The organism is Epibacterium sp. HA2-3 (assembly GCF_055693725.2).
On the sequence record NZ_CM172490.1, the window covers coordinates 2,857,100 to 2,970,516 of the forward strand.

General features: G+C 58.1%; 107 protein-coding genes and 3 tRNA genes (2 of these 110 running past the window's edge). 66 read left to right on the top strand and 44 right to left on the bottom strand.

Annotated features, from left to right (window positions below; genetic code table 11):
- Positions 1–21, bottom strand: a tRNA-Leu gene (locus ACZ1HH_RS13370) (it extends 66 nt beyond the left edge of the window).
- 156 nt (positions 22–177) lie between these two features.
- A tRNA-Leu gene (locus tag ACZ1HH_RS13375) sits at positions 178–264 on the bottom strand.
- A 201-nt stretch (positions 265–465) separates the two neighbouring features.
- On the opposite strand from ACZ1HH_RS13375, the gene ACZ1HH_RS13380 reads away from it, so the two are divergent.
- On the top strand, positions 466–1,455 hold the full coding sequence (locus ACZ1HH_RS13380; protein WP_472636871.1) for a complex I NDUFA9 subunit family protein: 990 nt from the start codon (positions 466–468) through the stop codon (positions 1,453–1,455).
- A gap of 58 nt (positions 1,456–1,513) precedes the next feature.
- On the opposite strand, the gene ACZ1HH_RS13385 is transcribed toward ACZ1HH_RS13380, so the two are convergent.
- Positions 1,514–2,317, bottom strand: a complete 804-nt coding sequence (locus ACZ1HH_RS13385) for an undecaprenyl-diphosphate phosphatase (protein ID WP_416369293.1) — start codon at positions 2,315–2,317, stop codon at positions 1,514–1,516.
- A 231-nt stretch (positions 2,318–2,548) separates the two neighbouring features.
- Between ACZ1HH_RS13385 and ACZ1HH_RS13390 the strand changes: the two genes are divergently transcribed.
- The 5 genes from ACZ1HH_RS13390 to ACZ1HH_RS13410 all read left to right on the top strand — a co-directional run bounded on the left by ACZ1HH_RS13390 (position 2,549) and on the right by ACZ1HH_RS13410 (position 10,365).
- A complete protein-coding gene (locus ACZ1HH_RS13390; RefSeq protein WP_472636872.1) occupies positions 2,549–3,991 on the top strand; it encodes an NAD(P)-dependent oxidoreductase in 1,443 nt (480 codons plus the stop codon).
- Between the two features lie 74 nt (positions 3,992–4,065).
- Positions 4,066–8,598 carry a glutamate synthase large subunit gene (gene gltB, locus ACZ1HH_RS13395; RefSeq protein WP_011540137.1) on the top strand — a complete coding sequence of 1,511 codons (4,533 nt, stop codon included), beginning with the start codon at positions 4,066–4,068 and terminating at the stop codon, positions 8,596–8,598.
- A gap of 145 nt (positions 8,599–8,743) precedes the next feature.
- The gene (mtgA, locus tag ACZ1HH_RS13400; protein WP_472636873.1) at positions 8,744–9,487 is read left to right on the top strand and encodes a monofunctional biosynthetic peptidoglycan transglycosylase; all 744 of its coding nucleotides are present in this window, start codon (positions 8,744–8,746) and stop codon (positions 9,485–9,487) included.
- 69 nt (positions 9,488–9,556) lie between these two features.
- Positions 9,557–10,222, top strand: a complete 666-nt coding sequence (gene fzlA / locus ACZ1HH_RS13405; protein ID WP_011540139.1) for an FtsZ-binding protein FzlA — start codon at positions 9,557–9,559, stop codon at positions 10,220–10,222.
- A gap of 67 nt (positions 10,223–10,289) precedes the next feature.
- Positions 10,290–10,365, top strand: a tRNA-Thr gene (locus ACZ1HH_RS13410).
- Positions 10,366–10,521: 156 nt separating this feature from the next.
- Here ACZ1HH_RS13410 and ACZ1HH_RS13415 read toward each other — a convergent pair.
- The 3 genes from ACZ1HH_RS13415 to ACZ1HH_RS13425 are packed head-to-tail and all read right to left on the bottom strand — an operon-like array spanning position 10,522 to position 14,108.
- Positions 10,522–12,006, bottom strand: coding sequence for a heme biosynthesis protein HemY (locus ACZ1HH_RS13415; protein ID WP_472636874.1), 1,485 nt, complete (start codon positions 12,004–12,006; stop codon positions 10,522–10,524).
- 10 nt (positions 12,007–12,016) lie between these two features.
- The gene (locus ACZ1HH_RS13420) at positions 12,017–13,348 is read right to left on the bottom strand and encodes a COG4223 family protein (protein ID WP_472636875.1); all 1,332 of its coding nucleotides are present in this window, start codon (positions 13,346–13,348) and stop codon (positions 12,017–12,019) included.
- Positions 13,349–13,397: 49 nt separating this feature from the next.
- Complete coding sequence (locus ACZ1HH_RS13425) at positions 13,398–14,108, bottom strand: uroporphyrinogen-III synthase (protein ID WP_472636876.1); 711 nt, start codon at positions 14,106–14,108, stop codon at positions 13,398–13,400.
- 101 nt (positions 14,109–14,209) lie between these two features.
- Between ACZ1HH_RS13425 and tsaD the strand changes: the two genes are divergently transcribed.
- Genes tsaD through ACZ1HH_RS13450 form a run of 5 tightly spaced genes read left to right on the top strand, consistent with a single transcriptional unit; the run spans position 14,210 to position 17,411 of the window.
- Positions 14,210–15,307, top strand: a complete 1,098-nt coding sequence (gene tsaD / locus ACZ1HH_RS13430; protein ID WP_472636877.1) for a tRNA (adenosine(37)-N6)-threonylcarbamoyltransferase complex transferase subunit TsaD — start codon at positions 14,210–14,212, stop codon at positions 15,305–15,307.
- Positions 15,304–16,266, top strand: coding sequence for an NAD(P)H-dependent glycerol-3-phosphate dehydrogenase (locus ACZ1HH_RS13435; RefSeq protein WP_472636878.1), 963 nt, complete (start codon positions 15,304–15,306; stop codon positions 16,264–16,266). The genes tsaD and ACZ1HH_RS13435 overlap by 4 nt, the downstream gene beginning before the upstream one ends.
- 1 nt (position 16,267) lies before the next feature.
- Complete coding sequence (locus ACZ1HH_RS13440) at positions 16,268–16,540, top strand: YciI family protein (protein ID WP_011540145.1); 273 nt, start codon at positions 16,268–16,270, stop codon at positions 16,538–16,540.
- On the top strand, positions 16,540–16,962 hold the full coding sequence (locus tag ACZ1HH_RS13445) for an EVE domain-containing protein (protein ID WP_472636879.1): 423 nt from the start codon (positions 16,540–16,542) through the stop codon (positions 16,960–16,962). Before ACZ1HH_RS13440 ends, ACZ1HH_RS13445 begins: the two co-directional genes overlap by 1 nt.
- A gap of 53 nt (positions 16,963–17,015) precedes the next feature.
- Positions 17,016–17,411, top strand: a complete 396-nt coding sequence (locus ACZ1HH_RS13450; RefSeq protein ID WP_011540147.1) for a DUF1761 domain-containing protein — start codon at positions 17,016–17,018, stop codon at positions 17,409–17,411.
- A gap of 206 nt (positions 17,412–17,617) precedes the next feature.
- Here ACZ1HH_RS13450 and ACZ1HH_RS13455 read toward each other — a convergent pair whose 3' ends face one another.
- On the bottom strand, positions 17,618–17,959 hold the full coding sequence (locus ACZ1HH_RS13455; RefSeq protein WP_472636880.1) for a DUF2853 family protein: 342 nt from the start codon (positions 17,957–17,959) through the stop codon (positions 17,618–17,620).
- Positions 17,960–18,184: 225 nt separating this feature from the next.
- Positions 18,185–19,570, bottom strand: coding sequence for an adenosylhomocysteinase (ahcY, locus tag ACZ1HH_RS13460; protein WP_011540149.1), 1,386 nt, complete (start codon positions 19,568–19,570; stop codon positions 18,185–18,187).
- A 266-nt stretch (positions 19,571–19,836) separates the two neighbouring features.
- Between ahcY and ACZ1HH_RS13465 the strand changes: the two genes are divergently transcribed.
- Complete coding sequence (locus tag ACZ1HH_RS13465; protein ID WP_472636881.1) at positions 19,837–20,445, top strand: HD domain-containing protein; 609 nt, start codon at positions 19,837–19,839, stop codon at positions 20,443–20,445.
- A 2-nt stretch (positions 20,446–20,447) separates the two neighbouring features.
- Here ACZ1HH_RS13465 and ACZ1HH_RS13470 read toward each other — a convergent pair whose 3' ends face one another.
- The 3 genes from ACZ1HH_RS13470 to ACZ1HH_RS13480 form a co-directional block, all read right to left on the bottom strand.
- The gene (locus ACZ1HH_RS13470) at positions 20,448–21,665 is read right to left on the bottom strand and encodes a glycosyltransferase family 61 protein (protein ID WP_011540151.1); all 1,218 of its coding nucleotides are present in this window, start codon (positions 21,663–21,665) and stop codon (positions 20,448–20,450) included.
- A gap of 8 nt (positions 21,666–21,673) precedes the next feature.
- On the bottom strand, positions 21,674–22,228 hold the full coding sequence (locus ACZ1HH_RS13475) for an ActR/PrrA/RegA family redox response regulator transcription factor (RefSeq protein WP_472636882.1): 555 nt from the start codon (positions 22,226–22,228) through the stop codon (positions 21,674–21,676).
- 80 nt (positions 22,229–22,308) lie between these two features.
- The gene (locus ACZ1HH_RS13480; RefSeq protein WP_472636883.1) at positions 22,309–22,932 is read right to left on the bottom strand and encodes an SCO family protein; all 624 of its coding nucleotides are present in this window, start codon (positions 22,930–22,932) and stop codon (positions 22,309–22,311) included.
- Positions 22,933–23,050: 118 nt separating this feature from the next.
- Between ACZ1HH_RS13480 and regB the strand changes: the two genes are divergently transcribed.
- The 8 genes from regB (at position 23,051) to trxA (ending at position 34,953) form a co-directional block, all read left to right on the top strand.
- Positions 23,051–24,448 carry a sensor histidine kinase RegB gene (gene regB / locus ACZ1HH_RS13485; RefSeq protein ID WP_472636884.1) on the top strand — a complete coding sequence of 466 codons (1,398 nt, stop codon included), beginning with the start codon at positions 23,051–23,053 and terminating at the stop codon, positions 24,446–24,448.
- 85 nt (positions 24,449–24,533) lie between these two features.
- The gene (locus ACZ1HH_RS13490) at positions 24,534–26,084 is read left to right on the top strand and encodes a PAS-domain containing protein (RefSeq protein ID WP_472636885.1); all 1,551 of its coding nucleotides are present in this window, start codon (positions 24,534–24,536) and stop codon (positions 26,082–26,084) included.
- Positions 26,085–26,125: 41 nt separating this feature from the next.
- Complete coding sequence (gene tsaE, locus ACZ1HH_RS13495; RefSeq protein ID WP_416369307.1) at positions 26,126–26,602, top strand: tRNA (adenosine(37)-N6)-threonylcarbamoyltransferase complex ATPase subunit type 1 TsaE; 477 nt, start codon at positions 26,126–26,128, stop codon at positions 26,600–26,602.
- Positions 26,599–27,597, top strand: a complete 999-nt coding sequence (locus tag ACZ1HH_RS13500) for an aminoglycoside phosphotransferase family protein (protein WP_472636886.1) — start codon at positions 26,599–26,601, stop codon at positions 27,595–27,597. The genes tsaE and ACZ1HH_RS13500 overlap by 4 nt, the downstream gene beginning before the upstream one ends.
- Positions 27,594–28,274: a nucleotidyltransferase family protein gene (locus tag ACZ1HH_RS13505; RefSeq protein ID WP_472636887.1), complete on the top strand. Its 681-nt coding sequence runs from the start codon at positions 27,594–27,596 to the stop codon at positions 28,272–28,274. Before ACZ1HH_RS13500 ends, ACZ1HH_RS13505 begins: the two co-directional genes overlap by 4 nt.
- 1 nt (position 28,275) lies before the next feature.
- Positions 28,276–31,209 carry a double-strand break repair protein AddB gene (gene addB / locus ACZ1HH_RS13510; protein ID WP_487320308.1) on the top strand — a complete coding sequence of 978 codons (2,934 nt, stop codon included), beginning with the start codon at positions 28,276–28,278 and terminating at the stop codon, positions 31,207–31,209.
- The gene (gene addA / locus ACZ1HH_RS13515; RefSeq protein ID WP_472636888.1) at positions 31,206–34,571 is read left to right on the top strand and encodes a double-strand break repair helicase AddA; all 3,366 of its coding nucleotides are present in this window, start codon (positions 31,206–31,208) and stop codon (positions 34,569–34,571) included. Before addB ends, addA begins: the two co-directional genes overlap by 4 nt.
- Before the next feature lie 61 nt (positions 34,572–34,632).
- Positions 34,633–34,953, top strand: a complete 321-nt coding sequence (gene trxA / locus ACZ1HH_RS13520) for a thioredoxin (protein ID WP_005616100.1) — start codon at positions 34,633–34,635, stop codon at positions 34,951–34,953.
- 140 nt (positions 34,954–35,093) lie between these two features.
- On the opposite strand, the gene ACZ1HH_RS13525 is transcribed toward trxA, so the two are convergent.
- Entirely contained in the window at positions 35,094–35,288 is a 195-nt protein-coding gene (locus ACZ1HH_RS13525; RefSeq protein WP_011540161.1) for a DUF1127 domain-containing protein, read from the bottom strand.
- A 235-nt stretch (positions 35,289–35,523) separates the two neighbouring features.
- On the opposite strand from ACZ1HH_RS13525, the gene hslV reads away from it, so the two are divergent.
- The 4 genes from hslV to ACZ1HH_RS13545 all read left to right on the top strand — a co-directional run bounded on the left by hslV (position 35,524) and on the right by ACZ1HH_RS13545 (position 39,660).
- Positions 35,524–36,081 carry an ATP-dependent protease subunit HslV gene (gene hslV, locus ACZ1HH_RS13530; RefSeq protein WP_011540162.1) on the top strand — a complete coding sequence of 186 codons (558 nt, stop codon included), beginning with the start codon at positions 35,524–35,526 and terminating at the stop codon, positions 36,079–36,081.
- On the top strand, positions 36,078–37,133 hold the full coding sequence (locus ACZ1HH_RS13535; RefSeq protein WP_472636889.1) for a hypothetical protein: 1,056 nt from the start codon (positions 36,078–36,080) through the stop codon (positions 37,131–37,133). The genes hslV and ACZ1HH_RS13535 overlap by 4 nt, the downstream gene beginning before the upstream one ends.
- 15 nt (positions 37,134–37,148) lie before the next feature.
- Positions 37,149–38,459 carry an ATP-dependent protease ATPase subunit HslU gene (gene hslU / locus ACZ1HH_RS13540; protein ID WP_472636890.1) on the top strand — a complete coding sequence of 437 codons (1,311 nt, stop codon included), beginning with the start codon at positions 37,149–37,151 and terminating at the stop codon, positions 38,457–38,459.
- 79 nt (positions 38,460–38,538) lie between these two features.
- On the top strand, positions 38,539–39,660 hold the full coding sequence (locus ACZ1HH_RS13545) for an alpha/beta hydrolase (RefSeq protein ID WP_472636891.1): 1,122 nt from the start codon (positions 38,539–38,541) through the stop codon (positions 39,658–39,660).
- Positions 39,661–39,667: 7 nt separating this feature from the next.
- Here ACZ1HH_RS13545 and ACZ1HH_RS13550 read toward each other — a convergent pair whose 3' ends face one another.
- From ACZ1HH_RS13550 to ACZ1HH_RS13560, 3 genes are read right to left on the bottom strand one after another with little or no spacing between them, the layout of a single operon-like run.
- Positions 39,668–40,270, bottom strand: coding sequence for a Smr/MutS family protein (locus ACZ1HH_RS13550; RefSeq protein ID WP_472636892.1), 603 nt, complete (start codon positions 40,268–40,270; stop codon positions 39,668–39,670).
- Positions 40,270–41,328, bottom strand: a complete 1,059-nt coding sequence (mltA, locus tag ACZ1HH_RS13555; RefSeq protein ID WP_416367564.1) for a murein transglycosylase A — start codon at positions 41,326–41,328, stop codon at positions 40,270–40,272. Before mltA ends, ACZ1HH_RS13550 begins: the two co-directional genes overlap by 1 nt.
- Positions 41,325–41,981 carry a Tim44/TimA family putative adaptor protein gene (locus tag ACZ1HH_RS13560; protein WP_416367565.1) on the bottom strand — a complete coding sequence of 219 codons (657 nt, stop codon included), beginning with the start codon at positions 41,979–41,981 and terminating at the stop codon, positions 41,325–41,327. The genes mltA and ACZ1HH_RS13560 overlap by 4 nt, the downstream gene beginning before the upstream one ends.
- A 114-nt stretch (positions 41,982–42,095) precedes the next feature.
- Between ACZ1HH_RS13560 and ACZ1HH_RS13565 the strand changes: the two genes are divergently transcribed.
- Complete coding sequence (locus ACZ1HH_RS13565) at positions 42,096–42,593, top strand: FxsA family protein (protein WP_011540169.1); 498 nt, start codon at positions 42,096–42,098, stop codon at positions 42,591–42,593.
- 64 nt (positions 42,594–42,657) lie between these two features.
- Entirely contained in the window at positions 42,658–43,152 is a 495-nt protein-coding gene (gene secB, locus ACZ1HH_RS13570; protein ID WP_011540170.1) for a protein-export chaperone SecB, read from the top strand.
- Positions 43,153–43,211: 59 nt separating this feature from the next.
- Here secB and dnaQ read toward each other — a convergent pair whose 3' ends face one another.
- Genes dnaQ through ACZ1HH_RS13590 form a run of 4 tightly spaced genes read right to left on the bottom strand, consistent with a single transcriptional unit; the run spans position 43,212 to position 45,955 of the window.
- Positions 43,212–43,943: a DNA polymerase III subunit epsilon gene (gene dnaQ, locus ACZ1HH_RS13575; RefSeq protein ID WP_472636893.1), complete on the bottom strand. Its 732-nt coding sequence runs from the start codon at positions 43,941–43,943 to the stop codon at positions 43,212–43,214.
- Positions 43,936–44,529: a dephospho-CoA kinase gene (gene coaE, locus ACZ1HH_RS13580; protein ID WP_472636894.1), complete on the bottom strand. Its 594-nt coding sequence runs from the start codon at positions 44,527–44,529 to the stop codon at positions 43,936–43,938. The genes dnaQ and coaE overlap by 8 nt, the downstream gene beginning before the upstream one ends.
- Positions 44,529–45,359: a shikimate dehydrogenase gene (locus ACZ1HH_RS13585; protein ID WP_472636895.1), complete on the bottom strand. Its 831-nt coding sequence runs from the start codon at positions 45,357–45,359 to the stop codon at positions 44,529–44,531. The genes coaE and ACZ1HH_RS13585 overlap by 1 nt, the downstream gene beginning before the upstream one ends.
- A complete protein-coding gene (locus ACZ1HH_RS13590; protein WP_472636896.1) occupies positions 45,356–45,955 on the bottom strand; it encodes a Maf family protein in 600 nt (199 codons plus the stop codon). Before ACZ1HH_RS13590 ends, ACZ1HH_RS13585 begins: the two co-directional genes overlap by 4 nt.
- Positions 45,956–46,373: 418 nt before the next feature.
- Between ACZ1HH_RS13590 and ACZ1HH_RS13595 the strand changes: the two genes are divergently transcribed.
- The 7 genes from ACZ1HH_RS13595 (at position 46,374) to ACZ1HH_RS13625 (ending at position 53,772) form a co-directional block, all read left to right on the top strand.
- A complete protein-coding gene (locus ACZ1HH_RS13595) occupies positions 46,374–46,829 on the top strand; it encodes a CopD family protein (protein ID WP_472636897.1) in 456 nt (151 codons plus the stop codon).
- A gap of 130 nt (positions 46,830–46,959) precedes the next feature.
- Positions 46,960–48,231, top strand: a complete 1,272-nt coding sequence (rho, locus tag ACZ1HH_RS13600) for a transcription termination factor Rho (RefSeq protein WP_011540176.1) — start codon at positions 46,960–46,962, stop codon at positions 48,229–48,231.
- A gap of 30 nt (positions 48,232–48,261) precedes the next feature.
- Positions 48,262–49,548: a tRNA uridine-5-carboxymethylaminomethyl(34) synthesis GTPase MnmE gene (gene mnmE / locus ACZ1HH_RS13605; RefSeq protein WP_472636898.1), complete on the top strand. Its 1,287-nt coding sequence runs from the start codon at positions 48,262–48,264 to the stop codon at positions 49,546–49,548.
- Positions 49,549–49,560: 12 nt separating this feature from the next.
- Positions 49,561–51,435: a tRNA uridine-5-carboxymethylaminomethyl(34) synthesis enzyme MnmG gene (gene mnmG / locus ACZ1HH_RS13610; RefSeq protein ID WP_472636899.1), complete on the top strand. Its 1,875-nt coding sequence runs from the start codon at positions 49,561–49,563 to the stop codon at positions 51,433–51,435.
- Positions 51,432–52,049, top strand: coding sequence for a 16S rRNA (guanine(527)-N(7))-methyltransferase RsmG (gene rsmG / locus ACZ1HH_RS13615; RefSeq protein WP_487320309.1), 618 nt, complete (start codon positions 51,432–51,434; stop codon positions 52,047–52,049). Before mnmG ends, rsmG begins: the two co-directional genes overlap by 4 nt.
- Positions 52,042–52,854, top strand: a complete 813-nt coding sequence (locus ACZ1HH_RS13620; protein WP_487320310.1) for a ParA family protein — start codon at positions 52,042–52,044, stop codon at positions 52,852–52,854. Before rsmG ends, ACZ1HH_RS13620 begins: the two co-directional genes overlap by 8 nt.
- A gap of 18 nt (positions 52,855–52,872) precedes the next feature.
- A complete protein-coding gene (locus ACZ1HH_RS13625; RefSeq protein WP_011540181.1) occupies positions 52,873–53,772 on the top strand; it encodes a ParB/RepB/Spo0J family partition protein in 900 nt (299 codons plus the stop codon).
- Here ACZ1HH_RS13625 and ACZ1HH_RS13630 read toward each other — a convergent pair.
- The 4 genes from ACZ1HH_RS13630 to rph are packed head-to-tail and all read right to left on the bottom strand — an operon-like array spanning position 53,762 to position 56,590.
- Complete coding sequence (locus ACZ1HH_RS13630) at positions 53,762–54,115, bottom strand: YbaN family protein (RefSeq protein WP_472636901.1); 354 nt, start codon at positions 54,113–54,115, stop codon at positions 53,762–53,764. The two genes, ACZ1HH_RS13625 and ACZ1HH_RS13630, sit on opposite strands and share 11 nt — an antisense overlap.
- Positions 54,116–54,118: 3 nt before the next feature.
- Positions 54,119–55,273 carry a radical SAM family heme chaperone HemW gene (hemW, locus tag ACZ1HH_RS13635; protein WP_472636902.1) on the bottom strand — a complete coding sequence of 385 codons (1,155 nt, stop codon included), beginning with the start codon at positions 55,271–55,273 and terminating at the stop codon, positions 54,119–54,121.
- On the bottom strand, positions 55,266–55,880 hold the full coding sequence (rdgB, locus tag ACZ1HH_RS13640) for an RdgB/HAM1 family non-canonical purine NTP pyrophosphatase (protein WP_168610354.1): 615 nt from the start codon (positions 55,878–55,880) through the stop codon (positions 55,266–55,268). The genes hemW and rdgB overlap by 8 nt, the downstream gene beginning before the upstream one ends.
- Complete coding sequence (gene rph, locus ACZ1HH_RS13645) at positions 55,877–56,590, bottom strand: ribonuclease PH (protein WP_011540185.1); 714 nt, start codon at positions 56,588–56,590, stop codon at positions 55,877–55,879. The genes rdgB and rph overlap by 4 nt, the downstream gene beginning before the upstream one ends.
- Positions 56,591–56,728: 138 nt before the next feature.
- Between rph and hrcA the strand changes: the two genes are divergently transcribed.
- Together hrcA and ACZ1HH_RS13655 are read left to right on the top strand one after the other, a co-directional pair.
- Positions 56,729–57,793: a heat-inducible transcriptional repressor HrcA gene (gene hrcA, locus ACZ1HH_RS13650; RefSeq protein ID WP_472636903.1), complete on the top strand. Its 1,065-nt coding sequence runs from the start codon at positions 56,729–56,731 to the stop codon at positions 57,791–57,793.
- A 9-nt stretch (positions 57,794–57,802) separates the two neighbouring features.
- Positions 57,803–58,366, top strand: a complete 564-nt coding sequence (locus tag ACZ1HH_RS13655) for a nucleotide exchange factor GrpE (RefSeq protein WP_011540187.1) — start codon at positions 57,803–57,805, stop codon at positions 58,364–58,366.
- An 86-nt stretch (positions 58,367–58,452) separates the two neighbouring features.
- Here the strand turns inward: ACZ1HH_RS13655 and mutS are convergent, their stop codons facing one another.
- On the bottom strand, positions 58,453–61,092 hold the full coding sequence (mutS, locus tag ACZ1HH_RS13660; RefSeq protein WP_487320311.1) for a DNA mismatch repair protein MutS: 2,640 nt from the start codon (positions 61,090–61,092) through the stop codon (positions 58,453–58,455).
- Positions 61,093–61,212: 120 nt separating this feature from the next.
- Complete coding sequence (locus ACZ1HH_RS13665; protein ID WP_472636904.1) at positions 61,213–62,061, bottom strand: flagellin; 849 nt, start codon at positions 62,059–62,061, stop codon at positions 61,213–61,215.
- Positions 62,062–62,386: 325 nt separating this feature from the next.
- Here ACZ1HH_RS13665 and ACZ1HH_RS13670 point away from each other — a divergent pair, with 325 nt between their 5' ends.
- Positions 62,387–64,642: an NADP-dependent malic enzyme gene (locus ACZ1HH_RS13670; RefSeq protein WP_011540190.1), complete on the top strand. Its 2,256-nt coding sequence runs from the start codon at positions 62,387–62,389 to the stop codon at positions 64,640–64,642.
- Between the two features lie 19 nt (positions 64,643–64,661).
- On the top strand, positions 64,662–65,534 hold the full coding sequence (locus ACZ1HH_RS13675) for a ribokinase (RefSeq protein WP_472636905.1): 873 nt from the start codon (positions 64,662–64,664) through the stop codon (positions 65,532–65,534).
- A 60-nt stretch (positions 65,535–65,594) separates the two neighbouring features.
- Here ACZ1HH_RS13675 and msrA read toward each other — a convergent pair whose 3' ends face one another.
- From msrA to ACZ1HH_RS13700, 5 genes are all read right to left on the bottom strand, one after another.
- Positions 65,595–66,266, bottom strand: a complete 672-nt coding sequence (gene msrA, locus ACZ1HH_RS13680) for a peptide-methionine (S)-S-oxide reductase MsrA (RefSeq protein ID WP_472636906.1) — start codon at positions 66,264–66,266, stop codon at positions 65,595–65,597.
- A 138-nt stretch (positions 66,267–66,404) separates the two neighbouring features.
- Positions 66,405–66,686, bottom strand: coding sequence for an SCP2 sterol-binding domain-containing protein (locus tag ACZ1HH_RS13685; protein ID WP_472636907.1), 282 nt, complete (start codon positions 66,684–66,686; stop codon positions 66,405–66,407).
- Positions 66,687–66,776: 90 nt separating this feature from the next.
- Positions 66,777–67,163: a DUF1036 domain-containing protein gene (locus ACZ1HH_RS13690; RefSeq protein WP_011540194.1), complete on the bottom strand. Its 387-nt coding sequence runs from the start codon at positions 67,161–67,163 to the stop codon at positions 66,777–66,779.
- 101 nt (positions 67,164–67,264) lie between these two features.
- Entirely contained in the window at positions 67,265–67,726 is a 462-nt protein-coding gene (locus tag ACZ1HH_RS13695) for a DUF1810 domain-containing protein (protein ID WP_472636908.1), read from the bottom strand.
- Positions 67,726–68,949 (bottom strand): argininosuccinate synthase, encoded by a 1,224-nt coding sequence (locus ACZ1HH_RS13700; protein ID WP_416367582.1) that lies wholly within the window; start codon positions 68,947–68,949, stop codon positions 67,726–67,728. Before ACZ1HH_RS13700 ends, ACZ1HH_RS13695 begins: the two co-directional genes overlap by 1 nt.
- Positions 68,950–69,079: 130 nt before the next feature.
- Between ACZ1HH_RS13700 and ACZ1HH_RS13705 the strand changes: the two genes are divergently transcribed.
- Together ACZ1HH_RS13705 and ilvA are read left to right on the top strand one after the other, a co-directional pair.
- Positions 69,080–69,835, top strand: a complete 756-nt coding sequence (locus tag ACZ1HH_RS13705) for a hypothetical protein (RefSeq protein ID WP_472636909.1) — start codon at positions 69,080–69,082, stop codon at positions 69,833–69,835.
- Between the two features lie 72 nt (positions 69,836–69,907).
- Positions 69,908–71,134: a threonine ammonia-lyase IlvA gene (gene ilvA, locus ACZ1HH_RS13710; protein ID WP_472637329.1), complete on the top strand. Its 1,227-nt coding sequence runs from the start codon at positions 69,908–69,910 to the stop codon at positions 71,132–71,134.
- Positions 71,135–71,165: 31 nt separating this feature from the next.
- Here ilvA and ACZ1HH_RS13715 read toward each other — a convergent pair whose 3' ends face one another.
- Positions 71,166–71,489 carry an Hpt domain-containing protein gene (locus tag ACZ1HH_RS13715; RefSeq protein ID WP_044026952.1) on the bottom strand — a complete coding sequence of 108 codons (324 nt, stop codon included), beginning with the start codon at positions 71,487–71,489 and terminating at the stop codon, positions 71,166–71,168.
- Positions 71,490–71,662: 173 nt separating this feature from the next.
- On the opposite strand from ACZ1HH_RS13715, the gene ACZ1HH_RS13720 reads away from it, so the two are divergent.
- A complete protein-coding gene (locus tag ACZ1HH_RS13720) occupies positions 71,663–72,934 on the top strand; it encodes a PP2C family protein-serine/threonine phosphatase (protein ID WP_487320312.1) in 1,272 nt (423 codons plus the stop codon).
- A gap of 10 nt (positions 72,935–72,944) precedes the next feature.
- On the opposite strand, the gene ACZ1HH_RS13725 is transcribed toward ACZ1HH_RS13720, so the two are convergent.
- A complete protein-coding gene (locus ACZ1HH_RS13725; RefSeq protein WP_472636910.1) occupies positions 72,945–73,388 on the bottom strand; it encodes an NUDIX hydrolase in 444 nt (147 codons plus the stop codon).
- A gap of 76 nt (positions 73,389–73,464) precedes the next feature.
- Between ACZ1HH_RS13725 and hslO the strand changes: the two genes are divergently transcribed.
- From hslO to ACZ1HH_RS13765, 8 genes are all read left to right on the top strand, one after another.
- Positions 73,465–74,442 carry an Hsp33 family molecular chaperone HslO gene (gene hslO, locus ACZ1HH_RS13730; protein WP_472636911.1) on the top strand — a complete coding sequence of 326 codons (978 nt, stop codon included), beginning with the start codon at positions 73,465–73,467 and terminating at the stop codon, positions 74,440–74,442.
- A gap of 5 nt (positions 74,443–74,447) precedes the next feature.
- Positions 74,448–75,047: a CoA pyrophosphatase gene (locus ACZ1HH_RS13735; protein ID WP_487320313.1), complete on the top strand. Its 600-nt coding sequence runs from the start codon at positions 74,448–74,450 to the stop codon at positions 75,045–75,047.
- Positions 75,044–76,204 carry a CCA tRNA nucleotidyltransferase gene (locus ACZ1HH_RS13740; protein WP_472636912.1) on the top strand — a complete coding sequence of 387 codons (1,161 nt, stop codon included), beginning with the start codon at positions 75,044–75,046 and terminating at the stop codon, positions 76,202–76,204. Before ACZ1HH_RS13735 ends, ACZ1HH_RS13740 begins: the two co-directional genes overlap by 4 nt.
- A 227-nt stretch (positions 76,205–76,431) precedes the next feature.
- Positions 76,432–78,270 (top strand): ABC transporter ATP-binding protein, encoded by a 1,839-nt coding sequence (locus ACZ1HH_RS13745; RefSeq protein ID WP_472636913.1) that lies wholly within the window; start codon positions 76,432–76,434, stop codon positions 78,268–78,270.
- A complete protein-coding gene (locus ACZ1HH_RS13750) occupies positions 78,267–80,111 on the top strand; it encodes an ABC transporter ATP-binding protein (protein ID WP_472636914.1) in 1,845 nt (614 codons plus the stop codon). The genes ACZ1HH_RS13745 and ACZ1HH_RS13750 overlap by 4 nt, the downstream gene beginning before the upstream one ends.
- Positions 80,112–80,169: 58 nt before the next feature.
- Complete coding sequence (locus ACZ1HH_RS13755; RefSeq protein ID WP_472636915.1) at positions 80,170–81,414, top strand: class I SAM-dependent RNA methyltransferase; 1,245 nt, start codon at positions 80,170–80,172, stop codon at positions 81,412–81,414.
- Positions 81,415–81,441: 27 nt separating this feature from the next.
- The gene (locus ACZ1HH_RS13760; protein ID WP_011540208.1) at positions 81,442–82,227 is read left to right on the top strand and encodes an ion transporter; all 786 of its coding nucleotides are present in this window, start codon (positions 81,442–81,444) and stop codon (positions 82,225–82,227) included.
- Positions 82,228–82,301: 74 nt separating this feature from the next.
- Positions 82,302–82,817 (top strand): L,D-transpeptidase family protein, encoded by a 516-nt coding sequence (locus ACZ1HH_RS13765; protein ID WP_044026953.1) that lies wholly within the window; start codon positions 82,302–82,304, stop codon positions 82,815–82,817.
- Between the two features lie 106 nt (positions 82,818–82,923).
- Here ACZ1HH_RS13765 and dalA read toward each other — a convergent pair whose 3' ends face one another.
- The gene (gene dalA / locus ACZ1HH_RS13770; RefSeq protein WP_044026955.1) at positions 82,924–83,418 is read right to left on the bottom strand and encodes a divisome-associated lipoprotein DalA; all 495 of its coding nucleotides are present in this window, start codon (positions 83,416–83,418) and stop codon (positions 82,924–82,926) included.
- Between the two features lie 168 nt (positions 83,419–83,586).
- Here dalA and ACZ1HH_RS13775 point away from each other — a divergent pair, with 168 nt between their 5' ends.
- Together ACZ1HH_RS13775 and ACZ1HH_RS13780 are read left to right on the top strand one after the other, a co-directional pair.
- The gene (locus ACZ1HH_RS13775; RefSeq protein ID WP_011540211.1) at positions 83,587–84,204 is read left to right on the top strand and encodes a L,D-transpeptidase; all 618 of its coding nucleotides are present in this window, start codon (positions 83,587–83,589) and stop codon (positions 84,202–84,204) included.
- Positions 84,205–84,346: 142 nt separating this feature from the next.
- Positions 84,347–84,529, top strand: coding sequence for a hypothetical protein (locus ACZ1HH_RS13780; protein WP_011540212.1), 183 nt, complete (start codon positions 84,347–84,349; stop codon positions 84,527–84,529).
- 87 nt (positions 84,530–84,616) lie between these two features.
- On the opposite strand, the gene hemH is transcribed toward ACZ1HH_RS13780, so the two are convergent.
- Both hemH and ACZ1HH_RS13790 read right to left on the bottom strand, forming a co-directional pair.
- Positions 84,617–85,681 (bottom strand): ferrochelatase, encoded by a 1,065-nt coding sequence (gene hemH / locus ACZ1HH_RS13785; protein ID WP_472636916.1) that lies wholly within the window; start codon positions 85,679–85,681, stop codon positions 84,617–84,619.
- 101 nt (positions 85,682–85,782) lie between these two features.
- Positions 85,783–86,622, bottom strand: a complete 840-nt coding sequence (locus ACZ1HH_RS13790; RefSeq protein ID WP_472636917.1) for a class I SAM-dependent methyltransferase — start codon at positions 86,620–86,622, stop codon at positions 85,783–85,785.
- Between the two features lie 11 nt (positions 86,623–86,633).
- Between ACZ1HH_RS13790 and ACZ1HH_RS13795 the strand changes: the two genes are divergently transcribed.
- The 4 genes from ACZ1HH_RS13795 (at position 86,634) to ACZ1HH_RS13810 (ending at position 88,972) form a co-directional block, all read left to right on the top strand.
- Complete coding sequence (locus ACZ1HH_RS13795) at positions 86,634–87,365, top strand: double zinc ribbon domain-containing protein (protein WP_472636918.1); 732 nt, start codon at positions 86,634–86,636, stop codon at positions 87,363–87,365.
- Between the two features lie 71 nt (positions 87,366–87,436).
- Positions 87,437–87,694, top strand: a complete 258-nt coding sequence (gene grxC / locus ACZ1HH_RS13800; RefSeq protein WP_011540216.1) for a glutaredoxin 3 — start codon at positions 87,437–87,439, stop codon at positions 87,692–87,694.
- A gap of 4 nt (positions 87,695–87,698) precedes the next feature.
- Positions 87,699–88,532: a carbon-nitrogen hydrolase family protein gene (locus tag ACZ1HH_RS13805; protein WP_472636919.1), complete on the top strand. Its 834-nt coding sequence runs from the start codon at positions 87,699–87,701 to the stop codon at positions 88,530–88,532.
- A complete protein-coding gene (locus ACZ1HH_RS13810; protein WP_416367595.1) occupies positions 88,532–88,972 on the top strand; it encodes a MarR family winged helix-turn-helix transcriptional regulator in 441 nt (146 codons plus the stop codon). The genes ACZ1HH_RS13805 and ACZ1HH_RS13810 overlap by 1 nt, the downstream gene beginning before the upstream one ends.
- A 333-nt stretch (positions 88,973–89,305) precedes the next feature.
- Here the strand turns inward: ACZ1HH_RS13810 and ubiG are convergent, their stop codons facing one another.
- Positions 89,306–90,049 (bottom strand): bifunctional 2-polyprenyl-6-hydroxyphenol methylase/3-demethylubiquinol 3-O-methyltransferase UbiG, encoded by a 744-nt coding sequence (ubiG, locus tag ACZ1HH_RS13815; RefSeq protein ID WP_011540219.1) that lies wholly within the window; start codon positions 90,047–90,049, stop codon positions 89,306–89,308.
- A 51-nt stretch (positions 90,050–90,100) separates the two neighbouring features.
- Between ubiG and pip the strand changes: the two genes are divergently transcribed.
- From pip to tnpC, 9 genes are all read left to right on the top strand, one after another.
- Positions 90,101–91,081, top strand: a complete 981-nt coding sequence (pip, locus tag ACZ1HH_RS13820; RefSeq protein ID WP_472636920.1) for a prolyl aminopeptidase — start codon at positions 90,101–90,103, stop codon at positions 91,079–91,081.
- On the top strand, positions 91,078–91,929 hold the full coding sequence (locus ACZ1HH_RS13825) for an ABC transporter substrate-binding protein (protein WP_472636921.1): 852 nt from the start codon (positions 91,078–91,080) through the stop codon (positions 91,927–91,929). The genes pip and ACZ1HH_RS13825 overlap by 4 nt, the downstream gene beginning before the upstream one ends.
- 236 nt (positions 91,930–92,165) lie before the next feature.
- Positions 92,166–92,777 carry a ribosome maturation factor RimP gene (rimP, locus tag ACZ1HH_RS13830; protein ID WP_472636922.1) on the top strand — a complete coding sequence of 204 codons (612 nt, stop codon included), beginning with the start codon at positions 92,166–92,168 and terminating at the stop codon, positions 92,775–92,777.
- Complete coding sequence (gene nusA / locus ACZ1HH_RS13835; RefSeq protein WP_168610757.1) at positions 92,777–94,393, top strand: transcription termination factor NusA; 1,617 nt, start codon at positions 92,777–92,779, stop codon at positions 94,391–94,393. The genes rimP and nusA overlap by 1 nt, the downstream gene beginning before the upstream one ends.
- Positions 94,394–94,422: 29 nt before the next feature.
- Entirely contained in the window at positions 94,423–95,040 is a 618-nt protein-coding gene (locus ACZ1HH_RS13840; RefSeq protein ID WP_416367598.1) for an RNA-binding protein, read from the top strand.
- Positions 95,041–95,048: 8 nt separating this feature from the next.
- Positions 95,049–97,556: a translation initiation factor IF-2 gene (gene infB / locus ACZ1HH_RS13845; protein WP_011540225.1), complete on the top strand. Its 2,508-nt coding sequence runs from the start codon at positions 95,049–95,051 to the stop codon at positions 97,554–97,556.
- A 317-nt stretch (positions 97,557–97,873) separates the two neighbouring features.
- Complete coding sequence (gene tnpA, locus ACZ1HH_RS13850; RefSeq protein WP_472635111.1) at positions 97,874–98,284, top strand: IS66-like element accessory protein TnpA; 411 nt, start codon at positions 97,874–97,876, stop codon at positions 98,282–98,284.
- Complete coding sequence (tnpB, locus tag ACZ1HH_RS13855; RefSeq protein WP_168595277.1) at positions 98,278–98,631, top strand: IS66 family insertion sequence element accessory protein TnpB; 354 nt, start codon at positions 98,278–98,280, stop codon at positions 98,629–98,631. The genes tnpA and tnpB overlap by 7 nt, the downstream gene beginning before the upstream one ends.
- Before the next feature lie 54 nt (positions 98,632–98,685).
- Positions 98,686–100,230, top strand: a complete 1,545-nt coding sequence (tnpC, locus tag ACZ1HH_RS13860; protein WP_168610441.1) for an IS66 family transposase — start codon at positions 98,686–98,688, stop codon at positions 100,228–100,230.
- A 339-nt stretch (positions 100,231–100,569) separates the two neighbouring features.
- Here the strand turns inward: tnpC and mutT are convergent, their stop codons facing one another.
- From mutT to ACZ1HH_RS13875, 3 genes are read right to left on the bottom strand one after another with little or no spacing between them, the layout of a single operon-like run.
- Complete coding sequence (gene mutT, locus ACZ1HH_RS13865; protein ID WP_472636923.1) at positions 100,570–100,980, bottom strand: 8-oxo-dGTP diphosphatase MutT; 411 nt, start codon at positions 100,978–100,980, stop codon at positions 100,570–100,572.
- Positions 100,977–102,203: a bifunctional glutamate N-acetyltransferase/amino-acid acetyltransferase ArgJ gene (gene argJ, locus ACZ1HH_RS13870; protein WP_472636924.1), complete on the bottom strand. Its 1,227-nt coding sequence runs from the start codon at positions 102,201–102,203 to the stop codon at positions 100,977–100,979. The genes mutT and argJ overlap by 4 nt, the downstream gene beginning before the upstream one ends.
- Before the next feature lie 32 nt (positions 102,204–102,235).
- Positions 102,236–103,087, bottom strand: coding sequence for a peptidylprolyl isomerase (locus ACZ1HH_RS13875; protein ID WP_011540229.1), 852 nt, complete (start codon positions 103,085–103,087; stop codon positions 102,236–102,238).
- A gap of 177 nt (positions 103,088–103,264) precedes the next feature.
- Here ACZ1HH_RS13875 and secA point away from each other — a divergent pair, with 177 nt between their 5' ends.
- The 3 genes from secA to ACZ1HH_RS13890 all read left to right on the top strand — a co-directional run bounded on the left by secA (position 103,265) and on the right by ACZ1HH_RS13890 (position 108,561).
- The gene (gene secA / locus ACZ1HH_RS13880) at positions 103,265–105,952 is read left to right on the top strand and encodes a preprotein translocase subunit SecA (RefSeq protein WP_472636925.1); all 2,688 of its coding nucleotides are present in this window, start codon (positions 103,265–103,267) and stop codon (positions 105,950–105,952) included.
- A gap of 135 nt (positions 105,953–106,087) precedes the next feature.
- Positions 106,088–106,984: a hypothetical protein gene (locus ACZ1HH_RS13885; protein WP_472636926.1), complete on the top strand. Its 897-nt coding sequence runs from the start codon at positions 106,088–106,090 to the stop codon at positions 106,982–106,984.
- A gap of 23 nt (positions 106,985–107,007) precedes the next feature.
- Entirely contained in the window at positions 107,008–108,561 is a 1,554-nt protein-coding gene (locus ACZ1HH_RS13890; RefSeq protein WP_416367603.1) for a phosphate ABC transporter substrate-binding/OmpA family protein, read from the top strand.
- A 158-nt stretch (positions 108,562–108,719) separates the two neighbouring features.
- Here the strand turns inward: ACZ1HH_RS13890 and dxs are convergent, their stop codons facing one another.
- The 5 genes from dxs to ACZ1HH_RS13915 form a co-directional block, all read right to left on the bottom strand.
- Positions 108,720–110,657 (bottom strand): 1-deoxy-D-xylulose-5-phosphate synthase, encoded by a 1,938-nt coding sequence (gene dxs / locus ACZ1HH_RS13895; protein WP_472636927.1) that lies wholly within the window; start codon positions 110,655–110,657, stop codon positions 108,720–108,722.
- 30 nt (positions 110,658–110,687) lie between these two features.
- A complete protein-coding gene (locus tag ACZ1HH_RS13900) occupies positions 110,688–111,551 on the bottom strand; it encodes a polyprenyl synthetase family protein (protein WP_472636928.1) in 864 nt (287 codons plus the stop codon).
- Positions 111,552–111,557: 6 nt separating this feature from the next.
- Positions 111,558–111,803, bottom strand: coding sequence for an exodeoxyribonuclease VII small subunit (locus ACZ1HH_RS13905; RefSeq protein ID WP_011540235.1), 246 nt, complete (start codon positions 111,801–111,803; stop codon positions 111,558–111,560).
- The gene (locus tag ACZ1HH_RS13910; RefSeq protein WP_472636929.1) at positions 111,800–112,726 is read right to left on the bottom strand and encodes a histone deacetylase family protein; all 927 of its coding nucleotides are present in this window, start codon (positions 112,724–112,726) and stop codon (positions 111,800–111,802) included. The genes ACZ1HH_RS13905 and ACZ1HH_RS13910 overlap by 4 nt, the downstream gene beginning before the upstream one ends.
- A gap of 119 nt (positions 112,727–112,845) precedes the next feature.
- Positions 112,846–113,417, bottom strand: the 3' portion of a protein-coding gene (locus tag ACZ1HH_RS13915) for a response regulator (RefSeq protein WP_011540237.1). The gene runs 133 nt beyond the window's last position; 572 of the gene's 705 nt are visible here — the last part of the coding sequence; its start codon lies off the right edge, out of view; its stop codon occupies positions 112,846–112,848.

Genomic DNA, 113,417 nt, shown 5'->3' on the forward strand with positions numbered 1-113,417 from the left:
TACCAATTCCGCCATCTGGGCACAGATGTCGTGGGAGTGGCGTATAAGCCGGAAACGCTGGAGCGGCAAGCGGAAAATGCACCTCCGAACGTGCAAAAACACGAAGCAAGATCGAACTCGCAGGATGCTTGCAAAGCGTCTGCAATCAATTGCTTAAGCTATATTGAGAGGGAATTTTGGTGCCCAGAAGAGGACTCGAACCTCCACGTCCATACGGACACTAGCACCTGAAGCTAGCGCGTCTACCAATTCCGCCATCTGGGCACAGATGTCGTGAGAGCGGCGTATAAGCCGAGTCTTGGGGAGCGTCAAACGGAATTTTGACATTTTTGCAAAATCATAGGGCAACCAAGCCCAGCGCCCTGCGGTTCCGAAAAACAGCGTCGTTTTGACCTTTGTTTGACCTTGTTTGACGGGGGCCGGAGCGGTAAATCGGGACAACAGCTACGCGAGAGGAGCCAAGTCATGTCCAAACTGGTCACCATTTATGGCGGTTCAGGGTTTGTCGGTCGCTATATCGCGCGCCGCATGGCAAAAGAAGGCTGGCGCGTGCGCGTGGCCGTTCGTCGCCCGAATGAGGCAATGCACGTCAAACCCTATGGTGTGCCGGGGCAGGTTGAGCCGGTTTTCTGCAACATCCGCGATGACGCTTCTGTCGCTGCTGTTATGGCAGGCGCAGATGCGGTGGTAAATTGCGTGGGTGTTCTGAACGAAGTCGGCAAAAACACGTTCTCTGCGGTGCAGTCCGAAGGGGCTGGTCGCATCGCGCGGATCGCGGCTGATACAGGTGTTGAACGTCTTGTTCATGTTTCTGCGATTGGTGCAGATGCTGATGGCGACAGCGCGTATGCCCGCACCAAGGCCGAAGGGGAAGCTGCGGTGCTTGAAGCTTTTCCCTCTGCAATGATCCTGCGTCCCTCGATCATCTTTGGCCCCGAAGACCAGTTCTTTAATCGCTTTGCGAGCATGACGCGCTTTGGCCCCGTTCTGCCCATCGCAGGAGGGACGACACGGTTTCAGCCGGTCTATGTCGATGACGTCGCGAAAGCTGCTGTTGCGGGTCTGACTGGGCAGGCTGCTGCAGGAACCTATGAGCTTGGTGGCCCCGAGGTCAAAAGCTTTGCAGAGTTGATGTCGCAAATGCTTGATGTGATCCATCGCCGCCGTCTCGTTGTGTCGCTACCGAATTTTGTCGCCCGCCTCATGGCTTTTGGGTTCGATATGGCGCAGGCGGTGACCTTTGGCCTGTTTACAAACGGCCTGCTGACGCGCGACCAACTAAAGAACCTGCAAAACGACAATGTGGTCAGTGAAGGCGCCAAAGGTCTGGCAGACCTCGGGATCGAGCCGGTTACCATGGGGTCCGTTCTACCCGACTATCTGTGGAAGTTCCGCCCATCCGGTCAGTACGACGAATTGATGAAATCGGCCGGTAACCTGCGCGGAGACATCTGACGCGGATCACTGGTCCTGGTGATTTGAAAGGTGCGACCCAGGTCGCGCCTTTTTTGTTTTAGCCATAGGCGATGAACAACAGCACCATACCGAGCGCCACGCGATAGATCACATAGGGTGTGAAGCTCACGGACCTGAGAAGGCGCATCATCAACGCAAGCGCAGCAAGGGCGGAGGCCATCGCCAGCAGCGCAGCAATCCCCATGTCCCGCATCAAATCAACATCGGCGTCCAGTGCAACCTCGGTGCCGAGCAGCACGCCTGAGGCGATAATCGTCGGGATCGACATCAACATTGCAATCCGAGCGCCGTCCTCTCGATTGTACCCGAGGCTGCGCGCGCCTGTGATGGTGATGCCTGACCGGGACGTGCCTGGGATCAAGGCCAGCATCTGCCACAAACCCATAATCACTGCGTCGCGCACCCCCCAATCCGAAGCGGACTTATCGATAGGGCCGCGTTGGTCGGCTATATAAAGCACGACGCCAAAAACCAGCATCGTCCAGCCAATGACCGCGACAGAGCGCAGGGACTCGCTGAGACCCGTGAAATGCAGGAAAGTGCCAAAAATCACTGTGGGAATGGTCGCCACGATCAAGCCGAGCGCAAGTCGCGCACCTTTGGTGTCGAGCCGACCAATCAACGCGCGCGGCAGGCCGATGAGCCCAGCGCGTACATCGCGCCAGAAAAACAGGACCACCGCAGCAAGCGTGCCAACATGCACGGCAACATCAATCGCTTGCCCCTGATCCTCCAGCCCCGTGAGACGTGGCAGAAGAATCAGATGTCCCGACGAGGAAACCGGGAGGAATTCGGTCACACCCTGAATCAGGGCAACGAGGATCAACTGCAGCAACGGCATTGGAATTCCATCTCGGGTCGCGGGTCAAAATGAAAACAGTCTAGCGCCTGTATAAACCCTTTGTTTTTATGAGGAAGTCCGATTTTAGGTCCGATTCGGACCAAAAAACATCTATACAAGCCGTGAGAAATGGATATTCACAGGTAACACGCGAAATAATAGGTCATCATTAGTTACCTATATGAGCGCTACACAAGACCTATCGCCGCCAGCCAAAAGGAGAGTATCGCCGTGGCCAAGCAACCGATGCTAAAGTTCGTGAAGATCGATCGCGACATGCCCGAAAAACGGGACGCCGAGACGCGCAGAGAAGACTTCGACGAGATCTATGCTGAATTTGCGGCGGTAAAGGCAGAAGAGCAGGCCAGCCGGTGCAGCCAGTGCGGCGTGCCATATTGCCAGTCGCATTGTCCGCTCCACAACAATATTCCGGATTGGCTGCGTCTGACGGCGACCGGGCGCCTGGAAGAGGCCTATGCCACATCGCAGGCGACGAATACCTTCCCTGAAATCTGTGGCCGCATCTGCCCGCAGGACCGGCTCTGTGAAGGCAACTGCGTGATTGAACAGTCCGGCCACGGCACCGTAACCATTGGTGCAGTCGAGAAATACATCACCGATACCGCGTGGGACAAAGGCTGGGTCAAGCCCAACGCCCCGATCGAAGAACGTGCGGAATCCGTCGGCATCATCGGTGCTGGCCCCGGCGGCCTTGCAGCAGCTGATATGCTGCGCAAGGCAGGCGTGCAGGTCACGGTATATGACCGCTATGACCGCGCTGGCGGGCTGCTGACCTACGGCATCCCGGGCTTCAAGCTCGAAAAAGAAGTTGTCATGCGCCGCAATCAACTGCTGGCCGACGGTGGCGTCACTTTTGTGATGAACTGCAATATCGGCGAGGACATCTCTTTTGACGAAATCCGCGCCGAGCATGACGCAGTGATCATTGCAACCGGCGTGTACAAATCCCGCGATCTGAACATGCCGGGCTCTGGTGCCAAAGGGATCGTGAAGGCCATCGACTTCCTCACAGCCTCCAACCGGGTGGCGAACTTTGGTGACACCGTACCAGAGTATGAGGACGGTACCTTCAACGCCAAGGGCAAGAAGGTTGTCGTGATCGGCGGTGGCGACACCGCGATGGACTGCGTGCGCACCTCGGTGCGTCAGGGCGCCGAGTCGGTAAAATGCCTCTATCGTCGCGACCGTGCAAACATGCCCGGCTCGCAACGCGAAACCCAGAATGCCGAAGAAGAAGGCGTCGTCTTTGAATGGCTCTCCGCCCCAAAAGGCTTCACCGATGCAGACGGCAAGGTCTCGGGCGTCATGGTGCAGAAAATGCGTCTCGGCCAACCCGATGCCTCTGGCCGTCAGGCCCCCGAGGTCATCGAGGGTGCGGACTATGTCGAAGAAGCAGACCTCGTCATCAAAGCGCTGGGATTCGAACCCGAAGACCTGCCGACGCTCTGGGGCCAGCCGAACCTGCCGGTCACCCGCTGGGGCACCATCAAGGCAGAGTTCAAAACCGGCGCGACCAATCTCGATGGGGTTTACGCCGTTGGGGACATTGTGCGCGGCGCGTCGCTGGTGGTCTGGGCGATCAAGGATGGTCGCGACTGTGCAGAAGCGATCATTGAGCGTTTCAACAACAAGGCCGCCGTCGCCGCCGAGTAATCAACAGGTTTCCCAAGCGGTCCGGCGCCCCTGACACAAGGCGCGGCGCCACCGCCAGGCAGAGGAGAATGAACATGACAAAATATGATGAGAACTGGGTGCGCGCCGAAGAAGCAAAGCGCAAGTGGATGGCTGAAAACGGTCTCTACGCCGAGGAGGAAGAGCACTCTTCCTGCGGTGTGGGTCTCGTGGTCTCCGTGGATGGTTCCAAGAGCCGCAAAGTGGTTGATGCAGGCATCGACGCGCTCAAGGCAATCTGGCACCGTGGTGCTGTGGATGCAGACGGCAAAACCGGCGATGGCGCAGGGATCCACGTTCAGATCCCGGTTCCCTTCTTCTGGGATCAAGTCAAACGCACTGGCCACAATCCTCGCGAGGATGAACTCCTGGCGGTGGGTCAGGTATTCCTACCCCGTACCGACTTTGGCGCGCAGGAGACCTGCCGGACTATCGTCGAAACCGAAGTCCTTCGCATGGGCTACTACATCTACGGCTGGCGTCATGTGCCGGTGGATGTGACCTGTCTCGGAGAAAAAGCAAATGCGACCCGCCCAGAGATCGAGCAGATCTTGATCTCCAACTCCAAGGGCGTGGATGAGGAAACCTTCGAGCGCGAGCTCTATGTGATCCGTCGCCGGATCGAGAAAGCCGCCGCCGCCGCACAAGTGGGTGGACTCTATATTGCGTCGCTCTCCTGCCGGTCGATTATCTACAAAGGCATGATGCTCGCCGAACAGGTCGCGGTTTTCTATCCCGACCTGATGGATGAGCGCTTTGAGAGCGCCTTTGCGATCTATCACCAGCGGTACTCGACCAACACCTTCCCGCAGTGGTGGCTGGCGCAACCGTTCCGCATGCTGGCGCACAACGGCGAAATCAACACCCTCAAGGGCAACGTCAACTGGATGAAGAGCCATGAAATCCGCATGGCCTCTTCGACCTTTGGCGACCACGCCGAAGACATCAAACCCATCGTGGCGTCGGGGTCCTCCGACTCTGCCGCGCTGGATTCGGTGTTCGAGGTTCTGGTGCGCGCAGGTCGCTCCGCACCGATGGCGAAAACCATGCTGGTGCCGGAGAGCTGGTCCAAACAGGCCGAGGAACTGCCGCAGGCCTGGCGCGACATGTACTCCTATTGCAACGCCGTGATGGAGCCCTGGGATGGTCCGGCCGCACTTGCGATGACCGACGGTCGCTGGGTGTGTGCAGGTCTTGATCGCAACGGCCTGCGCCCGATGCGCTATGTGGTGACTGGCGATGGTCTGGTGATCGCGGGTTCAGAGGCCGGTATGGTTCCGATCGACGAAGCCTCCGTTGTGGAAAAAGGCGCGCTAGGTCCGGGTCAGATGCTGGCCGTGGATATGGCCAAAGGCCAGCTATATCACGACGTCGAAATCAAGGACAAACTCGCCCGCGCCCTGCCCTTTGGCGAGTGGGTTGAGAAGGTCACCGATCTCGATGAGGTTCTGGGTGGCGTGCAGGAAACGCCGCTGTTTTCCGGTGAAGAACTGCGCCGCCGTCAGGTCGCCGCTGGCTACACCATTGAAGAACTGGAGCAGATCCTTGCGCCCATGGCCGAGGACGGCAAAGAAAGCCTTGCTTCCATGGGCGATGACACGCCCTCTGCGGTTCTGTCCAAACAGTATCGCCCGCTGAGCCATTTCTTCCGCCAGAACTTCAGCCAGGTGACCAACCCGCCGATCGACAGCTTGCGCGAATTCCGCGTCATGAGCCTCAAAACCCGGTTCGGGAACCTCAAGAACGTGCTGGATGAGGATAGCTCCCAGACCGAAATCGTTGTCCTCGAGAGCCCCTTCGTCGGCAATTCCCAATGGGATAAGCTGGTCGAGAACCTTGGGTCCAAACTGGCCGAAATCGACTGCAGCTTTGCCCCCGGTCGGGGCGCCCTGAACGCAGCTCTGGCCCGCATTCGTGCCGAAGCCGAAGAAGCCGTGCGCTCTGGCGCAGGTCACATCGTTTTGACCGACCAGCACTCCGGCGCGGACAAAGTTGCGATGCCGATGATCCTCGCGACATCTGCGGTGCACTCGCATCTGACCCGCCAGGGCCTTCGGACCTTCTGCTCGCTGAACGTGCGTTCTGCCGAATGTATCGACCCCCATTACTTTGCAGTGCTGATCGGCTGTGGCGCAACGGTGGTGAACGCCTACCTGGCCGAAGATTCGCTCGCAGACCGTATCGAGCGCGGCCTTCTCGACGGCAGCCTCACCGAAAACGTCGCGCGTTACCGCGAGGCGATTGACCAAGGTCTGCTGAAAATCATGGCGAAGATGGGGATCTCGGTGATTTCCTCCTATCGCGGGGGTCTGAACTTTGAGGCTGTTGGCCTCTCACGCGCGATGGTCGCCGAGTACTTCCCCGGCATGACCTCGCGGATCTCCGGCATCGGTGTGCACGGCATTCAGGTGAAGGCCGAAGAAATCCACGCAAAAGGCTGGAACACTCAGGAAAACGTGCTGCCCATCGGTGGCTTCTACAAGGCGCGCAAGTCCGGCGAGACCCACGCCTGGGAAGCAACCTCGATGCATATGATGCAGATGGCCTGCAACAAGGCCTCGTTCGAGCTGTGGAAGCAGTATTCGGCCAAGATGCAATCGAACCCGCCGATCCATTTGCGCGACCTTCTGGACATCAAGCCGCTCGGCAAACCTGTCCCGCTCGAGGAGGTGGAAAGCATCACCGCAATCCGCAAGCGCTTTGTGACACCGGGCATGTCTCTGGGTGCGCTCTCTCCGGAGGCACATAAGACGCTGAACGTGGCGATGAACCGGATCGGTGCCAAATCCGACTCTGGCGAAGGCGGTGAAGATCCGGCGCATTTCGTGCCAGAGCCCAACGGCGACAACCCCTCTGCGAAGATCAAGCAGGTGGCGTCGGGCCGGTTTGGTGTGACCGCCGAATACCTGAACCAATGCGAAGAGCTGGAGATCAAGGTCGCGCAGGGTGCAAAGCCCGGCGAGGGTGGCCAGTTGCCGGGCATGAAAGTCACCGACCTGATTGCGCGCCTGCGCCATTCGACCAAGGGCGTGACCCTGATTTCCCCGCCGCCGCACCACGATATCTACTCGATCGAGGATCTGGCGCAGCTCATCTACGACCTGAAGCAGATCAACCCGCGCTGCAAAGTGACGGTGAAGCTGGTGGCCTCTTCTGGTGTTGGCACCATTGCCGCGGGCGTTGCCAAGGCCAAAGCCGACATCATCCTGATCTCGGGCCACAACGGCGGCACCGGGGCCTCTCCCGCGACCTCGATCAAATACTGCGGTCTGCCATGGGAGATGGGTCTGACCGAGGCGCATCAGGTTCTGGCGATGAACAATCTGCGCGACCGCGTCACCCTGCGGACCGACGGCGGCCTGCGGACCGGACGTGACATCGTCATGGCCGCGATGATGGGGGCCGAGGAATACGGCATTGGCACCGCCGCACTGATCGCCATGGGCTGTATCATGGTGCGCCAATGCCAGTCGAACACCTGCCCGGTGGGCGTCTGCACTCAGGACGAGGCCCTGCGTGGCAAGTTCACCGGCAACGCCGACAAAGTCGTGAACCTCATCACCTTCTACGCACAGGAAGTGCGCGAGATCCTTGCTTCCATCGGGGCACGCAGCCTCGATGAGGTGATCGGTCGCGCGGATCTTCTGGCGCAGGTATCGCGTGGCTCCGCCCACCTTGATGACCTCGACCTGAACCCGCTCCTGATCACCGTCGATGGCTCCGCCAGCATCGTTTACAATCGCGACAAAGATCGCAACGCGGTGCCGGACACGCTGGATGCCGAGATTGTGCGTGACGCTGCCCGGTTCCTGAAGGACGGTGAGAAAATGCAGCTCTCTTACGCGGTGCAGAACACACATCGCACCGTGGGCACGCGCACCTCGAGCCATATCGTGCAGAACTTTGGCATGCGCAACACGCTGCAGCCGGACCACCTGACCGTGAAACTTCAGGGTTCGGCAGGTCAGTCGCTCGGCGCCTTTGCGGCACCTGGCTTGAAACTCGAAGTTTCAGGCGATGCCAACGACTATGTCGGTAAAGGCCTCTCGGGCGGCACGATCGTGGTACGTCCGCCGATGGCATCGCCGCTCAACGCCGCTGAAAACACCATCGTCGGAAATACCGTGCTTTATGGTGCGACCGATGGTTACCTCTTTGCAGCGGGCCGCGCTGGTGAACGCTTTGCGGTGCGCAACTCCGGCGCCAAGGTCGTCATCGAGGGCTGCGGCACCAACGGCTGTGAATATATGACCGGCGGTGTCGCGGTGATCCTCGGCAGCATCGGAGCAAACTTCGGTGCCGGGATGACTGGCGGGATGGCCTATCTCTATGATCCTGATGGCAATGCCGAGACCCTGATGAACATGGAAAGCATCGTCACCTGCCCGGTGACAGTGGACCATTGGGAAGCGCAGCTCAAAGATCTGATCGAACGCCATGTCGCAGAAACCGGAAGCCGCAAGGCTGCCGAAATCCTGCAGCACTGGGACAGCGAAAAAACCCATTTCCTTCAGGTCTGCCCAAAGGAAATGCTGAACAAGCTGCCGCACCCCATTTCGGTCGAGACCTCGGCGATCCCGGCTGAATAATTCATAATCCCCGCGAATAAGATGAACGTCTTATTCCCTGAGCCCCGCAGATCATTTCTGTGGGGCTTTTTTTTGCTGAGCACGAAGGCGCTGCATCATGCTTTTCCCTGTTGGAGAGCCGGGGTGCTCCGGCCTATAGAGGGGCATGGCAAAGGCTGCACGCAAAAAGAAATCAGCACCGAAATCTCCATCCGGGCTCGCGCGCTTTTCGCCGCGTGCGCTGTATCGGCGACTGCGCCGTTCGGTGTTGCGGGTCGTCTTTGGCGGCCTTGCGGCCTTCTTGGCGCTGATCCTGCTCTACTCTGTCGTGAATCCCCCGATCACGCATACGATTTGGGTTGAGAAACGCCGCTTGGGCGATGTGGATCGTGAATGGGTGCCGATCGAGCATATCTCGCCCCACTTGGCCCGTTCAGTGGTCGCCGCAGAGGATGCAAGATTCTGCGAACACTGGGGTTTTGACGTTCATGCGATTCGCAGCGCGCTGGAATCGGGCGCCAATCGCGGTGCCTCCACCCTGACGCAACAGGTGGTGAAGAACGTCTTTCTCTGGCAGGGGCGCAGCTGGTTTCGCAAGGCGCTCGAGACCTTCATCACGCCGGTCGTCGAAGCCACCTGGAGCAAGGAACGCATCGTCGAGGTCTACCTGAACGTCGCCGAGATGGGCGAGGGCATCTTTGGCGCCGATGCAGCCGCGCGGCATTATTTTGGCGTGGGCCCAGATCAGCTCAGCGCACCGCAAGCCGCCCTGATCGCAGCCCTTTTGCCCAACCCAAAGGAGCGCTCCGCCGCCGATCCCGGCAATTTCATGCGCAAAAGAGCGCGGCAGATCATGGATGGAGCCGCCACAATTGAACGCGACGGACGCTCTGCCTGTTTCGAGCATTGAAGTTTCTGCTCCGGCAAGGCATTGCTGGTGCACCACGATATCACAACACCCGGAGAACCGAGGACGCCCATGGCTCGTCTCTATCATGTCCCCCTGTCGCCCTTCTGTCGCAAAGTGCGCCTGTCTCTGGCGGAGAAGAAGATTGAGGTGGAGCTTGTAGAGGAGCGCTACTGGGAGCAGGATGCGGACTTTTTGCGCCGCAACCCAGCCGCAAAGGTCCCTGTCTTGCGCCTCGATGGCATTCTCATGGCAGAAAGCGCGGCGATCTGTGAATATATCGAAGAAACTCGCCCAGACCCATCCCTGATGCCGAAGAAGCCAGCCGAACGGCTGGAAGTGCGCCGTCTGGTGAGCTGGTTTGACGACAAGTTTCACCATGAAGTCACCTCAAAGCTGCTCTACGAGCGCGTCAACAAAAAGATGACTGGCGAGGGATATCCTGACAGCGGCAACGTGAAATCAGGGGCGAAGGCGATCAAATACCACATCGATTACCTGTCCTGGCTGCTGGACCACCGCCGCTGGCTTGCAGGGGATTCGATGACGCTTGCAGATTTTGCCGCCGCAGCACATCTGTCTTCTCTGGACTATATCTCAGATGTGGATTGGAACCGCTCTGCAGTGGTGAAGGATTGGTACGCGAAAATTAAATCGAGGCCCGCGTTCCGCTCCATTCTGGCCGATCAGGTTCCGGGGTTCCGCCCCCCTTCGCACTACGCCGATCTGGACTTCTGAAACCACGCCGCGCGCGCAATTCATCCTTGATTGATCCACGGGATGAGGGTATCCCCGGCAGCGCTTCGCCTCAATAGCTCAGCTGGTAGAGCAGGTCCTTCGTAAGGACAAGGTCGGGGGTTCGAGTCCCTCTTGAGGCACCATTTCTTTTTCCCCAGTTCAGACGCTTAGACAGGGATCGCAAGATTTCTCAGGGTGCCAGACATGCATCCCCGCAATCTGAACCTCAAACCGGCCCGAAGCGTCAACAGGTCTCTCCACAAGCGACCGGACCACGGCCGCTTGTGGCTCCCCAGAGATCAGCGTTTGTCGTCAGGGTTATCCGTGCGCTGAGTTTGGTCTCCATCCTCACGAACATCGCTGGGCTCGGGATCAATGATGGTGAGGGCACCTGTGCCGCTGTCCTCTTGGCGTCCCGCCAACAAGGGGAGCATCGCAGCGCCTGTTGCCGAATGATACTCCGGTGTTTCGGGGCGTTTCCAGGTCAACGTGTCAAAGCTGGCGCAGTTTTCACAGGTCGGCGCCCACTCTGCGTGAATGTGGTTGCAGCTTTCACAGACCCACTGCGGTCCACGCGGAGCGGTAAGGGCCTTGGTAAGCCAACCTTGAACCATCGCATCCGGACCGCCCTCGCCTTTCTCAATGGCCGCCATCAAGGTCAGCGCACGCGCATCTGGTGCGCGATCCACGAGGTCGCCCAGCGCGCGGCGGGCTTCGGGGAAATCCTCGGCCACGATCAGCAACTCAGCCCGCACCAATCGGGTTTCATCGTGATCTGGCTTCAGCCGCAACAGCGGTTCGAACCGCTTCACGCGCGCTTCAGCCGTCTCGTTGGGCTCGATTTCGGCAAAGGCGTGGGCGAGATCCGGATGCGGCTGTGCTTCCCATGCTTTCTTGAGGATACGCACCGCATTGCGAGGCTTGCCCTTGGCGATATAGCTGCGGGCCGCAAGCGCAGCCGCCGGAACCAGGTCGGGCGACAGGCGGTTCGCCTCGATCGCCTGCTCCTGCTGCTCGGGAGTGGCTTCTTCGGCCAAGAGCGCCTTGGAGGACGACAGGGCCAGCACCGCATCCCGGCGCTTGAACACCTCACGCGGCAGGGTTCCAGTCTTGAGTTTTGTCGCCAAAGTCTGACGCGCCCCTGCCCAATCCTCGGCCTGAGCTTGGAGCTTCAGGAGCGTATCTTGTACTTCTTCGTGCTTGGGACGCAGGGCGAGCGCCTTTTCAGCCAGCTGCCGAGCCGTCTCGGTGTCACCCTCGGACAGTTTCTGTTTCATGATCCCGCGCACACCGACAAAGCGGGTCGACTGGTCTGAAAGCAGGCGCTTATAAGCCTCTGCAGCCTTGTGGGTGTCACCTGCCATCTCGGCAGCTTGCGCCACCACGAGATCGGTCAGCGCCGGGTCCTGCAGATAGCGCTCCGCCTTTGCGGCCTTGGTCAGCGCCGTGCGACCTTCGCCCACTGCCAGTGCCATGAGACTATCCGAAAGCGCCTGATACCCGCGCCGCTCGCGCCCCTTGTCAAAGTACCGCGACAAAGCGGTTTCATCGCCATTCAGGAACCGCAGCGTCGCAAGAAGCAGCGATAGAAGCTTAAAGAACAACCACGTCAGGAGCATGAGCGCCAGAAGCGCCATCACCGACTGAAGCGCACCAAGTGTATATTCGGTGCCAGCAACGGTGATCTGCACGCCACCGGCGGTTTCCATCAGGACACCCGCACCGAAGGCCAGAAGCGCAACGATCGCGACAAATACGAGAATCTTCAACAATGACCAGAGCATGGCGACGTCCTTAATTGGCGTTCAGGCTTTGCGACAGCGCGTCGGTGGCGGCTTCGGCTTCTAGACGGGTGCGGGCCGCGATCTGCCAGGCCTCAAGTTCTGCCTTTGCACTATCGGGCAGAGCGGCGAGTTCCTCGAGAGCGGCGGCAATATCTCCGCCATCCACAGCGGCACCGGCACGTGACAGGATCGCGTCGGGATCATCCCCGTCACGCGGCTGAACAGAACGCGCTCCGAGGTGGCGGTTTACGTAGGCCATGAGGCCACCGCTGCCCTTGGTTTCTTCACGCGCGGCAGCCAATGCAGCCCGAGCCGCCGGGGCAAACCCATCGCGCAACCCCGTCAGCGTCGCAACGCCGGTATCGGCAGCGCGTGTGATCGCCTCGGGCGCCTCAACGCCAAGGCTGCGCAACTCCGAAAGCAGATCAGCATAGGGCGCGCCTGCATCCAGGGCTGAGCGCAGTCGTGACACCACGGATTGTGCGGCGGCAATCCTGGCAGCCTCTGAACTCGCGCGCTCCATCTCCTGGGCTTTGGACACCATCCGCTCCACTTCGGCCTGCTGGGTGCTGAGGCTCTCTCGCACGCGCTGCAGTTCTGCTTCGAAGGCCTCCACGGCATCAGCGGGGGCGCCTTCGGTGATGGGACGCGCCTCCAGCGCTGCAACGCGATCCGTGAGGCGTTGCAGTGCTTGGGCCAGCTCCTCGCTTGTGTCAGAGCTGGGCTGATTGAACTGAGATTGCGCCTCTTCAAGATCCTTCAGGCGGGTCGTGAGAGGCCCAAGATCAGGTATTTCGATCTCAGCGACACTCCCTCGCAGATCCGTCACCTGCGATTGCAGTTCAGCCTGAGCCGTACGCAAAGGCGCGATGTCAACACTACTATCGCGCCACGATGGCGGCAGGAAATTATCAAGAACACCACCTTTACCAGCGACAAAGCCGATCAATGCCGCAACCACGCCGCCCAGAACCGCGGATCCAAAACCACCACGCTTCTCAATGATGCGTTCTTCGATCACCGGTGCAGGCGGTGTTTGGCTCTCCTGCTCTCCGGTCTCGGTCTCGGTCTCGGTCTCGGTCTCGGTCTCGGTCTCGGTCTCGGTCTCGGTCTCGGTCTCGGTCTCGGTCTCGGTCTCGGTCTCGGTCTCGGTCTCGGTCTCGGTCTCGGAAACAGCCTGTTCGGGCCCCTCAGATGGGTCAAGCTCCGCTGTCTCGCCGTGATTTGCCTCTAGATCCGAGGCAACGGCGTCCGGCTCCTGTGGCTGATCGACCACCTCGGTTTCTTTGACGTCCTCTGGGTCCGGTTTCGCCGCGTTCTCAGTTTTCTTGTCGACTGCCACTTTGGCCTCCCCCGATTCCCAAACGTACTCAACACCCTAAGGACAGACCCTAGTCCTCGGGCGGCTTGGTCTCAACCCGAAGCAAGGCTGCTGCGACATCACAGACCAGTTCCGCCATCGCCTCGGCCGTTGGGAACTTACTTACGTGTCGCACGCGACTTTGCAAGCGCGGCATCGCCTCTGCCACAGCGTCACTCATTGCAATCAATGACAAATGCGCCTTTTCTGGACACAGGCTGTCAAAATGGGCAGCGGTGCGCGGTGAAAAAAGCGGCACGATCAAGGGGATCTGCGCCGTCAGCGCAGCCTCTGCCTCAGCACTCAGAGGGCATAAAGCCTGACGGTATATCGCTTGCCCACTGCAGGACACACCGCCTTCGCTGAGACGCTCGGCAACCGCGCCACGGGTGTACTCGCCGTGCAGATGCAGCAATTTGCCAGATGGCCGGGACGCCAACAGGGCCTCCACCAAAGTGTCGGCCGTATCGCCCACATATTGCGCCGACCAGCCTGCCTCGCACGCGGCGCTGGCAGTGCGTTCCCCAACGCAATAGGCCCTGAGACGCAGAGGTTGCGCCGCTGACGCGACCCGCACGCCCTCACCCGAGGTGAAGATCACCGCATCAATGCCGCCAAGGTCGATGAGGCCTTGCAGCGGCGCGATCTCCATCAACGGCGAATAGATAATCGGCAGCTCACGACACATCTCAGATGGTAGCAGATCGACAAACCGCTGCGCCGCGGAAAGCGGGCGGGTCATCAACAGAGATAGGCCCTTCCTGTTCACCTCGGCGCTCCCGGGATTGTTTGCCTCACCTCATGGTGGTAGCTGCGCAGTACAAAGGATGCAACGGTAGGGCCATGACTCAGACGCTCACACTTCTTGGACTGGAAAGCAGTTGCGACGACACAGCAGCCGCCGTTGTACGACAGACGACAGGCGCCAAGGCGGAAATCCTGTCGTCGATCGTGTTCGGCCAGACCGAGCTTCACAGCGCGTATGGCGGCGTGGTGCCCGAGATCGCCGCGCGCGCCCATGCTGAAAAACTCGACAGTTGCGTGCGCGACGCTCTCGCCGAGGCCGGCCTCACCCTAGGCGACCTGGATGCCATCGCCGTCACCGCAGGCCCAGGGCTGATCGGGGGCGTGATGTCTGGCGTGATGTGCGCAAAAGGGATCTCTGCTGCCACCGGACTGCCACTGATCGGAGTGAATCACCTTGCCGGGCATGCTCTGACGCCGCGCCTGACTGACGATATCACCTATCCCTACTTGATGCTGCTGGTGTCAGGTGGCCATTGCCAATATCTGATCGCACGCGGGCCAGAGACGTTCTCGCGCCTTGGCGGCACAATAGACGATGCACCCGGCGAAGCCTTTGACAAGACCGCGCGACTTCTTGGGTTGCCACAACCCGGAGGACCGTCTGTACAGGCGGAGGCAGAGCATGGCGATCCGGAGCGGTTCCGCTTTCCACGCCCTCTGCTTGATCGCCCTGATTGCAACCTGTCTTTTTCGGGGTTGAAAACCGCCTTGATGCGAATGCGGGACCAGATCATCGCAGAAAAGGGAGGCCTGACACGTCAGGATCGCGCCGATCTCTGTGCTGGTTTTCAGGCGGCAATCGTTGACACACTTGTGGAAAAAACCCGTCGCGCCCTCCGGCTCTATCTCGAGGATAAGCCCCAGTACCCCACGTTGGCCGTGGCCGGAGGTGTCGCTGCCAATACTGAAATCCGGAACGGATTGATGGCTCTATGCGGTGAGTTAGAGACTGATTTTCTCGCACCCCCTTTGGCGCTTTGCACCGATAACGCAGCGATGATCGCCTATGCAGGACTGGAGCGCTACAAAACCGGAGCGCGTGATGGCATGTCGCTTTCGGCACGTCCGCGCTGGCCGCTGGATAAAACCAGCCCAGCGCTGATCGGCAGCGGCAAGAAAGGGGCCAAGGCATGAGCGTCGCGGTCCTCGGCGCGGGCGCTTTTGGCACGGCATTGGCCATTTCCCTCGCGCGCAAGGCGCCGACAACGCTCTGGTGCCGCAGCAAAGACCATGCAGACGAGATACGCAGCACGCGTGAAAACACCCGTCGCCTGCCGGGCGCGCCCTTGCCCGATGCTCTGGCCGTCACGTCGGATATTGCCTGTCTTGGCGCCCATGACGTGATCCTGCTTGCTGTTCCGATGCAAAAAATGCGCGGTTTCCTGACCGCGCATCAAGCAGCGCTTTCCGGCAAGACTCTGGTAGCCTGCTGCAAAGGCATCGAGCTCGACAGTGGTCTTGGCCCGGTGGCGGTTCTGCGCGACACGGTGCCTGAAGCAACTGCAGCCCTGCTGACGGGCCCAAGTTTCGCGGCAGACATTGCCCTCGGCCTGCCAACCGCATTGACGCTGGCCTGCGATCCGGATGAGACCGGGAAAGCCCTGCAAGCCACCTTGTCCACCGATAACCTGCGCCTCTATCGCACCACCGACCTGACCGGAGCGGAGATCGGCGGCGCACTGAAGAACGTCATCGCCATCGCCTGCGGAGCAGTGATCGGCGCAAGGCTCGGTGACAGTGCCCGCGCGGCGCTCATGACACGTGGCTATGCAGAGATGCAGCGCTTGGCACTGGCCCGCGGTGCCCGGCCGGAAACGCTGGCAGGGCTTTCGGGGTTTGGTGACCTCACCCTCACATGCGGTTCGGAACTGTCGCGCAATTTTCGCCTCGGTCTGAGCCTCGGCCGTGGAGAGGCCTTTGATCCCTCTATTACGGTGGAGGGCGCAGCAACGGCACGTGCCACCGCCAAAACGGCCCAAGAGATGGGATTGGAGATGCCGATCACGCAAACGGTAACCAATTTGTTGGATCAAAGGTTGACGATCTCCGACGCGGCGGATCAATTGCTTAAAAGGCCATTAAAAGAGGAATAAAATGCTCATTGCATTGATTGCCCGCGACAAACCCGACCATCTGCAGACGCGCCTCGACAATCGTGCGGCGCATCTCGCCTATATCGAAGAGACCGGCGTTGTTGCGCAGGCGGGCCCGCTTTTGGACCAAAACGGCGAGATGGTTGGCTCTCTGGTGATCCTCGACGTGGAGGACATGGCCGCCGGTGAAGCCTGGGCCGCAAACGACCCCTACAACAAGGCCGGACTCTTTGAGGCCGTTGAACTTATCACCTGGAAGAAGGTGATCGGCTGATGGCGTATTGGCTGTTCAAATCCGAACCAAACACCTGGGGCTGGGACGATCAAGTCGCCAAAGGGGAAGCTGGTGAGGAATGGGACGGCGTGCGCAACTACCAGGCCCGCAACTTCATGCGGGAGATGAAACTGGGCGACCGCGGATTCTTCTATCACTCTTTGAAAGAAAAATCCGTGGTTGGCATTGTCGAGGTCTGCGCCGAATCCCATCCGGACAGCACAACAGATGATCCGCGTTGGGACTGCGTGGACATCAAAGCCATTCGCCCGTTTGTAAAACCGGTCTCCCTTGATCAGATCAAGTCGAACCCGATGCTTGAGAACATGGTTCTTGTCAAAAACTCTAGGCTCTCGGTGCAACCGGTGACAGATGCGGAGTGGCAAGAGATCTGCAAGATGGGGGATACACCTGCAGATTGACCCGGTGAGCAAAACCGGCATGCTGACTCTGACAGATGTCTGGGAGGAATGGCATGGAAATTCTCAGCGTAATAGCTGCAACCATCGCGGCCTTTGTTGCGGGCGCGGCCTATTATGGTGCGCTGGCTGAGCCTTGGATGGCAGCGTCAGGCGTCGAACGAGATGAAAACGGCAAACCCAAAGGCGGCCAGAATCCAAGTGTTTTTGCCTTTGCCTTCCTTTGCCAACTGGTTGTTGCGGGCATGATGCGCCATGTCTTCAGCCTCTCTGGGATTGAAACACTCGGTGCGGGGCTTCTCGCTGGAATGGGCGTGGGGCTGTTCTTCATCACCCCCTGGATCGCGCTTAACAATCTCTACGGCATGAGGCCACGTCAGCTGACCATTATCGACGGTGGATATGCAAGCCTCGCCTGCAGCATCATGGGAGCGGTTCTGGCGCTGATATGACTCTGAGTGTTGTACCAAAGCAAAAGGCCGCTGCTGATGCCGCGGCCTTTTCCCACTCAACGCCCACTCCCAAAGTGATCGCCAGTGATAGTGATACTCGCAATAGTTGCGCTTACCTTTGTGTATCCAATCGACGGCCACACTGGCAACGCTCATGATTTTAAAATCTTTTTAAAACGCAAGCGAAGTACGTAGCTGCGCTTTGTTCACCTGTAGACCGATTCTTTTCCAAAATGCTTGGTCAGCATGTAGTACACCACGGCGCGATACTTATTGCGTTCAGATTTTCCGTAGGTCTCCACAACCAGGTTGATCGCCTCCATCAGCTCTGGCCCATCGCTTAGACCCAGCTTCTTGATCAAGAAGTTGTTCTTCACGGTTTCCAGCTCTTCGGGTTGACTGGCGGCAACGGTGGAGGCGTCCGCATTGTAGATCGCCGGACCACAACCGATTGTCACCTTGGTCAAAAGATCCATGTCTGGCGTCACGCCACATTTGTTCTTCAGATCAGCCGCATATTGCGCAATCAGCTCATCTCGTTTGCCCATCGCTTCACTCTCCCATTCTGGACGCGTTCTTACATTCAACATTACTGAATTTTTACGGTAGGCAGGTTTTGACATGCGACAAAGGGTATTTCTGCGCCCAAAACATCAAAAATGAGCTCCGGCTCACGTCACGAGAGCGCATCTCGACAAATTATCCTCAAGCCGTTGCCAAGAAAAAACCCGGCACACAGGCCGGGATTTTCCAAATCATCAAATGAGACACGATCAGTAACGATAGTGCTCCGGCTTGAACGGACCTTCGGGCTTCACACCGATGTAAGCCGCTTGTTCGGGTGTCAGCTTGGTCAGCTTTGCACCGACGCGCTCCAGATGGAGGGCTGCCACTTTCTCGTCGAGGTGCTTGGGCAGAATATAGACCTTGTTGTCGTATTGATCGCCACGGGTCCAAAGCTCGATCTGCGCCAGCACCTGATTGGTGAAGGATGCAGACATCACAAACGACGGATGCCCGGTTGCATTCCCGAGGTTCAGCAGACGCCCCTCAGAGAGGAGAATGATCCGATTGCCCGAGGGCATCTCTACCATATCCACCTGATCTTTAATGTTGGTCCACTTGTGGTTCTTCAGGTTTGCGACCTGAATTTCATTGTCGAAGTGACCGATGTTGCCGACGATGGCCATATCCTTCATCTCGCGCATATGCTCGATGCGCAGGATGTCTTTGTTGCCGGTTGTGGTGATGAAGATGTCGGCGTCCAGCGCCTCCTCCAAGAGTACCACCTCGTAACCGTCCATGGCCGCCTGAAGGGCACAGATCGGATCTGCTTCGGTTACTTTCACGCGTGCACCAGCACCGCTGAGCGACGCCGCAGAGCCTTTGCCCACGTCGCCGTAACCACAGACAACGGCAACCTTGCCCGCCATCATGGTATCGGTGGCGCGACGGATACCGTCCACGAGGCTCTCTTTACAGCCGTATTTGTTGTCAAATTTCGACTTGGTAACGGAGTCGTTTACGTTGATCGCCGGGAAGGGAAGTTGGCCCTGTTTGACAAGCTCGTAAAGACGGTGAACGCCGGTGGTTGTCTCCTCGGAAACGCCTTTGATCTGGTCGCGCATCTTGGTGAACCAGCCCGGAGACTGCTCCATCCGCTTTTTGATCTGCGCCTTGATGACTTCTTCTTCTTCGGAAGTGGGAACCGAAATGATGTCTTCTCCGGCCTCTGCCCGTGCGCCCAGCAGGATATAGAGCGTCGCGTCGCCGCCATCATCGAGGATCAGGTTCGGGCCTTCGGGGAATTGGAAAGACCTGTCGAGGTAGTCCCAATGCTCTTCAAGGCTCTGGCCTTTGATTGCAAAGACCGGAATACCTGCCTCGGCGATCACCGCGGCTGCGTGGTCTTGGGTCGAGAAGATATTGCAGGATGCCCAGCGCACATCTGCGCCCAGCGCCACCAGCGTCTCAATCAGGACGGCCGTCTGAATCGTCATGTGCAGCGAGCCAACGATACGGGAGCCTTTCAGCGGCTTTTCTTCACCATATTCCTTGCGCAGCGCCATCAGGCCCGGCATTTCAGTTTCTGCAATGTCCAGCTCTTTGCGGCCAAAGCCCGCCAGCGAGATGTCCTTGACGATATAGTCTCCGGCCATTTTTTGCTCCGTTTGAGATTTCCACAGGATTCTTGGGTGTGGAGGTAACACCGCAAAGGTTGATAAGCAACGAAGATGGGGCTGGGGGACCTACACCCCGGTGGATCATCGCGCAGCTTTCGCCGTTGGTTTTTTGGCTTGCCTGACCTTGAAAGCTCAAACTCTGCATCCGGGGCTAGCGAGCTGCATCAGGACCTACCTCTACCTTGGACTGCAGGTTTGCAACCACACGGCAGGAAGAGTAGCTAGAGCCCAGCAAGACAACCATGGACCAGATCATGCCTGCAAAATCCCACCGCGCCTGGCAACGTATGCTTTCCGGGCGACGTCTTGATTTGCTGGATCCCACGCCAGTTGACATTGAAATTGAGGACATTGCGCATGGGCTGGCCTTTGTGGCGCGCTGGAACGGGCAGACGCGAGGCGATTTTGCCTATTCAGTGGCAGAGCACTCGCTGCTTGTTGAGGAACTGCACGGTCGCTTGTTTCCCAAAGCCCTGACCAAGTGGAAGCTCGCAGCCCTCCTGCATGACGCGCCAGAGTATGTGATCGGCGATATGATCTCTCCTGTAAAAGCCGCTGTTGGCCCGGGCTACGGGGAGCTTGATGACCGCCTGACTTCCGCGATCCACATCCGCTTTGGCCTGCCCGCTTCGCTTCCCAAGACTGTGAAAGCGCAAATCAAACGCGCGGACAAAGTCTCAGCATGGATGGAAGCAGTTCAGATCGCGGGGTTTTCCGAAGCCGAGGCGACAAAGTTCTTTGGCAGACCCAATCCAGACTTGATCGAAGGGCTTGATATCCATTTGCGCCCGCCTGTGGAGGTGCGCCGGGATTTTGTCAGTCGCCACGAAGCCTTGCTGAAGCTGTTGTAAACTCAGCCGTCGTTTTGCGCAGCGGCGCGAGCCTGCCTGCGGGCGTGTCTTGCTGCGCGACGGGCGCGACGCTCCGCCCGTTCCTTTTCCTCGCGCGCCTTGCGAAACGCGGGGGACTCGACAAAGCGATCGCTTTTGATGCCTTTGTCTTTGAGCACCTGATTGCGCGCGGCGTCATCTAGCACCGGCCAGTTTTTCCCACCCGAAATAAAGCCTGCCTCGTGGAGCGCCCGGCCGATAACAGAATGATCCAGTTCTCCAAAGCTCAGACGGCTGGAGCGTTGATTGTTCTTGGGCACCCATTCCGTGCGTAGTGCACCAATCACCAAGGGGTCGCACTTGCAGAAGTAACGTACGTTGTCGGTCAACAGCGTATGCGCGGTGGATTTGCGCCGCAGAACCATCGCAACCTTCTGATCGGGCCGCCCCACCATTGCATAAAGATGCAGCGCGGAACCATCAGCCGCGATCACCTTGCGCGCCGCCTTGTAGCGCGCCAGCTGCTCCGACAGGGTATGTTCCTGTGGGTGGAAAATCTCGTAGCCCTCCGCCGCGAGGAAGGCTTCCATCTGCTCTTCGCCCAACAGCCCGCCCTTGCCGAGCCCCAGCTTGGAGCGTGAGATGTAGATCTTCTCCGGCCCCTCGGGTTTGATGTCGCGCGCAAAACGGGCATGGATCGCGTTGCGGTACTTGGGCGTTGCCTCGGTAATCCTCCCAAGGCCAAACCCCTGCCCGGGGATCACAAGTTCCTCAACCAGAGACGGATCCGCTGCAACGCGGATTGGCAGGTCCCTCTGCATGAGATCGACGAATTCGGCCTGAAACCCGCGTACTTGGTCTCTGACGGCGGGGCGTTTTGGAATGAACAACACCCCATCCACCGGCGCATCCAGTTCTGACAGCGCCCAGAGACGGGCGGTGCTTTCGACCAGAAAGTGCCCGAAATGCGCCCATAGCACGCCACCCCACAGCCAACGTCCAGAGATTTTTTCCGCAAACTCCGAGGGTTTTGGAGGTTCTGTCGTGATGGGTCGATGCCTGCGCCACAAGGCACCCTCAGCACAATAGCTGCCGTCCTCGCGCAAAAGACCTGCGGCCTGCACGAGGTTGCTCTCGACCGGAGGCACCACCGTCACATTGCGCAGCACCGAGATGCTTTCCGACCAGCCGCCCTCCGGCGAGGGAGGCGTGGTCGGTGCCGGGTGTTCAGTTGCGCACATCCGGTGGCTTACCTTGGGCTGCGCTTGGCTAGGATGCGTTGCAAGGTCCGACGGTGCATATTCAAACGCCGCGCTGTTTCCGACACGTTACGATCGCAGAGCTCATACACGCGCTGGATATGTTCCCAGCGGACACGATCAGCGCTCATCGGGTTTTCAGGGGGCGGGGGCAATGCGTCATCACCAGCCAGAAGAGCATTGGTAATGTCCGTCGCATCCGCGGGCTTCGACAGATAATCGGTCGCACCAATCTTGACTGCAGCAACCGCCGTTGCGATGGCGCCATACCCGGTCAGGACGACGATGCGGCTGTCAGGGCGTTTTTCCCGCAGGACCTCGACGACATCGAGCCCATTGCCATCCTCAAGCCGCAGATCCACAACCGCATATGCTGGCGGACGTGCCGAGACAATTGCCTGACCCGCAGCAACGCAATCGGCTGTCTCCACTTCGAAGCCGCGTTTCTCCATTGCTTTTGCGAGGCGGCGCAGAAACGGTTCATCGTCATCCACCAAGAGGAGCGAGGGATCAGGTCCGATCTCGGACTGAACTGCTTCGGCCATTCACTTTCCTTCCAGCGTCAAGCGCATTTGTGTTCAGAGATATACGCCCCGTGACGGAAACGTCAAACCTCTGCCAGATCTCAGCTGTTGTCGATAAAACAGGCGACACGGTCCGCCATCTGCTCTGGCGACACGTCCCGGCGGAAAAAGTCCACAAAACCGTGTTCGGGCAACACGAGGTAGGACATGGTGGTGTGATCTACGAGATAGTAGTCCTCGTCCCCTTCCTGCGCTTTGTAATAGGTCTTGTAAGCCTGGCTTGCGGCCTTGACCTGCTCGGGGGATCCGGTGAGACCGATCATCTTTTCGTGCAGGTTAAAGGCAAAGTCTCCGACCACTTCGGGGGTGTCGCGTTTGGGATCGATCGAAATGAACACCGGGGTCGTCGAATAGCCCCGATCCTCCAGCACATCCACGGCCTCGGCGTTACGTGCGGTGTCCAGCGGACAAACATCAGGGCAGAACGTGTAGCCAAAATACAGAATAGAAGGCTCGGTGATCACATCCTTGTCGGTCACGGTCTCACCTTTGGCGTTCACCAGCTCGAACGGCCCCCCGATCGCCGCGCTGCTGCCTGCAACAGCACTGGCCCGGCACTGCGCAAATGCATCGTCAGATGCGCCGCCCCGCAGGGTCAAATACCAAACGCCGCCCAAAAGAGCCGCGACACAGGCAAACGCCAGAATTGCGATGTTTCTCATCATGTCTCGTTTCCTCACAGACCTGAACGGGTCGAGGCGCAGGGAAGTCGCACCTCTGTTGATCCCGGTTGGCGCTAGACCTATCAACAATTACCGGTGATGCAACGGGAGCAAACGTCACATGAGCGAGACCACCCTTGGGTTGATGAGCGGCCAGAAACGCAGCCACTGGGTGCGCCTGCGTACTCTGATCGTTTTGCGCTGGGTTGCAATCATTGGCCAGGCCACCGCAATTGGTGTTGCCCAGACCCAATATGACCTGCAGCTTTCGCTCTGGCCTTGCTATCTTGCAATCGGCGTTTCCGCCCTGGCCAACCTGGTGGCATGGATCGTTTTTCCTGAAAACAAGCGCCTGACGGAGTTTCAAAACTTCCTCATGGTTCTCTTTGATCTGCTGCAGCTGTGCTTTCTGCTGTACATGACCGGAGGGCTCAACAATCCATTTGCCCTTCTGGTGCTGGGGCCTGTGACCGTCTCCGCCTCGGTGATGCGATTGCGCTCGACGCTGATTATCGGGACAAGCGCCGTCATTCTCGTGACGCTATTGGTTCCGTGGCATGTGCCGCTTCAAACAGCCGCAGGTGAAATCCTGAAGATGCCCGTGCTTTTTGTGTTTGGTCACTGGTGTGCTTTGGTCATCGCGATCCTGTTCATGGGGGCCTATTCCTATCGCATCAGTGCAGAAATTCGCTCCATGTCCGATGCGCTTGCCGCGACGCAGCTGGCACTCTCTCGCGAGCAGAAACTGACAGACCTCGGTGGAGTCGTTGCCGCCGCCGCGCATGAGTTGGGCACCCCTTTGGCCACTATTAAGCTCACGAGTTCAGAACTTATCGAAGAGCTGGACCAAAATCCGGAACTACAAGACGACGCGCGCCTCATCCGCGAACAGGCCGACCGCTGCCGCGATATCCTGCGCAGCATGGGACGGGCAGGCAAGGATGACCTGCACCTGCGCCAGACGCCTCTGTCAGCACTGGTACATGAAGCGGCCGAACCACATTTTGAGCGTGGCAAGGAAATCCGACTGAGCGAGCACCCCGCCGAGGGTGACGCTCTGAACCAGCCAAGTGTTCTGCGCAAACCCGAGATCATTCACGGGCTGCGCAACCTCGTACAAAACGCCGTTGATTTTGCGCAGTCAAAAGTCTGGATCGAACTGCACTGGAGCGCAGAGACCATCACCGTGCGGATCAGCGATGATGGCAACGGGTTCCCGGGACATTTGATCGGGCGTTTGGGGGACCCTTTCATGCGCCGCCGCGCCCCCCACGCAGAGCGCGGCAACCGCCCGGAGTACGAAGGCATGGGGCTTGGCCTGTTTATCGCCAAGACCCTGCTGGAGCGCACAGGGGCGCGGCTGAAATTCCTGAACGGTCGTGATGTCGCCATGACGCAGGACCTCTCGCCGGCACAAAGGGGCGCTCTGGTGATCGTGACATGGCCCCGGCGCAAGATCGATGCCGTAAGCGGTGACACCCCTGTGCCGACCGGAGAAAATATTCCGATACAGTTTTAACTATTCACTTTTGGGAAACCAGTTAAACTTCACTTAACCATTGTGATGGAAACTCAACGCAAGGAGAAATAGCGAGGCTGTGTCCATGCAAGAATTGATGTCCGTCGAGTGGTTCATTCTGGTGACCCTCTGCATCGCCAGCGCAGCGGTTGCGGTCTGGTTTCTGAACCCCAAGGCCGAGGCCAAGGGGATGGAGCACGAATTGCTGATCGCCGATGGCCGCACGGATGCGGTTTTCCTGTTTGACGACCAGACGCTGATTGCCTGGTCGTCGGGCGCGCGCAAGTTCCTCGATGACAATGCCGAAGATTTCAGTTGGGGCAAGCTGCGGGACAAGCTGTCGCGCTCCTACCCGGGCCTACCGCAGTCACCCGGTTTCCTGCGCGATGTCGGCTCCCTGACACTATCTGGCACTGCAGAGGCAGACAACCGCGAGGCCCATTGCGAATGGATCGACGGCGTTACCCGTATTCAGCTGCGCCGCGCCGCCTCGGACATCGGCCACGTCGGCGATGATCAGGAACTGACCACCCTGCGTGCAGCCGTGCATCAGGCCCCCTACCCCGTTTGGCTGCAATCCGATGATGCCCGCGTCACCTGGACCAACCTTGCCTACGATCGTCTGAACCAGAAAATCCGTGGCCGCGGCAATGATACCTCTGCACCTCTGTTTCCAAACCTCGACGCGCCGATGAACAGCGGTCGCGCGGAACGGATCTCCATCGAGCTGCCGGAAACCGACAAGAAGCTCTGGTATAATGTCTCCACCACCGAGACCGAAGCCGGTTGGCTCTGTCATGCCATGGACGTCAACGCCGTGGTGGATGCTGAGATCGCGCAACGCAACTTTGTGCAGACGCTGGCAAAAACCTTTGCGCAACTTTCCATCGGCCTTGCGATCTTTGACCGCAATCGCCAACTGGTCCTATTCAACCCCGTTCTGATCGACCTTACCGCTCTGCCGGCAAGTTTTCTGAGCTCGCGCCCCAATATGATGTCCTTCTTTGACCGCCTGCGCGACCAACGCATGATGCCGGAACCAAAGAACTACTCGAGCTGGCGTCACCAGATGGCGGATCTCCTGGAGGCTGCCGCCGAGGGCCGCTATCAGGAAACATGGTCTTTGCCCTCCGGGTCGGTCTATTCGGTCTCAGGCCGTCCACATCCTGATGGGGCCATCGCGTTTCTGTTTGAAGACATCACCGCCGAAATCACTCTGACCCGTCAGTTCCGCTCTGAACTGGAACTGGGCCAGTCGATCCTCGATCATATCGACGACGCTTTTGCGGTCTTCGGCGCCGACGGTAGCATGGTCTATTCCAACACCGCGTACCACACGATGTGGAAAACCGACCCCGACGCGAGCTTTGCCAAAATCACCATCACCGATGCCTGCCGCACCTGGCAGGAGCTCTCGGGTCCAACCCCGACCTGGGGTGAAGTGCGCGACTTTGTCGCCGGTGGCACCAGCGATCGTTCAGATTGGTGGTCTCGCGTGGACATGCGCAACGGCGAGCAGTTGCTCTGCCGCGTGCAATCGCTCCAGAACGGCTCCGTCATGGTCCGTTTCCACCAGATCGACCTGCCGCTGGCGCCGCCAGAACAAGAGCGTTTCGCCGTCCTCAAGGATAGCTGAACCCGCTTGCGGAGCCTCGCGCTGAACGTCATTGTGGCGCCATGACACAACGCTCTGCGACTTTCAGGCTGCCCAGCAGCGACGCAACCACAGAATTGGCTCGACACATCGCCCGGATCCTCGTTCCGGGCGATGTTGTCTTGCTCCAGGGCCCAATCGGCGCCGGAAAAACGCATTTCGCCCGCAGCCTGATCCAATCTCTGATGGAGGTGCCAGAAGACGTCCCCTCCCCTACGTTCACGCTGGTGCAAGTCTACAATGTCGCCACAGGAGAGCTTTGGCATGCCGATCTCTACCGGCTCTCGCATGTAGATGAGGTCGAGGAGCTAGGGCTTTTGGCGGCATTTGAGGACGCGATCTGCCTGATTGAATGGCCCGAGAAACTCGAAGATCTGCGCCCCGCGTCAGCACTGACAATGGAGCTCTCTTTAGACCAGGACCATGACGACGCCCGGAGGGCCGAACTCATGTGGACTGACGCCTCTTGGGACGCGCGACTGGAAGGAATTGCGCCATGACATCTCGCGAGGACGAAATCAGAGATTTTCTGGCCACCCATGGCTATGCGGACTGGAACCGCACCCCACTGGCCGGAGATGCCTCCAGCCGTCGCTACCAGCGGCTGCGCTCTCCAACTGGGGCCAAGGCGGTCTTGATGGACTGGTCCCCAGAGGAAGGCGGCGACACGCAACCGTTTGTGGATCTCGCCCAATACCTGCGCAATCTCGATATCTCCGCTCCAGAGATTTATGCCGAGGATCACGCAAGGGGCTTGCTGTTGATTGAGGACCTGGGCGACGCCTTGTTTACGGAGGTCATTGACAACGACCCGGCGCAGGAAATGCCGCTCTATCGCGCTGCTGTAGATCTGCTGATACATCTGCACGACGCGCAACCTCCGAATCTGGCGCGACTTGACCCAGAGACCCTGAGCGAGATGACCCGCCTTGCTTTCAGCGAGTATCGCTATGCAATCCTCGGAGATGCGGCAGAAGACAATCGGAAGCGATTTGAACACCGGTTTGCGCAAATCCTGAGCGCGCAACTTGAGGGCGATATGGTCTTTGTCCACCGCGACTTTCACGCCCAAAACCTGCTGTGGTTGCCGGAGCGCGAAGGCCTCGCTCGCGTCGGAGTGATCGATTTTCAGGATGCCAAACTCGGCCACCGTGCCTATGATCTCGTCTCACTTTTGCAGGATGCGCGCCGCGATGTTCCTGCCCAAGTCGAAGCACAGATGATAGACCACTATATTCAAGCCACAGGCGTCGATGAGAGCCATTTTCGCAGCGCCTACGCGGTCATCGCAGTGCAGAGGAACATGCGCATTCTCGGGATTTTTGCGCGGCTATCGCAACGCTTTGGCAAGCGTCACTACATCGAGTTCGTGCCCCGGGTCTGGGCGCATTTTGAACGCGGGTTGGCCCACCCTGCCCTTGCGAGCGCGGCAGAAGAGATCCTGAATGCCCTGCCCGCACCGGCGCCCGAGGTCCTAGAAAGGCTACGCGCATGACCGCTCCCAATGTCGTTATGATCTTTGCCGCCGGTTTTGGGACCCGCATGGGGGCGCTTACGGCCGATAAGCCCAAGCCCATGATCGAACTTTGCGGACGCCCGCTGATTGATCACGCGCTGACACTGGCACTCGCGCTCAATCCCGAACGGGTGGTGATCAACACGCATTACAAGGCCGAGGTTCTCGAGCGTCACCTTGAGGGCCGTGATGTGCTCATCAGTCATGAGGACAAGGAGATTCTCGACACTGGAGGCGGGCTCAAACTGGCGCGCGCGCTGCTTGATGCCTCCGTCAGCTATACGTTGAACCCGGATGTCGCATGGCGCGGACCAAACCCGCTCAGCGTGCTCCGCGACGCATGGCGCCCGGCAGACATGGATGCACTGTTGCTGTGTGTGCCGACCGCGCGTGCCGTTGGACGCTTGGGTTCGGGTGATTTTTCGACAGACTCGCGGGGTTGTATCCGACGCGGCGGAGACATGGTCTATACCGGTGCACAGATCATATCGCTCGACACATTGGATCGGGTGTCAGAAAGCGCCTTTTCTCTCAATGCGATATGGGATCAGCTGATCCCAGAGGGCCGAGCAACCGCCGTGGAATATCCAGGCCTCTGGTGTGACGTTGGCCGCCCTGAAGGCCTCAAGTTGGCTGAAGAAATGATTGCAGAATAAGATGTTTGATCCGTCTCAAACCAAACCCAGGCTGTTTGCGGTCCCTTGTGGTGTAGATTTCCCACGCGCACTTTATGACGGACTCACTGCCCGTTTTGCCGATGCCCTCCCGGAAGAGTTGGCACGGGTCGAGTTGATCCTCAACACGGAACGCATGCAACGCCGCGTGCGGCAGTTGTTTGACGCAGGACCAGCGCGTCTCTTGCCTCGCATCTCGCTCCTGTCGGGATTGAGCAAAGAAGCAAATCTACGCGGCCTGCCACCTGCACTGCCTCCGCTGCGCCGCCGTCTGGAGCTTTCGCAGTTGATCGCAAAGCTACTGGATGCGCAGCCCGATTTGGCTGCTCGCGCCTCGCTTTACGATCTTTCCGACAGCCTGGCCGAATTGATCGACGAGATGCAGAGTGAAGGCGTGAGCACCGATCAGATCCGCGCGCTTGATGTGTCTGATATGTCCGGGCACTGGAAACGGGCGCAGGACTTCATCGGCATCGCGGATCAATTTGTGGACATGCACGAAGGTGCGCTCGACGTGAATGCCCGGCAGCGGCAGGTTGTGATGGATCTGATCGCAGAATGGGAACAGACGCCACCAACGCATCCCATCATTCTGGCAGGCTCAACCGGGTCTCGGGGCACGACGCTACTTCTGATGGAGGCGATTGCTCGCCTACCACAGGGCGCGGTCGTCTTGCCGGGATTTGATTTTGACCAGCCAGAACCCGTCTGGGAGAGCCTGACAGATGGGTTGGTTGCGGAAGATCATCCGCAATACCGGTTTCACAAACTGATGCGCGACCTTGATCTACGCCCCTCGGATATTTGCCGCTGGGTTGATACAACGCCCCAATCTCCTGCTCGCAATCGGTTGATTTCTCTCGCACTTCGCCCAGCTCCGGTGACGGATGCCTGGATGAGTGAAGGACCCCACCTCAAAGATCTGGACCAAGCCACAGAGGCGCTGACGCTGGTGGAGGCCGCAAATCCCCGAAGCGAAGCCTTGGCTATCGCTTTGCGCCTGCGTCAGGCAGCCGAGGACGGTCAGACCGCAGCCCTGATCACGCCCGACCGCATGCTGACGCGCCAGGTCTCTGCCGCGCTGGATCGCTGGGACATTCTGCCAGACGATTCTGCGGGATTGCCGCTTCAATTGTCGCCCCCTGGACGGTTTCTGCGACATGTGGCCGATCTGTTTTGTCGCCCGCTTCAGGCCGATATGTTGCTCACGCTTCTCAAGCATCCGCTCACCCATTCCGGCGCGGAGCGAGGTCTGCATTTGCTGCACACCCGTGATCTGGAGCTCCATATGCGCCGCAACGGACCGCCCTTCCCGGACTGCGAGAGCCTCAGTGCCTTTGGGAGCACGCGCGATTTGCAGCCGGGTTGGTCAGATTGGCTAGCGCAGAGCTTTGCCGGTCGAGATCGGACGGGCACGCGCGCCCTGAGTGACTGGGTGTCAGATTTGCGTGAGACCGCCGAAGGGATCGCAGCAGGATCGCAGGTCGGCGGCACGGGCGAGCTCTGGGAAAAAAAAGCTGGGAACGCAGCGCGCGACGTTCTTGAGGAATTGCAGGCACAATCACCTCACGGTGGCGACATGACCGCGCGCGATTTTGCAGACCTCCTGGGCGCACTCTTGTCGCAGGGCGAGGTGCGGGATCGCGATGCGCCATATGGATCCATTATGATCTGGGGCACGCTCGAGGCCCGCGTGCAAGGCGCCGATCTTGTTATCCTCGGTGGTCTCAACGAGGGCAGCTGGCCAGAAGCCGCGCGTCCTGATCCCTGGCTCAATCGTAAATTGCGCCACGAGGCGGGCCTTTTGCTGCCAGAGCGGCGCATTGGCCTATCCGCACATGATTTTCAGCAGGCTGTCGCAGCGCCCGAAGTCTGGCTCACGCGTGCTGTCCGCTCAGAAGAGGCCGACACGGTCCCGTCGCGCTGGCTCAACCGTATGACTAACCTTCTGGGAGGTCTGCCGGATCAGGGCGGACAAGCCGCGCTGTCAGCCATGCGAATGCGCGGCCAGGTCTGGCTGGATTGGGCAAGCGTTCTTGATGCGCCAGTGCCAACCCCTCTGAGCCCACGCCCCTCGCCGCGCCCGCCAGTTGCAGCACGGCCCCGTAGATTGACGGTGACAGAAATTCCAAAACTGATCCGTGATCCTTATGCGATCTACGCCAAACATGTACTGCGCCTGAAACCCGTGGATCCGCTGCTGCAGGAACCTGATGCGCTGCTGCGCGGCACAATCATCCACAAGGTGTTGGAAGACTTTATAAGATCCGCTCAAGAGCAGCCGGAAAATCTCTCGGCCCGTCACTTCATCGACCACGCCCAGCGCGTCCTCGAAACCGAGGTGCCCTGGCCCGTTGCGCGCACGCTTTGGCTAACCCGCCTAAAGAAAGTGGCCGAAGATTTTGTCACCGGTGAACGACAACGTCAGTCGCGGGCGCGCCCATCAGGGTTTGAGAAATCTGGCCAGGTCCGTCTTGATCCACTTGATTTCGAAATCGCGGCCAAGGCGGACCGGATCGATGTGGACGAGCGTGGCTTGCTTCATCTGTATGATTACAAGACGGGCGACCCGCCTTCGGAAAAACAGCAGAAATCCTTTGAAAAACAGCTTCTGATCGAGACCGCCATGGCCGAACAGGGCGCGTTTTCAGACTATGGTGCGGCGCGGGTGGAGCGTGCGCTCTATATCGGATTGAAGCCTCCGGTGAAGGAGGTTGCCGCACCCATTCTGGACGAGCCACCCGCAAAGGTGTGGGCGGAGTTGCGCAGTCTGGTCGAAGCGTATTTCGACGCAGAGCAAGGCTTTAGCAGCCGCCGAATGGTACACCGGGATGATTTTGCCGGGGATTACGATCACCTTGCCCGCTATGGCGAATGGGATCGCAGTTCGGATCCGGTGCCGGAGGATTTGACATGAGCCGCAACGCCGCCTCAGAGGCACAGTTTCGCGCCGCCCGCCCAGATGCCTCTACTTGGCTTGCCGCCAATGCCGGCTCGGGCAAGACCAAGGTGCTCACGGATCGAGTCGCGCGCCTGTTGCTGCGCGGCGTGGAGCCGCAGCACATTCTCTGCCTGACCTATACCAAGGCGGCGGCGAGCGAGATGCAGAACCGCTTGTTTCAACGTCTTGGGGAATGGGCGATGCTGCCCGATACCAAACTGCGCGCAGCACTGGTGGATCTCGGTGCTGAGGACGCAGCCATAGGCGATGGGCTGGCGCAGGCCAGAACCCTGTTTGCGCGCGCGATCGAGACTCCCGGTGGTCTCAAGATCCAGACCATTCACTCTTTTTGTTCATCACTCCTGCGCCGTTTCCCGCTTGAGGCCGGTGTCAGCCCACAGTTTACCGAAATGGAAGACCGCGCGGCCGCCATGCTGCGCGCCGAGATCGCAGAGGATATGGCGCAAGGCCCGGACGCACATGTTGTAGAAGCGGCCTCCTTCCATATCGGTGGCCTGGATTTTGAGACCCTGACGGCCGAGATCTGCCGCCGCCAAGCCGGGTTCGACCCGGCGCTGGACCACAACAGACTGGGTGAGGTTTTTGATCTTCCAGCCGGGTATGACCGTAGCGCGCTGCAAGCCGAGGTTTTCCTAGGCAATGAGGCAGAGATCCTGTCGCGTACCATCGAGATGCTGAAATCGGGCGGAGCCACGGACACCAAGAACGCTGACAAACTTGCTCGGATCACTGCAGTCACCCCGGATGCGCTCCCCCTTCTGGAGGATGTGTTCCTTACCGGCAAAAGCGCCAAAGATCCCTTCAGCGCCAAGATAGGCAGCTTTCCCACCAAGAAGCTGCGCGAAAGCAACGGTGTCCTGATGGATCAGCTTGAGCCCTTCATGGCGCGGGTCGAAGCTGCCCGCCCCAAGCGGCTCGCACTGGATGCGATGGAAAAATCCATCGTTCTGCATAATTTTGCCCGGGTTTTTCTGCCCGAATACGAGCGACGCAAACAGCTGCGTGGTTGGTTGGACTTTGATGACCTGATCGTCAAAGCCCGAAATCTTTTGAATGATCCCGCGGTCGCAGCCTGGGTGCTCTATCGTCTGGATGGCGGCATCGACCACATCCTTGTGGACGAAGCGCAGGACACAAGCCCAGTTCAGTGGGATGTGGTTGAAAAGCTCGCACAGGAGTTCACCGCAGGTGAAGGCGCGCGCGCCGATGTGGAGCGCACGATCTTCGTGGTCGGTGACAAAAAACAGTCGATTTATTCCTTTCAGGGCGCCGACCCGGACGCCTTTGACCGCATGCAGGCGGAGTTTGGGAACAGGCTCAAGGACACCGGCGAAGGTTTGCAAAACGCCAGCCTCGCATTTTCCTTTCGATCCTCGGCGGCAATTCTTGGCCTTGTGGATGTCGTCTTTGACGGAGAACACCGTGCAGGGTTTGCCGGCGATGCCAAGCATCAGGCATTCAAGTTCGATTTGCCGGGGCGTGTCGATCTGTGGCCTTTGGTGGAAAAAACCGAAGACGAAGAAGAGCGCGATTGGACCGATCCAGTTGATCGTCCCAGCCCTCGCCATCATTCCGTAATCCTTGCAGAGCGGATTGCCAATCAGATCAAAGAGATGATTGCGCAAGGTGTGACGATCCCCGAAGACGGCCCCGAGCGTGGCACGTTTCAGCGCCGCCCCGTGCATGCAGGCGATTTCCTGATCCTCGTGCAGCGACGATCGGATCTCTTTTCCGAGATCATTCGCGCCTGCAAGGCCGCCGGCCTGCCGATTGCGGGCGCGGATCGCCTGAAGGTGGGCGCGGAACTGGCGGTCAAAGACATTGCAGCGCTATTGCGGTTTCTTGCATTGCCCGAGGACTCCCTGTCGCTTGCCGAGGCCCTGAAATCCCCGATCTTCGGCTGGAGCGAGCAGCAGCTCTTTGACCTCGCACATCGGCGGAGTGAAATGCACCTCTGGCCTGCGCTGCGAGCACGTTCCGAGGAATTTCCCCAGACCATGGAGATCCTCAATGATCTGCGCCGCCAGGCGGACTTTCTGAGGCCCTATGATCTTATTGAGCGGATATTGACCCGTCATCTGGGGCGCGCCAAGATCCTTGGCCGCCTTGGAACGGAGGCCGAAGACGGGATCAACGCGCTGTTGTCGCAGGCCTTGGCCTATGAACGGACCGAAGTGCCAAGCCTCACCGGGTTCCTTGTCTGGATGCAGACCGATGATCTTGAGATCAAACGACAAATGGGGGCCGCAAGTTCGATGATCCGTGTAATGTCGGTGCATGGATCCAAAGGGTTGGAAGCACCGATTGTGATCCTGCCTGATACCACCAAACGCCGTCCGTCCCCCGCAGCCGAGGTGATGGAGGTCGACGGCACCCCTCTCTGGCGTATGAGCAGCGATCAGATGCCCCCTGCAATGGATGCCGCACGCGTCTTTGCACAGGAAAAGCAGGCGAACGAGCGTCTGCGCTTGTTGTATGTGGCTCTGACGCGCGCGGAAAAATGGCTCATCGTGGCTGGGGCTGGTGATCTCGATAAGGGGGGTGACAGCTGGTACCAGCGGGTTGAGGCCGCCATGAAAACCATGGGAGCCCTGCCCTATGACGCGCCCGGCGGAGAAGGCTTACGCTGGGCTCATGGCGACTGGGAAGCCCCCGTCTTTGTGCCATCGGATTTGACCGAAGAAGACGAAATCACGTTGCCAGAGGTCTTTCGTCGCGCCGCCCCTGCCTATGTCGCGCCAGCGGCGACCCTGCGTCCCTCGGAGGATCTGGGCGGTGCAAAGGCTCTGCCTGGCGACAGCGGCCTGAGCGAAGAGGACGCCAAAGCGCGGGGCACTGCGTTGCATCTCTTGCTGGAGCATCTGCCCAAGCTTCCAGAAGAGTACTGGGACAACCGCGCCGAAGCCATTGCACAGCATGAGGATTGGAAGGCCCTCCTGGCAGAGGCCCGGAAGGTGCTTTGCTCAGATGACTGCGCAGATATCTTTGCCCCCGGTACGCTCGCAGAGGTGCCGGTCTCTGCCGATCTGGGCACAGCTCGGCTGCACGGTATCATTGACAGGCTGGTGATTACCCCGGATCGCGTGCTTGCGGTCGATTTCAAGTCAAACGCCGTGGTCCCCCAAAGCGCCGAAGCCTGTCCAGAAGGTCTGCTGCGTCAGATGGGTGCCTATGATGTCGCCCTGCGCCAGATCTATCCAGATCGCCAGATCGAGACTGCAATCCTCTGGACGCGCACGGCGACGCTCATGTCACTACCGGTCACCTTGATTACACAGGCCCGTGAACGGGCGGGTTTCCAGCGACTGGAACCTTGACGCCATGTCTGAGCGTCCATAGGTTTCGCTCCAGTTGCCAATCTTCTCAGGAGACATATCCATGTCCACCGTAGCCGTTACCGACGCCACCTTCGACGCCGAAGTCAAGAATTCCGATGTCCCCGTTGTGGTGGACTTCTGGGCCGAATGGTGTGGCCCGTGCAAACAGATCGGCCCCGCTCTGGAAGAGCTGGCAGCCGAGTATGGCGACAAGGTAAAAATCGCCAAGGTTGATGTCGACAGCAACCCGAATGCCGCTGCTGCCATGGGTGTGCGCGGTATTCCAGCTCTGTTCGTCTTCAAGGATGGTCAGGTGGTTTCCAACCGCGCCGGCGCCGCTCCCAAGGCCGCGCTCAAGAGCTGGATCGACGAATCCATCTGATCTGAGACCCAGATAAACATAGAAAAGGCGCGTCCCTCGGGAGGCGCCTTTTTTCATGATAATGTGGAGAGCCACCCCACAAAAGGAAAAGCCGCCCTGCGTCAGGACGGCTCTTACTTCACCAGATATGTCATCGAGCGTTACAGTGCTGCGATGTCGGCACGGGTCAGGCCGATGTCTTCCAGCTGCGCGTCGCTCAGCTGCGACAGAGCTTTGCGGGTAATGCGGGCTTCATTCCAGTCAGCAAAGTTGCTGCGCAGGTTGAAGAAGAAATCGACTGCGCGCAGAACTGCGACAGAGCCGGCCGGTGCAATGATGTTGCTTGCGTTTGCCATGATCGTGTTCCTTGATAGATCCAGCCGACCTCATGTCGGTTGTTGATGCGTATTTAGGTTTGCTTTCTGAGTCTCACAATTGCCCATTTTTCAGCCCCGTATTGCACTCAGCGCATAGCAATTAAGCAGAGTTTAAACTTTTTCTCGCGCCCTCCCCGAGGGATCATCCCCGACCCTGCCCTTGTGCCGCGTGGGGGATACTTCCATATAGGTCAGCAAAGAAACGGAGGCTTTTATGGCAGAGGATCAATTCCCCGGCTGGCATGGCACAACCATCATCGGGGTGCGCAAAGGGGACGAGGTAGTCGTCGCTGGGGACGGTCAAGTCTCGCTCGGTCAGACCGTGATCAAGGGCAGCGCCCGCAAGGTGCGCCGCCTGTCGCCCGGCGGATATGACGTGGTGGCAGGCTTTGCCGGATCCACGGCGGATGCCTTCACCCTCCTTGAGCGGCTCGAAGCCAAACTGGAGGCAACGCCAGGACAGCTTCAGCGCGCGAGCGTCGAGCTAGCCAAGGACTGGCGCACTGACAAATACCTGCAAAAACTGGAGGCAATGCTGATCGTCACCGATGGCAAGGATCTCTATGTCATCACCGGCGCTGGCGATGTGTTGGAACCAGAACATGATGTGGCCGCCATCGGGTCTGGCGGCAACTTTGCCTTGGCAGCGGCGCGCGGCATGATGGACAGCGACCGCGACGCAGAAACAGTGGCCCGTGACGCAATGGCGATCGCCTCTGACATCTGCGTCTACACCAACGGCAACCTCACGGTGGAGCGCATCGGCAAATGATATCGCGCGATGACCTCAGGGCCGCGGTCGGGTCTGGCCTTCTGACCGAAGCACAGGCCGCGTCCTTGTCGGCCCTCGCGGACAGCCGCCGCGGTGCGCGCGAGGATCTGGCACCCGGCGATGAACCCTTTGAGTTGTTCAAGGGGTTCAACGAGATTTTCATCGTCATCGGCCTTGTGATCCTCGCGATGGGCTGGATTGCAGTCAATACCGCCTCGATGTTCACCGAGATCGTAAATTACCGCACGCAGGCCACCTCAGCCGCGCTTTTTGGCGCGGCGATCCTTTGGGGCCTGTCCGAATATTTTGTCCGCCGTCGTCGCATGGTGGCGCCTGCCATTGCTCTCTCGGTCATGTTTGCCGGTAATGCCGCAATGGGCTTTGTCGCTCAGTATGCCCAGCCCTTCATGATCGCCCAGCAAGACTACTCTTCGCTGCCAATGGCACTCGGGCTGTCAACACTTGCGCTGTTTGTATTCTGGGGACGCTTTCGCGTGCCATTTGCCATGGCGCTGATTGCGCTTGGTCTCTTTGCCGTAGCGCTGATCGTTGCGGCAGATCAATCCGGTGTGCCAACAGAACTCGGTGATCTCTTCCTTCTGAGCGCCAATGGTCCTTTTGCCTGGATCACGCTTGTGGTTGGTCTGTTGGTCTTTGCCGTCGCCATGGCCTTCGACCTGAGCGATCCTCATCGCGTGACACGGCGCTCCGCACAGGGGTTCTGGCTACATGTGGTTGCGGCTCCCGCGCTGGTGAACACAATCGCCCTGTCGCTGCTCACATCCGATGAGGGTGTGGTACTTGCACTGGTTCTTGGCTGCTTTGCGCTCATTGCCATCGTCATTGACAGGCGATCGTTCCTGATCACCGCAATCGGCTATATCGTGGCGCTGAGTACAACGGTTTTCGACAGCGAGGGCACCGGGATCAGCATCCTGGCGCTTGGCGTGGTTCTGGTGATCCTTGGCGCCTTCTGGGTCCGGATCCGCGCCGCGCTGCTTTCGCTCCTTTCTGGTGTGCTGCCGCTTCATCGGCTGCCACCTTCTCACTGACCTCAAGGGATAGACATGACAGATCTGACCCCCCGCGAAATCGTTTCTGAACTCGACCGGTTCATCATTGGCCAAAAGGATGCCAAACGCGCTGTCGCTGTAGCGTTGCGCAATCGCTGGCGCTGCAAACAGCTGCCGGATGACCTGCGCGACGAAGTGCATCCAAAGAATATCCTGATGATCGGCCCCACTGGCGTCGGCAAGACCGAAATTTCGCGCCGCTTGGCAAAGCTGGCGCGCGCGCCTTTCATCAAGGTCGAAGCTACCAAATTCACCGAGGTTGGCTATGTCGGACGCGACGTGGAACAAATCGTGCGTGATCTCGTGGATACCGCCATCGTGCAAACGCGCGAACACATGCGAGAGGACGTCAAAGCCAAAGCGCATAAAGCAGCCGAGGACCGTGTGCTCGAAGCGATCGCCGGAACCGATGCCCGCGAGAGCACGCTCGAGATGTTCCGCAAAAAGCTCAAGGCAGGCGAGCTCGATGACACGGTGATCGAGTTGGACATCGCCGATACCTCCAACCCCATGGGCGGTATGTTTGAAATTCCGGGTCAGCCAGGTGCAAACATGGGGATGATGAACCTCGGTGATCTCTTCGGAAAAGCCATGGGCGGGCGTACCACACGCAAAAAGCTCACCGTTGCCGAGAGCTATGACGTGTTGATCGGGGAAGAAGCGGACAAGCTTCTGGATGATGAAACCGTAAACAATGCTGCATTGGAAGCAGTAGAGCAGAACGGTATCGTGTTCCTTGATGAGATCGACAAGGTCTGCGCCCGTTCGGATGCGCGTGGTGGCGACGTCAGCCGTGAGGGCGTGCAGCGGGACTTGCTGCCGCTGATCGAAGGCACCACAGTCAGCACCAAACATGGCCCAGTCAAAACCGACCATATCCTGTTCATAGCGTCCGGTGCGTTCCACATCGCTAAGCCTTCTGATCTCCTACCTGAGCTGCAAGGCCGTTTACCGATCCGCGTAAACCTGCGCGCCCTCAGTGAAGAGGATTTTGTGCGCATCCTGACCGAAACCGACAATGCGCTGACACGCCAGTACGAGGCGCTCTTGGGCACGGAAAAAGTCAAAGTGACCTTCACCAAGGACGGGATCCACGCCCTTGCGCAGATTGCCGCCGAAGTGAACCACACGGTGGAGAACATCGGCGCGCGGCGTCTCTACACGGTAATGGAGCGGGTCTTTGAGGAGATGTCCTTTGCTGCGCCGGATCGATCCGGTGAAGAGATCATCGTAGATGAGCCCTTTGTGACCAAGAATTTGGGCGAATTGACCAAATCCACCGATCTCAGCCGCTACGTGCTCTGAAATCGGAACGCGTATATCTATGCCTTGCCCGACAACACCGCCGGGCAAGGCTCATCCGAGGCGCAAAAAAGGGGCCAACATGAAGAACGCCATGCTGGTGCTCTGCGTCTTTCTGGGGCTTTCGGCCTGTGCAGATCGCGACCTCATGCCAATTGTTCCAGAGGCCGTGGAAATTGGAACTCCCTATACCGTGTTCTCCACCACCACCCGCGCACAAGAAGCGGATGGCACCTATGGTTTTAGGCGCTCCGAGCAGCTGCGGATGATGGAAATGACAGTGACCATCCCGCCAAATCACAGCCCGGGAGAGCTCTCCTATCGCTACAAGAACCCGGACCCACACAAGAATTTTGCAATTGCCGAAGAGCTACCGGTCGCGAGTGTCAGTGACCTTCGGGCCCGGTTTCTGCGCGAGCAGCGGGAAAACAACTGGCCTCTGCGCGAGGTGACAATCTTTGTGCATGGCTATAACAGCACGCACCCGGAAACCGCCTATCGCTCGGCGCAAATGGCGCATGACGTAGAACTTCCCGGATCCCTGGTGATGTATTCATGGCCCAGCCGTGGACGTGCTTTCGGCTATGCCTATGACATCGACAGCATGCTCTTTGCCCGCGACGGGCTTGAGGAGACCGTGCGGCGCGTCAAACAGGCGGGGGCAGAGCGCATCATTCTGGTAGCGCATTCCATGGGAACCGCGCTTGCGATGGAGATGTTGCGCCAGGCCGATCTGCGAAATCCCGGTTGGGCAGCCCGCACGCTCAATGGTGGGGTCATCCTGATCTCACCTGATCTCGATGTGGATGTATTTGAGAGCCAGATGATGGATCTCAAACAGGTTCCGCAGCCATTTGGTGTGATGGTCTCGGAGAAAGATCATATCCTCAATATTTCCGGTCGACTGCGTGGCACAAGCGAGGGGGAGCGTCTTGGAAACATCAAATCAGCAGAGCGGCTGATGAAATGGCCCATCGAGGTAATCGACCTGACAGCATTTAATGCGGATGCAGCCTCTGGGCATTTTGTGGCGGCGACATCACCTAGTTTGCTGGCGGTCATACGATCCGCGAGCAACGTCAGTCGCCTGTTCGGCCCAGTTGATCCGACGCTGTTTCAACAGATCCTGCCGCAGTCTCAAACCATCGTCACCGACCATGGGAAACTCTTGCTCGCGCGGCAGCAACGGCAGGAAGCGCGCTGAGGACACATCAGCGCGTGCGTCTCAAATAGACGTAATATGCGCCTTCGCCTCCATGACTGATATGCGCAGGCGTCACCTGCAGCACCGCCTGTGCGAGAGGTTGCAGGGTGAGCCATTGCGGTACCTGATGTCGCAGAACTCCGCGCGGCACTGGCATCGGACCCGGCTCATCGCGGTCCTTACCCTTACCAGTGATCACCAGCACCAGCCGCTTGTTCGAGGCCTGCGCCGACAGGATAAAGCGGGTCAAAGCACCATGGGCGGAGTCCATACGCATCCCGTGCAGGTCAAGCTTGCCCTCGGGTTTGAGTTTCCCGCGCTTCATCCGACGAAAGGCTTTTTCATCCATCTGCAAAGGATCAGTGGCGAGCTTGCGCGCCGGTGAGGCTTTTAGATCATGACCGGGCAGTTTCGCGCGGGCTTTGCTGCCTACCTCGAACTGGGGCAGGGGTGCTGGCGCGCTGCGTCGCGGTTTGGCTTTTGGCAAAGGGGTAGGGGGGTCGGCATGGTCTCCGCCCTTTTTTTCGCGGTTGGCATGCAGCCGTTCAGTGTGTTTCACAACCTGTTGCCAAAGGTCGATCTCATCTTCTGTCAGTTTGCGCCGGGTCATCACAGATCATCCGGCAACATGGCATAGGCGCGTTGAATGGGCATAAGCACCATCATCCGCCCCGGATCGCGCAGTTGCCCGGCCTGACGCCCGGCCTCGTCACCGGGCCCAAAGAAAATATCGGCACGCTGCGCGCCTTTGATGGCAGAGCCGGTGTCCTGTGCAATCATCAGCCGCCGCATCTTGGTCTGCCCATTCTTCTCGATCCAAACGGGGGCGCCCAGCGGCGTATAAGCCGGATCAACCGCGATCGAACGCATCGGCGTGATCGATCTGTTCATGGCGCCCAATGGTCCCCGGTTGGAGGGCACTTTGCGCACCTCGCGAAAGAACACATATGAGGGGTTGTGCATCAACAGCTCCATCCCCGGTCCCGGATTACGGCGAACCCAGTTCTGGATCACACCTGCGCTCACTTGATGCAGGTTGTAGATCCCACGCCGGACCATTTCCTGCCCGATTGAGCGATAGGGATGCCCGTTTGCGCCGCCATACCCAAGACGTATCACAGATCCATCTTGGAGTTTGATCCGACCAGATCCTTGAATTTGCAGGAAAAACAACTCAACCGGATCATCGACCCAGGCGATTTCCAATCCCCGCCCGTCCATGACGCCAGACGTAAGAATGTCGCGTCTAGACAACCAGGTCGACGACTGGCGGGCCTCTGGGGGCATCCGATAGACCGGATACTGGAACCGCCCACCTCGCTGGCGCGCTCCGTTGAGTTCAGGTTCAAAATAGCCGGTGAACAGACCTTCTTTTCCGTCTTCGATCAGAACGGGTCGAAAAAACAGCTCAAAAAACGCGCGCGCACCGCTGTCATCTGCGTTCTGGGCCATGGCGCAAAGCGATTGCCAGTCTGCCCCGTCCATGTCCATGCAGGTTTCCCGAAAAACGCGAAGGGCCTCGACATGGTTGTCGAGGTCCCAATCAGAGAGCTCTGTGAACTCCAGTATGCGAAGAGACGGCCCCGTCTCGGATTGCGCGCCGGCGCCGGAAAAAAGGGCTGCAGTTAATAACGCCGCGCCAAGTCCACGCCGAAGCGTCTCCGTCATGCGTCCGTTGCCACCAGCAGCCAATTCGGGTCGCCGGTGCCCATCTGGCGCGAGAAGGTCCAAGTGTCCTTCTGCCGCTTCACGGCTTTGGGGTCACCTTCCACGATTTCACCCGCGCGGTTGCGCACGGCCGAGGTCAGCTCACCGACAAAGCGCACGGTGATTTCTGCGGTAGAGGTCGCTGTGTCAAAGGTGGCGTCAATGATGCTCGTCTCACGGACACCGATGAATTCAGCCTCGATGGTCAGCCCCTGATCTTCACGCGCGGACACCGCGTCAACAAAGCTCTGGAAGATATCATCAGAAATAAACGGCTGAATACCGTCTAGCTCACCGGTTTCGAACCCCATCAAGATCATCTCATAAGCGCCGCGGGCACCCTGTACGAACTCGGCCACCTGGAAGGAAGAATCCGAGCGTTTCATATCGCTCAGCGCCTTTGCCTGCGGGCTGCCTTCGTCGACATACGCGATGATGTCATCGTCGGGGCTGCCCTCGATCACCTCAAACTTGCGCTGCGGGGCGCGTGTTTCGCTGCTGGCAAGCGGGGGCTTTTCAAACCCTTCACGTGTGCCCAGAACGCTTTTCAGGCGCAGGATCAGAAAAACCGCGATGCCAGCTAGGACCAAAAGCTCAATCAAGGGCGACTCCATTTGTACCTCATCGTCCAATAGGACCTGTCGGTTTGAAACCAACGTGTTCTGCTCTTATGTAGGTGACAGGCGGGACCAAGTCCACCGTTCAGCCCCAAGGAGAGGACGCCCATCATGCCACTTTTTCTGGCTTTTCTGCTGGTTCCAATCATTGAAATCGCCCTGTTTATACAGGTTGGCGGTCTGATTGGTCTTTGGCCAACGCTCGGGATCGTCGTTTTGACGGCATTTTTGGGGACCTGGCTGGTGAAAACCCAGGGTCGGCTGGCGCTTGGACAGCTGCGTGGGTCGTTTGAACGTCTTTCCGACCCGACGGAGCCGCTCGCGCATGGCGCAATGATCCTGCTTGCCGGTGCGCTTTTGCTCACGCCTGGTTTTTTTACCGACGCTTTCGGCTTTTTGCTTCTGGTTCCCGGTTTTAGGACCCGCGCCTTTGCCTACCTGAGGACCAAAGTGACCGTCGCCTCCTTTCAGATGGGACAAGATCCGCGCCAGCACCCTCAACACCCTCGGAAAAGTCCGCAGGGTGACGTCATTGACGGCGATTACGAGGATGTAACGCCGCGTCCGCGCAATGAGGGGCCATCTGGTTGGGTGGAAGGTCCGAAATAAGACTTTGAGCATGGCTCTCCAAGCTGATAAGCACGCTGCGACACGTTAAATTCAGGAGATTTCCATGGCCGAAAATGGCGCAGCCGAAGGCACTGCTCAGCAGCCGCAAGTCCAGATGAACATCCTCGGACAGTTCATCCGCGATCTGTCCTTTGAAAATGTGATGGCGCAGAAAGGCGTGGGGGGCGAAGTGCAGCCTGACGTGAACGTGCAGGTTGCTCTCGACGCCAAAAAGCGCAGCACCGAGAACCAGTACGAAGTCATCACCAAGCTGAACATCGAGTCAAAGAACAAAGCCGGTGGCGAAGTTCTGTTTGTGCTTGAGCTGGAATATGTCGGCATCTTCAACATCGCAGGCGTGCCCGAGGATCAGCTTCACCCGTTCCTGCTGATCGAATGCCCGCGGATGCTGTTCCCGTTCCTGCGTCGTATTGTTTCCGACATCAGCCGCGACGGTGGTTTCCCGCCGCTGAACCTCGACAACATCGATTTTGTTGCGATTTATCGCAACGAGCTGGCCCGTCGTCAGGCAGAAGCCCCTGCCGAAGTGACCAACTGAGCCCTCGCGTTCTGGTCAATTAAAGCTCTGGCGCTGCGATCAAAGATCGCGGCGCTATTTCATTCCGAGGTAACAGCCCACAAAGCATCCTCGCCAAGTTTGCCCACAAACTCTTCGTGGGCCGCTTTTTCCTCGGCCGTCAGCCGAGAGGGCAGGGGCGTCTCACGCGGCGCGGGGCGCCAATTGGTATCAACTGCGTTTTGTCCACCGCTTGATTGTGCTGAAAGCCCAAAATCCGGCTGCCGCCCTCCGATCAGCTCGAGGTACACATCTGCGAGGATCTCGGAGTCCAAGAGCGCGCCATGTAGCGTCCGGTTGGAATTGTCGATCCCAAAGCGTCGGCATAGCGCATCCAGCGTTGCCGGAGATCCGGGAAATCGCTTGCGCGCCATGGCCAGAGTATCAATAGCCTGATCCATCGGAAGCTGCGGCAGGTTCATCCACCCAAGCTCCGCGTTCAGGAACTTCATATCAAAGCTGGCATTGTGAATGACCATCTTTGAATCACGCACAAAGTCCAGGAACGCCTGGCCAACCTCGGCAAAGAGTGGCTTGTCCTTCAGGATCACCTGACCGGGGGCAGGCGGTTGCGGTGGTTCCAACAGATCGGGACCAATACCATGCACGCCAAAGGCCTCGTGCGGCATCGATCGCTGCGGGTTGATGTAGACGTGGAATGTCTCACCGGTTGGCATATGATTCAGGAGCTCCACAGCCCCAATTTCGACAATTCGGTCGCCAGAAAACGGGTCAAAGCCTGTGGTTTCCGTATCGAGTACGATTTCACGCATGCGCCATTCTCCGTTTGATATCCTCTACGACCGCTGTGACCTGCGCGCGGGCATGTTCCATTGTGTCGGTTTCGATCCTGAAGTCGCTGCGCGCCAGCTTTTCCTCAATCGGCATCTGCTTTGCAAGGATCTGCTCGAACTGCGGCTCCGTCATGGTCCCGCGCGCAAGAACCCTCTGGCGCTGCGTCTCGGGCGAGACAAACACGCAGGCCACCGCATCCATTTCCGCCTGAGAACCGGTTTCAAACAAAAGTGGGATGTCGAAAACGAGAATGTCTGCCTCCGCAGTTGTGCGAAATCTCTGCCGGTCGGCCTGGACCAGCGGATGAACGATATCCTCGAGCACCTTTAAGACTGATTTATTTAATGAAATCAGTTCTTTCAGGATATCGCGATCCACGAATCCCGCTGCCGTCACCTCTGGGAAGGCATTCCCGATAGGCCCGACGGCGGCCCCGCCTTTTGCATAGAGCGCGTGGACGGCTGCATCCGCGTCCCAAACCGCACAGCCTGCCTCCTTAAAGAGGGCAGCTGTCGTGGATTTGCCCATCCCGATCGATCCGGTCAGTCCAAGCGAAAAAACCATCAAAGAATAGCGTCACGCGCGGCGCTGTTGACCTCAGGGCGTTGACCAAACCAGCGTTCAAAGCCCGGTACGGCCTGATGCAACAACATGCCCAGACCATCAACCACAGTACACCCAGCCTCTTCGGCGGCCTGCAGAAGCTCCGTTTTGAGAGGGTTATAGACAAGATCCGTGACCACAATACCAGAGTGCAACCCATCCAGTGGCACCCGCAAACGACGCTGGCCTGTCATTCCAAGAGACGTGGTGTTCACTACGAGACTTGCATCCTCGATCACATTCCCGGCCTGCACCCAGTCCACGACAGTGACCTTCGACCCAAATGTCAGCGCCACTTCTTTAGCGCGGGAGCGGGTTCGATTGGTGAGCCGGATCTCGGGAACGCCGGCCTCAATCAGCGATGCGATCACGGCGCGGCTGGCACCTCCCGCGCCAAAAACGGTCGCAGGCCCCGATTTTGCGTCCCAATCCGGCGCGCCTTCATGGAGGTTGGTAATAAAACCATATCCATCGGTGTTGTCGGCAACGATGGCGCCATCTTCGTGAAAGATCAGAGTGTTCGCCGCGCCCATCAATTTTGCACGATCCGTTACCTTGTCGGCGATTTCCATGATCGACTGCTTGTGCGGGATTGTCACATTCGCGCCTACAAATCCCATTCGTGGCATCATGCGGACAACGGACTCCAGATCCTCTGGTTCCACGTGCATCGGCATGTAATGTCCGTCGACTCCATAAGTCTTGAGCCAGTGACGGTGCAACTGAGGAGACTTTGAATGGGCAATCGGGCAGCCAATCACACCAGCAAGCGGGATCCTGTTCTCTGTCATTGTTCAATAATCCCCTGCAGTCCTAGATAGTTCATGAGCTCCAACATCGGCAAACCCAAGACATTAAAGTAGCTGCCGTCAATGGTTGTAAACAGCCGCACGCCCTCTTCTTCGAGTTTGTACGCTCCAACTGCATGACGGATGCTCTCCCAGTTCCGTTCCACATAGCTCTCCAGATAGGCATCGCTGGCCATGCGCATCACCAGCCGCACCTGTCCAACGTGACGCCAGAGGGGCTTTGCATCGCGATAGATCACCGCAGCCGACAAAAGCATATGACGCTTTCCGCGCATCGCTTTCAACTGCTGCAACGCCTGGTCTTTGTCTTTGGGTTTTGACAGGAGCGTGCCTTCAAAATCGAGCACCTGATCGCAGCCCAGAACCATCTCCTCAGGGAACTTTCCCGACACCTTGCGGGCTTTGGCTTCGGCAAGTGTGTCCGCTATATCTCTTGGAGACGCCCCGTCCGCTTCGAGCGCCGTCTTAATGGCGTCTTCATCCACGCGTGCGACTTCTACTCGAAAGTCGACCCCCGCCTGACGGAGCAGTTTTGCGCGGATCTCGGATCCAGAAGCGAGCAGGATGTGGGTACTCATGTGGAAAACCCTATGGGAAAACGTCTGATCATTCTGGGACGTTTTGTATGATTTTGCACCCTCAACGCAAGGGCGGGAGAAGTTCCAAATTCTGGGGTGATTCCTCCGCGATTCCTCCATGGGGGATTGGGATAACTTTGGGGGAGTGGATAACTTCTCTTCTCCCAGCTTGTCCTCCGGTTATCCCCAGATTCACCTTCGTAAAGGATTTCTTAACGGCCATGTTTTTAAGGCTATTAAGAAGTTATTCACCAAGAAGGCGGAAATGAGGCAGCCACTTTGTCCACGTTGTGCAGAACCGTACTGATGACTCGATAATCCACTGGTTTGGGGGTGCACTACAAAAACATCATCCTTATAAAACTTATTAATTATATTAGGGTGGCCCAACGACCCTCCGTACTTGAGGAAACCAGTCATGGATCTCAACGATCTGATGTTCACCCTCTATCCATACGTGAAATCGCTTCACATCATGGCAGTGATCAGTTGGATGGCAGGGCTTTTCTATCTTCCCCGTCTGTTCGTGTATCACGTGGAAGAAGCTGAGAAGGTGAAGGATGTGGCACCGATCTTTCTCACTATGGAACACAAGCTCCTCAGAGTAATCATGGGACCTGCAAGCGTAGTCACGTGGATCGCAGGGCTCTTTATGGTATTTACACCGGGCTTGGTGGACTGGTCTTACGTCTGGCCCTGGACCAAGGGAGCATCGGTGATTGCGATGACGTGGTTTCATCATTGGCTGATGTTTCGGCACAAGGACTTCAAAGAGGGCAAAAACACCCTCACAGGCCGCCAGTATCGCCTGATGAACGAGGTCCCAACGCTCTTGATGGTCGTGATCGTGGTCTCGGTGATCTTCAAGTTCTGATGCGGGGTTTGACTCGCTTCCACAGACCCACTATCTAGCGAGAAAGCGGCCCCGTCCGGGGATTCCCGCTATTTCCGTATTTTATACTGTGATCCCCTCTCAACGCAGAGGGAACAAGGGCCGTGTGCATATGACCGAGCAATCTCTGAACCTTTCTGATCTCAAGGCGCAAAGCCCGAAGGCCCTGTTGGCTATGGCTGAGGAGCTGGAGATCGAAAACGCCTCCACTATGCGGAAAGGCGAGATGATGTTCCAAATCCTGCGTGAACGCGCGGATGAAGGCTGGAACATCGGAGGGGACGGGGTTCTCGAGGTCCTGCAGGACGGATTTGGCTTCTTGCGCTCGCCCGAAGCAAACTATCTGCCGGGTCCAGACGATATCTATGTCTCTCCTGACATGATCCGCCAGTTTTCGCTACGCACTGGGGATACCGTAGAGGGGCAGATCAAGGCACCACTGGAAAATGAGCGCTACTTTGCGCTGACCACGGTGACAAAGATCAACTTTGAAGAGCCCGAAAAGGCCCGTCACAAGATTGCATTCGACAATCTGACACCGCTCTATCCGGACGAGCGCCTGCAGATGGAAATCGAGGATCCGACGGTTAAGGATCGCTCAGCGCGCGTGATTGACCTTGTCTCGCCGATCGGCAAGGGCCAGCGTTCGCTTATTGTAGCGCCGCCGCGAACCGGTAAGACAGTGCTACTGCAAAACATCGCCCATTCGATCGAGCAGAACCACCCAGAGTGTTATCTGATCGTGCTTCTGATCGACGAGCGCCCTGAAGAAGTCACCGACATGCAGCGCTCCGTCAAAGGCGAGGTCGTGTCCTCCACGTTTGACGAACCCGCAGCGCGTCACGTGGCGGTTTCCGAGATGGTCATTGAAAAAGCCAAGCGTCTGGTCGAACATAAACGTGACGTTGTGATCTTGCTCGACTCGATCACGCGTCTCGGCCGTGCTTTCAACACGGTTGTTCCATCGTCAGGCAAGGTTCTGACTGGTGGTGTGGATGCAAACGCTCTGCAACGTCCCAAGCGCTTCTTTGGGGCTGCGCGGAATATCGAAGAAGGTGGCTCTTTGACGATCATCGCAACCGCGCTTATCGACACGGGCAGCCGTATGGACGAGGTTATCTTTGAAGAATTCAAGGGTACGGGTAACTCTGAGATCGTCCTGGATCGCAAGATTGCAGACAAGAGGGTCTTCCCTGCGATCGACATTCTCAAGTCGGGAACGCGGAAGGAAGACCTCCTGGTCGACAAAGGCGATCTGGCAAAAACCTTTGTGTTGCGTCGCATCCTGAACCCGATGGGGACCACGGACGCAATCGAGTTCCTGCTATCTAAGTTGAAGCAAACAAAGACAAACTCAGAGTTTTTCGACTCGATGAATACCTAAACGGGGTAGGGCGGAGAAAGAGGCCATCCCATGGAGACGATCTTTGCGTTGGCCACCGCCCAAGGAAAGGCCGGTGTCGCCGTTATACGTGTATCCGGTCCGCATGCGATCGAGATCGGCGAAAAACTAACGCGCAGGACCCTACCTGCGCGAGGTATGATATTTTCAAAATTGAAAGATAGCGCAGGTGAGGTCCTTGATGAGGCTCTGGTCTTGTCGTTTACGTCACCTGACAGCTTCACCGGCGAAAATATCGTAGAGTTTCAATTACATGGCAGCATAGCTGTCGTATCTGCAGTGATGTCTGCGATCGAGGAAACCGATGTTGCGCGTCTTGCGGACCCCGGAGAGTTTACCCGCCGGGCTTTGGATAACGGAAAGCTCGATCTAACTCAGGTTGAGGGCCTTGCCGATCTTATTGATGCGGAGACGGAAGCTCAAAGGAAACAGGCGCAGGTCATCCTTGCAGGCACGCTAGGGGATCTGGCAGACCGATGGCGCACAGATCTGATCCGTGCGGCATCCCTGATTGAGGTTACAATTGATTTCGCGGACGAAGAGGTGCCTGTGGATGTCACCCCAGAGGTAAAGCAGCTTCTTTCTGGCGTATTGCGGGACATTGAAAAAGAGGTCGATGGCGTTGCTATTGCCGAGCGCATTCGCGAGGGTTTTGAAGTGGCTATTGTCGGCTCGCCCAATGTCGGAAAATCGACACTCCTCAATGCGCTTGCTGGGCGCACCGCAGCGATCACATCTGAGTATGCGGGAACAACGCGCGATGTGATCGAGGTGCGCATGGACCTCGCTGGCCTACCAGTTACCTTATTGGATACGGCCGGACTGAGAGAGACTGACGATCATGTTGAGGGGATTGGTATCCGTCTCGCGCAGGAGCGCGCAGAAAGGGCTGACATCCGCGTATTCCTGGCCGAAGAGGATGAGAGCTTCTCAATTCAGATGCGAGAAGGGGATCTCCGACTGCTTCCGAAGGCGGATGAGCGACGGTCTGCGAAGGGCGCGATTTCTGGCAGAACAGGGCAGGGCGTAGATGACTTGGTATCGCGTATATCGGATACCCTTAGAAATCGGACTGCCCATGATGGTATTGCGACAAGAGCACGGCATCGGGAGACGATGAACCGTGCTGTGCTGAGTTTGCGCCAAGCGATTGAAGTCGTTGAACAGGGGCCTGAGTTTTATGACCTGGCAGCTGAGGACATGAGATCGGCGATCCGAGCGCTAGAGTTGCTAGTGGGTCGGATAAATGTAGAGAATCTTCTGGATGAGATTTTCTCGAGTTTCTGTTTGGGAAAGTAAGGAGTGTTTCACGTGAAACATTCACATTATGACGTGGTTGTAGTTGGTGGTGGACATGCTGGAACCGAAGCGGCTCACGCGTCCGCGAGGATGGGCGTGCGCACCGCACTGGTGACTTTGCGACGTGATGGTATCGGCGTCATGTCTTGCAACCCGGCGATCGGCGGTCTTGGAAAAGGTCACCTGGTTCGAGAAATTGACGCCCTCGACGGCGTCATGGGGCGCGTAGCTGACCTCGCTGGTATTCAATTCAGGCTTCTCAACCGACGCAAGGGGCCAGCGGTCCAAGGGCCGCGTGCCCAGGCCGATCGCTCGATCTATCGCAAAGAAATGTTGCGTGCGACAGAGACACAATCAAATCTGGACATTATCGAAGGTGAGGTCGTTGATTTCCTGATGGAATCTCCGACTAGGGTCCGCGGCATCGTACTCCACGATCAAAGTGAAATTCGTGCAGAATGCGTAGTTCTTACTTCAGGTACCTTCTTGAATGGAGTTATCCATATTGGGAATAAGTCATCGTCAGGTGGTCGCATGGGAGACAGACCCTCGATCAAACTTGCCGAGCGCTTGAAATCCTTTGAACTGCCTTTAGGTCGGCTCAAGACCGGCACACCTCCGCGGCTGGACGGGAGGACGATCAACTGGGATATACTTGATAGTCAACCAGGTGATGAAGATCCTACTCTTTTCTCATTTCTGAGCACAAATACATCGGCACCCCAAATCGCCTGCGGTATTACCCATACGAACGAGAAGACTCACGAAATTATCAGAGATAATCTCGAGCTGTCAGCTATGTATGGTGGGCATATTGAAGGCGTCGGGCCTCGCTACTGCCCGTCTATCGAAGACAAAATCGTTCGTTTTGCGGATAAGACTTCGCATCAGATCTTTCTGGAACCCGAAGGCGTGAACGATCATACGGTTTACCCAAACGGCATATCAACGAGTTTACCTGAAGATGTACAAGTGGACTACGTCCGATCAATAGTCGGCCTGGAAAATGCTGAAGTACTGCAACCTGGCTATGCGATTGAATACGATTACGTTGATCCGCGCGCGCTTAGATCAACGCTAGAACTTCGCGATGTCGAAGGGCTATATTTGGCGGGTCAGATCAATGGCACCACTGGGTATGAAGAAGCCGCAGCTCAGGGTTTGGTGGCTGGACTCAACGCCGCGTCCAATAGATTGAAACAACAGGAAATAGTGTTTGGACGTTCGAACAGCTACATCGGAGTGATGATTGACGATCTCATCACAAATGGGGTGACGGAACCCTATCGTATGTTTACGTCTCGTGCGGAGTTTAGATTGTCCCTGAGAGCTGATAATGCCGACCAAAGACTAACGCCTATCGGGTGTGACATTGGTTGCATTTCTGAGGTAAGGAGAGGCGAATTTGATCGCAAAATGGATGCGATAGCGCGAGCTAAGAATGCGCTTACCTCTGTACTTCTTACGCCAAAACAGCTTCTCGAGGCCGGTATCAAGGTAAATCAGGATGGGAACAAGCGAAACGGGCTAGATGTTCTGGCTTTTCCAAAGGTTGAATTTGAGGACATCCTGCCTCTTTTTCCTGATTTAGAAGATACTGAGGCTAGCATCCGTGAACAGGTGATGCGGGATTCTTTGTATGCGAATTATATCGCGCGTCAAGAGAAGGAAGTCGAGTCATTGAAGCGGGATGAACAATACAGAATTCCCCGTGATTTCAGCTATGAGATCGATGGGCTGTCCATGGAGTTACGGCAAAAGCTTGAACGTTCGAGACCTGAGAGCTTAGCGCAAGCCGCTCGAATTGATGGTATGACCCCAGCCGCACTGGCGCTGATGCTTGGAAGTTTGAAGAAGCTTTCCAGGGGCGAAAGCAAAGCATCATGAGCGATGTTCGAGGAAACTTGGAACTTGATGTTTCACGTGAAACATTAGAACGACTGATGGTCTTCTCAGAGGTCCTTAAAAAGTGGAACCCGAAGATCAACCTGGTTTCTAGAAAGAGCATCGACGATCTTTGGACCCGACACATTCTGGATAGCATTCAAGTCTTTGAGGCCGCTCCAGAGGGCGGGGCTTGGCTAGATATCGGGAGCGGTGGTGGACTTCCTGGTATTATTGTCGCGATTTTGGCAGCGGAAAAGTCTCCGGATACTCAGATCACACTAATGGAGAGTGATCTGAGAAAATGTGCTTTCCTGCGTAATGCAGCACGAGAGTGCGGTGTGTCAGTAACGGTTAAGTCGAAACGTATCGAGAGTGCCCCAGAAGAAAATTGTGACGTCTTATCTGCACGCGCGTTGGCTGATCTTGATGATCTCTTGGGGTTTGCTGAACGTCATCTCGCCGAAAATGGTACAGCGATGTTCCCGAAGGGCGCGAACTGGAAAAAAGAGGTGGATAACGCGCGCAAGAGATGGCGGTTTGAGTGCGATGAGATTACAAGTGTAACTGAGCCTGGTGCTGTCATCCTCAAGATAAAGGGAGTAGAGCGTGTCTGACTTTTCCCGTTTTGGAGCCCCCCGGATCATTGCGATCGCTAACCAAAAGGGGGGCGTGGGAAAAACGACTACTGCGATTAACCTCGCCGCCGCTTTGGTAGAGGAGGGGATGCGTGTTTTGTTGGTTGATCTCGATCCCCAAGGGAACGCGTCGACAGGACTGGGCGTCGAAGTTGATGACAGAGAGCACACGACTTATGATTTGCTGGTTGAGGAAGCAGAACTCTCACAGGTGATCCGCGAGACAGATCTTGAGGATCTTTGCATTGTCCCAGCAAACGTAGATCTAAGTTCTGCTGACATCGAGTTATTTTCTAACGAAAAACGGAGCTTTCTTCTCCACGACGCCCTGCGTCAACCAGCTATGACGGAATATGATTGGGACTATATCCTGATTGATTGCCCGCCGTCGCTCAATCTCCTAACTGTGAACGCAATGGTTGCCGCACATTCAGTGCTGATTCCGTTACAGAGTGAGTTCTTTGCTCTCGAAGGTTTGTCCCAACTCATGCTCACGATCCGTGAGGTTCGACAAGCTGCAAATCCTCAGTTGCGCATCGAAGGTGTCGTTTTGACGATGTATGATCGTCGAAATAACCTGTCCCAGCAGGTTGAACAGGATGCTCGGGATAATCTCGGGGATCTCGTGTTTCGGACAAAGATCCCAAGAAATGTGCGGGTAAGCGAGTCACCATCCTACGCGATGCCGGTACTGAATTACGATCCAAGCTCTCTTGGAGCAAAAGCTTATCGTCAATTAGCTGGTGAGATTATTGCCAACCACCAAGACATCGCGGCACAATAAGAAAAAGAGGGGCGAACAATGGCAGATAAAAAGACTAAACCGCGTGGCTTGGGTCGTGGCTTGTCGGCCTTGATGGCAGACGTAAATGCCGATCCGGTGAGCACTGAAGGAGGACGACAGCCTCGAAATGCTGAAATCCTCGTTCCTATCGAAAAAGTGCAGGCGAATCCGGATCAGCCGCGCCGCCAATTCCTCCAAGAGGACCTGGATGATCTTACCGCATCCATCAAGGAGAAGGGTGTTCTCCAGCCGCTCATTGTTCGCCCGCGTGATGGTGGCATCTATGAAATCGTAGCTGGTGAGCGCCGCTGGAGAGCGGCGCAAGCTGCTCAACTCCATGAGGTGCCTGTGCTCATCCGAGATTACTCGGATGTTGAGATGCTCGAAGTCGCCATTATCGAGAACATTCAGCGGTCTGACCTAAATGCACTCGAAGAGGCCCAGAGCTACAAGCAACTGATGGACAAGTTCGGCCATACGCAGGAAAAGATGGCGGAGGCGCTCGGGAAGAGCCGCAGCCACATTGCGAACTTGGTTCGCCTTCTGCATTTGCCTGAGGATGTTCAGTCACTTGTTCTGGATCGCAAGTTGTCTGCCGGCCACGCCAGAGCGTTGATTACTTCTGACAATGCCTCGGAGCTCGCAAAGAAAATCGTCAAGGGCGGTCTGTCTGTGCGGGCCACGGAGTCGCTTGTAAAGAAAGATGCAGCAGGGACCACATCTTCGTCTAATTCACGCAAAGCAAAACCGCAGGCAGACAAGGACGCGGACACGCGAGCGTTGGAGAATGACTTGTCTGCGATGATCCGTATGAAGGTATCGATTGACCACAAACCCGGTGGCGAATCTGGGGTCGTGACGATCTCCTACGAGACTTTGGATCAGTTGGATGATCTGTGTAATTTACTCAGCCGTTAGGGCGTGACCAAATGAAGATCATGACCCCTCCAAGCGTAAGGCCCTGAATAAGTAGGACATGTGTCGGAACATTCAGGATGATCGAAATAGAAAAAACAGCGGCGACCGAAAGGGTGGCCGCTTTTTTTGCGGATGGACCGATGGCGCCACGTTCGTTCCAATCTAGGATCATCGGGCCAAATGTTGCATGTGAGAGCAACCAGTCATGCAGACGTTCTGACGATCTTGCAAAAAAGAAAGCTGCCAGCAACAAAAATGGTACGGTTGGCAACAGCGGCAGCACGACTCCAACCCCTGCCAAAAGAACGCTCGTCAGACCAAGGCAGAGGTAAATAAGTCTCATATATCAATCCGTTAGAAGTTCTCGCAGGACCGCGTTCAGCACCGCGCGCCCTTGAGACGTAGCCTGTAGACGTGACCCGTCCAGATCTAGCATGCCTAGGTTACAAAGCTCTTGAATTTTGGATAGCGAGAGCGGCTTTTGAGCGAGGGCAGAATGCCGATCCAGATCTACACCCTCGAACAGACGCAGCCCCATCATCATGTGTTCATTCACCTGATCTTCTGAGTCCAGAGGATCAAAGGGCAATAGCCCATTGCCTTGTTCCACTGTAGAGAGCCATGCGCCAGGTGCGCGGGGTGCCTCTGTGGCGAAACGGGTTCCGTTCAACGTGACGCGACCGTGAGCGCCCGGACCGATCCCAACGTAGTCGCCATATCGCCAGTAGATCAGATTGTGGCGGCTTTCTGCGCCCGGACGGGCGTGGTTGGAAATCTCATAGCCAGGCAATCCATGCAATTCACAGATCTCTTGGGTCGCGAGATACATATCTGCGGCATTATCATCGGTGGGCAGATCCCGCAGCTTTCCGCGGGCATAGCGATCCCCAAAGGCGGTGCCGTCTTCGATCGTGAGCTGATAGAGCGAGAGATGATCAATTGCCATGCTCAAGGCCTCTGAAAGCTCGGCCGTCCATGCGTTCAATGTCTGGCCCTGACGCGCATAAATGAGATCAAAGCTCACACGATCAAAACAGTTTCGCGCAACGTCAAAGGCTTTGCGGGCCTCTTTAACTGAGTGGATGCGTCCGAGACGCCGTAAATCATCATCGTTTAGCGCCTGGATCCCCATTGAGATCCGGTTGACGCCCGCATCTCGGTAACCCGCAAAACGACCGGCTTCTACCGATCCTGGATTGGCCTCCAAGGATATTTCAATGTCATTTGCAAAGGTCCAGTTCTCGCGTGCAGCTTCGATGACAGCGGCGACGGTATCTGGATGCATAAGGGATGGCGTCCCGCCACCAAAGAAGATCGAGTTCAGGAGGCGATCGGGGAGCAATTCTCCCATGCGGCGCAGCTCGGCCTGATAGGCGGTCACCCAGGCTGATTGGTCGATCTGGGAAACCACATGGCTGTTGAAATCGCAGTAGGGGCATTTGGCCTGACAGAACGGCCAATGCACATAGAGACCAAAGCCCCCATTCCGCCAATCATCCACCAAAGCAACCCTGCACAAATTTTGCGAGGGCCCGACCGCGGTGGCTTATGCGGTTTTTCTCGTCTTTGTCGAGTTGTGCGCAGGTCACATCGTAGCCTTCGGGCATGAACATCGGATCATAGCCAAAGCCACCTTCGCCTCGGATCGGCCAGACGAGGCTTCCGGCCATGACGCCCTCGAAGACTTCGTCATGACCATCAGGCCATGCGAGGACCAAGGTGCAACGGAACTGCGCCGTGCGCGGGGCATCGGGACCTTTTGCGGTAATTTCATCATTGGCGCGGGTCATCGCCTTAATGAAATCGCGTCCGTTTTCGGTCTCGGCCCAGTCCGCGGTGTATACCCCGGGCGCTCCGTCCAAAGCGTCGATGGTGATCCCACTGTCATCCGATAGCGCCGGGAGGCCCGTCGCCTTGGCTGCAGCATGTGCCTTGATGCGGGCGTTCCCGACAAAAGTGTCCTCGGTTTCCTCGGGTTCGGGCAAGTTCATCTCGCCGGCACCCACAACCTTGACACCGAAGGGGGCAAGGATCTCGGTGATCTCGCCTAGTTTGCCTTCGTTGTGGGTGGCGACGAGCAGAGTGTCGCCGTTAAATTTCCGGGTCATGCGCAGGCGGCCTTTTGCATTTCCGCCAGCTCGGATGTTCCTTTAGCCGCGAGATCCATTAGTTCGTTCATCTGATCGCGAGAGAAAACAGACCCCTCGGCGCTCATCTGGACCTCGATAAGTTTGCCGGATCCAGTCATGATAAAGTTGCCGTCAACGCCCGCTTCGGAATCTTCGGGGTAATCAAGATCAAGCACGGGTTGGCCAGCGTAGATCCCGCAGGAGATTGCGGAGACGGGATCGACAAGAGGATCCATGGTAACATCGCCGGCCTTCATCAGCTTGTTGACAGCCAGACGCAGCGCAACCCAACCACCGGTGATCGAGGCACAGCGCGTACCGCCATCGGCCTGGAGCACGTCGCAGTCGACGGTGATCTGACGTTCACCCAAGGCCACGCGGTCGACGCCTGCGCGCAGGGCGCGTCCAATGAGACGCTGGATCTCGACGGTGCGGCCACCTTGCTTGCCCGACGCCGCTTCACGCCGCATCCGGGTATTGGTGGCGCGGGGCAGCATGCCGTATTCTGCTGTAACCCAACCAAGGCCAGAGCCTTTGATGAACGGCGGAACACGGTCTTCGATGGTTGCGGTACACAAAACGTGCGTGTCACCCATCTTGATCAGGCAGGAACCTTCTGCATGTTTGGTAAAGCCGGTTTCAATGGAAACGCTGCGCATTTCATTCAGGGCACGTCCAGAGGGTCGCATGTGGATATCCTTTTGTTGTTGCCCCGTCGATACCGCTCGTGGGGTTGGCGATGCAAGGGTCATTGACCATATCTAGAGATGCGCTTTAGTGACAAATGAGAGGGACTACGGCGATTGGCCGACAGCATCGGGTAAGAGATGACGGACGCGAACTCAATTCTTCAGGACATGAACGACCGCTCTCGAGAGGTGTTTCGGATCCTGGTTGAAAACTACCTTGATACGGGTGGTCCGGTTGGTAGCCGCACGTTGACGCGCTCTCTGAGCGAGAAGGTGAGCGCGGCTACCGTTCGAAATGTCATGCAGGACTTGGAATATCTTGGTCTTCTGGACAGTCCGCATGTCAGCGCGGGACGTATTCCGACGCAGATGGGGCTGCGCTTGTTTGTCGATGGTCTATTGCAAATGGGAGACCCGAGCCGCCAGGATCGGGAGATGATCGACCGCACGCTTGGGGACAATTCAAGCGATGTTGGGGGGATGCTCGACCGGGTTGGTGCGGCTCTCTCGGGTGTCACGCATGGGGCATCGCTTGTGTTGACTCCCAAACACGAAGCAGAGCTGCGCCATATCGAATTTGTGTCTTTGGCTCAGGACCGCGCGCTGGTGGTACTGGTGTTTTCCGACGGGCATGTGGAGAACCGTTTGTTTACGCCACCTCCCGGACAGACTCCGAGCTCGATGCGCGAGGCTGCGAATTTCCTCAATGCCCTGATCGAAGGGCGGACCCTGAGCGACGTGCGCAAGGATCTTCAGGGGGAAATCGAACGGAGGCGTCAGGAGATCGATTCCCTCGCGCACGAAATGATCGAAAGCGGGCTCGCTGCCTGGGAAGACGAGGGCAGCGATCAGGCGCGCTTGATCGTGCGCGGGCGGGCGAATCTCTTGTCAGAGGACGGCGCGCCGGATGAATTGGAAAAGATCCGCAGCCTGTTTGATGACCTGGAGCGCAAGCGAGACATTGCCGAATTTCTCGAACTGACCGAAGAAGGTGACGGTGTGCGCATTTTTATCGGCTCAGAGAACAAACTTTTCTCACTTTCGGGTTCCTCTTTGGTGGTGTCTCCTTATATGAACGCTGATCGAAAGATCATCGGTGCGGTCGGGGTGATCGGCCCCACGCGCCTGAACTACGGACGGATTGTGCCGATCGTGGACTATACGGCACAACTGGTCGGGAAAATGGTATCCGACCGGAGCTAGAGGTGGATTATGGCAGAGCCCAAGAACGAAGACTTTTTGGACGATATCGAGGCGGCCGAAGCCGAGGAGCTGTCGGCTCAGACCGAGGAATTTGACGACGAAGCGCTGGAGCTGGACAGCCTGCGTGCGGAGCGTGACGATTATAAGGATCGCTTTATGCGGGCGCTTGCGGACGCCGAAAACGCGCGTAAACGCGGCGACAAGGCGCGGCGCGAAGCAGAGCAATACGGCGGCTCCAAGCTGGCCCGTGACATGCTGCCGGTCTACGACAACATGAAGCGTGCGGTTGAGGCGGCTACAGAAGAGCAAAAGGCTGTCTCAGCGGCGCTCATCGAAGGGGTCGAGTTGACCATGCGCGCGCTTCTGGACGTGTTCCAGAAACATGGCATCCAAGTGGTTTCGCCCGAGGTCGGAGACCGATTTGACCCGCAGGTGCATGAGGCCATGTTCGAAGCGCCGGTTCCAGGCACAAAGGCCGGTGACATTATTCAGGTGTCAGCCGAAGGCTTCATGTTGCATGATCGCCTGCTCCGGCCTGCTCAGGTTGGTGTGTCGTCAACACCCGCATCCTAATAAAAATGGGCCCTGACGGGCCCATGCCTCCGGCGGAGGTATTTAGAAAAAGATGAAAGGGCGGCCCTTTCGGACCGCCTTTCTTCTTAACCCTTGCTTACGTCCTTGAGCCGATAGAGTGTTTCGAGTGCTTCACGTGGGGTGAGGTCATCGGGAAAGATCTCTTCGAGGAGCTTTTCTACCGGCGAGGGGCCTTGGGCGGGTTTGGGCTGCGGCGCTGGCGCGGCTGCAAACAACGGCAGGTCATCGATTTGTACCTTTCCGGCACCGCCACCTTCGCGGCTGCTTTTCTCCAGCATATCGAGGACGCTGCGCGCCCGTGCCACGACCGAGGCAGGTAGACCGGCAAGCTGTGCCACCTGCACACCATAGGAACGATCCGCTGCGCCCTTTTTGACCTCATGCAGGAAGATGACTTCGCCTTCCCACTCTTTGACCGAGACGGTTGCATTCTCGACACCGGTGAGTTTTGTCGCGAGTTGCGTCAATTCGTGATAGTGCGTTGCAAAGAGCGCCCGGGAGCGGTTGACCTCATGCAGATGTTCGAGCGTCGCCCAGGCGATCGATAGGCCATCGTAGGTTGCCGTGCCACGCCCGATTTCATCAAGGATCACCAGTGCGCGATCATCGGCCTGATTCAGAATGGCAGCGGTCTCTACCATTTCCACCATAAAGGTCGAGCGTCCACGCGCGAGATCGTCTGATGCGCCAACGCGGCTGAACAACTGGCTGATCATGCCGATATGAGCTGCTTCTGCGGGGACATAGCTGCCCATTTGAGCAAGCACGGCAATCAGGGCGTTCTGACGCAAGAAGGTCGATTTACCGGCCATGTTGGGCCCGGTGAGAAGCCAGATCGCTGCTCCGTCTTGGGGGCTGAGATCACAGTCATTCGCCACAAAGCTGTCACCGCCTTGCTGGCGCAACGCTTGTTCCACAACCGGATGACGTCCGCCGTCCACGTGAAACGCACGAGATGTATCAACGCGCGGTCGGGTCCAGTTTTCCGCACGTGCAAGATCTGCCAATGCGGTGACCAAATCGATCTCGGCAAACCCGCGCGCGGCCTGATTGAGGCGCGCAGCGCTGTCTAGGATAGCGCCAGAAAGCCTTTGATAGAGCCGTTTTTCGATCTCAAGAGCCAGATTTCCGGCGTTCAGAATCTTGGTCTCGATTTCGCTTAGTTCCACGGTTGTGAAACGGACTTGGTTTGCGGTGGTTTGACGATGAATATAGGTGTCTGACATCGGCGCTGACTGCATCTTTGCGGCGTGCGTCGATGTGGTTTCAATGAAATAACCAAGCACATTGTTGTGCTTGATCTTGAGTGAGCTGATTCCCGTATGCTCTGCATATTTTTTCTGCAGACCTGCGATGACAGAGCGGCCCTCATCTCTGAGGGTGCGCGCTTCATCGAGTTCGCGATCATAGCCTGCTGCGATAAAGCCGCCATCACGGGCCAGCAGGGGGGGCTCGGCGATCAAGGCGGCATCGAGGAGGGAGAGCAGATCTTGGAACCCTTCGAGGGAGTGTGCCGCATCGCGCAGCAGGGTCGGCAGATCCGGATCCTGTAGTGCCCGTTCGATGTCTTCGCCTTGGCTCAGGGCGTTGCGAATGGCAGCGAGGTCGCGTGGTCCGCCCCGATCAAGCGCAAGGCGCGAAAGCGCGCGGTCGATATCAGGTGTTTTGCGGAGAAGGCCACGCAATGTATCGCAGCGAATGGGGTCTTCGACGATCGTATCCAGAGCCTCGAGGCGCGCGGAAATCACGTCGAGATTGCGAGAGGGGCTGGAAAGGCGTTGTTCGAGCAGTCGGGCGCCGCCCGGAGTGACGGTGCGATCCACAACAGACAAAAGAGATCCAGCACGTCCGCCAGATAGCGAGCGGGTGAGTTCGAGGTTACGCCGGGTTGAGGCGTCGATCTGGACTGTCCGATCCTCGGATTCCTGGAGTGGAGGCTGCAACAGGGGCAGTTTGCCTTTCTGCGTGATCTCCAAATAGTCCACGACAGCGCCCATGGCCGAGATTTCGGCCCTGTTGAAGGTGCCAAAACCATCGAGCGCGCTCACATTGAACAGATGGCACAGACGTTTTTCTGCAGCGGTACTGTCAAAGCTTGCCTTCCCAAGAGGCGTGAGCGGGATTTTGTATTCCTCTGCCAAAGGCAATGTGGCGTCAAAGATGGGGCCATCTGCAACGATCAGCTCTGATGGGGCAAGACGAGCAAGCTCTGGACTGAGACGCACGCGGGCGACGGGCATGACGTGAAACGCGCCGGTCGATATATCGGCCCAAGCCAGGGCGGCCTGGTCACGCAGTTCGGAATAGGCCACCAGGAAGTTATGGCGACGCGCTTCGAGCAGGGAATCCTCGGTAAGCGTGCCGGGCGTCACCAAGCGTACCACGTCACGTTTCACAACGGATTTGGAACCACGTTTCTTGGCTTCTGCGGGGCTTTCAAGCTGCTCGCCCACGGCAACGCGAAACCCTTTGCGGATCAGGGTCAAAAGATACCCTTCGGCGGCATGCACGGGAACGCCGCACATGGGAATATCCTCGCCTTCGTGTTTGCCCCGTTTTGTGAGCGCGATATCAAGCGCCTCGGCCGCGTTGACCGCATCCTCAAAGAACATCTCGTAGAAATCGCCCATGCGATAAAACAGGAGCGCATCCGGGTATTGCGCCTTGATCTCGAGATATTGCGCCATCATCGGCGTGACAGACATGCGAGCCCCCATTTGTCAGGTCGCACGACGTTTACATGGCTCGAGTCGTGAGGAAAACCCGGCAAACAAAATGCCGAGCCCCGCCTGTGCGGAACTCGGCTTGATGGGATGGTTTCACGTTCAGGAGTAGAGAGACCGCAAAGAACCCGGTGACGCATTGGCAATCGAGAGCGACAGGCCGCTCAATTGCTCTTGCACGCTCAGGGCTTCATAGCGGGTTGCGGCATCTTCCATGTCCGTGTCTGTGAGCTCGCTGATGCCGAGCCTAACCGCATCGCTCAATTTGTCGAGGAACACGTCCTGCTCGGCCATCTGCTGTGCTCCGGCCCCAAGCGAAGCGGCACCTTCGGTGGCATACCGCAAGAACCCCTCGATCTCGCCAAGTGCGGTACGCGCCGAGGCCGCATCCGTCACCGTCGTGCGGTTGTTGATGTCAAAGCTGGCGTTGCCTTCAAAATCCACACTGTCCACGGTGATACTGGACAGCGTCGGCGCATCATCGCCCGAACGATCCTGAGAGGCTGCAACGGTGAGGCTTGTGCCACCATTGCCGTCAGTGTCTGTCGCCAACAGGTTGACGCCGTTGAAACCGGACGAAGAAATGATCGTGTTGATCTGCTCGGTCTTCTGAGCAAGCTGCTCTTCGATCTTGCTGTAATCAATGACACCGGAGTTGGCTTGGATCGTCAACTCTTTCATATCTGTCAACAGCGATGTGATCTGCTCAGCGCCAGCGGAAGCGACAGCGACTGTGGCCTCTCCGATATTCAATCCTTTGGATGTGGCTTCAAAGCCTGCCAGATCGGATCCCATGATCTCTGAGATTGCCCAGATTGCAGCAGAATCTTTGGCTTTGTCGACTTCCTTGCCGGTGGAGACGTCTTCCTGGACCTCCTCTTTCTCCACCTGTCTGTCGGATAGGACCCGAAGCGCGATCTCCGCGCCCGGATTTGTGTTGATACTCGTCATTTGCGCACCCCTTTAATAGCTTAATACCTGGTATGCATGCTTCGTTGGACCGTGCGGGATGATCCCGTCCGGACGGGGGATGCCGTTCTGACAAATGCGGTCGCACGTTAGGACGCCGCGCCACTTGGGCAGCAAGTGCAGTGAATTAACACAATACAACTGTAGCAAAGCCGCGTCTGAATTGGGGCTGAAATTTGACAAACCCTTACGATTTTAAGTCAGGATTTGAAAGAAATGCAAAATAGTGAATTGTGAAAGCCGTGCATTGAGAGGTTTGGCTGGCTGAGATATGACAGTTTTCGACTAGGAGAGGACGAAGACCGACATGCCCAAAGCCAAGATTACCGATGAAGAGGCACTGGCCTTTCACTTGGAACCCAGCCCCGGCAAATGGGAGGTCACCGCGACGGTTCCGATGACCACGCAGCGGGATCTGTCCTTGGCCTACAGCCCCGGTGTTGCGGTGCCTTGCGAAGCCATCGCTGAAAACCCCGAAACCGCCTATGACTATACAAACAAGGGCAATCTTGTTGCGGTGATCTCCAATGGGACCGCCGTTCTGGGTCTTGGCAACCTCGGCGCGCTGGGTTCAAAGCCCGTGATGGAAGGGAAATCGGTCCTCTTCAAACGCTTTGCAGATGTGAACTCGATCGACATCGAACTCGACACCGAGGACCCGGACGAATTCATCAAGGCGGTTAGACTGATGGGGCCGACCTTTGGCGGCATCAACCTTGAGGACATCAAGGCGCCCGAGTGTTTCATCATCGAACAGAAGCTCAAGGAAGAGATGGACATTCCGGTCTTCCATGACGACCAGCATGGCACAGCCGTGATCTGCGCCGCCGGTCTGATCAACGCGCTGCATCTATCGGGGAAGAAGATCGAAGATGTGCGGATTGTCCTCAATGGGGCAGGGGCGGCGGGCATTGCCTGTATCGAGCTTCTGAAATCCATGGGCGCGCGGCACGAAAACTGCATCGTCTGCGACACCAAGGGCGTGATCTATCAGGGCCGTACCGAGGGGATGAACCAGTGGAAGTCGGCGCATGCGGTGAAGACAGAACTGCGCTCGCTCGAAGAAGCCATGAATGGCGCGGATGTCTTCCTTGGCGTTTCGGTCAAAGGTGCGGTGACGCAGGACATGGTCAAATCCATGGCCGACAACCCGGTTATATTTGCGATGGCAAACCCCGATCCGGAAATTACGCCCGAAGAGGCGCATGAGGTTCGCGTGGATGCGATCGTGGCGACGGGACGTTCGGACTATCCGAACCAGGTAAACAACGTTCTAGGCTTTCCTTATCTCTTCCGCGGAGCGCTCGATATTCATGCCCGGGCCATCAATGACGAGATGAAGATTGCCTGCGCGCATGCTTTGGCGCGTCTTGCGCGCGAGGATGTGCCGGATGAGGTCGCGCTGGCCTATGGCAAATCCCTGTCCTTCGGTCGCGACTACATCATCCCGACGCCCTTTGATCCACGCCTGATCCACCGCATTCCGCCAGCGGTTGCCAAGGCCGGCATGGATACAGGTGTGGCCCGTCGTCCGATCATCGATATGGACGCCTACGAACACGGTCTGCGCGGACGTATGGACCCGACGCAATCGATCTTGCGCGGTCTCAATGCGCGCGCGCGTGCGGCGCAGTCGCGGATGATCTTTGCCGAAGGTGATGATCCACGCGTTCTGCGTGCAGCCGTCACCTATCAGCGTTCAGGGTTTGGCAAGGCTTTGGTCGTGGGACGTCAGGACGATGTCAAAGCCAAACTCGAAGAAGCGGGTCTGGGCGATGCCGTGCGTGAGCTGGAGGTCGTCAACGCCGCCAATACGCATCACTTTGAAACCTATAAGGATTTCCTTTACGAGAGACTGAACCGCAAAGGGTTTGATCGCAAGGATATTCACCGTCTGGTGGGGCGTGATAGACATGTGTTCTCTGCGCTGATGCTTGCACATGGACATGGCGACGGTCTGGTTTCGGGCGCGACTCGCAAGTCTGCGCATGTGCTCGACCGGATCAACCATGTGTTCGACGCAGATGCGGAACATGGTGCCGCTGGGGTCACGGCATTGCTTCACAAGGGTCGCATTGTCTTGATCGGAGACACGCTCGTTCATGAATGGCCTGACGAGAATGACCTAGCCACCATTGCAGAGCGTGCAGCTGGTGTGGCGCGCCACATGGGTCTTGATCCGCGTGTGGCCTTCGTCAGTTTTTCGACCTTCGGCTATCCGGTCTCGGAGCGGGCGGAGAAGATGCATATTGCGCCAACCGTGCTTGATAAACGCGGTGTAGATTTTGAATACGAAGGCGAAATGACCGTAGATGTCGCCCTCAACGCCAAGGCGCAGGAGCATTATCCGTTCCAGCGCCTGTCTGGTCCGGCCAATATCCTGGTGGTTCCGGCGCGTCACTCGGCATCGATCTCGGTGAAGCTGATGCAGGAGATGGGTGGTGCCACGGTTGTGGGTCCGATCCTTTCGGGTGTCGACAAACCGATCCAGATCTGCTCCACCACCTCGACCGCAAATGACGTGCTGAACATGGCCGTTCTTGCGGCCTGCAACATCGGTTGAACCAGAAGGGAGGCTGCTCATGGCGATCTGGAACCTTGGGTCGATCAACATCGACATGGTCTACGCGTTGCCGCATATGCCGCAGCCGGGCGAGACGCTGGCAGCCAATTCCTTTGATCAAGGTCTTGGCGGCAAGGGCGCAAATATGTCGGTTGCCGCCGCCCGCGCGGGGGCGCATGCCTGCCATATCGGGGCCATTGGTCCCGAGGGGAAATGGTGTGTGGATCGGTTGATGGAGTACGGTGTCGATACGCGCCATATCGTGCAAAGCGATACCGCGACCGGTCATGCCATCATCGCTGTGGATCCGGCCGGTGAAAACCAGATCATCCTCTATCCCGGTGCAAACCGTGGGCTTGGTGCCGGTCAGATCGGCCAAGCACTCAGCGCGGCAAACGCAGGGGATATTCTGCTTATGCAGAATGAGACCAACATGCAGGCCGAGGCCGCAGAGATGGGGCGCAAACTGGGGCTGCGCGTCGCATATGCGGCGGCGCCTTTTGATGCGGCGGCGGTTCAGGCGGTTTTGCCCTTTATGGATCTCTTGTTCCTCAACCAGGTCGAGGCGGAACAGCTCCAGGACGCCACAGGAAGACCACCTCAGGATCTGGGAGTCGACGATGTCATCGTGACACTCGGGGCTGAAGGCGCGCGCCATTTTGACGGCCGCACCGGCGCTGTGAGCGATGTGGCTGCGCAGAAGGTGACTGCAGTGGATACCACCGGGGCGGGGGACACATTCACCGGATATGTTCTGGCTGCGCTGGATCGCGGATTACCGATGGCGCAGGCCATGGCGCAGGCCTCGCGGGCCGGAGCCTTGATGGTTACACGTCACGGAGCGGCAGATGTTATCCCGGACCTCAAAGAGGTTCAGGACGCCAAATTCTGACGTCCCTGTTCTACAGAACCACCAAGAAGGGGGCCCTAGCGGCCCCTTTTTTATGAGTTATCAAAACCCGTAGCTTCCAATGAAAGGCGCATCGCGCCCCCAAAGCTCTGCAATTCGCGCGTCGCGCCCACAGGCTTTGCGATAGCGGACATAGGCCTTTGACTGGCGTAAGGGTCCAAAACGGGTCAGAACCAGACCCTCTCCCTTGTAGTAGTCCTGATGATAGGCTTCGGCCTCATAGAAAGGCGAGGCTTCAAGAATTGGCGTTACAATCTGCTGCCCAAGCTCCGCCTCTGCCTCTGCTTTTACGGCTTGTGCAATGGCCTTTTCGTCTGTGTTAGAGACAAAAACAGCAGTCCTATACGGGGCGCCGCGATCGCAGAATTGACCCCCGGCATCCGTAGGATCAATCGATCGGAAAAATAGATCCAAAAGGCTCTCGCGGCTGACGATGCTCGGATCGAAGAGGATTTTGACTGCTTCGTAATGTCCTGTGCGCCCACTGCCGATCTGTTTGTAGGTCGGGTTCTCAGTGGTGCCACCAGTGTAGCCGGAAATCGCCTCTGACACGCCCCGCACGGATTCAAAATCGCTCTCGACACACCAGAAGCATCCGCCTGCAACAATGAGCGTGTCCTGAGTTTGCGCGCGCAACGCGCTGCCTTTGGCCAGGACGCCAACGATGATCAGCGCCGCCAATGTGAAATGTTTGAGTGTGTCCAGACGTCCCATGGCATCCTCCTGAAGCGCCGGCCTTTGCCGGTAAAGTCAGGATGCCTGATGGGAAAAACTCCGCCAAGATGATGACATCAGAAGTCACGCATCGGTGACGGCAATTTACCGTCATACCAAGAGATCAGAGCCAATGTTTCAGCCGATGAGCTTTCCAAGCTTCATCGCAACCCCCATATCGCCAGAGATCTTGATCTTGCCCATCATCACTGCCGTCATCGGGTTGAGCTGCCCGCGCAGCAGCTTTTTCAGGTTCTCGGTCGAGAGCCGCAAGGTGCAATCGGTTGAAAGCTCGTCTGTCGTCACGCGGCCATTGTCGAGAACAATCACCCCGTCTGAACCGCAGTCGAACTTCAAGGAGCCATCAAAGCTCTTGTCATCCAGACCCTTGCGGATGTCTGTCGCGATCTGTTCCAGCATGAGTTTCCCTCCCCATCACGTGTTTCTCACAGCCATAGGTTCAGGGCCGGGGATGTGACAAGCGTGACCAAGGGGAAGGACCGGGATTTTCTAGTCTGTCAGGTTTTGCGTCCAGTCGAGCGAATTGCCGGTATCGACCTCAAAAAAGCCGCCGGTCTTGTACCCGCGTGCGGTGCAATTTTCATCGCCGCGGATCGTAAAGACGTCGTTGATGTAGCAAAACGAGTAATCCCCGGTCCAGTTTCCGGTCTTACTCTCAGCGCGGATATAGTAGTAGCGGTTCTTCAGATCGCCAACGATCGGAATCGCACATTCCCCGGGTTGCAAGGTCCACCAACCTTCGGAGACCCATTCTTCACCGTCTTTGTAGCCGATTGAGGCGAAGGCCTCGTTGCCTGTTTCGTTGCAGATCTCGAAATCAGCCAGGGCAGCTGAGCCACAGACCACCATCAGGGCGCTGACGAGTAAAGGCTTCATTTTGCCCTCCGAACATAGGTTTCATGCCACTTCAAACCTAGCAAATTTGAGGCAGAGTGCGACAGGTCTTTTTGGACATAAATTTCCCAGTACCAGGAGAATCAGCCAATTTCACCGAGGGTCAGAGGGCAGGGAGTCCCTTCAAAGAATACTTTGATGATTTCGCCGCATTGTTTGGGTGCGTCTGTTGCGGCACCAAAGAGCGTCATCGAGGACCGTAGTTTTTTGGCGTCGACCTCGCCGAGGATCTCTGCTGCGGTGGTGCCATTGTGCGCGAGCATCAGGTCGCATGCCGCAATCAGTCGTTCCCGCAGGACAGGATGCGCAAGGTAGGCCTGCGCTTCGTTCAAATCCTCGAGCCCATAGAGCTGCGACATATGAGATTGGCCGAGACTGGCCAACTGGGGAAAGACGAACCACATCCAGTGGCTCGTCTTTTTCCCGGCTTTGAGTTCGGTGACGACATCAGTCCAGACAGCATCCTGAGCTTCGACAAACATGTCGAGCTCTTCTTCCAGATCCTCTTCTAAGAACTCTTCTTCGAAGTCGTCATCCATGCTCATTATTTTACTCGACGGTTGCGCGCTGCCAAAAGCTTCAGACGCAATGCGTTAAGCTGGATGAAGCCCTGCGCGTCTTTTTGATCGTAGGCGCCCGCGTCTTCTTCAAAGGTCACATGTGCTTCGGAATAGAGCGAGTGTTCGGACCAGCGACCAACCGTTTTTGCGGAGCCTTTGTAAAGCTTTACGCGTACGGTGCCGGTGACGTGCTTCTGGCTCTCATCAATCAGGGCCTGCAGCATTTCACGCTCCGGAGAGTACCAGAAGCCATTATAGATCAGCTCTGCATAACGCGGCATGATCGAGTCCTTGAGATGGCCCGCGCCGCTATCGAGGGTGATCTGTTCAATGCCACGGTGTGCTTCGAGCAGGATGTCGCCGCCCGGGGTCTCGTAGATGCCGCGGGATTTCATGCCGACAAAGCGGTTCTCGACGAAATCCAGACGGCCAATGCCGTGCTTGCGGCCATATTCGTTGAGCTTGGTCAGGATCGTCGCAGGCGACATGGCCTCGCCGTTGATCGCAACCGCATCGCCTTTTTCAAAGGTGATTTCGATGAACTCGGGCTCGTTGGGCGCATCTTCCGGGTTTACGGTACGCTGATAGACGTAATCGGGCGCCATTTCTGCCGGATCTTCCAGAACCTTACCCTCAGAGGAGGTGTGCAGCAGGTTTGCGTCGACCGAGAAAGGCGCCTCGCCACGCTTGTCCTTTGCAATCGGGATCTGGTTTGCCTCGGCAAATTCCAGCAGTTTGGTGCGCGAGGTCAGATCCCACTCGCGCCAAGGTGCAATCACCTTGATGTCGGGGTTCAGAGCATAGGCGGACAGCTCGAACCGGACCTGGTCGTTGCCCTTGCCGGTTGCACCATGGGACACGGCATCAGCGCCAGTTGCCTCTGCGATCTCGACAAGACGTTTGGAGATCAGCGGGCGCGCAATCGAGGTGCCCAGCAGGTAGAGACCTTCGTAGACCGCATTGGCACGGAACATCGGGAAGACGAAGTCGCGGACGAACTCCTCGCGGATGTCCTCGATAAAGATGTTTTCGGGTTTAATGCCGAGAAGCTCTGCTTTTTTTCGTGCAGGCTCCAGTTCCTCGCCCTGGCCGAGATCGGCAGTAAAGGTGACAACCTCGCAGCCGTATTCGGTCTGCAACCATTTCAGGATGATCGAAGTATCAAGGCCACCGGAGTAGGCCAGCACAACTTTCTTGGGCGCGGACATGGGTTTTCCTCTTGGTCAGAACGCCAAGGGCCGTAGCGCCTTTTGCCGGAGGTTGCAAGGTTTACGGCTTTTCTGAACTGCTCAAGGTGATACTGTGGGAAGTAAGTCTATTGATACCGAGGATATTTAAGTGACTGGTTGGAAAATATTTTCTCATTCTTTGGGTATGGTACTGCGGAATCTGGGCTGGGCCGTGCAGATTGCCTTGGTCCCGGTTTTGATAGCTGTCGTCTGCATCGCGGCCCTATTGTGGACGCATGTCGGAGAGCTCATCGCTAGTATGGGACGGCAGGGCTATGTTCCCAGCGGTGCTTTCATCACCTCAATCTTGCTTAGCGTCGCCATTTTCATCATGGCGCAGCTTTGGGTGTTTGTGAATTGGCACCGCTTTGTGTTGCTGGAAGAATATCCAACGAGCTGGTTTCCAACTATTCACGGAGACCGCATGCTCGCCTATTTTGGAACAGGTCTTTTGCTCGGTTTCATCATGGCACTCGCTTGGATTGCAGGGGGTATCTTTTCCTCGGTGGGTTCGGTGCTCGGCTCGCCCGTGATCAGCCTCTTAATTCTGTTCATTGTCATGGTCGGGGTCGGACTGCTTTTCTTCAGATTGATGCCAACTCTTCCTGCTGCAGCGATTGGCAAGACTCTGAGTTTGCGCGAGTCGTGGGAGGCGACGAAGGGAACTGCAGGAACGGCTGTCGTCCTGTTTATCGTGCTGGTCGGGATTCAGATAGTACTCCAGGCCGTTACAAATTTGTCGATTTACATCTTTGCGCCTCTTGGCCTCGTGTTCGCACTTGTCTCTGCATTGATCATGACACTGGTCAACGTGTCGATCTTGACCACTGTTTATGGCCACTACGTCCAGGGTCGTTCTATCTGAAACGGCTCCAACATCATGCGTGAAACGCTGCGCCCTCTTGCCTTGGGCGTGGCTTTGGGTCACGAAATCCATATGACCAACTTCAGAACCCAGGCCAAAGCGGCCGAGGCGGCGATGCGCGATGTCTTCCCGCCCACGCCGCTGCAACGCAACGAACTCCTGTCGCAGCGCTTTGGTGCGGAGATTTACCTCAAACGCGAGGATCTCAGCCCGGTGCGCTCCTACAAGATTCGCGGCGCGCTCAACGCGATGCGCAAGCAGACCAGCAAGGATCTGTTTGTCTGCGCTTCGGCGGGAAATCACGCGCAGGGCATGGCTTACATGTGTCGGCAAATGGACAAACGGGGTGTGATCTTTATGCCGGTGACCACACCTCAGCAGAAGATCCAGAAGACCCGCATGTTTGGCGGAGACAACGTCGAGGTGCATCTGATCGGGGATTACTTCGACGATACATTGGCCGCCGCGCAGGCGTGGTGCGCAGAAAAAGGAGGGTATTTCCTCTCTCCTTTTGACGACGCGGATGTCATCGAAGGTCAGGCATCAATCGCAGTGGAAATCGAGGCGCAACTCGGCAAGGCGCCGGATCATATCGTTCTACCGGTGGGCGGCGGGGGTATGTCCTCTGGCGTGGTTCGGTATTTTGGCGAGGATGTGCATGCGCTTCTTGTGGAGCCTGAGGGCGGCGCCTGCCTGAAGGCGGCGCTTGAGGCAGGTCATCCCACACCGCTCAAGCGGGTGGATACCTTTGTGGACGGCGCCGCCGTTGGCAAAATTGGCGAGCGGCCTTTTGATATTTTGCGCAGCGTGCCGTTGCCGGATGTCCTGACTGTGTCAGAGGACCGGATCTGCACCACCATCCTCGAGATGCTCAATGTCGAAGGTATCGTTCTGGAACCTGCAGGCGCGCTCGCCGTCGAGGCGCTGGGCGACCTGCGCACATGGATCAAGGGTAAGACCGTGGTTTGCCTGACTTCCGGCGGGAACTTTGATTTCGAGCGACTCCCAGAGGTCAAGGAACGGGCGCAGCGCTATTCCGGGGTGAAGAAATACTTCCTGCTGCGCCTGCCGCAACGTCCCGGCGCGCTCAAGGAATTCCTGAACATTCTTGGGCCGGATGATGACATCGCACGTTTTGAATACATGAAGAAGTCTGCGCGCAACTTCGGCTCGGTCCTGATCGGGATCGAGACCAAGCGCCCAGAGAACTTCGCGCCGCTGTTTGCGCAACTGGATGCGGCGGGTTTCACCTACACCGACATCACAAATGACGAGACACTGGCGCAGTTCGTGATCTGAGAAGATGAAGCAACACGTTGCGCCGCGTCGTCTATGCCAGTTCTCGGACGTTTTGGAGGAAGCTCGTCTTGGAAGCTGTATAGCTCGACATCACCCGGGTCAGGTCGACCGCATCGGCCTGACCGGTAGCTGCCATCCGCTCACCCTGAAAGCAAAGATCAGAGAACTCTTGGAACCCAAGGTTGAGTGCACTGCCTTTGAGGAAATGCAGATCCTGCTCCAGCTGGGATCGGTCGCCGGATTTCAGCTTGTTTATGACGTCCTCAACTTCTTCGAGAAAGAGTTCGATCACTTCCTCAAAGCCGTCGTCTCCGACTTCTTCTTTCAACTCACGTACGCGTGGCCAATCAATCATTGTCTTCTTCCAGCAGCTTCGGGCGAGACACATCTAGCCTATGTCAAAGCGAGTAAAAGTATAGTAAAGAACAAAAAATCGACTAAAAGTTTATTTTTCATCAGCTATTAAGCTGATCAGGTGTTTTCTAAGAAGGTCACAAGGGGACACGCCGCGTTAATGAGGGATTGTCGGTGCTGCCAGAGCATTCAATTGAAGGTGAAGACGTGCCTGTAAGCGGGTCCATCCGACGAGTGTTGGTGGTGGACGATAGCCGCTTGCAGCGTCGAATCCTTGTCGCTTCCCTTAAGAAGTGGGGCTTTGACGTCGTCGAAGCCGAGAGCGGCGAGGATGCGATGGACATCTGCCGCGCCGATCCGCCTGATCTCATCCTGAGTGACTGGATGATGCCGGGGATGAACGGCATTGAATTTTGCCGCGCCTTTCGCGCCGACTCGCATGAAACCTATAGCTACTTTATTCTGCTGACCTCAAAGAGCGAGAAAAACGAAGTAGCAGAGGGGCTTGATGCCGGCGCGGATGATTTCCTGACCAAGCCTGTAAGCTCGGACGAGCTGCGCGCACGGATCTCTGCGGGGGAGAGAATCCTGCGTATGCAGCGCGAACTCTTTGAGAAAAACCGGATTGTGTCGGAAACGCTGGATGAGTTGCAGACCGTATATGATGCGATCGACAAGGACCTTATTCAGGCGCGCAAGATCCAGGAATCTCTGGTTCCGGAGCTGACCCGTGCCTTTGGCGCGTCAGAGGTAAACCTCCTGCTGAAACCATGTGGACATATCGGTGGTGATCTGGTCGGAATGTTCTCGCCGGGGATCAATCGTCTCGGCTTTTACTCCATCGATGTTTCGGGACATGGCATCACCTCCGCGATGATGACCGCACGGCTGGGGGGCTATCTGTCCTCGACCTATTTCGACCAGAACGTCGGGATGGAAAAGAAATTCAACCGTTTCTACGCTCTGCGCCCCCCGGAAGAGGTTGCGAGTGTCCTGAATGCCCGTTTGATTGCCGACACCGGGATCGAAGAGTATTTCACGATGGCCTACTGCATCGCGGACCTGCGCACGGGCGTCATCAAGATGGTTCAGGCCGGCCATCCTCATCCACTGCTTTTGCGCGCGGATGGCTCGATGGAGTTCATCGGCAAAGGCGGGGTTCCGGTCGGGCTCGTGCCCGATGTTGCCTATGAGCAAGAAGAATTTGTGATGGAGAAGGGTGACAGGCTGCTTCTCTATTCAGATGGTTTCACAGAAGCGCATCTCAAAGACGGATCTATGCTCGACACCGAAGGCCTGGTCGAGTTGGTCAACCGCTGTGACCCAAGGCGCAGCGGCAAGGAATTCCTCGACGACCTCTATTGGCACCTCACGCAAGTGATGGGAGATGACAAAGGGCTGGAGGACGATATTTCTGCCACCCTGTTTGAGTTTCAAGGCTCTTAAGGGGCGGTCATCAAACATACCGCGCCAGCAGCGCCGCAAAATGTCGATCTCCTGCGTTACCCAGAACCGAAACTGCGTCATTGACCGGCATCCACAATGCGCGGTGACCCGCTTCAACGGGGGCGCTGTGCTGCAGGACGGGGCGGGCGCAATAAATGTGACACAGTTTTTCGGCCCAGAGGTCATACTCCGGCATATGGACGAAGCGACGAAATGCGCCGATGCGTCGGGGACTGGCGATAGCCCAACCCGTTTCTTCATAGACCTCGCGATGGAGCGCAGGCAGCGGCGATTCGCCTGGATCGATCCCGCCGCCAGGAAGCTGGATATCGGGCGCGGGACTATACTGGCAGGTCAACAGCAACTGACCATCGCGGGGCAGCAGAGCATACGCGCCGGGGCGCAGCCGATAGGTTTGATCCCTGCGCGGCACCTCTCCAAAACGTCTGATCACCTCTCTCCCCTTCACTCTGATGCTGAAAAGCCTATATAGCGTCGGTATGCCAACAGCCGGCCGTTAAGGAAACCCCATGACACTTGGTTCAAAAATCGCGTGGGACGACACCGTCCTGCCATTCCAGCTTGATGCATCCGACATGCGTGGCCGCGTGGCGCGGCTGGACGGTGTGTTGGATGGTATCCTGAAACAACACAATTATCCGCAACCGGTCGAGGCACTGGTGGCTGAGATGGCGCTGCTTACTGCGCTGATCGGTCAGACCATGAGCCTGCGTTGGAAGCTGTCTTTGCAAGTTCAGTCCAAGGGTGCGGTGCGGATGATCGCTACCGATTACTACGCCCCCGAAAAGGAAGGCGAGCCTGCCCGAATTCGCGCCTATGCGAGTTTTGACGCTGATCGTATCACGGATGGCGCTCCTTTTGCCCAACTGGGCGATGGCTACTTCGCAATCCTGATCGATCAGGGTGGAGGAACGAGGCCTTATCAAGGGATTACGCCGCTGGCGGCAACGTCTTTGTCGGAATGTGCGCAGGCCTATTTTGCGCAGTCCGAACAGCTGCCGACGCGTTTTTCGCTCAGCTTTGGCAAGTCCTCCGAGCCGGGCAAGCCCGAGCACTGGCGCGCAGGTGGGATCATGCTGCAGCATATGCCCAAGGCCTCGCCGTTCGCCGCTGAGGCCAGTGGCACTGGGGATGTCTTGACCGCCTCTGATCTGGTCTCCGGCGCAGAAGAAGAAAACTGGAATCGCGTCAACATCTTGTTGGAAACGGTCGAAGATCTTGAGCTGATCGGCCCCTCGGTATCGCCCAGCGAGCTGCTTTTGCGGCTGTTCCACGAGGAGCGGCCAAGGGTTTATGACGCGCAACCTGTCCGTTTCGGCTGCACCTGCTCCGAAGAACGGGTGCGACAGAGCCTATCGATCTATTCCGCAAAGGATATCGGTACAATGACCACCGAGGACGGGCGCGTCACCGCGGATTGTCAGTTCTGCGGCGCGCATTACGATCTTGATCCGGCGACGGTTGGTTTCGACGCGGCAGGGGACTGATCCCGTTGAGTGCGCTTGCGGAGACCATAGCCAAGGCGCTGACACGCGTTCGCACGGAGACGTCGGATTTCGATCTAAACCCGGAAACCGAGCTACGCGCGGGGCGAAAGTTGCGCCCTGCGGGTGTGCTCGTCGGAATTGAGACCCACGGCACAATGCCACAGGTCGTTCTGACAAAGCGCTCCTCCGCGCTCAAACACCACCCCGGCCAGATTGCCTTTCCCGGTGGCAAAGTGGACCCAACGGACAATGACGCAACTGCTGCCGCCCTAAGGGAAGCGTGGGAAGAAATCGCGTTGCCGCGAGAGCTGCCTCGAATCCTCGGTCATTTGCCCTGCCACGAAACCGTGACAGGGTTTCAAGTGACCCCCGTGGTTGCGGTCATAGATCAGCCGTTCGAGGCGCGTGCCGAGGCGGGCGAAGTGGCAGAGGTCTTTCGGGCGCCGCTTTCCCATGTTCTTGATATTGAACGATATCAGATACAATCTCGACGCTGGCGCGGCACAAAACGGTTCTACTTTGCGGTGCCATTTGGCCCCTATTACATCTGGGGGGCAACCGCGCGTATGTTGCGCGGATTTGCTGCGATCATGGACACGCGATGAAGATTGACGAACCCTGGCTCCATTCTCCTGCGACGCGCAAACTCTGCGATGCGCTGACCTCTGCCGGAGCGGAAATCTATTTCGTCGGCGGTTGCGTGCGCAATGCCCTCCTTGGGGAGCCTGTTTCGGATCTCGACCTTTCCACCAGCGCGACACCGCAATATGTCACCGAGGCTGCGGAGCAAGCGGGTCTTAAGGTCATACCAACTGGGATCGAGCACGGCACTGTCACGGTGGTGGTGGATGGAGACCCCTTTGAAATTACTACCTTTCGCAGGGATGTCGCGACCGATGGGCGCCGGGCGGTCGTAGCATTTGCCACGGAGATCTTAGAGGACGCGCGACGGCGCGACTTCACAATGAACGCCCTCTATGCGCGCCCTACTGGCGAAATCGTCGACCCTCTCTCGGGGTTCGAAGATCTCAAGGCGCGCCGGGTGCGGTTTATCGGAGACGCCACGCGACGGATCCAAGAGGACTACCTGCGCATCCTGCGATATTTCCGTTTTCATAGCTGGTATGGCGATGCCGAGGCCGGGTTTGACCCCGAGGCATTGGCTGCGATCGCCGCTATGCAGGAGGGGCTGGATCATCTATCGCGTGAGCGGGTTGGCGCAGAGATCATGAAGCTTCTGTCTTCGCCCAACCCTGCGCCCTCGGTCGCGACCATGCGTCAGATCGGAGTGCTGGCGCATGTCTTGCCGGGTGCGGATGACCGTGCGCTTGCCCCCCTTGTTTATCTCGAGGCAGATCTGCCAGCGGAGGCGGAAACGCGCCTTGCAGCACTTGGTGGAGAAGATCTTCAAAACACCCTTCGACTGAGCAAAGCGAGCGCGGCGCGCGTCGCGCTCTTGCGGACGCTCGCGACCGGGACCGCCACTGCAGCGGAGATTGCCTATCGTCAGGATGCCGACACGGCAAAACGCGCCATGATGTTGCGGTCTGCGTTGTTGGAGATGCCAGTTTTGCCTCATCTAGAGTCTGATATTGCACTTGGTGCAGTCGCTGAGTTCCCGATTTCAGCCAAAGATCTGATGCCTCATGTGCAGGGTGCGGCACTTGGACGAGCGCTCAAAACGCTCGAAGCAGAGTGGATCAGGAGTGGTTTTCAAAGCGACAGGGAAACGCTTTTGAAGCGGCTGTCGGATCTCAACTAAGTGCCTTGAACGAAGCCATGGATTGAAACGCGTGACAAAGCGCGCGGGTCACGCTACCCATAAAGCGTGGAACACACATGGCAGGAGGAATGCTGATGTATTACGGGATCTGGAACGACATTTAACGTCCGAGTCCTGCCCGTAGGGTGAATCGGGGACTTCGGTCGCCGTCTTTTACCATGCCTATCGCATTCTTCCAAACTTGCTCAATTTGATGGAGCAGCCCCATGTTTCGCTTCTTTGAAAATCTCATAAACCCCTATTGCGACTATCCGGAAACGGATGTTCCACCGACCCGGCTCTGGCCATTCATGCGAGAGTACGCCCGTCCTTTCCGGTCTGTCTTTTGGATGGCGGGGCTGATGTCGATTGTTGTCGCCGCAATCGAAGTTGGCTTGATCTCTTACATGGGGCGGGTTGTGGACATCCTTGCAGGTCCCCCGGAGGAAGTCTGGGCTACGCATGGCACAGAGCTGATCGTGATGGCCCTATTCATCCTCTTGGTGCGACCGGTGTTGCAGCTGGTGGATGTGTTGCTGCTCAACAATACGATTTTGCCGAACTTCGGCACGCTGATCCGCTGGCGCGCGCATAAACATGTCCTGCGACAGTCCGTGGGTTGGTTTGAAAACGATTTTGCAGGGCGCATCGCCAACCGTATCATGCAAACGCCGCCCGCTGCGGGCGAGGTCGTATTCCAGGTCTTTGATGCGATCACCTTTGCGCTGGCTTATCTGATCGGTGCGGCGGTATTGCTCTGGGGTGCTGATCCACGTCTGTTGATGCCGCTCATCATCTGGTTTGTGCTATATGCAGCCCTGATCCGTTGGACCATCAAGCGGGTGGGACCGGCGAGCCAGGCCGCATCGGATGCGCGTTCCACTGTGACCGGGCGGGTTGTGGACAGCTATTCCAACATTCATTCAGTGAAAATGTTTGCCCACCACAGCCGCGAGCTCGACTACGCCAAAGATGCCATCGAGAACACGCGCCGCACCTTTCAGGCGGAAATGCGGATCTTTACGATCATGGATGGCGTTCTTGTGTTGTTGAATGGCCTCCTGATTGTCGGGGTTGTGGGTTGGGGCATTGCGCTCTGGATGCAGGGACTGGCTTCGGTGGGAGTTGTGGCAGCTGCAACCGCCTTGACGCTGCGGCTGAACGCGATGACCGGATGGATCATGTGGGCACTTACCAGCTTCTTCCGTCAACTCGGGGTCGTGGCCGAAGGCATGGAAACGATTGCGCAACCCATCGAGTTGGTGGACACCGAGGATGCCAAACCTTTGCATCTCAGTAAGGGAGAGATCACCTTTGACGCGCTGTCTCATCACTACGGGCGGGGCGCGGGCGGGCTTGATCGGCTTAACCTTACGATCCACCCGGGAGAAAAGGTCGGCCTTGTTGGGCGCTCTGGTGCTGGCAAGTCCACCCTCGTGAAGCTTCTGCTCAGGTTCTATGACCCCGAGGAAGGGCGCATTCTGATCGACGGGCAGGATATATCGCAGGTGCTTCAGGATAGCCTGCGCCAGCATATCGGGATGGTGCAGCAAGACAGCTCGCTCCTGCATCGCTCGGTCCGCGATAATCTTCTCTATGGTCGCCCCGATGCATCCGAAGAAGAGATGATCGCAGCTGCCCAGAAGGCTCACGCGCATGACTTCATTCTTGATCTCGAAGACCCCCAGGGGCGCAAGGGATATGACGCCCATGTCGGCGAACGTGGGGTGAAGCTCTCCGGTGGGCAGAGACAGCGGGTGACGCTGGCGCGTGTAATTTTGAAAGATGCACCCATCCTTTTGCTGGACGAGGCGACCTCTGCGCTCGACTCAGAGGTCGAGGCCGCCATCCAGGAGACGCTCTATGGCATGATGGAGGGCAAAACGGTGATCGCCATCGCGCATCGGCTTTCGACCATCGCGCAGATGGACCGGATTTTGGTGCTCGATGAGGGAAAAATCGTCGAACAGGGTACACATGAAGCGCTTTTGTCAGATGGGGGCCTATATGCACAGTTCTGGGCGCGCCAATCGGGCGGGTTCCTGAATGTAGAGGCCGCAGAATGAAGCTTGGAAACCTGATCGACGCATTTCAACCCGCTGATGGTCCGCCGCCACAGACATTGGGGGCGTTCTTGCGCTGGTGTCTCTCCGGCGCCTGGCCAATGCTGGCCATTGCGGCGATTTGCTCTGCGCTCGCGGGCGGGATGGAGGCGGGAACGGCCTTTATCCTCGGCAAGGTGATCGACACAGCGATTGCCAGCGGGCCGGAGGGGTTCTTTGGTGCCAATATTGGGGTCATTTTCGCAGCTTTGGCGTTTTTCTTGCTCCTCAGGCCTCTCCTCTTTGGCCTCTCTGCGGCGACCAACGCGATCATTTTGCAGCCGAACGTCAATCCATTGGTTCTATCGCGCCTCAATCGTTGGACATTGGGGCAGTCCGTCCGTTTCTTTGACGATGATTTCGCTGGTCGTATCGCACAAAAGCAGATGCAGACCGCCAGCGCCGTGACCTCTGTTGTGACCGAAGTCATCAATGTGGTCGCCTTTGCATTGGCGTCGCTTGTGGGGGCGATGGTGTTGCTCGGTTCCGTCGATCTGCGTATCACCCTGCTGTTTGTGGTCTGGTTGGTTGCGTATTTTGCCCTGATCCGCTGGTTTTTGCCGCGCATCCGGAAAAAGTCGGCCCATCGTGCGGGCGCGCGTGCCAATGTGTCCGGGCAGGTGGTCGACACCATCACCAACATCAAGACGGTACAGCTATTTGCGCATTCTGCGCATGAGGAACGCAGCGCCCAGGATGCCATGGTGACATTTCGCGACCGGGCGCTCGAATTTGGGTATCTGTCGGCCGCTTTCCGATTCTGTCTGATGACCCTTGCCGGGGTCTTGCCCGTGCTTTTGATCGGTGCTGCGCTGTGGCTGTGGCAAAACGGAAGCGCCAGCGAAGGGGATATCGTTGCGGCTGGCGCAGTCTCGATCCGTATTGCGCAAATGACGGGCTGGGTGAGCTTCACCTTGATGGCGATCTACTCCAACGTCGGAGAGGTCGAGAACGGTATGAAGACCCTGACGCGCCCGGATCGCATCGAGGATCGGCAGGACGCCGAAGGACTTCGGGTGACATCGGGACAGATCGTGATCGAGGATCTGGGCTTTCGCTATGGGCGCGACATCGGAGGGATCTCCGATCTGTCACTGGCGATCCAACCGGGTGAAAAACTCGGTATTGTTGGCGCGTCCGGAGCTGGAAAATCGACACTGGTTTCGCTTCTTTTGCGGCTCTATGAGGCGGAAAAGGGCCGTATCCTGATTGATGGCGCGGATGTCTCCAGAGTGAGCCAGGATTCGCTTCGCAGCCAGATCGGTATGGTCACGCAGGAAACGGCGATGTTCAATCGCTCGGCGCTCGACAACATTCTCTATGGCCGTCCGGATGCAAGCCGCGACGATGTGATAGCCGCCGCCAAGGCGGCCGAAGCGGATGCCTTCATCGCGGATCTCGAAGACGCACAGGGCCGCACCGGGTATGACGCCTTTCTCGGCGAGCGCGGTGTGAAGCTTTCTGGTGGGCAGCGCCAAAGGATCGCGCTTGCCCGTGCCATTCTGAAAGATGCGCCCATCCTGGTCCTCGACGAGGCGACATCTGCGCTCGATTCGGAGGTTGAGGCATCCATCCAATCTGCTCTGACGCGGGTGATGGATGGCAAAACCGTGCTAGCGATCGCGCACCGCCTGTCAACGCTGACGGAAATGGATCGAATTGTTGTTATGGATCAGGGGCGCATCATCGAGCAGGGCAGCCATGAACAGCTGCTGGAACGCAACGGGCTCTATGCCCAGTTCTGGAACCGGCAGTCTGGCGGCTTCATTCGCACCCAAGACGCGCCAAGCGCCGCCGCACAGTAATTTGGATCCGCGCGTTTTCGGACTTTTGCCAAAGCTGCGCGCGCGGTAAGGCAGACCCATGACAGACGCAGCCAGAACCACAGCCACGATCGAACGTTTGGGACACCAGGGCGACGGAATTGCTCCTGGGCCTATCTATGTGCCCCGAACCCTCCCAGGAGAGCGCGTCACCGGCGTTCTTGAGGGGCAGAACATGACCGATATTCGGATCGAGGATCCCTCCGAGCACCGGGTCCAGGCCCCGTGTCGCCATTACAAATCCTGCGGAGGCTGCCAACTTCAGCATGTGAGTGATGAGTTTGTGGCGCAGTGGAAGGTGGAGATCGTTCGAAATGCGCTGATTTCACGCAAGTTAGAGACTGATTTTCGCCCGATCCAAACCTCGCCCACGCACTCGCGCCGGCGCGCAACCCTGACTGTGAAGCGCACCAAAAAAGGCGCAATGGCAGGGTTTCACGGACGTGCATCGGACGTCATTACGGCCATCCCCGACTGTCACCTGCTTGCACCCGAACTGATCGCCGCCCTGCCGATGGCCGAAGATCTCGCGCTGATCGGTGCAAGCCGCAAGGCGCCGCTGTCGGTCACCATCACAACATCGCAGGCCGGACTCGATGTTTTGGTCAAGAATGGCAAGCCGCTCGACGGTCCCCTTCGCATTCAGATGGCGCAGGCGGTGGACCGTCACAGCCTTGCCCGTCTGACATGGGATGACGAGCTGTTGGCGATGGAGCAGTCACCTACGCAAGCCTTTGGTGGTGCGAACGTCTGCCCGCCACCGGGTGCTTTTCTGCAAGCCACACCCGAAGGTGAATCGGCGCTTGTGGCTGCGGTACGCGAAGGCGTCGGTGACGCGCGGCGTATTGTCGACCTTTTTGCCGGGGCGGGCACGTTCTCGCTCCCCTTGGCGCAAACCGCCGAGGTTCACGCGGTCGAGGGTGAGCGCGAGATGATGCAGGCGCTGGAACTGGGCTGGCGCAAGGCGCAAGGTCTTAAGAAAGTCACGACCGAGACCCGCGACCTGTTTCGCAATCCGCTTTTGGTGGAGGATCTACGCCAATTTGGAAAGGTCTATGATGCGGTTGTCATCGACCCGCCCCGCGCAGGCGCAGAAGCTCAGATCGCGCAGCTGGCCAAAGCAAAACTGCCTCTGATCTCTTATGTGTCCTGCAATCCGGTCACATTTGCGCGCGATGCCGAAGTTCTGGTTGCGGCAGGCTACAAATTGAATTGGGTGCAGGTTGTTGACCAGTTTCGTTGGTCATCGCATACGGAGCTGGCAGCCTCATTCAGCCTGACCTGACCGCAAACCAAAAGGAGCGCAGTTTACATGATTGATCGATTGAAATCCGTATTGGACAGCGATGGATTCAGCCGCTTCATCACCGCGGTCATCCTTGTCAACGCGGTGACATTGGGGATGGAGACCTCCGATACGATCATGCAGCGCATGGGACAGCTGGTTTTGTTGATCGACAAGGTCTGCCTGATCATCTTTGTGACAGAGATCGCTGCCAAGCTTTTGGTGCGCCGACACAGGTTCTTTTTGAGCGGCTGGAACATCTTTGATTTTCTGATTGTCGGTGTTGCGCTTGTGCCGGGCGCGCAAGGGTTCTCTGTGCTTCGGGCGCTGCGTATCCTGCGCGTGCTGCGCGTGATTTCGGTCGCGCCCCGTTTGCGCCGCGTGGTGGAGGGGTTCATCACTGCGTTGCCGGGTATGGGATCGGTGTTCCTGCTGATGGCGATCATCTTCTACATTGGTGCCGTCATGGCGACGAAGCTCTTTGGAGACAGCTTTCCAGACTGGTTCGGCAGTCTTGCGCTTTCGGCTTATTCCCTGTTCCAGATCATGACGCTTGAGAGCTGGTCGATGGGAATCGTGCGCCCGGTGATGGACATCTACCCCTATGCCTGGGCGTTCTTTGTGCCCTTCATTATGGTCACGACCTTTGCGGTGGTGAACTTGCTTGTGGGTTTGATCGTGAACTCGATGCAGGATGCGCATTCCGAAGAAGAGGGCGAGCGCACCGATGCCTACCGAGATCAGGTCCTGTCGCGGCTCGAGGCCATCGAGGCGAGTCTTGCCCGGTTGCAGGACGACAAGACGCAAAAGTGATTATCATTTGTTAACCAAGTTTGCTCTAACATTAAGGCAAGAGCTCAAAACTAAACGAGTGGACAGATTAGACGATGCACAGGCGCACATTCGGGGCAGGCATGCTCGCAACGCTCGGAGCAGCAGGCTGTTCGAGCGGCCCCCAAATACGGCGGTATAACGGCCCACCGGTGACTTCGATCGTAGTCAACAAGGGCAGCCGCAAGATGTACCTGCTGAATGAGAGCAAGGTACTCACAGAGTATAAGGTTGGGCTGGGGTTCGCACCGGTTGGGCACAAACAGGTCGAAGGCGATGGGCGCACGCCAGAAGGAACTTACCTCATCGACCGACGCAATCCGCGCAGCCAGTTCTACCTGTCGCTCGGGATCTCCTATCCCAATTCGGCCGACCGGGCTCATGCCAGATCTCTGGGCGCCAGCCCCGGCGGTGATATTTTCATCCATGGCGAGCCCAATGACCGCGCAGATCGCCGCCGCGCGGCACGGGTGCGCGACTGGACGGCAGGTTGCATCGCCGTAACCAACGATGAGATCGAAGAGATCTGGTCGATGGTCAACAATGGGACCCTGATCACGCTCCGGGCCTGACAGGGTTTAGACAGGCTCAACCTCACAGAAGAAACACAAAGGCCGCTCTCGAAATGAGGCGGCCTTTTGGATTTGGAACCTTGGTGGTGTGAGTTGATGCTCTGGCTTATTGAGCCATCAGCAGGGTCCACCAGATCTTGCCGTTTTGCTCTTGGAACCAAGAGAACCCCATATTGCGCGCGTTGGGATCCATGATCACGGCGCGAGTGCCGCCGTCTTCCATCCAAGCGGTAAGGGTTTGAACTTCGTTCTCGTAGGTTTCCGAGATGTTTTCGCCAAGGAGTGTGCCCTCATAGCCAACGCGTGCCACGCGATCGAGCGGTGACGAGCCATCGGAGCCAAAGTGCCAAGGGCGGTTTTGCACTGACATATCTCGCGAATGCGTCGCGGCGGCGGCGTTCAATTTGCTATCGAGTTGTACCGGCGGGTTTCCTGCAGCTTCGCGCAGTGCGTTCACCGAATCGAGCATACGAAACTGCGTGCGCTCTTCATTGCGAATCTTGTAGACACCGGATCCGGTTGCACTGCCATCGTTGCCGGTCGTACATGCCGCAAGGACAAAGCTCGTCAATGTCGCCAGAATCAGGAATACGCGTGTCATTCTAAATCCTAAAAGTGTTCGATGAGAGCGTCCCATAACTTTCCTGTGACTTATAGGCAAACCCGGCGGGGTCACATTCGCGAGATTTCGGGGGATTGAATTGCGACTGCGGCATTCCAGCCATAGACTGCTCAGATCCAGAGCCCCTCAGCCAGAGAGTACCTTCTGATGACACGTAAAATCCCATTTTTAACGTCGCGCCGGCAGTTTCTTGCCGGGTCCGCATCGCTTCTGGCCTCTCCTGCGCTTGGCCAGTCGCTTCCTGATGTAGAAGAGCCGGCATTTGATCCGCTGCGCCCCCCGCCGGAGCCGGAACCCAATGTGAAGCGGAATATTTCCTCTTTCCGCGCCAAAAGCTGGAAGCCCTATTTTGACAACCTGCGTCGCGGAGCGATCCTTGTGGATATCGACAGCCGTGCACTGCATTTCTGGTCCGAGGACCAGAGCGTTTACAAGCTTTTCCCCTCTTCGGTACCGCTCAGCGATGATCTGACCCGCCGCGGCCGCACACGCGTCGTGCGCAAGGTCGAAGGGCCTAGCTGGGCGCCGACCCCCAACATGCGCAAGCGCAACCCCGAATGGCCCGCCTACATTCCCCCGGGGCCGGACAATCCGCTTGGATCACACGCGCTCTACCTCAGTTGGCAGTACTACCGAATCCACGGCACCCACGACACGCGCAAGATCGGGCGAAAGTCTTCGAACGGCTGCATCGGTCTCTACAATGAGCATATCGCAGAGCTTTATAAACTTACCCGTTCGGGCACGCAGGTGTTGCTAATTTGACGACAACAAGCGCAAGCTGGAACAGTGAGAATTAACAAGCAATTGCAATCCGGTTGGAAACCCGCTTAGTAAAACTTACGAGGTAAGTCTTGAGTGCGCACATCATATATGTGTGCTGTGCGCGTATTCTGGAGGTTATAATATGAAGAAACTCGTTATCGCTGCCGCTCTGGTCGCTGCCGCTTCCGCCGCATCCGCTGGCAACCTGGCAGAGCCGATTGTTGAAGCACCGGTCATCATCGAAGAAGCAACCGGTTCTTCTTCCGGCATGCTCCTGCCGCTGCTGCTGCTGGTCATCGTGGCCGCTGCTGCTGCAAGCAACTAATCGTTGCCAAAAGAATAAAAGAGGCGGCTGGAACCCCAGCCGCCTTTTTTTGTGTCCACAGGTTTGTGGTCGGGCGTCGCTTGGGGGTTACGCCTCAAGCCATCCTTTGAGGTTGTTGCGGATCACGCTTGAAAGCGCGGCAATATGCGCTTCGCTGTCGTTCAGGCAAGGAATGTAGGTGAATTCTTCGCCGCCCGCGTGTTCAAAACTCTCGAAAATCTCTTCATTGATCTCCTCCAGAGTCTCGATGCAATCCGCCGAGAAGGCCGGAGCGATCACGGCGATGTTCTTCTTGCCCTGTTTCGCCAGTTCGGCGACATGCTCAACCGTGTAGGGGCGCAGCCATTCCTCTGGACCAAAGACAGACTGGAACGTGGTCATGATCTTCGATTCGTCCCAACCCAGGCGCTCGCGCAGCAGGCGCGTCGTCTTTTGGCACTGGCAGTGATAGGGATCGCCCTGCATCAGGTAGCGCTTTGGCATGCCATGATAGGAACAGACCAGGATATCCGGGGTCTTTTCCAGTTTGGCATAGGCGTCTTCCACGGATCTGGCGAGCGCATCAATGTATTCGGGTTGGTCGAAGTAGGGCTCGATCGTACGTACGGCGGGTTGCCAGGGCTGCTCCATCAGCACACGGAAGAACTGATCATTTGCAGTTGCAGAGGTCGCCCCCGCATAGTGCGGATAAAGCGGAACAAAGAGGATCTTGCGGCAGCCAGCGGCAATCATCTTCTCTACCTTGGATTTGGTGGAGGGATTGCCGTAGCGCATGCAGAAATCGACCATGACCTGATCGCCATAGAGCTCTTCCATCGCCTTGGCCATGGCGTTGGTCTGATCCTTGGTGATCGTCATCAATGGGCTTTCGCCCCGCTCATGGTTCCAGATCGACTTGTACGCTTCGCCAGAGGCAAAGGGGCGTTTGGTCAGGATGATCAGCTGCAGGAGCGGCTGCCATTTCCAGGACGGGTAGTCGATCACACGTTTGTCCGAGAGAAACTCGTTCAGATAGCGCCGCATCGGCCAATAGCTGTAGTGATCCGGGGTGCCGAGATTTGCGAGCAGGATCCCGACCTTTTCCGCCTTGACCGGCGGATGATCCGCAGGGGCATTGTCAGGGCGGGTCGCAGTTGAGGTCGCATCCAGCATGGGCAGTGTCCTGTGTGGTATCGAGTGAATATCTGTCTGTGTCTAAGTCTTTACGAGCGGAAAGGCCAATTAGATCACCTCACTGCGGCTATTGGCTCCGCTTATCGCTCGCTATCTGGCAGTTTGACTTCGGGCACTTTCAGCGCGTCTGCGAGCCGGGTTTTTGCAGATCCCGGTCGCAGGGGTTGCGGTTGGCTGTCGGCAGGGGACCATCCGGTGAGGCATACCAGCTCGAAGGTCGCCATGCGCTTGCCATCGTCAGCGGCAAAATTTTGCGCGTAGATGTGATCCGCAAGGTGAAAGAGGCTCCGGCGCGTCGGTGTGCGAAGCCTGTCTGACATGGTGTTGGTTTCTCCCATGGCGCGCAGGTCATGCATCAGATGAGTGATATCACGGTAATGCACCGTCAAGGGCACCAGATCCGCCACGGGGAGCGCAAAGCCTGCGCGTTGCAGCAGGGCACCGAGATCACGGATCTCGCCCATCGGGGCCACCCGCGGGGAAAGGCCCCCACTCACATAGGTCTCCGCTTCGGCGAGCGCCCTGCGCAACTCGTGCAGGGTTTGGCCGCCAAGCGTGACAACCAGCAGGAGCCCGTCTTCCTGCAGGGCGCGGCGACATTGGATCAGCTGTCCGACGGGATCATTGGCGCAGTGCAGTGCCATCACATGAATGACCAGATCATGCGCCTGTGGCTCCAGGTCCAGAACATCATGATCTTCGACTATTTTGGCGCCGGGCAGCAGATCTTCCCAGGGTTCCGCAAAAGGCGCGATAATCGCGGGCTTGGTAAAGACTCTCTTAACCATGCTGAGCCGATCCTCGATCTCGTCTCTCGCCATGTCGTGCAGGAACATCGCTTCCGGTTTGCGCCGGGCGCGCCGCAGTTGAAGTGCATCACGGTCAAAGATCTGGGGATGAGCCATCGGTTCTTTTGTCATGAGGTGTACCTATGACGTTGCGGGCACGGATTCAAACAGCAGTTTCACTCGTCTACCCTGCACGCTGCCTGAACTGCGGCGGGCTGGTCGAGAGCGACTTTGGCCTGTGTGGCGCGTGTTGGCGTGACACGACCTTTATTTCAGGGCTCGTATGCGAAGGGTGCGGTGCGCCGCTCCCGGGCGAGGATGACGGACAGGTGGTTCATTGCGACGCTTGCCTGCGTGCGCCGGGTGAATGGGACCGGGGGCGGGCGGCTCTGGTTTACACGGGACAGGGTCGCCGGTTGGTGCTGGCACTGAAACACGGTGACCGAACCGACCTGGTGCGCCCAACGTCTGCGTGGATGGTGCGGGCCGCACGCGTGCTCTTGAGCCCAAAGCCCCTACTGGTGCCGGTTCCGCTTCATTGGACGCGGCTGCTGCACCGCCGGTACAATCAATCCGCCTTGCTGGCCCAGGCGATCGCGGCACGTGAGGAATGCGACTGTTGTCCCGATGCGCTGATCCGGGTTGCAAAAACGCCCATGCTCGAAGGGTACTCGCGCTCGGAGCGTCGCGCGCTCCTGAGTGACGCCATACGTCCCAATCCCCGGATGGCGTCGCGATTAAAGGGCAGGCGGGTGCTGCTCGTGGATGATGTCATGACCAGCGGATCGACGCTTTCGGCTTGTGCGCGCGCCTGTATGGATGCAGGCGCAAAAAGCACAAATGTCGCTGTTCTCGCCCGGGTCACGGCCTCGTGAAAACTCTGGCAAAGCTTGATAAAGGTGCCCACATGGCGCAAAACCCACAAGCAACGCCTATGGAGACCCACATGAAACCGGTCGAAATCTACACTTCTCCCCTCTGCGGTTTTTGTCACGCCGCGAAACGCCTTTTGAACCAGAAAGGTGTGAGCTTTTCCGAGGTCGACGTTCTGGCAAATCCTGACCGCAAGTCTGAGATGATCCAGCGCGCCAATGGCGGCCGAACGGTGCCGCAGATCTTTGTTGGCGACATTCACGTGGGCGGTTGTGACGAGCTTCACGCTCTGGACCGGGCAGGGAAGCTCGACTCGCTGCTGGCGTCCTGATCCGATGGTTCGGATTGCGCTCCTACAGATGACGTCTTCCGACTTGCCGGAAGAGAACCTTGCAGCGGCGCGCGAAATGATCGCGCGCGCAGCCGCTGCAGGGGCGCAGTTTGTGTTGACGCCAGAGGTCACCAATTGCCTCTCGACCAGCCGGACACAGCAACAGGCTGTTTTGCATCCCGAAGAAAACGACCCCACCCTTGCCGGTCTGCAAGATGCGGCTCGGCAGCATGGGGTTTGGTTGTCGATCGGCTCTCTTGGGGTGAAAACCACCGATGCGGACGGCCGGTTTGCCAACCGGCAGTTTCTGATTTCCCCCGATGGCGAGATCAAGGCGCGCTATGACAAAATTCACATGTTTGATGTGGAGGTAACGCCTGAAGAAACCTATCGCGAATCCGATGGCTACCGCCCTGGAACCCGCGCCGTGCTTGCGGACGCTGGATTTGCAAAGATCGGTATGACGATCTGTTACGATGTGCGCTTCCCGGCGTTGCATCGTCGTCTTGCGCAAGCCGGGGCAGAGATCATCACGGCGCCGGCTGCCTTCAGTAATGTGACGGGAGCAGCGCATTGGCACAGCCTCCTACGGGCGCGGGCGATCGAAACAGGGTGTTTCGTGCTTGCCGCGGCGCAGACGGGGGTTCACGCCACCAGTCGTGGCGCTGCCCGCCAGACCTATGGACATTCGCTTGCCGTTGCCCCTTGGGGCGAGATTTTGGCGGATGCTGGCACCGAAACAGGAATTACCTGCGTTGACCTCGATCTCGAAGCGGTGAAAAAGGCGCGCAAACGCGTCCCGTCTCTGACGCACGACCGGGAGTTTGACGGACCCTGATGGATGAGAAGCATTCCCTTGCGATTTCGCTCTTCAGCGAAATTCTTATGGCGGACCAATTGGCCCGTGCTCGGCTGAGCAAGGCTCTGCCCAAGGGGATGGAGCTTTCGCATTTTTCTGTACTCAATCATCTGGCACGCGCGGGGCTTGAGCGTTCTCCGGCGCAGTTGGCGAAAACATTTCACGTGACTCGCGGCGCGATGACCAACACGATCTACAAGCTCGAAGTTGCAGGGTATGTGCATGTGCGCCCGGATTGGGATGATGCGCGCCGTAAAATGGTGGCCATCAGCCCCGCGGGCCGCAAAGCGCGGGATGCTGCGCTTGCCTCGATCATTCCGATGATTTCCGAAGTCGTGAGCGAATTGGGCGGAGACCGTGTGCGCGCTGCGCTTCCTATCTTGCGCGAGTTTCGTGGCAAGCTTGAGGTCGGAGAGTGACGTCCTGAAACGCACATTCTCCTCTGGCGAAGACGTGCTGACCAAACAACTCGGACCAAACAAAAAGAGCGTCGGGTAATTCCGACGCTCTTTTTTCTGGAGGGGCCGTGAGTGGTGTGAGTGCGTCTCCAATTTATGCGCTGCACCGGTCAGATATGCTTGTGGAGCTGGGTGTCCGGACCAGTAAGCGCCATGCTAACGACACTATCCGCCTATCAAAGCCTGCACAACGACGCGATGGGATGCGCAACTATACTAAAGTATATGGCCCGATTCCGCACAAGCGACAGAAGCGCCATTTCACCATATATCGTTGCTGATTTTATGACTCACCTAGGATTTTGTGCTCGCAGTGACATAGTTCACGCTCAGATCACGGTCGGAGATCGACCATTTCCACAGGATCGGATTGAACACGAACCCTTTGCGATCCACCGGATTGAGGCCGGCCTGTTCCAACAGTGCGAACAGTTCATCAGGGGTGATGAATTTGGACCATTCATGCGTCCCGCGCGGCAACCAGCGCATGACCACCTCGGCACCGAAGATCGCCATCGCATAGCTTTTGGGGTTTCGATTGATGGTCGAGCAGATCTGTAGCCCGCCCGATTTCAAGAGCTGCTGTGTAGCGGTCAGATAGCTGAGCGGATCCGCCACGTGCTCCACCACTTCCATATTGAGAACGACGTCGAACTGTTCGCCAGCTTCGGCCATGGCTTCGGCTGTGGTATGGCGATAGTCGATCTCGAGCCCCGATTGCTCGGCATGGATTCGCGCGACCGGCAGATTGCCTTCCGCTGCGTCTGCACCAACCACCTCGGCGCCGAGCCGTGCCATGGGTTCGCTCAAAAGGCCGCCGCCGCACCCGATATCGAGAATGCGCAAGCCCGCAAAAGGGGCATCTGTTTTCAGGTCTCGGTCAAATTCACCTGCAATCTGAGACGTAATATAGTCCAGACGACAGGGGTTTAGCATGTGCAGAGGCTTAAACTTCCCGTTTGGATCCCACCATTCTGCCGCCATCGCCTCGAACTTCGCGATCTCGGAGGGGTCTACCGTGGACTGTTGCGCTTGCATTCCTGTCTCCGTGTGTTTTCTTGTGTGTTCAGAGGACAACTTAGGTCAGTAATGGACAAATACCCGGATCAAAAGCGCGCAGTGCAGTTTCTTTATCCGCCGATCGAGCCTTTCGATCAGCGCATGCTGGATGTGGGGCAAGGTCACAGGATCTACATGGAGCAATGCGGAAATCCCGATGGGGTGCCGGTCATTGTCTGCCATGGCGGTCCCGGTGGTGGTACCAGCCCGGCGATGCGTCGGTATTTTGATCCAAAGGTCTATCGTATCATTCTGTTCGATCAGCGTGGGTGCGGTCGCTCCAGACCTTATGCGTCCTGCGAAGACAACACGACATGGCATCTGGTCGCGGATATGGAACTGATCCGCGAGCTTTTGGAGATCGACTCCTGGATGCTGTTTGGCGGCAGCTGGGGTGCAACATTGGCGCTGATCTATGCGCAGACTCATCCTGAGCGCACAACGCAGTTGATCCTGCGCGGGGTGTTCTTGATGACCGAAGCTGAACTCGACTGGTTCTATGGTGGGGGTGCAGGGAAATTCTGGCCGGAAACATGGGCCAAGTTCACCGATCTCGTGCCCAAGGACGAACAGGACGATCTGATTGCGGCCTACCACAAGCGGCTGTTCTCTGGTGATCGCGACGAGGAAATCCGCTTTGGTCGTGCTTGGTCGGCCTGGGAAAATGCCTTGGCGTCGGTTTATTCCAACGGTTTGTCGGGTGAGAGTCCCGGAGATTACGCGCGGGCTTTTGCGCGCCTTGAGAACCATTATTTCTCCAATGGTGGCTTCCTGCATATGGATGGACAGATCCTTGCCAACATGGGGCGCATTGCCCACATCCCTGGCGTGATCGTGCAGGGGCGGTATGATATGATTTGCCCGCCGCAAGCGGCCTACAGCATTCATCAGGCTTGGCCGAACTCCGATCTGATCATGGTGCGAAACGCGGGGCACGCGCTTTCGGAGCCGGGAATCAGCGCGGCTTTGGTCAGATGTATGGATCAGCTGGCAGAGGAAATGACCCAATGAAGCGCCTGGATCGTCGTGCTTTGTTTGCAAGCGGTGCGGCTGCGGCTTTGTTGGCAGCAACCGGCGCGGGGCTTGCGCAGACGCCGCGTCGGGGCGGGACACTGCGGATTGCGATCCCGCGTGAAGATGCGTTTCTGGCGCGGCTTGCGCGCGCGGCCGTCTACGACCAACTGACAGAGGTGGCCCCTGATGGTGTGCTGCGTGCGGAGCTTGCCTCCGCATGGCGCAGTGATGAGACGGCGCGGCATTGGAAACTCAATTTGCGTACAGATATCCCGTTTCACGACGGACGAATGATGACCGGCGCAGATGTCATTGCCTCCCTTGAGGCGCATCTGAAGTCAGGCGCCCTCCGGCTGGAAGGGGTGAAAAATCTCGATCTCTCGTCAGACGGGGCAGTCGTCATTGATCTAGCGGAGAGCAATCCTCATCTGCCGTATCGGTTGGCGGATACTGGTTTGGTGATTGCGCCGGATGGTGCTGTTGATGCTGTGCTGGGCGATCTGAATGGGACGGGTCTCTATCAGGTGGACCGCGCGCAGGAAGATCGTCATTTCCGAGCGCGCCGGGTGGCGCGGAACTACCGCGATGAGGTCGCGGGCTGGCTCGATGCGCTGGACCTGATCGTTATTCCCGATGCGCAAGTGCGGGCCGAGGCACTGCGCGATGGCTTTGTGGACGTCGCAGCCTTGCCAACGGCGGAAGGGCTCCAGGGGCGGTTTCAATTCTATCCGTCCGATCAGGAGATCGCCCTGGCCGCGGCAGAGCATGTGGCCCTGCCGTTGCGCATTTCGTCGCGCGCGCCCCTCGATGACCACCGCATTGCGGAACGGTGGTGGATGGTGTGATTCGACAGCATCCAGCCTGATCGTCTGCGCTGCGCGACGTGACACCGGTGCTGACATACAACCCTGTGAAGCGGCGGCAAAACCTTGGCGCTTTTGCTCCGATTTAGGAAAGGCTTGCCAAACGCGGCGCACGCGCGTATATCCTCGCACAACAGCGGCGCGTCGGGCTCTGGTCTTGAGGCACCTTTGATTGATTTCGACGGGCCGCGGCCCGTTTTTTTGTGTTTGGAGGTCAGATGACCAACGACCTGATTGCCAAAGCTGCGATTGACCGTCGCCTGGCCGAGATCATCACCCCGGTGATCGAGGATCTGGGTTACGAGCTGGTCCGTATCCGGCTGATGTCTGGCAAAACCACGACGCTGCAGATCATGGCAGATCGCCCCGATGGGGGGATCGAGGTTGATGATTGTGCCGCGATCTCAAACGCTGTGAGCGCCACACTCGACGTCGAAGATCCGATCCTTGACGCCTACACGCTTGAGGTGTCGAGCCCCGGAATTGACCGGCCGCTGACGCGTCTCAAGGACTTCGACATGTTCGAAGGCTACGAGGCCAAGCTGGAGACCGCGGATCTCATCGACGGCCGTCGCCGCTTTAAGGGCGAGCTGGCAGGCATCGAGAACGACGAAGTACTCATCAATATAGAGGAACACGGCGAGACCGTGACCATCGGTCTCAAATTCGACTGGCTGAGCGATGCAAAGCTGGTGCTGACCGATGACCTGATCAAGGAAATGCTGCGCCAGCGGAAGGCCGCTGGTGTTCTGAACGAAGACGCCTTTGACGACATCGAGACCGAAGGGTCCGCAGAAGGGACCACAGGGTCCGAAGAGGAGAACAAGTAATGGCTATCACCTCTGCAAACCAGCTGGAGCTGTTGCAAACCGCCGAGGCCGTGGCGCGTGAGAAAATGATCGATCCCGGTCTGGTGGTCGAAGCGATGGAAGAATCCCTCGCCCGCGCCGCCAAGAGCCGCTACGGCAGCGAGATGGACATTCGTGTCTCCATTGACCGCAAGACCGGTAAGGCGACTTTCACTCGTGTGCGCACCGTGGTCGAAGACGAAGAGCTCGAAAACTACCAGTCCGAGCTGACCGTCGCGCAGGCCAAGCAGTATATGGAAGACCCCAAGGTCGGCGACACCATCGTTGATGAGGTTCCCCCGGTCGAGATGGGCCGGATCGCGGCACAATCCGCCAAGCAGGTGATCCTGCAGAAAGTGCGCGAAGCAGAGCGGGATCGTCAGTACGAAGAGTTCAAGGATCGCAACGGCACCATCATCAATGGCGTCGTCAAGCGAGAGGAATACGGCAACGTCATCGTCGATATCGGATCTGGCGAAGGCATTCTGCGTCGCAACGAGAAAATCGGCCGTGAGAGCTATCGCCCGAACGACCGCATTCGCTGCTATATCAAGGACGTACGCCGCGAACCCCGTGGCCCGCAGATCTTCCTCAGCCGCACCGCGCCGGAGTTCATGGCCGAGCTCTTCAAGATGGAAGTGCCTGAAATCTATGACGGCATCATCGAGATCAAGGCTGTGGCCCGTGACCCCGGTTCGCGCGCAAAGATCGCTGTTGTGTCCTATGACGGGTCGATCGATCCGGTTGGCGCCTGTGTCGGTATGCGTGGCTCCCGCGTGCAGGCGGTCGTGAACGAACTGCAGGGCGAAAAGATCGACATCATCCCTTGGAACGAAGATCAGCCGACCTTCCTTGTGAACGCGCTGCAGCCCGCAGAGGTCTCCAAGGTTGTCTTGGACGAAGAAGCCGGCAAGATCGAAGTGGTTGTGCCCGACGAGCAGCTGTCGCTGGCGATTGGCCGCCGCGGTCAGAACGTACGTCTGGCGTCTCAGCTGACGAACCTCGACATCGACATCATGACGGAAGAGGAAGAATCCGCACGCCGTCAGAAGGAATTCGAGGCGCGCACCGCACTGTTCATGGAAACGCTCGATCTCGACGAGTTCTTTGCACAGCTTCTGGTTTCTGAAGGCTTCACCAACCTCGAAGAGGTCGCCTATGTCGAACTCGACGAACTCTTGGTGATCGATGGCGTCGACGAAGGCACCGCCGAAGAACTGCAGGCCCGCGCGCGCGATTATCTCGAAGCCAAGGCCAAGGCCGCGCTCGACAACGCCCGCAGCATGGGCGTCGAGGACAGCCTTATTGACTTTGACGGCCTGACACCCCAGATGGTTGAGGCACTGGCGAAGGATGATGTGAAATCGCTTGAAGACTTCGCAACCTGTGCGGACTGGGAGCTTGCGGGTGGCTGGACCACCGTCAACGGCGAGCGTGTCAAGGATGAAGGGATTCTCGAGCCCTTCGATGTGAGCCTTGAAGAGGCGCAAAATCTGGTGATGACGGCGCGGATTATGCTCGGCTGGGTCGACCCGGCAGAACTTGAATCCGATGCTGATGATCTCGAGGAAGAAGCCGAAGGGGAAGCGGAAGCCTGACCTGCTTCCCAAACTCCCAGGAGATGTGAATGACCCGTGGTGGTGCAGAAAAATCCCGTAACGACGGGCCGGAACGTAAATGTCTCGCCACCGGCGAGACACAACCCAAGGCTGGGTTGGTCCGTTTCGTGCTGGGGCCTGACAATCAGGTCTACCCGGATGTGATGGGTAAACTGCCGGGACGCGGTGTTTACATCTCAGCCACGCGCTCTGCGCTGGAACAGGCGGTAAAGAAGAAACTCTTTGCCCGCGGTTTCAAGGCGCAGGTCGCGGTTCGGGATGATCTGGCCGACGAGGTTGAGCGCCAAGTGTTGCGCCGCACTGTCGACCTGATCAGCCTGGCCCGAAAGTCGGGCGACGCCGTGGGTGGCTATGAGAAGGTCAAGGATTGGTTGGACAAGGAAGAGGCGCGGGTTCTGATCCAAGCCTCTGATGGGTCCGGGCGAGGAAAGTCGAAACTGAGCACGCCGCATCGCGGAAAATACATCGGATGCATGACGGCAGACGAGCTTGGGATGGCTTTTGGGCGTGAAACTGTCATACATGCCGCGCTCGCCTCTGGTGGACTCAGCCAACGTGTTGTAGAGGAAGCCCAGCGATTGCAGGGTTTGCGCGAAATGGGCGGCATCGGCCGCACGGAAGGATAAAGAGCTTTATGAGCGATAGTGACGGCAAAAAGACATTGGGTCTTCGTGGTAGCGGGTCTCGGCCCGGCAATGTGAAACAGAGCTTCAGCCACGGTCGGACCAAGAATGTTGTGGTGGAAACCAAGCGCAAGCGCGTGGTTGTCCCCAAGCCGGGCGCAGGCAAAGGCGGCGCCGGTGGCGTTGCTGCCGGCGATGCTTCGCGGCGCCCTGCTGGTATTTCTGATGCGGAAATGGACCGCCGCCTGAAGGCGCTTCAGGCAGCCAAGGCCCGTGAGGCCGAAGAGGCCGCCCAGCGTGAGGCCGAGGAAAAAGCCCGCGCCGAAGAGCGTGAGCGCCGCCGTGCCGAACAAGAGGCCAAGGAGCGTGAACAGCGCGAGGCCGAAGAAAAGGCACGTCAAAAGGCCGAAGAAGAAGAACGCAAGCGCCAGGAAGAAGCAGAAGCCGCCAAGAAGCGCGCCGCTGCTGACAAGGCCGCTGCTGCCGCACCCAAGTCCGACGCAGGCGTTGCGCCTGCGCGTCCGGCTCCCGGTGGGGCGCCGAAACCTGCCGCTGGCCCGCGCAAGGCCGAGCGTGAGCGCGAAGAGCGCGGTCGTGGTGCCAAGGGCCGCAACGATGGTGGTCGCCGCTCGGGCAAACTGACCCTGAGCCAAGCCACTGGTGGCGAAGGCGGGCGTCAGCGCTCTGTGGCGTCCATGAAGCGCAAGCAAGAGCGTGCGCGTCAAAAAGCCATGGGTCAGGTCGAACGCGAAAAGATCATTCGTGACGTCCAGCTGCCCGAAGCCATCGTGGTGTCGGAGCTGGCCAACCGTATGGCTGAACGTGTGGCTGACGTGGTGAAGGCGCTCATGAACATGGGCATGATGGTGACGCAGAACCAGACCATTGATGCCGATACCGCGGAACTCATCATCGAAGAATTCGGCCACAACGTGGTGCGTGTTTCCGATGCGGACGTCGAGGACGTCATCAAGGAAATCGAAGACAAAGAAGAAGATCTGCAGCCGCGTCCGCCGGTCATTACCATCATGGGTCACGTTGACCATGGGAAGACCTCGCTTCTGGATGCGATTCGCGACGCCAAGGTTGTCGCCGGCGAAGCGGGCGGGATCACCCAGCATATCGGTGCTTACCAGGTGACGACCGATAGCGGTGCGGTTCTGTCGTTCCTCGACACGCCCGGCCACGCGGCCTTCACCTCGATGCGCTCTCGTGGTGCTCAGGTAACCGACATTGTGGTGCTGGTCGTTGCCGCAGATGATTCGGTGATGCCGCAGACTGTCGAGGCGATCAACCACGCCAAGGCGGCGGGAGTGCCGATGATTGTTGCGATCAACAAGATCGACAAACCTGCTGCTGACCCGAACAAGGTGCGCGCAGAATTGCTGCAGCACGAGGTTATCGTCGAAGCGATGTCTGGTGAAGTTCAGGACGTCGAAGTCTCTGCCCACACGGGCCAGGGTCTGGATGAACTGCTTGAAGCCATCGCGCTGCAGGCGGAAATCCTCGAACTGAAAGCCAACCCGAACCGTGCCGCCCAAGGTGCTGTGATCGAAGCACAGCTCGACGTGGGTCGCGGTCCGGTCGCAACGGTTCTGGTTCAGACCGGCACTCTGCGTCAGGGCGACATCTTTGTTGTCGGTGAGCAGTACGGTAAAGTCCGTGCGCTGATCAACGACAAGGGCGAGCGCGTCAAGGAAGCTGGTCCGTCGGTTCCCGTCGAGGTTCTGGGTCTCAATGGCACGCCAGAGGCAGGTGACGTTCTCAACGTCACGGAAACTGAAGCACAGGCCCGTGAAATCGCAGAATACCGCGAGCAAGCTGCCAAGGATAAGCGTGCCGCTGCGGGCGCCGCCACCACGCTTGAACAGCTTATGCAGAAGGCCAAAGAAGACGAAAACGTCTCCGAACTGCCGATCCTCGTCAAAGCGGACGTGCAGGGCTCTGCCGAAGCGATCGTTCAGGCGATGGAAAAGATCGGCAACGACGAGGTGCGCGTGCGCGTGCTGCACTCTGGTGTGGGCGCGATCACCGAAACCGATATTGGTCTGGCAGAAGCGTCGGGTGCTCCGGTCATGGGCTTCAACGTCCGTGCGAATGCTTCCGCGCGCAACACTGCCAACCAAAAAGGCGTGGAGATCCGCTATTACTCGGTAATCTACGACCTCGTGGATGACGTGAAAGCTGCGGCTTCGGGTCTGCTCTCGGCAGAGATCAAAGAGAACTTCATCGGCTACGCGGAAATCAAGGATGTCTTCAAAGTGTCCAACGTCGGCAAGGTCGCTGGCTGTCTGGTCACCGAAGGTGTGGCGCGCCGCTCTGCCGGTGTGCGTCTGCTGCGCGATAACGTGGTGATCCACGAAGGTACGCTGAAGACTCTCAAGCGCTTCAAGGACGAAGTTGCTGAGGTTCAGTCTGGTCAGGAATGCGGTATGGCGTTTGAGAACTACGACGATATCCGGCCCAAGGATGTCATCGAGATCTTTGAGCGCGAGGAAGTCACCCGCACACTCGACTGATCTAATCTCCGGATCATCGCCAAGATAGAAAACCCCGGTCCGCTGTGGCCGGGGTTTTACGTTTCAGAGGCGAGCGCGGGATACGCGCTGTCAGCGCTGACGTCTCACGGTTGATGGCACTGGCCAGAACATAAAAAAACCGAAGACGATGCTGCCAGCCTCGTCTCCGGTCCAAAGTTGATGGTCCCGGTTATAAAGCTGCCATAGCCGTTGAGCCGGGACCGGGTGCATTGTAAGCGCTGTCCCGGCCCCACGTTGTAGCGCCTATCCCGTACTGCGAGATCTTGCACATCTCACAGTGGGGAGTGCGTTTCGCAATGTGCACTACAAATTCGTTTCTCAAATCGTTGGGCGTGGAGATCTACGCGTCGGGTCACCGGCGGTGGCCGGATGAAGCCAAGGCCCGGGCAGTGGCGGATACGCTCGAACCGGGCGCGACAGTGAATGGCGTGGCGGCGCGGTATGGAGTCTTGCCAAACCAGCTGTCGGCCTGGCGCCGGTTGGCGAAGCAGGGGAAGCTGGTGTTGCCAGCAGCGGAGCTGGACGAACCGGTCTTCGCCCCGCTGGTAGTCTGCGATGTGCCGGAGGTGCTGCCGGAACCGGACATGGCGGCACCGAAAGAGGTGATCCGGATCGTCTCAGGCGAAGTCAGGATCGAGCTGGCGCCCGGCACGCCCGCGACCCGGATCGCCGAGATCGCGCATGCGCTCGGGACCTCGCCATGCTGATGCCCTCACAGGGCCTCCGGATTTTGGTTGCGACAAAACCGGTGGACTTCCGCAAAGGCCATGACGGCCTGGCAGCGCTCGTGCAGTCGACGCTTGCCGAGGATCCGTTCACGGGCACGGTCTTCGTGTTCCGGTCGAAGCGCGCCGACCGGTTGAAGATCCTGTTCTGGGACGGCAGCGGACTCGTGATGGCCTACAAACGGCTGGAAGAAAACACCTTCACTTGGCCCGCGATCCGCGATGGGGCAATGACCCTGAACCGGGCGCAGTTCGAGGCCCTGTTTGCCGGTTTGGACTGGCGCAGGGTTCGATCTCTGGAGGTGCGCCGACCGGCTGTGGCAGAGTGACTCAGCCTATTGAATAACCGGGCATTGGCGCCCCGGGCCCGGTATAATCCAGCCATGCCCGACGCCCCGCCCATCGACCTGTCCGCGATCCCTGAGAGCCAGCGCGCCGCCGTTCTGGCGGTGCTGCAGGAAAACGGCGCCCTGAAGGAAGCCAACCGGCGGCTCGAGCATCTCGTGGCCGAGTTGAACCATGTCGTGCATGGCAAACGGTCCGAGAAGCTGAGTGATGACGACCGGCAGCTTGCCTTCGAAGACCTGGAAACCGCCGTCGCCGAGGTCGAGACCCGCAGGGAGCAGGCCGCCCCCTCCACCCAGACCCCGCGCGCGACACGGCAGCGCAATCTCGGCCATCTGCCCGCGGACCTGCCGCGCATCGAGCGTGTCATCGAACCGGCGAGCCTTGAGTGTCCTTGCGGCTGCGGCCGCATGCACCAGATCGGCGAGGATCGGACCGAACGTCTGGACATCGTGCCTGCGCAGCTTCGTGTGCTGGTCGACATCCGGCCGAAGTATGCCTGCCGCATTTGCTCGGACGGGGTCACCCAGGCGCCCGCCGCGCCGCGGCTGATCGAGGGCGGTCTGCCGACCGAGGGCGCCATCGCTCATGTGCTGGTCTCGAAGTTCGCGGACCACCTGCCGTTCTACCGCCAAGGCCAGATCCTGGCGCGCTCCGGCATCCAAGTCGACCGCAGCACCCTGGCGGACTGGGCAGGCACCGCCGCCTTCCACCTCGGCCCCGTGGTCGACCGGCTGGCGGAACACATCAAGTCCTCCGGAAAGCTGTTCATGGATGAGACCACGGCTCCGGTCCTCGACCCCGGACGCGGCCGAACCAAGACCGGCTACCTCTGGGCCCTGGCCCGCGATGATCGCGGATGGGGCGGAGAAGACCCGCCCGGTGTCGTCTTCACCTACCAGCCCAGCCGCGCCGGCGCCCACGCGGAACAGATCCTTCAGGGCTTCGACGGTATCCTGCAGCTCGACGGCTACACCGGTTATGACCGGCTGACGCGCCCGTCCCGCAAGGGCGGCGCGCCGATCACGGTGGCCCACTGCTGGGCGCATGCGCGGCGCAAGCTGAAGGAGGTCTTCGACCGCGACGGCTCGGAAATCGCCGCCGAGGGCCTGCGCCGGATCGCTGAGCTCTACCGCATCGAGGCCGAGATCCGGGGCATGGGCCCGGGCCAACGTCTGTCGGCCCGTCAGGCCCGCAGCGCGCCCCTCGTGGCCGAGTTCGGTGATTGGCTGCAGGCACAGCGTCTGCGTATCTCGGCCAAGTCGCGCCTCGGCGAGAAGCTGACCTACATCCACCGCCAGTGGGGCGGCCTGCAGACCTTCCTCCACGACGGCCGCGTCGAGATGGACTCCAACGCCGTCGAAAACCTGATCCGCCCGATCGCCCTGACAAGAAAGAACGCACTCTTCGCCGGCCACGACGAGGGCGGCCGCACCTGGGCCCGCATCGCCTCCCTGATAGCCACCGCGAAGATCAACGGCGTCGCGCCCTTTGCCTATTTGAAGGCGACCCTGGAAGCCATCGCCGCCGGTCACCCGGCCAGCAGGATCGACGAGCTGCTACCTTGGAACTTCACCCCGTAAAGCTGAACAGGCGTGGGGTGGCGACAGCGCTTACGGTGCATTGTCTGCCCTGACAATGCAGCTGCTGATAAGTGCCCCGCGGGAAGCGGTGAACATGGTGTTCAGGCACATTTGCGGCATCAAGTTCCGGCGCTGCCACACCTGTCTCAATGCCGAAATCACGAGGGCTTTCTTGTTGTTCTGATTGATCCTGCCATCCCGGTGAAAACACCCCCAGGATGCAGGAAGGTGGTTAACAAAAGGTTTCGTCGCAAGCGAAGGGGAACAACATATGGAAAACCCCAGATCTACGCACATAGATCTGGGGCCCTGATGGAGAATTAACGATCTTTAGAGCGCTTACAGCCAATCGCGCAGGATCGGGATCAGTGGGATATCCGCTGGCGGCATGGGGTAGTCCCGCAGCTCTTGTGGGCGCACCCATTTTAGCACCTGACCTTCACGCGCTTGCGGAATGCCCTCCCACTTGCGGCAGGCAAAGAGTGGCATCAGCAGGTGAAACTTCTCGTAGGAGTGGCTGGCAAAGGTCAGAGGAGCAAGGCAGCTCGACCAGGTGTTGATCCCCAGCTCTTCTTGCAGTTCCCGGATCAGAGCGACCTCCGGGGTTTCGCCAGCTTCGACTTTGCCACCCGGAAATTCCCAGAGCCCAGCCATGGATTTGCCTTCGGGACGTTGCGCAAGAAGAATGCGGCCCTCCACATCTATTAGCGCAACGGCTGAGACCAGAACGACGTTTTTGTCAGTACTCATGAGCGATAGTCCGCGTTGATGGTGATGTACTGATGAGTCAGATCGCAGGTCCATACGGTTGCGACACCGGTTCCGATGCCAAGATCGACCTTCAGGGTGATGTCGTCTTTTTTCATTTCTGCGGCGCCGAGGTCCTCTTTGTAAGAGGGGGCAACCCAGCCTTTTTCGGCGACCAGAACATCGCCAAACGAGATCGACAGGCGGTCGCGATCCGCTTGGGCTCCAGACTTGCCGATTGCCATGACAACGCGACCCCAGTTGGGATCCTCGCCCGCAATCGCCGTTTTGACCAATGGTGAGTTTGCAATCGCAAGCCCATGCACCTTGGCCTCGGCATCATTGGCGGCGCCGGTGATTTGTATCTCGACGAATTTGGTGGCGCCTTCGCCATCCCGCACAACCTGATGTGCAAGATCAAGCATCACTTCGCGCAGAGCCTCGCCAAAGGCCGCATTGTCTGTTGCATCCACACCAGAGGCCCCCGTGGCGCAAAGCATGAGACTGTCCGATGTGGATGTGTCGCTGTCCACGGTGATGCAGTTGAAGGACGTCTCATTTTGCGCCGACAGCAGCGCCTGAAGCTTGTCCTGATCATAGGCAGCGTCTGTAAAAATATAGACCAACATGGTCGCCATATCAGGCGCGATCATCCCGGACCCTTTGGCGATCCCGGCGATCTGGACGGGCTTGCCGTCAATCGTGATCGTGGTTGCTGCGCCTTTCGGGAACGTATCCGTGGTCATGATCGCCTCGGCCGCATCTTTGATTGCGCTGCCCGAGAGTGCTCCGTTCAGCTCGTCCAGCTTTGTCAGGATCCGCTCATGGGGCAGGGGCTCGCCAATCACTCCGGTAGATGCGGTGAAGACACGATCCTGCGGCAGGCCCGTCGTCGCGGCCACGGCGGAGGTGATCTCTGCCACTGAGGTCTGACCGTAATGTCCCGTAAAAGCGTTCGAATTGCCGGAATTTACAAGGATTGCGGCGCCGTGTTCGGGGTTGCTGCCCAGTTTTGCCTGACAGTCCAGAACCGGGGCTGAGCGGGTTGCGGAGCGGGTAAAGACCCCGGCGACAGAGGTGCCGGGATCCATGACGGCCAACATCACATCGGTACGCCCCTGATAACGCACTCCGGCTGCGGTGGCCGCGAAACGCAGACCACCAATTTCGGGCAGATCAGGAAATACCGCTGGGGCAAGCGGAGAGCGGGGCAGGGATTTGGCCATTTTGGTCTTCCAGTTTAAGGGAGTGGGAGAGATCAGTTCTCGATCAGGCTCATGTCACGCAGGACGGAGGGCTCGAGGTTTTCAATCTCTGGCCGATTGATTGTCGCCGTCGCGGTCAGCTGGCTGATTCGATCTTCGACCGCTTGCTGAGCGAGTTCCTGAGCGATTTCATCCCGCACGTCTTCGTATTCGGGGGCTTCAAGTTTGCGGCGATCATTCAGCTTGATGATGTGCCAGCCAAACTGGGTCTGCACCGGGCCGGATACTTCGCCAGAGCGCATGTCGGAGATGGCGGCCTCGAACTCCGGAACCATGCGACCGTTTTCAAACCAACCAAGCGCGCCACCATTCGGGCCACTGGGGCCGGTCGAGGATTCCTTGGCCAATGCAGCGAAATCCGCGCCCTCATCAAGCTGGCTCTTGATTTCCAACGCGGCTTCTTCGCTTTCTAGCAGAATGTGGGAGGCGTTGAACTCATCGCCGCCGTCGTCGCTGCTGTAACGCGCATCATAGGCATCGCGAATTGCATCCTCGGTCTGGGCTCCTTCCATGACCGCTTCGATCACATCAGACGCCAAGAGCGAGCGCTGCTCGTGTTCGACAGAGAGACGCACATATTCCGGAATGTCCCCGTGCAGCTGCTGTTTCAGCACAGTTTGCTGAATCAGCTGGTCGAGGAGGGCTTTGAACAGCAGATCATCCGGCAGGCTTTGATATTGAGCAGGCAGTTTTGCGCGCGCAACGATCATATTGCCGACGGTGATGTCTTCTCCATTGACCGTCGCAACCACCGTATTGGCGTTGAGTTCGGCAAATGCAGGTGCTGCGAGGCCGAAAGCAGTCGCAAACACGACGCCTTGCAAAAAAGTGAGACCTTTGCGCATGGAAACCTTCCTATATTCCTGCCACGGCGGGTCGTGGCGTTGACACTCATTTTCCTGCCCCTTACATCGCCATAGGGCCTGCGGCAGGACCGTCTTTCCACCTTTGTTTATGGGTTGCGAACACGGCGGGCAAGCCTGCCGCTGAACAAGGCCGTGAACTGGACTTTTGGAGCGCACATGCTGGGTATCGGAACTCTCGCCAAAAAGGTCTTCGGAACACCGAACGACCGCAAAATCAAGGCGACACGGCCGCTGATTGCAAAGATCAACGCGCTGGAGCCTGAGTTCGAGGCACTGAGCGACCAGGGCATCAAAGACAAGACCGAAGACCTGCGCAAACGGGCGCTTGCGGGTGAAAGCCTTGACGATCTGTTGCCCGAAGCCTTTGCCAACGTGCGCGAAGCAGCGCGCCGCGCCCTTGGCCTGCGGGCGTTTGACACCCAGCTGATGGGCGGGACCTTCCTGCATCAGGGCAATATCTCCGAGATGAAGACGGGTGAAGGGAAAACCCTTGTGGCGACCTTCCCAGCTTACCTCAACGCGCTGACCGGCAAAGGGGTGCATGTCGTCACGGTGAACGAATACCTCGCCAAGCGTGACAGCGAGTGGATGAGCAAGGTCTTTGGTGCTTTGGGCATGACCACCGGCGTGATCTACTCAAACCAGCCCGAGGCGGAGAAAATGGCCGCCTATCAATGTGACGTGACCTACGCCACCAACAATGAGCTTGGCTTTGATTACCTGCGCGACAACATGAAGCCCTCTCTGGACCAGGTGTTCCAGAAGCAGCACAACTTTGCGATCGTGGATGAGGTCGACTCGATCCTGATCGACGAGGCGCGCACGCCGCTGATCATTTCCGGCCCGGCCGAGGATCGTTCCGAGCTCTATGAAACCATCGACAAGCTGATCCCGACGCTGGATGAGGGTCACTATGAGATCGACGAGAAAACGCGCGGTGTGACCTTCACGGACGAGGGCAATGAATTCCTCGAAGAGTCGCTTCTGAAGGCGGGGCTGCTGGAAGAAGGGGCGAGCCTTTATGACCCCGAGAGCACGACGATTGTTCACCACGTCAACCAGGCCCTGCGGGCGCACAAGCTGTTCCAGCGCGACAAGGACTATATCGTGCGCGACGGCAATGTTGTTCTGATCGACGAATTCACGGGCCGCATGATGCCCGGTCGCCGTCTCTCCGAGGGGCTGCATCAGGCCATCGAGGCGAAGGAAGGCACAGATATCCAACCGGAAAACACCACGCTGGCGTCGGTGACCTTCCAGAACTACTTCCGCCTTTATGACAAGCTCTCTGGCATGACCGGCACGGCGATGACCGAAGCTGAAGAATTTGCCGAGATCTATGGGCTGGGTGTGGTCGAGGTGCCCACGAACAGGCCGATCGCGCGGATCGACGAGGACGACAAGGTCTATCGCACAGCCAACGAAAAATATGCGGCCATGATCGCGGAGACCAAGCTTGCCCATGAAAAAGGCCAGCCGGTTCTTCTCGGGACCACGTCGATTGAGAAATCCGAACTGCTCAGTCAGCTCCTTCAGCAGGAAGGCATTGAGCACAACGTTCTGAACGCGCGCCACCACGAGCAAGAAGCCAAGATCGTTGCCGAGGCGGGCCGTTTGGGCGCAGTGACCATTGCCACCAACATGGCGGGGCGCGGCACTGACATTCAGCTTGGCGGGAACATCGATCTGAAGGTGATGGAGGCGCTTGAGGCCAACCCCGACGCCGACCCGGCCGTGCTGCGCGCCGAGGAAGAAGCCAAACACGCCGAGGAAAAGCAGAAAGTGCTCGAAGCGGGTGGCCTCTATGTGATGGCCTCCGAACGCCACGAAAGCCGCCGCATCGACAACCAGCTGCGCGGTCGTTCCGGACGTCAGGGTGACCCGGGCCGCACCAGTTTCTACCTTAGCCTCGAAGATGATCTGATGCGCATTTTCGGCTCCGAGCGGTTGGACAAGCTGTTGTCGGGTCTGGGCATGAAAGAAGGTGAGGCGATCATTCACCCGTGGGTGAACAAATCGCTTGAGCGCGCTCAGGCCAAGGTCGAAGGCCGTAACTTCGACATGCGCAAGAACGTGTTGAAGTTCGACGACGTGATGAATGATCAGCGTAAAGTAGTCTTTGCGCAGCGCCGTGAGATCATGGCCTCTGACGATACCCATGAGATCGTCACTGACATGCGCCATGAGGTGATCGATGATCTCATCGATCTCTACATGCCACCCAAAACCTATGCTGACCAATGGGATACCCAAGGGTTGCAGGACGACGTGCGCGAGAAGCTCAACATTGATGCTCCTGTGGTCGAATGGGCCGCAGAAGAGGGTGTCGACGACGAGCAGATCCGCGAACGTCTGGTAGAGGCCTCCGACAAGCTGATGGCCGAGAAGGTCGAAGCCTTTGGTCAGGAAGGCATGAGCAATATCGAAAAGCAGGTGCTGTTGCAGACCATCGACGCCAAATGGCGCGAACATCTGCTAACGCTCGAACATCTGCGCTCTGTTGTCGGCTTCCGGGGTTACGCCCAGCGTGATCCGCTCAACGAATACAAGAACGAGAGCTTCCAGCTGTTTGAGTCGATGCTGGACTCCTTGCGCGAGACCGTCACCCAACAGCTTTCTCGCGTGCGTCCTCTGAGCGAAGAGGAACAGCGCGAGATGATGATGCAGATGGCGGCACGTCAGGGCATGCAGCGCGCGGCTGCGCCTGCCGCCGAGCCAGTCGAAGCGCCCAAAGAAGGATTTGTCGAGGATGACCCCTCCACCTGGGGCAACCCCTCGCGCAACGACAAGTGCCCCTGTGGATCTGGGAAAAAGTTTAAGCATTGCCACGGCCGGCTGGGTTAATACCGGCGCTGGCAATCTAATTGCCCGAAACCATTGCAGACTGTGACACTGGCCGTCTTTCTTTCCGGCCTCTGCCACAGTCTGGCCACCCTGATGGGATACGAATCCTTAACCTTTTCGGGTAAGGAGGGTGTTATGGGTATTCGAGTTACAGGTCTCATTGCGGTTGCTACTGTCATCTGCGCCTTGGGCACGGGCGTCTATATGCAGCGTACTGCAGATTTGCAGCGTGCGCCGAGCGCGCAGCAGGCCTCCGCACCGCTTCCGACGGAACCAGAAACCGGAAAACTTGTTCTTCAGGACCTGACGTTCACCTCCGCAAGACCGGATACGCACCGACAACGTCAGCCGCTGCGGGACGTGGATACATCGCTCTTGCAATGTGCGAGCACTTTGAACCTCACTGCGATCGACAACGCGATGCTTCAGGTCGAGCTTTCCGCCCCTTGCCGGGCGGGAGAGCGGTTTACGCTGCACCATGGCGGCGTGATGGTGACTTACGCGCTTGATGCTGAAGGGGATTTTCGCGGTGTTTTGCCTGCTTTCACGAAACGCGCCGTTGTTATTGCGGACTTCGCATCAGGGCGCGACCTTGATGCGTCTGTGATGGTCGAGGATCTCGAACAGGTCGAGCGTGTCGTCATGCACTGGCAGGGCCGGAGCGGGCTTGAGCTTCACGCGCTGGAATTTGGCGCGACCTATGGGAGCGCGGGCCATGTCTGGAAAGGCTCCGAACCGGGGCAAGGCGCGGGCGAGGTTCTGTTCCTAGGTGACCCGGATCAGGTTGCTGCGCATCTTGTACAGGTTTACACGCTGCCCAAAGCCTCCGGGTATGGCGCGGTCAACATTTCTGTCGAAGCAGAAATTACCGATGCCAATTGTGATCAAGCCGTCGCGGCACAGTTGATCGAGCGGCGCGACGACAGACTGCGCACGCGGGATCTGGTGTTGAACATCCCCGATTGTTCGGCGGTTGGTGATTTTCTGGTGTTGAATAATCTCGTCGAAAGCCTGAAAATCGCCTCCAACTAACTGGGGCGACACCGGGATTTCTCATGAGCTATTACCGTGCGGCGATCTGCGCCGCACTCTGCTTTTTCAGCTTTGGCCAACCGGTTTTCGGGCAGGATGTAACGCTGTCCTCGCCCGATGGCGCTATCGAGGTGAGTGGAGATCTGCTGGGTTTTGATGGCGAGTTCTACCGTGTGGAGACGCAGTTTGGCGAGCTGACCGTGGATGGCTCCGGGGTGCGCTGTGAGGGTCCGGGCTGCCCGAGCCTGTCTGACTTCGTTGCAGAGATCACCTTTGCCGGGTCCTCCACCATGGCAGAGGTCCTCCTGCCCGCGCTGATCGAGGGTTTCTCTCTGCGCAACGGATATCAGACCGCCCGCATGCAACTGGATTCGCGTCAGTTTGAATACACGCTGTCACGCGACGGCCGGGTTGCGGGGCGGTTCACCTTTCAAGTCAGCAATACGGATGAAGGCTTTGCAGATGTCCTGGCCAACCAGGCCGACATCGTGATGGCATTGCGTGAAATCCGGGAAGCCGAGCACCTATTGGCGTCCGAGGCAGGTCTTGGCGATATGTCCTTGTCCAATCGGGGGCGGGTGCTGGCCCTGGATGCCATGGTGCCTGTTGTGGCACCGTCGAATCCGGTGCGACGGATCTCGCTGCCTCAACTTGCGGATATTTACGCGGGCAAGATCACCAATTGGTCCGAGCTTGGCGGCGCTGACGCACCCATTTCGGTGCATTTGCCCGTTGCTGGGGCAGGGTTGGCGCAGGCGGTCGAGGACAAGCTCTTGTCTCCTGCAGGGCTTGAACTCTCCGAGAGTATTCGACGCCATGATCGCGGCAGCACGCTTGTGCGGACGGTCGCCACCGATCCGTTTGCGATTGGCATCGCGAGCTATGCCGAAACTGGCCAAACCCGGATGCTCACGCTTACGGGGGCTTGTGGGTTTTCGCTGTCAGCGGGACGGCGCAGTATCAAGACCGAGGACTACCCTCTGACTGCGCCGATGTTTCTCTATCTGCCTGCCCACCGCCTGCCGCGCATTGCCCGGGACTTTTTGACCTATGTGCGTGGCCCTGCTGCCCAGATCGTGATCCGTCGCGCAGGGTTTGTGGATCAGGCACCGGAGCATATCCCGCTGCGTCTTCAGGGGGAACGGCTCAGCAATGCGATACGATCTGCAGGGGAAGACATCCCGCTCAGCGAGCTGCAACGATTGATTTCGGGGCTCGATGGATTGCAGCGATTGACCACCTCATTTCGATTTGAGGCCGGATCGTCCAGGCCTGATGCGCAATCCCGCAACAATATCGATTTGCTCGCGCGTGAACTTGAAGCCGGAGTCTACGACGGTAAGCGCTTGGTTTTTGTGGGATTCTCAGACGGTGAGGGGCCAGCGGAGGGCAACCGTGCCATCGCGATGAAGCGCGCGGAGTCGGTGCGCCGCGCCGTGGAACGCGCAGCCGAAACGGCAAATCTGGATCGCATTTCGATCGAGACAGCGGCTTACGGCGAAGCACTTCCCATTGCCTGCGATGACAGTGCCTGGGGTCGACAAGCCAACCGGCGTGTCGAAGTCTGGATCAGGTAAGCCTACGCGCTTTGCGTTTCATGACGATCTGTCCAACGGAGGCAGTATCGTTTGTCTGCGGCCAAGTCTGCGATGCAGCGTAACCACATGCGCTGTATCTGCGCGGCGCATCAGGCCATGCGGAGGGGCTCATCGGGCGGGTTGTGCAAGCAAATAGATCAGCTTGCAGGGAGACGCCGCTCATCAAGGCGGGCAACACCCAGAACATCAAGCACTTTGGCCTCAATATGCTCTGCGTTCATCGCTGCGCTGTCATACATGTCTTTGGGGCTGGCCTGATCGATAAAGGTGTCGGGCAAGACCATCGACCGGAACTTGAGCCCGGTGTCGAACACGGCTTCCTCGGACAAAAGCTGCGCGACATGAGAGCCAAAACCGCCAACTGCGCCTTCCTCGATGGTGATGAGCGCCTCGTGTTTCGCCGCGAGGGAGAGGATCATGTCTCGGTCCAAGGGCTTGGCGAAGCGCGCATCTGCGACGGTTGGGGTGATCCCCCGCGCGGCAAGCGCTTCAGCCGCTTTGCGAACCTCGCCCAAACGGGTGCCAAAGGAGAGGAGCGCAACGCGGGAACCTTCCTCGATGATGCGGCCCTTGCCAATTTCCAGGACTTCGGGCTGTTCGGGCATCTCCACGCCTTCGCCCTCTCCGCGCGGATACCGAAAGGCGATAGGGCCCGCGTCATAGGCCGCGGCAGTGGCAACCATGTGCTTGAGTTCTGCCTCATCCGCGGCGGCCATCACCACCATACCGGGCAGGTTGGCCATGAAGGCGATGTCAAAAGACCCGGCATGGGTGGCGCCATCCGCGCCCACGAGTCCTGCGCGATCAATTGCAAATCGGACCGGCAGGCGCTGGATGGCCACATCATGCACCACCTGATCGTACCCTCGCTGCAAGAAGGTCGAGTACATCGCGCAGAAGGGCTTCATCCCGCCAGCTGCCAGAGCCGCGGCAAAGGTCACACCATGTTGTTCTGCAATGCCCACATCAAACGTGCGCGACGGATAACGCTCTGCCATCAGGTTGAGGCCGGTGCCATCGGGCATGGCGGCAGTGACAGCGCAGATCTTTGAATCCTGTGCCGCCAGATCGGTCAGCGTTTTCCCAAAAACTGACGTGTAGGATGGCGCGTTTGAGGGTGCTTTTTTCTGCTCGCCAGTGACCATGTCGAACTTTGCAGTTGCATGGCCTTTGTCGCGCGCCACTTCCGCCGGGCGATAGCCTTTGCCCTTTTTGGTAACGGCATGGATCAGGATTGGGCCAGTGGCGCGCGCCTTCACGGTGCGCAACACCGGTAGCAACTGATCCATGTCATGCCCATCAATGGGGCCGATGTAAGAAAAGCCCAGGGATTCAAACAGGGTGCCCCCCATAGCCATGCCCTTCAGCATATCCTTGGCGCGTTTGGCGCCTTCGCGGAACGGCTCGGGCAGCAAGGACACCGCTCCCTTGGCGGCGGCTTTGAGGTCATGAAACGGCGCCTCTGTGTAAAGGCGGCTGAGATAGGAGGAGAGCGCACCAACCGGCGGAGCAATCGACATCTCATTGTCGTTGAGGATCACGATCAGGCGTTTGCCAAGGTGGCCAGCATTGTTCATCGCCTCAAACGCCATGCCTGCGCTCATCGCACCATCGCCGATAACAGCAATAGCGTCACCGAGGCCTTCTTCGGTCACTCCGCCCAGATCCCGCGCAACAGAGAACCCCAGCGCAGCAGAGATCGAAGTGGAGCTATGCGCTGCGCCAAAGGGGTCAAAAGCGCTCTCGGAGCGCTTCGTGAACCCCGACAGACCATCCTTCATGCGCAAGGTGCGAATGCGGTCGCGGCGGCCGGTCAGGATCTTGTGCGGGTAGCACTGGTGCGAGACGTCCCAGATCACCTTGTCCTTGGGCGTGTCAAACACGGCGTGCAGCGCCACGGTGAGCTCGACAACGCCAAGGCCGGCCCCAAGATGCCCGCCCGTGACGGAGACCGCAGAGATGGTCTCTTGCCGTAGCTCATGAGCGACCTGCTCCAACTGCGCATCGGAGAGGCGTTTCAGATCAGCAGGCGATGCGATCTGATCAAGGAGCGGGGTCTGTGGCCGGTCGGTCATGCGGGTCTGGGCTCCTTCGGGGCGCGCGCGTTAGCTGTCGCGCGAGATAACGAAGCGGGCGGCGTCCTTCAAGGTGTCGCCTGCCGCGCCATAGGGGGCAAGGGCTGCGCAGGCTAGGTCAGCCAACTCTTGAGCGCGGTGTTTTGCGCCTTCAAGCCCAAGATGCGACACGAATGTGGCTTTGCCCGCATCAGCATCTTTGCGCACAGCTTTGCCGACGGTCGCTGCATCGCCTTCTACATCTAAGATGTCGTCCGCGATCTGAAAAGCCAGCCCAAGTGCTTGGGCATAGTGACGCAGTGGCGCCGGATCCGCCCCGGCAAGCCGCGCTCCGGCACATGCGGACCATTCGATCAAACAGCCTGTCTTGCGGGCCTGGAGGATCGTGATTTCATCAAGCGTCAGCGGGGTTTCTGCCGTTTCAGCCGCGATGTCCATCATCTGACCTGAGACCATTCCGTCCTTGCCCGCCGCTTTGGCAAGGGTGCGGATGAGGCTGAGCGCATTGGGTCCAACGCTGTCGCGAGCGAGCAGTTCAAACGCCAATGTTTGCAGGCTGTCCCCGGCAAGCACGGCGGTGGCCTCGTCCCATTTGCGATGCAGCGTCGGCTGGCCTCGGCGCAGATCATCGTCATCCATCGCAGGCAGGTCGTCATGCACAAGCGAGTAGGCATGAATGCACTCAATCGCGAGTGCCGCTTCGATCGCAGCCGTTTCAGGCACGTCATGCAAACGCGCGCTCTCCAGAACGAGGAACCCCCGAAGCATCTTGCCGCCCCGCAAGGCGTAATCCATTGTCTGATGCAACAGGTCCGCCTGCGGCAGGCGACGGTCCATATGGTTTAAGATCTGCGTCTGCGCCTGCAAGAGCGCAGCGGTAAACCCTGCTGTCATACGGTCTTATCCGGCATCAAGCGGCTGGGTGCCGGTGGGTTGGCCGTTTGCATCAAGCGTGATCGCGGCGACTTTTTCTTCGGCCCGTTTGAGTTCGTCTTCGCAGCGTTTCTTCAGCGCTGCGCCCCGTTCATATAGCGAAATAGACGCATCCAAAGCCACGTCACCGCGCTCCAGCTGATCGACGACGCGTTCCAACTCCTGCATCGCAGTTTCAAAGCTCATCTCTTCGACGGGGGTCTCGGTTGTCATGTCGCGGCCTTTATCAATTCTTCCACATGTGCCTTGGCGGCATCGGCTAGCGCGTTCAGATCATATCCGCCTTCCAAAGTCGAGACGATACGCCCCTGACACAACTCTTGTGCAATCAGGCACAGTTCACCCGTGAGCCACCGGAAATCATCGGTTTTCCAATTGAGCTGTGCCAATGGATCTTCACGGTGGGCGTCAAACCCTGCCGAAAGGATGATCAATTCGGGCTTGAACGCTCTGAGGCGTGCAAAGGCCTGCGTTTGATAGATTTGCCGCATTTCATCGCCGCCGGTTTCGGGGCGCAGTGGCAGGTTCATCACATTGTCGTAAGCACCATCGTCGTCCGAGTTCCCGCTCCCGGGCCAGAGCGGCATCTGATGGGAGCTAATTACCAAGGCGCGGCGCTCGTCCCACAGCAAATCCTGTGTGCCATTTCCGTGATGGACGTCAAAATCGACCACCGCGACCCGTTTGAGCCCGTGATGATCCAGCGCATGCTTGGCCGCAAGCGCAGCTGTTCCAAACAGACAAAACCCCATGGGCGTGTCTGTCTCCGCGTGATGCCCCGGCGGGCGCGTTGCGCAAAACGCATTCTTCACGTCACCCGCAAGCACCATATCGACGGCACGCACGGCCGCGCCAACGGCCCTGAAGGCAGCATCCAAAGATCCCGCCGACATCCATGTGTCCGCATCCAGCGCGCGACGCCCCTCGGTCGGCAACGCGCGGCGCAGGTCCGCAAGGTAAGTGGCGGGATGGGCGCGCAAGATATCGTCTTCGGCTGCCAACGGTGCGGTCACCCGTACAAGATCAAGCCTGGCGAGTGCATGTAGCACATGCTCCAGCCGCGCCACCTGCTCAGGGTGCCCCGGCGGTGTTTCATGCGTGAGGCAATCCGCGTGAGTGAGCAATGCGGTGGCCATGGTAACTCTCCCTCTTTCTTTGGCTGGACGATCTCGCTTCAGCGCGGCGGTTTCAAGAGAGACAGCGTGAAAACAGCGTGTGTTTGCATACACAAAGGTGCTGTGCAGCCTGCTCTGGGTTAGTCCGGCGCCAGCATGTAGCCTGCACCACGCACGGTCTGAAGATACTGCGGCTGCTTGGGATTGGGTTCAATCTTGCGCCGCAAGCGGGTGATCTGAACATCGACCGCGCGCTCCTGTGCCTGGCCCCGGTCACGTCCCAGATCCTCGACCAGCTTGGCGCGGCTGACAGCTTCGCCCGGTTGAGCCGAAAAGATCTTCATCAACTGGATTTCAGTTGACGTCAGCCGGATCAGATCCTCACCCTGCCACATCTCGCCGCGGTCGATGTCATATCGGATCTCACCGAGTTGCAGGAACTTCGGCGCAATATCCTCGGGCTGACTTTCTGGCATGCGCCGCAGAATGGCGTTGATGCGCAGCAAGAGTTCTTTGGGTTCAAAAGGTTTGGGCAAATAGTCATCGGCGCCGGCCTCCAACCCCTTGATTCGGTCATCCGTTTCACCGCGTGCGGTCAGCAACAGGATCGGTGTCGCCATTGTCTCGCGCAATGCTGCCGTGAGCGAGAGCCCGTCCTCGCCGGGCATCATCACATCCAGCACGATCAGGTCAAAATCCAACCCCGAGAGCA

Coding starts and splice junctions, on each gene's coding strand:
- ACZ1HH_RS13630 (WP_472636901.1), bottom strand. CDS start 54,115: ATGAGACTTATTTACCTCTGCCTTGGTCTGACGAGCGTTCTTTTGGCA.
- ACZ1HH_RS13585 (WP_472636895.1), bottom strand. CDS start 45,359: ATGACAGAGAACAGGATCCCGCTTGCTGGTGTGATTGGCTGCCCGATT.
- ACZ1HH_RS13755 (WP_472636915.1), top strand. CDS start 80,170: ATGACAGACGCAGCCAGAACCACAGCCACGATCGAACGTTTGGGACAC.
- ACZ1HH_RS13690 (WP_011540194.1), bottom strand. CDS start 67,163: ATGAAGCCTTTACTCGTCAGCGCCCTGATGGTGGTCTGTGGCTCAGCT.
- ACZ1HH_RS13590 (WP_472636896.1), bottom strand. CDS start 45,955: ATGAGTACCCACATCCTGCTCGCTTCTGGATCCGAGATCCGCGCAAAA.
- ACZ1HH_RS13490 (WP_472636885.1), top strand. CDS start 24,534: ATGCAAGAATTGATGTCCGTCGAGTGGTTCATTCTGGTGACCCTCTGC.
- nusA (WP_168610757.1), top strand. CDS start 92,777: ATGGCTATCACCTCTGCAAACCAGCTGGAGCTGTTGCAAACCGCCGAG.
- gltB (WP_011540137.1), top strand. CDS start 4,066: ATGACAAAATATGATGAGAACTGGGTGCGCGCCGAAGAAGCAAAGCGC.
- hslO (WP_472636911.1), top strand. CDS start 73,465: ATGACACTTGGTTCAAAAATCGCGTGGGACGACACCGTCCTGCCATTC.
- regB (WP_472636884.1), top strand. CDS start 23,051: ATGAGCGAGACCACCCTTGGGTTGATGAGCGGCCAGAAACGCAGCCAC.
- ilvA (WP_472637329.1), top strand. CDS start 69,908: ATGACCAACTTCAGAACCCAGGCCAAAGCGGCCGAGGCGGCGATGCGC.
- pip (WP_472636920.1), top strand. CDS start 90,101: ATGGACAAATACCCGGATCAAAAGCGCGCAGTGCAGTTTCTTTATCCG.
- tsaE (WP_416369307.1), top strand. CDS start 26,126: ATGACACAACGCTCTGCGACTTTCAGGCTGCCCAGCAGCGACGCAACC.
- dalA (WP_044026955.1), bottom strand. CDS start 83,418: ATGACACGCGTATTCCTGATTCTGGCGACATTGACGAGCTTTGTCCTT.
- trxA (WP_005616100.1), top strand. CDS start 34,633: ATGTCCACCGTAGCCGTTACCGACGCCACCTTCGACGCCGAAGTCAAG.
- ACZ1HH_RS13715 (WP_044026952.1), bottom strand. CDS start 71,489: ATGATTGATTGGCCACGCGTACGTGAGTTGAAAGAAGAAGTCGGAGAC.
- secB (WP_011540170.1), top strand. CDS start 42,658: ATGGCCGAAAATGGCGCAGCCGAAGGCACTGCTCAGCAGCCGCAAGTC.
- tnpC (WP_168610441.1), top strand. CDS start 98,686: ATGCCCGACGCCCCGCCCATCGACCTGTCCGCGATCCCTGAGAGCCAG.
- ACZ1HH_RS13885 (WP_472636926.1), top strand. CDS start 106,088: ATGGGTATTCGAGTTACAGGTCTCATTGCGGTTGCTACTGTCATCTGC.
- coaE (WP_472636894.1), bottom strand. CDS start 44,529: ATGGTTTTTTCGCTTGGACTGACCGGATCGATCGGGATGGGCAAATCC.
- ACZ1HH_RS13535 (WP_472636889.1), top strand. CDS start 36,078: ATGATATCGCGCGATGACCTCAGGGCCGCGGTCGGGTCTGGCCTTCTG.
- ACZ1HH_RS13435 (WP_472636878.1), top strand. CDS start 15,304: ATGAGCGTCGCGGTCCTCGGCGCGGGCGCTTTTGGCACGGCATTGGCC.
- ACZ1HH_RS13480 (WP_472636883.1), bottom strand. CDS start 22,932: ATGATGAGAAACATCGCAATTCTGGCGTTTGCCTGTGTCGCGGCTCTT.
- ACZ1HH_RS13500 (WP_472636886.1), top strand. CDS start 26,599: ATGACATCTCGCGAGGACGAAATCAGAGATTTTCTGGCCACCCATGGC.
- ACZ1HH_RS13910 (WP_472636929.1), bottom strand. CDS start 112,726: ATGGCCACCGCATTGCTCACTCACGCGGATTGCCTCACGCATGAAACA.
- ACZ1HH_RS13805 (WP_472636919.1), top strand. CDS start 87,699: ATGGTTCGGATTGCGCTCCTACAGATGACGTCTTCCGACTTGCCGGAA.
- ACZ1HH_RS13750 (WP_472636914.1), top strand. CDS start 78,267: ATGAAGCTTGGAAACCTGATCGACGCATTTCAACCCGCTGATGGTCCG.
- infB (WP_011540225.1), top strand. CDS start 95,049: ATGAGCGATAGTGACGGCAAAAAGACATTGGGTCTTCGTGGTAGCGGG.
- addA (WP_472636888.1), top strand. CDS start 31,206: ATGAGCCGCAACGCCGCCTCAGAGGCACAGTTTCGCGCCGCCCGCCCA.
- ACZ1HH_RS13670 (WP_011540190.1), top strand. CDS start 62,387: ATGCCCAAAGCCAAGATTACCGATGAAGAGGCACTGGCCTTTCACTTG.
- ahcY (WP_011540149.1), bottom strand. CDS start 19,570: ATGGCCGGAGACTATATCGTCAAGGACATCTCGCTGGCGGGCTTTGGC.
- mnmE (WP_472636898.1), top strand. CDS start 48,262: ATGGAGACGATCTTTGCGTTGGCCACCGCCCAAGGAAAGGCCGGTGTC.
- ubiG (WP_011540219.1), bottom strand. CDS start 90,049: ATGCAAGCGCAACAGTCCACGGTAGACCCCTCCGAGATCGCGAAGTTC.
- ACZ1HH_RS13565 (WP_011540169.1), top strand. CDS start 42,096: ATGCCACTTTTTCTGGCTTTTCTGCTGGTTCCAATCATTGAAATCGCC.
- ACZ1HH_RS13525 (WP_011540161.1), bottom strand. CDS start 35,288: ATGGCAAACGCAAGCAACATCATTGCACCGGCCGGCTCTGTCGCAGTT.
- ACZ1HH_RS13505 (WP_472636887.1), top strand. CDS start 27,594: ATGACCGCTCCCAATGTCGTTATGATCTTTGCCGCCGGTTTTGGGACC.
- tnpA (WP_472635111.1), top strand. CDS start 97,874: ATGTGCACTACAAATTCGTTTCTCAAATCGTTGGGCGTGGAGATCTAC.
- ACZ1HH_RS13905 (WP_011540235.1), bottom strand. CDS start 111,803: ATGACAACCGAGACCCCCGTCGAAGAGATGAGCTTTGAAACTGCGATG.
- ACZ1HH_RS13780 (WP_011540212.1), top strand. CDS start 84,347: ATGAAGAAACTCGTTATCGCTGCCGCTCTGGTCGCTGCCGCTTCCGCC.
- ACZ1HH_RS13890 (WP_416367603.1), top strand. CDS start 107,008: ATGAGCTATTACCGTGCGGCGATCTGCGCCGCACTCTGCTTTTTCAGC.
- ACZ1HH_RS13775 (WP_011540211.1), top strand. CDS start 83,587: ATGACACGTAAAATCCCATTTTTAACGTCGCGCCGGCAGTTTCTTGCC.
- ACZ1HH_RS13700 (WP_416367582.1), bottom strand. CDS start 68,949: ATGTCCGCGCCCAAGAAAGTTGTGCTGGCCTACTCCGGTGGCCTTGAT.
- argJ (WP_472636924.1), bottom strand. CDS start 102,203: ATGGCCAAATCCCTGCCCCGCTCTCCGCTTGCCCCAGCGGTATTTCCT.
- ACZ1HH_RS13795 (WP_472636918.1), top strand. CDS start 86,634: ATGACGTTGCGGGCACGGATTCAAACAGCAGTTTCACTCGTCTACCCT.
- rimP (WP_472636922.1), top strand. CDS start 92,166: ATGACCAACGACCTGATTGCCAAAGCTGCGATTGACCGTCGCCTGGCC.
- ACZ1HH_RS13745 (WP_472636913.1), top strand. CDS start 76,432: ATGTTTCGCTTCTTTGAAAATCTCATAAACCCCTATTGCGACTATCCG.
- hrcA (WP_472636903.1), top strand. CDS start 56,729: ATGACGGACGCGAACTCAATTCTTCAGGACATGAACGACCGCTCTCGA.
- ACZ1HH_RS13455 (WP_472636880.1), bottom strand. CDS start 17,959: ATGGGCAAACGAGATGAGCTGATTGCGCAATATGCGGCTGATCTGAAG.
- hemH (WP_472636916.1), bottom strand. CDS start 85,681: ATGCTGGATGCGACCTCAACTGCGACCCGCCCTGACAATGCCCCTGCG.
- mutT (WP_472636923.1), bottom strand. CDS start 100,980: ATGAGTACTGACAAAAACGTCGTTCTGGTCTCAGCCGTTGCGCTAATA.
- ACZ1HH_RS13685 (WP_472636907.1), bottom strand. CDS start 66,686: ATGCTGGAACAGATCGCGACAGACATCCGCAAGGGTCTGGATGACAAG.
- ACZ1HH_RS13445 (WP_472636879.1), top strand. CDS start 16,540: ATGGCGTATTGGCTGTTCAAATCCGAACCAAACACCTGGGGCTGGGAC.
- addB (WP_487320308.1), top strand. CDS start 28,276: ATGTTTGATCCGTCTCAAACCAAACCCAGGCTGTTTGCGGTCCCTTGT.
- dxs (WP_472636927.1), bottom strand. CDS start 110,657: ATGACCGACCGGCCACAGACCCCGCTCCTTGATCAGATCGCATCGCCT.
- ACZ1HH_RS13760 (WP_011540208.1), top strand. CDS start 81,442: ATGATTGATCGATTGAAATCCGTATTGGACAGCGATGGATTCAGCCGC.
- ACZ1HH_RS13560 (WP_416367565.1), bottom strand. CDS start 41,981: ATGGAGTCGCCCTTGATTGAGCTTTTGGTCCTAGCTGGCATCGCGGTT.
- msrA (WP_472636906.1), bottom strand. CDS start 66,266: ATGGGACGTCTGGACACACTCAAACATTTCACATTGGCGGCGCTGATC.
- rph (WP_011540185.1), bottom strand. CDS start 56,590: ATGCGACCCTCTGGACGTGCCCTGAATGAAATGCGCAGCGTTTCCATT.
- ACZ1HH_RS13545 (WP_472636891.1), top strand. CDS start 38,539: ATGAAGAACGCCATGCTGGTGCTCTGCGTCTTTCTGGGGCTTTCGGCC.
- ACZ1HH_RS13625 (WP_011540181.1), top strand. CDS start 52,873: ATGGCAGATAAAAAGACTAAACCGCGTGGCTTGGGTCGTGGCTTGTCG.
- ACZ1HH_RS13840 (WP_416367598.1), top strand. CDS start 94,423: ATGACCCGTGGTGGTGCAGAAAAATCCCGTAACGACGGGCCGGAACGT.
- hslU (WP_472636890.1), top strand. CDS start 37,149: ATGACAGATCTGACCCCCCGCGAAATCGTTTCTGAACTCGACCGGTTC.
- ACZ1HH_RS13665 (WP_472636904.1), bottom strand. CDS start 62,061: ATGACGAGTATCAACACAAATCCGGGCGCGGAGATCGCGCTTCGGGTC.
- ACZ1HH_RS13465 (WP_472636881.1), top strand. CDS start 19,837: ATGGACCAGATCATGCCTGCAAAATCCCACCGCGCCTGGCAACGTATG.
- ACZ1HH_RS13765 (WP_044026953.1), top strand. CDS start 82,302: ATGCACAGGCGCACATTCGGGGCAGGCATGCTCGCAACGCTCGGAGCA.
- fzlA (WP_011540139.1), top strand. CDS start 9,557: ATGGCTCGTCTCTATCATGTCCCCCTGTCGCCCTTCTGTCGCAAAGTG.
- mltA (WP_416367564.1), bottom strand. CDS start 41,328: ATGACGGAGACGCTTCGGCGTGGACTTGGCGCGGCGTTATTAACTGCA.
- mutS (WP_487320311.1), bottom strand. CDS start 61,092: ATGTCTGTCACGCCGATGATGGCGCAATATCTCGAGATCAAGGCGCAA.
- hslV (WP_011540162.1), top strand. CDS start 35,524: ATGGCAGAGGATCAATTCCCCGGCTGGCATGGCACAACCATCATCGGG.
- ACZ1HH_RS13740 (WP_472636912.1), top strand. CDS start 75,044: ATGAAGATTGACGAACCCTGGCTCCATTCTCCTGCGACGCGCAAACTC.
- ACZ1HH_RS13825 (WP_472636921.1), top strand. CDS start 91,078: ATGAAGCGCCTGGATCGTCGTGCTTTGTTTGCAAGCGGTGCGGCTGCG.
- ACZ1HH_RS13470 (WP_011540151.1), bottom strand. CDS start 21,665: ATGTGCGCAACTGAACACCCGGCACCGACCACGCCTCCCTCGCCGGAG.
- ACZ1HH_RS13385 (WP_416369293.1), bottom strand. CDS start 2,317: ATGCCGTTGCTGCAGTTGATCCTCGTTGCCCTGATTCAGGGTGTGACC.
- mtgA (WP_472636873.1), top strand. CDS start 8,744: ATGGCAAAGGCTGCACGCAAAAAGAAATCAGCACCGAAATCTCCATCC.
- ACZ1HH_RS13900 (WP_472636928.1), bottom strand. CDS start 111,551: ATGACAGCAGGGTTTACCGCTGCGCTCTTGCAGGCGCAGACGCAGATC.
- ACZ1HH_RS13425 (WP_472636876.1), bottom strand. CDS start 14,108: ATGACCCGCCCGCTTTCCGCGGCGCAGCGGTTTGTCGATCTGCTACCA.
- ACZ1HH_RS13380 (WP_472636871.1), top strand. CDS start 466: ATGTCCAAACTGGTCACCATTTATGGCGGTTCAGGGTTTGTCGGTCGC.
- dnaQ (WP_472636893.1), bottom strand. CDS start 43,943: ATGCGTGAAATCGTACTCGATACGGAAACCACAGGCTTTGACCCGTTT.
- ACZ1HH_RS13475 (WP_472636882.1), bottom strand. CDS start 22,228: ATGGCCGAAGCAGTTCAGTCCGAGATCGGACCTGATCCCTCGCTCCTC.
- rsmG (WP_487320309.1), top strand. CDS start 51,432: ATGAGCGATGTTCGAGGAAACTTGGAACTTGATGTTTCACGTGAAACA.
- ACZ1HH_RS13695 (WP_472636908.1), bottom strand. CDS start 67,726: ATGAGCATGGATGACGACTTCGAAGAAGAGTTCTTAGAAGAGGATCTG.
- secA (WP_472636925.1), top strand. CDS start 103,265: ATGCTGGGTATCGGAACTCTCGCCAAAAAGGTCTTCGGAACACCGAAC.
- ACZ1HH_RS13440 (WP_011540145.1), top strand. CDS start 16,268: ATGCTCATTGCATTGATTGCCCGCGACAAACCCGACCATCTGCAGACG.
- rho (WP_011540176.1), top strand. CDS start 46,960: ATGACCGAGCAATCTCTGAACCTTTCTGATCTCAAGGCGCAAAGCCCG.
- ACZ1HH_RS13810 (WP_416367595.1), top strand. CDS start 88,532: ATGGATGAGAAGCATTCCCTTGCGATTTCGCTCTTCAGCGAAATTCTT.
- ACZ1HH_RS13875 (WP_011540229.1), bottom strand. CDS start 103,087: ATGCGCAAAGGTCTCACTTTTTTGCAAGGCGTCGTGTTTGCGACTGCT.
- ACZ1HH_RS13675 (WP_472636905.1), top strand. CDS start 64,662: ATGGCGATCTGGAACCTTGGGTCGATCAACATCGACATGGTCTACGCG.
- ACZ1HH_RS13595 (WP_472636897.1), top strand. CDS start 46,374: ATGGATCTCAACGATCTGATGTTCACCCTCTATCCATACGTGAAATCG.
- ACZ1HH_RS13790 (WP_472636917.1), bottom strand. CDS start 86,622: ATGACAAAAGAACCGATGGCTCATCCCCAGATCTTTGACCGTGATGCA.
- ACZ1HH_RS13450 (WP_011540147.1), top strand. CDS start 17,016: ATGGAAATTCTCAGCGTAATAGCTGCAACCATCGCGGCCTTTGTTGCG.
- ACZ1HH_RS13550 (WP_472636892.1), bottom strand. CDS start 40,270: ATGACCCGGCGCAAACTGACAGAAGATGAGATCGACCTTTGGCAACAG.
- tnpB (WP_168595277.1), top strand. CDS start 98,278: ATGCTGATGCCCTCACAGGGCCTCCGGATTTTGGTTGCGACAAAACCG.
- ACZ1HH_RS13415 (WP_472636874.1), bottom strand. CDS start 12,006: ATGCTCTGGTCATTGTTGAAGATTCTCGTATTTGTCGCGATCGTTGCG.
- ACZ1HH_RS13655 (WP_011540187.1), top strand. CDS start 57,803: ATGGCAGAGCCCAAGAACGAAGACTTTTTGGACGATATCGAGGCGGCC.
- rdgB (WP_168610354.1), bottom strand. CDS start 55,880: ATGACCCGGAAATTTAACGGCGACACTCTGCTCGTCGCCACCCACAAC.
- grxC (WP_011540216.1), top strand. CDS start 87,437: ATGAAACCGGTCGAAATCTACACTTCTCCCCTCTGCGGTTTTTGTCAC.
- tsaD (WP_472636877.1), top strand. CDS start 14,210: ATGACTCAGACGCTCACACTTCTTGGACTGGAAAGCAGTTGCGACGAC.